This is a genomic window from Cellulomonas sp. T2.31MG-18 (genome assembly GCF_964266755.1).
In the GTDB taxonomy this organism is placed as follows: domain Bacteria; phylum Actinomycetota; class Actinomycetes; order Actinomycetales; family Cellulomonadaceae; genus Cellulomonas.
Genome location: NZ_CAXWGW010000001.1, coordinates 1,244,278 through 1,359,196, shown reverse-complemented (window position 1 = coordinate 1,359,196; position 114,919 = coordinate 1,244,278). Strand labels below are relative to the sequence as shown.

Below are 114,919 nucleotides of genomic sequence, written 5' to 3'. Positions count from 1 at the left end.
ACGCCTGCACCGCGATCGCCCGGACCCGCTCGATGACGTCCGCGGGCAGGTCGGCCGGGCACTCGAGGCGCACGCTGGCCTCGTCGAGGTACTTGGCCTCGAAGTCGTAGAAGGCGTGCCGGTGATCGGTGACGACGATCTCCCCCGGGAGCGACGCCCGTGCCGGCCGGCCGTCCGCGCCGCCCAGCACGCCGCACTCGATCTCGCGACCGACGATCGCCGCCTCGACGACGACCTTGGGGTCGTGCTCCGCCGCCGCGCGGATCGCCGTCTCCAGGTCCGCCCAGTCGTCCACGCGGCTGATGCCCAGGCTGGACCCGGCTCGCGCGGGCTTGACGAACACCGGCAGGCCGAGCTCCTGCACGTGCGCGACCACACCCACGGGGTCCCGGTCCAGCTCGCCGGGACGCACCACGCGGTACGGCCCGACAGTCAGCCCCTGACCGGCGAAGACCAGCTTCATCATCTGCTTGTCCATGCCGACCGCGGAGGCGAGCACGCCGGCCCCGACGTACCGGACGTCGGCGAGCTCGAGCATCCCCTGCAGCGTGCCGTCCTCACCGAACGGGCCGTGCAGCAGCGGGAAGACGACGTCCACGGTGCCCAGCGCCTCGGCGACCCCGCCGCGCAGCACCTGCAGCTCGCGGTCGTCGACCGCCTGGGGCAGCAGCACGCGTGCTGGTGCGTCCGTCACCTCCGGCAGCCTGCCGCCGGTGATGGCCCAGCGGTCCGGGTCGTCGTCCACCAGCACCCACCGACCGTCACGGGTGATGCCGACGGCGAGCACGTCGTAGCGGTCGCGGTCGATCGCGCGGAGCACTCCCCCTGCGGTGACGCAGCTGATGGGGTGCTCGCCGGACCGGCCGCCGAACAGCACCATGACCCTGGGGCGGCGCGGGGCGGAAGTGTCGGACATCGCGCCGACCCTACCCCGAGCAGCGGGCTACCCTGCGCGGGTGAACGACACGTCGGAGCACCCGATCGGCCTGTCCCCCGCCACGCTGGCGGTCACCGCAGGCCGGCCGCCGCGTGCGCAGGGCGCTCCGGTCAACCCCCCGATCGTGCTCTCCTCGACGTACGTGTCCCAGGGCGTGCCGGGCCCGGGCGAGCTCGTGTACACGCGCAGCGGCACCGAGACGTGGCGACCGTTCGAGGAGGCGCTCGGACAGCTCGAGGGCTCCGCCCGTCCCGCCCTGCTGTTCGGCTCCGGCATGGCGGCGGTGGCAGCGGCGCTCTCGCTGGTGCCCACCGGCGGCACGGTCGTCGTGCCGCGGCACGCCTACCAGGTCAGCCTGGGCCTGCTCGACGAGCTCGAGGCACGAGGCGCCCTCTCCGTGACGCGGGTCGACATCGCCGACACCGAGGCGGTGGTCGGGGCCCTCAGCGGGGCGGCGATGCTCTGGGTGGAGACGCCGACCAACCCGATGCTCGAGGTCGCGGACCTGCCGGTGCTCGTGGCGGCGGCGCACGGCGTCGGCGCTCTCGTGGCGGTCGACAACACCTTCGCGACCCCGCTCGGTCAGCGGCCTCTGACGCTCGGCGCCGACGTCGTCGTGCACTCGGTGACCAAGTACCTCGCGGGCCACAGCGACGTCGTGCTGGGCGCAGCTCTGGCGGACGACGAGACCATCCATGCGCGCCTGCTGGCGCACCGGACGGTCCACGGCGCCATCGCGGGGCCCTTCGAGGCGTGGCTGGCGCTCCGCGGGCTGCGGACGCTGGCCCTGCGCGTCGAGCGGTCGCAGGCCACGGCCGCTGAGCTCGCGCGCCGCCTGGCGGACCACCCCGACGTCGCCGAGGTGCGGCACCCGAGCCTGCCGGGCGACCCGGGGCACCGGCGCGCCGCACGGCTGATGGAGGGCTTCGGCTCGATCCTCTGCGTCCGGCCCACGGGCGGACCGGCCGTCGCGGACGCGGTGGTGGGCGCCGTCCGGCTGTGGGTCCCCGCGACCAGCCTGGGTGGGGTGGAGTCGTCGCTCGAGCGCCGTCGGCGCTACAGCACCGAGTCACCCACCGTCCCGGACGACCTGCTCCGGCTCTCCGTCGGCATCGAGGACGTGGAGGACCTCTGGTCCGACCTCGACGCGGCGCTGCGGGTCGCGACCAACCGCTAGCTAGAGGCCCTCGGCCTTCGTCGGCCGACCCAGCAGCAGCGGAGCGAGCTCGTCCACCGGCAGGTCCTCGTAGAGGACGCGCACCACGGCCTCCGTGATGGGCATCTCGACACCGCGGGAGCGGGCGAGGTCCAGCACGGGTCGGCACGTCTTGACGCCTTCGGCGGTGCCGCCCGTCGCCGTGATCGCCTCCGCCAGCGACATCCCCGCGCCGAGGTGCACACCGAGCCGGTGGTTGCGGGAGTCGGGCGACGCGCACGTCGCCATCAGGTCTCCCATGCCGGCCAGACCGCCGAACGTGTCGGCATCGGCGCCCAGGGCCAGACCGAGCCGGGTGATCTCCACCAGGCCCCGCGTGATCACCGTGGCCATCGTGTTGAACCCGAGGCCGCGGCCCTGCGAGATGCCGACCGCGAGCGCGATGACGTTCTTCACGGCACCGCACAGCTCGACGCCCACCACGTCGGGGTTGGTGTAGGGCCGGAAGTACGACGACCGCACGGAGCGCGCGACGAAGGCGGCGGTGTCCGGGTCCGTGCTGGCGACGACCGTGGCCGTCGGCTGCCGCTGGGCGATCTCGTGCGCGAGGTTCGGTCCGGAGATGACCGCGACCCGTCCCGCCGGCACGTCGAGCGCCTCGGCGACCACCTGGCTCATCCGCCGGTCGGAGGACAGCTCGACGCCCTTCATCAGGGACACGACGACGGTCTCCGGACCGATGGCCGACCGGAGGGGCTCGAGCAGCGCCCGCGCACCCTGCGACGGCACGGCGACGGCGACCAGGTCGGCTCCCCGTACCGCCTCGACGACATCGGCCTCCGCGGTCACGGCCGCTGGCAGGGCCACCCCGGGCAGGTAGGCCTCGTTGCGGAGCTCGTCGCGGATCTGCCGGCACACCCGCGGGTCGCGGCCCCAGACGGTCACGTCACAGCCGGCGTCGGCCAGCACCATCGCGAACGTGGTGCCCCAGCTGCCCGCCCCCAGCACGGCTGCGCGGGTGGCCGTGCCCGACGGGCGCGTGCCCGATGTCGGGTCGTCCGTCACGACGCCGACGGCGTGCTGGTCGCCCCGCCACGACCACCCGGAGGCGGCACGAACCGGACGGCGGGGGCCTGCTCGCCGCGGATGCCCTCGAGCAGCCGCGTGATCGCCTCCATCACGCGCTCCGTCGCCTCGCGCAGGGTCGCGGAGTCCATCGGTCGGTCGTACAGGTCGTCGAGCACCACGGGCGGCCCGGCGAGGACCTCGACGTGCGCCCGGGGGAACAGGTGCGGCACCTTGCCGTAGCGCGCGAGCAGGTGGTGCGCCCCCCACTGGGCGACGGGGATCACCGGGGCCCGGGTGGTCAGCGCGAGACGTGCCACACCGGTCTTGCCCTGCATCGGCCACATGTCCGGCTCGCGCGTCAGCGTCCCCTCGGGGAACACCACCACGCACTCACCGTCGCGGACAGCCTGGGCGCCCGCGTCCAACGACTGACCGGCGGCGCTGCTGTTGCGCTGCACCGGGATCTGGCCGGTCCCGCGCAGCGCGGCGCCGATCACCGGTGCCGTGAACAGCGACGCCTTCGCCAGGATCCGCGGCACCACCCCGTTGTCCCAGAGGAAGTGCGCCAGGGTCAGCGGGTCGGCCTGCGTGACGTGGTTCGCCGCCACGATGAACCCGCCCTCCCTGGGCAGGTTCTCCACCCCCCGCCAGTCCCGCCGCGTCGTGGCGAAGAGGACGGGGCGCACGACGGCGGCCACACGGCGGTAGGCGCGGTTCGCTCGCGCGGGGGTCGGCACGGCGACGATGCTAGCCGCAGCGTCAGCGCGGCTCCTCCCGGCTGAACTGCGCACCCAGCGCCTCGAGCTTGTCGGTGAACCGCTCGTACCCACGGTCGATCAGGCTGATGCCCCGCACGGCCGACGTGCCCTTGGCGGTCAGCGCCGCGATCAGGTGGCTGAACCCGCCGCGCAGGTCGGGCACCTCGATGTCCGCGGCCGACAGGGGGGTCGGTCCGGAGATCACGGCGGAGTGGTAGAAGTTCCGCTGCCCGAACCGGCACGGCCGGCTGCCGAGGCACTCCTTGTACACCTGGATGGTCGCGCCCATCCCGACGAGCGCGTCCACGAACCCGAAGCGGTTCTCGTACACCGTCTCGTGCACGATCGACAGGCCCTTGGCCTGGGTCAGCGCCACGACCAGCGGCTGCTGCCAGTCGGTCATGAACCCGGGGTGCACGTCCGTCTCGAGCTGGATGGAGTTGAGGTCGCCGCCCGGGTGGAAGAAGCGGATGCCGTCCTCCTCGACGGCGAACTCGCCGCCGACCTTGCGGAACGTGTTGAGGAAGGTGGTCATCTCCGGCTGCGTGGCGCCACGGACGAACACGTCGCCCCCGGTCGCCAGCGCCGCCGAGGCCCACGAGGCGGCCTCGATCCGGTCCGCCAGCGCGGTGTGGCTGAAGCCGACGAGCCGCTCGACGCCCTCGATCCGGATCACCCGGTCGGTGTCGACGGAGATGATCGCGCCCATCTTCTGCAGGACGTTGATCAGGTCCATGATCTCGGGCTCGATCGCCGCGTTCGCCAGCTCGGTGATGCCCTCGGCGCGCACGGCCGTCAGCAGCAGCTGCTCGGTGGCGCCCACGCTGGGGTACGGCAGGGCGATCTTGGTGCCCTGGAGCCGCTGCGGGGCGACGATGTGGATGCCGTTGGGCCGCTTGTCCACCACCGCGCCGAACTGCCGAAGGATGTCGAGGTGGTAGTTGATCGGACGGTCGCCGATGCGGCAGCCGCCCAGGTCCGGGATGAACGCCTCACCGAGGCGGTGCAGCAGCGGGCCGCAGAACAGGATCGGGATCCGGCTGGACCCGGCGTGCGCGTCGATGTCCGCGACGTGCGCGGACTCCACGTCGGTCGGGTCGATGCGGACCGTGCCGGCATCGGCGTCCACGTCCACCCGGGCTCCGTGCAGGTCGAGGAGCCCCGTCACCACCTGCACGTCCCGGATCTCCGGGACGTTGCGCAGGACGCTGGGTGTCTCGCCCAGCAGGGCGGCGACCATCGCCTTGGACACGAAGTTCTTGGCGCCGCGGACGGTGATCTCACCGTTCAGCGGGTTGCCACCGTCGACGTACAGCAGGTCGGCCATCGCACCATCGTCTCTCATGGGTTCACGAGCCCCGGACCGCGGTCCCGGGTGCGGCGAGGATCCCACCCGAAACCCTCACAAGCCACCCGGGAGGTCCTCCGGTGGCACACAGGGAGCCGTGCGCCGTTCCGTCCTGGTCACGAACGCGGTGCGCGCCTCAGTGCTTCCCCTTGGACGACTTCTTCGCCCCGCGTGCCTTCGCCGAACCGGACGACGCCTTCGTCGTCGCGAGCTTCTTGCCCTTCTTACCCTTCGCGGGCTTCGCGCTGTCGGCGTGCTTGGAGCCCGTGGGCTTGCCCTTGGACGTGGACTTGCGCTGCGACTTCGGCTCGACCTTCTGCGAGCCGGTCGACGCCTTGCCCGACGTCCCGACCGAGGCCGCCTCGTCCGTCGCTCGCGGCAGCGCTTCGGCGTCCGTGGGGACCGCTGCCGGTGCGGCCGGGTGAGCCGATGCGGGGAGCCGTCCCGCGGGCGCGGCGCCGGCGTCCCCGCTGACCAGCGCCTCGCGCAGCTGGACGCCCTGGCGGAAGCGGGCCACGGTCGTCGCAGCCACCTCGACCGCCGCCCCGGTCCGCGGGTTCCGGGCGGTGCGCGCGGACCGAGCGACCGGCTCGAACGTCCCGAAGCCCGTCAGGGCGACGCGTTCGCCGGCGACGAGCGCCGCCGTGATCTCGTGCAGCACCGCGTCGACCGCGTGCGCCGCCTGCGCGTGGCTCGCTCCGTCGCGTGCCAGACGTGTCGCGAGCTCGGACCTGCTGACCATCGGACCCTCCTCGGTGTCGGACGTGCTCCCACGCTAGGTGGTGCACGCCCCGCCCGAGGCCGGCACGCGGGACCAGATCGCGAACGACGTCTGGTCCCGCGCTGCGCGTTCAGCTGGTGCGGGAGGCGCCGAGCTCGACGTGCACCACGGGCCGGGCCGCGACGATCGCGACCGGCGGCAGGTGCTTGGCCGGGAGGGTGGCGGGCCGCCACGCCTCACGACGTGCCTCGAACTCCGTGATCTCGGCCTCGTGCTGCAGCGTCAGGCCGATGTCGTCGAGGCCCTCCAGCAGCCGCCAGCGGGTGTAGTCGTCCACCGCGAACGGCACCACTACGTCGTCGCACGTGACGGTCTTCGACTCCAGGTCCACGGTCACCTCGGTGCCCGGGTGCGTCTCGAGGACCTTCCACAGCAGCTCGACGTCCTCCTGGGCGACCTGCGCGGCGAGCAGCCCCTGCTTGCCGGAGTTGCCGCGGAAGATGTCGGCGAACCGCGCCGAGATCACCACGCGGAACCCGTAGTCCTTCAGCGCCCAGACGGCGTGCTCGCGCGACGAGCCGGTGCCGAAGTCGGGACCGGCGACCAGCACGGAGCCGCTGCGGTAGGCGTCCTGGTTGAGCACGAACGCCGGGTCACCGCGCCAGGCGGCGAACAGCGCGTCCTCGAAGCCCGTGCGGGTGACCCGCTTGAGGTAGACCGCCGGGATGATCTGGTCGGTGTCGACGTTGCTGCGGCGCAGCGGGACCCCGACGCCGGTGTGCTGGGTGAACTTCTCCATCGTCGTCGTCCTCGTCTCAGGCGGTCAGCAGGTCGGGGGTGAGGGGCGAGCCGTCCGGGGAGACGACGTCCGGCCCGAGGTCGGACACGGACGACAGCGTCCCGCGGATCGCGGTCGCGGCCGCCACGAGCGGCGACACGAGGTGCGTGCGACCGCCCTTGCCCTGCCGGCCCTCGAAGTTGCGGTTGGACGTCGAGGCCGACCGCTCGCCCGGCGCCAGCTGGTCCGGGTTCATGCCGAGACACATCGAGCAGCCGGCGTTGCGCCACTCCGCACCGAAGTCCAGGAAGATCTTGTCCAGGCCCTCCGCCTCCGCCTGGAGGCGGACGCGTGCGGACGACGGCACCACGAGCACGCGGACGCTCTCGGCCTTCTGCCGGCCCTTGACGAGCTTGGCGACGGCGCGCAGGTCCTCGATCCGTCCGTTGGTGCACGAGCCGATGAAGACGGTGTCCACGGCGATCTCCCGCAGCGGCTGCCCGGGCGTCAGGCCCATGTACTCGATCGCCCGCTCGGCCGCGACGCGCTCGTTGGCGTCCGCGATCTGCTCGGGCACCGGCACGTTGCCGGACAGCGGGAGACCCTGGCCCGGGTTGGTGCCCCACGTGACGAACGGCTCGAGGTCGGCAGCCTCCAGCACCACCTCGGCGTCGAACTGCGCATCCTCGTCCGACCGCAGCGTGCGCCAGTACTCCACGGCCGCGTCCCAGTCGGCCCCCTCGGGAGCGTGCGGACGGCCCTTGAGGTACTCGAAGGTCGTGTCGTCCGGCGCGATCATGCCGGCGCGGGCACCGGCCTCGATCGACATGTTGCAGACGGTCATCCGGCCCTCCATCGTCAGGGACCGGATCGCCTCCCCGCGGTACTCCAGCACGTAGCCCTGACCGCCGCCGGTGCCGATCTTGGCGATGATCGCCAGGATGATGTCCTTGGCGCCGGCCCCCTGCGGCAGCTGACCGTTCACCGTGATCGCCATGGTCTTGAACGGCGCGAGCGGCAGCGTCTGCGTGGCCAGGACGTGCTCCACCTCGCTGGTGCCGATGCCGAACGCGAGGGCGCCGAACGCCCCGTGGGTCGACGTGTGCGAGTCGCCGCACACCACCGTCAGGCCCGGCTGCGTGAGGCCGAGCTGCGGACCGACCTGGTGCACGATCCCCTGGTCGGCGTCGCCGAGCGAGTGGATCCGCACACCGAACTCGGCCGCGTTGCGCCGCAGCGTCTCGATCTGGGTCCGGCTGGTCGGGTCCGCGATCGGCAGGTCGATGTCGAGCGTCGGGGTGTTGTGGTCCTCGGTCGCGAGCGTCAGGTCGGGACGACGCACTCCTCGACCCGCCAGCCGCAGGCCCTCGAACGCCTGGGGGCTGGTGACCTCGTGCACCAGGTGCAGGTCGATGTAGAGCAGGTCGGGAGCCCCGTCCGTGCCGCGACGCACCACATGTGCGTCCCAGACCTTCTCCGCCAGCGTGCCGGTCATAGGTGAGTCCCGTCTCGTCGTGCTGTCCCGTGTCCTCGTCGTCGGCGTCAGCCTCGGTACGAGTCGCTGCGCGACCCGCCGAACCCGCGGCTTGCATCTCAGGGTTCGAGACGCCAATATCGACCTATGGACAACTCTAGCGGAGTCGGCGTCCTCGACAAGGCCGCCTCCGTCCTCAGCGCCCTCGAGGCCGGCCCGGCGACGCTCGCGCAGCTGGTCACCGCCACCCATCTTGCCCGTCCCACGGCGCACCGACTGGCCGTCGCGCTCGAGCACCACCGCCTCGTCGCCCGCGACCTGCAGGGACGCTTCGTGCTCGGACCCCGGCTGTCCGAGCTGTCGACCGCCGCGGGCGAGGACCGCCTCCTCGCGACCGCCGGCCCCGTGCTCGCCGCCCTGCGGGACCACACGGGTGAGAGCGCCCAGCTCTACCGCCGCCAGGGCGACATGCGCATCTGCGTCGCCGCCGCGGAGCGTCCGGTCGGCCTGCGCGACTCGATCCCGGTCGGCGCGACGCTGACGATGCTCGCCGGGTCGGCCGCCCAGATCCTGCTCGCCTGGGAGGAGCCGGACCGGCTCCACCGGGGGCTCCAGGGCGCGAAGTTCACCGCCACGATCCTGTCCGGGGTGCGCCGACGGGGCTGGGCGCAGTCGGTCTCCGAGCGTGAGGTCGGTGTCGCGTCCGTCTCCGCGCCCGTGCGCGGACCGTCCGGGCGGGTTGTCGCGGCCGTCTCCGTGTCCGGTCCGCTCGAGCGGCTCTCCCGGCAGCCCGGCCGGCTTCACGCCGCCGCGGTCGTGTCCGCCGCGAACCGCCTGACCGAGGTGCTGCGCCGCACCGGCGACTGACCCCGAGGTCGACGTCCACCAGGCGGCAAGAGCACGACGAAGGCCCGGTCACCTCGGTGACCGGGCCTTGTGCGTACCCCCGACCGGATTCGAACCGGCGCTACCGCCGTGAGAGGGCGGCGTGCTAGGCCGCTACACAACGGGGGCCTACGCCTGCGCAGCCGGAGCCGCGCGTGCGGATGAACACTCTACCCGATGCCCGGACTCAGCCGGACAGCGGACCAGCGGCGCTCACGCTGGGGTACCAGGACTCGAACCTAGACTAAGTGAACCAGAATCACTCGTGCTGCCAATTACACCATACCCCATGGGGGTATGACCTCCGCGATCCCGACGCACCTCGGAGAAGAGCGACAGGAGCAGCCCGGGGGCCGTACCGGCGTTGAACACTACCGGAGCCGCGGGGGTGGGTCCAACTCGCTGCAGAGCCGGCCCGCGCGCGGCCCGGCCACGTCCCCGACGACACCGCGCAGGTCAGCCGTGCCGGCCGGGTGGCCAGGTCAGCGCGGGATGCGGCCGAACTCGCTCACGTCGTACCAGAGCAGGTCCCGGTCCTCGAGCCGCTGCACGGCCGCGTCGTCCCCGGCGACCGCGGCGACGACGTCCGCCGCGGCGGAGGGTTCGTCCACGTGCGCGCACACCACCGCGTCGGCAGGCACTCCCGAGAGGACCGTCACCGCGGTCACGTCGGCGTCCGGGTCCGCATCCGGTACCACCGACTCGTCCGGCACGTCGGCCGCGAGCACCAGTCGCAGTCGCGGCACGCCGGGGCGGTCCGCCAGCAGCGCCAGGCTCTCATCGGCGGCGACGAGCTGAGCGACGAACTCCCAGCCCTCGTCGTCCTCGTCCGGAAGAGCGGCGCGCAGTGCCGCAGTCACGGCGTGGGCGCGCCGCGGACCGCCATCGGCAGCGAGGTGGTCGAGCTCGTCGAGGGTTGCCGGCAGGTAGACGCGCACGGGGCCAGTCTGCCGGGCCCACGCTCAGCCGACAGCCACCGGCGCGGCGAGCCGCTCGACGACGGCCAGGAGCGCCTTGCGGAGCGCCGAGCCGGAGACGCACTCGCGCAGCACCCGTCCGGCGAGCAGCGCGCCGTCCGCGGCCGCACGGTCCTCCGGGAGCGTGAGCACTCGGTGGACACCCGCATAGCGCGCGAGGGCGTCGTGCACGGCAGCCTCCGGCCGAGCTCCTGAGGCGGAGGCCCGCAACCGGTTGACCACGACGACCTGCGGGACGTCGAGGTGCAGGTCTGCCAGCTCCGAGAGCGCGCGGACCAGACGGGTCAGCCCCACCGGGTCGCCGGCACCGACCACCACGACCACGTCGGCCGCCCCGAGCGCGCTCAGCGTCGCGGCGTTGCGCTGCGGGGCGCGGGTGTCGTAGCTCAGCTGCTCGTCCTGCTCGAGGCAGAAGCCGGTGTCGACGAGCGTCCAGGGCACGAGCTGACGTGCCACACCCCAGACGACGTCGAGGGCGGACGCGGGGAGCTCGGGCCAGCGGTCCGCCCGCGAGATCCCCGTCAGGACGCGCAGACGCTCGGCGATCGCCGGTGCGAGTCGCGCGAGCGACCGAAGGTCGAGAGAACCCTGCCCGGCAGCGCGGGCAGCAGCCGCGAGACCCGGCGCCTCGTCCAGCAGCCCGACGACCTGGGCGACGGTGCCTCCGTACGTGTCCGCGTCCACCAGCAGCGACGTCTCGCCCCGAGCCGCGAGCTCGGCGGCGAGGTTCACGGCCACCGTCGTCCTGCCCGGTGCGCCGGTCGGTCCCCACACCGCGACGAGGCGGCCCCGCCGCAGCGGTTCGTCGAGGACCGCGTCGGCTCCCGTGAGGTCCGGATGATCCGGGACCGCCGCGTCGAGCAGCGCCGTCGCGCTCTCGAGCACGGTCCGCGCACCCGCCAGACCGTCAGGTGTCGGCACGACCAGGTCCGCGCCGCACGCCTGTATCCGGTCGACGAGCCACGGACGAGCCGCATCGGCGAGCGCCACGACCTGCACCCCGGCGCGATGCAGCGTGAGCATCGCCTCCACGTCGAGCCGGTCGAGCTCCGCCGAGACGATCGCAACCCGGCCCAGGCCTGCCTCCGCGGCAGCGAGCAGCTCGGTCAGGTCCGCGCAGCGCCGGGTCACCGTGAACCGGCCGGCGGAGGCCTCGGCCGCACGCACGACGAGGCTCTCCGCCGCACCGCGGACCGCGCACAGCACCCCGACGGCCACCTCAGCCGCCCGTCCCCGGCACGGCGACGACCTCGACCGCGCCGTCGGTGGCCAGCGCGCCCAGCACCTTCGCGAGATCCGTGACCGGCACGAGGACGTGCACCGTCGTCGTCCCGCCCGCCGCGAACGCACCCGCGGGCCGGCTGACGTCCGCCACGGTGAGCCCCGAGGCGAGCTGCACCGGCACCGGCGCGGTGCCGGTCGAGGTGGCCGATCGCTCCACCGCGGCGGTGAACCAGAGGTCGACCTGCGCGCCCGCCCGCACCGCCTCCGACGGCACGCCCGTGACCGGCACCGAGACCGGCCGCACGGCGAGGTCGGCGGCGGAGCCGACCGCGGACCTGGGCAGCAGCTCTCCGGCCTGCACGACCCGGAGCGCGACCGCATCGGCCGGCAGGTCCTGGTCCGCGCGCTGGTACCGCGCCAGATCGGCTCCCGAGAGCCGGACGTCGGCCACCGTCAGGCCGCTGGCACCGAGACGCTGCCCGGGCACCGTCGTGGTACGGGCGACGTAGACCGGGACCGAGTGCTGCGCCGCGCGGACCACCCAGGAGCCGAGGGCCACCGAAGCGGCCACCATCGCGATGCCGGCCAGCAGCCGCGGGTCTCGCCAGCCCGGGCGTCGCAGCCGGGCAGCGACCGGCAGTGGTAGCTCGTTGGACGCGGAATCCACCCAATCCCCCTCATATCGACGTCGTGCCCGCCTATCTTGGCCGGGTCGGAGACGCCTGCGGGCCGGTTCTGTGGACGAATCGGGGACGGTCCCCGCCCATGCCACACTGCCGACATGGCACCGCGGTTCCTGACGCTGACCGACGTGACGGAGATCCTCAACGTCTCCCCGCAGCAGGCGCGCGCGCTGGTCGTCTCGGGCGACCTGCCCGCCATCCAGGTCGGCGGGCGGCACGTGTGGCGCGTCGAGGCGACAGAGCTGGAGAAGTACATCCAGCGGATGTACGCGCAGACCCGGGCACGTGCCGGACGAGGTGCTGCGGAGCCCCTGCCTGAGGACTGACGTCTCGCCGGGGGGCGATCGGTCAGCGAGAACGCACGACTCGTAGCGCAGCGAGGGGCACGGTCCACACGGGCCCGCCCCGCCCCGCCCCCACATCGACGTGGTCGGCACCCACCCGGTCGATCCGACCGACGAGCGTGCGACCTGACGTGTGCACCTGCACCTCGGCACGGTCACGGCCCAGCGCACGCAGGGTGGACCCGAGCCGGAGGCGGCGTTCCACCTCGGCGGCTCCTGTCGGGCTGATGTGGGCGACGACGCCGACGAGCGCCTGGACGGCACCCAGCGGCACGAGCGCGTGCCGCGCACCCGGCTCGACGACCAGCATCCAGTCCGGACCGACCTCGACCAGCTCGCCGGCGACGACCGCGTCACGCTCCCCTGCGAGATCACCTACGTGCACGCGCAGCTGATGACCGCGCGTCGCACGGAGGCGGTCGCCAAGCTGCACGGTCGCCCGCTCGGCACGGACGAGCTCACCGAGCTCGCCTCGGGCCTCGTCGGCACGCGCGGCCCGAAGCTGCGCCCCCAGGTCGTCGAACAGCTCGTCCCAGCGCACGGCCGAACCGTAGGGGATCGCACACTCCGGCCGGTGCCGGAGGGGGGACTTACTGGACAACTCGGGCTCGGATGCTCTACACCTACCTCATCAAACGACATCAAACGACATCAAACTGACCCCGACGCATGAACGGACGACACATGACCCGCTACCCCGATCCCCCGGTCGCACGCGGCCACGCGCTCCGCGGCGCAGGCGGCCTCTGGCTCGCAGCGCTGACGGCCGGAGCGCTCGGCACGGGACTCACCCTTCGCCTGCTGGGGCTGGTCGGTTCGGCGGCTCCCTCGCGGGTCGACGGGTTCGTCGAGCTCGGCGTCGTCGCGGTCGGGGCTGCTGTGCTGGCGTGGCTGACGCTGAGCTGCGCGGTCGGAGCCGCATGCCTGACGGCGCGCGCGACGGGCGCCGGATGGCGGCGCGGTGAGGTGTGGGTGCAGCGCTGGGCGCCGGCAGTCGTGCGGCGAGCGGTCGCGATCGCCGTCGGAGCCGGGATCGGCCTCTCCGCGGCGACGGGAGCGTCGGCGGCCGACGCGGTGCCGACGGTATCGCCGCTGCCGATCGTCAGCGTGACGGCGGCACCGGACGGCGGGCGGGACCTGGGCTGGATGCCGACCGAGCCGGGCACCTCGGCGGTCCCGTCCGGCGCTCCCGCACCGACGGTGCTCGCGGAGACCGACACCAGGCCCGACGCATCGCTGCCGAGCGCCTATCCCCTCGGCACACCGGCGAGCGCCGCAACGGCCGGGGGTGCGGCCCGGACCGTCGCTGCGGAGTCACCGAGCTCCGCGCACGCGACGTCATCGAGCTCGCCGACCGCGCGTACCGGCGTAGCGGCGGGGACCGTCACGGTCGCGCCCGGCGACACGCTGTGGGCGATCGCCGCGAGGCACCTTCCAGCCGGCGCCGACGACGCGCAGATCGCGGCGACCTGGCCGGTCTGGTACGCGGCCAACGCGACCCGCATCGGCAGCGACCCGGACCTCATCCGTCCCGGCCTGGTCCTCAGCGTGCCGGCCGACCTGGGTTCGGCGTCATGACCGCCGCCCTCAGCGACCAGCCGGTGGGCACGACGAGCGTGGAGGACGTGATCGCGTGCGCGACCGCGCCACTGCCTCGCGCCGGCTCTCGTGCGGCCACGCTGTCGCTCGCCGGGTCGCGTCCCCGGTCGGCCGAACGCGGCACCTCCGCTCCGCCCAGGCGCGCACCGTCCGGCCGGCCGACCGAGCTCCGCGCACGCCTCTTGCCGACCCGCGGCGGTGCGTCGCCGGCGCAGGCCGAGGGTCCCGCGCACGGGACCGCCGTCCACGTCCAGCAGCGCATCACCGTGATGCGCTCCTCGGACCGCGCCCTGGTGCTCGAGTGCGCGGACGAGGAGCGGGGAGACCTGCCGATCGCCGAGCCGGCGGTGGTCGTGCGCCGGCTCGCGCTGGCCACTGTCGAGGTCATCGCCGGCCTCCGGCCCGCCGCGCAGCTGGCCCGGTGGCTGACCCCCGGGGTGCTGCAGGCCGTCCGGGTGCGAGCCGACCTGCATCGCCGGGCGACGTCCGCCGCGGGACGTGCGACCGTCGGGTCACGGCCGCCGGTGGTCCGCAGCACCCATGTGTGCCGGGTCGAGGAGCGCGTGGTCGAGGCCGCGGTCGTCGTCGACGACGGTTGCAGGGTCAGGGCCGTGGCCGTGCGCCTGGAGACCCACCGCGGGATGTGGCGGGCGACCGCGCTCGACGTCGGCTGAGTGACGTCGAGCGCGGTGCTCACACCACCTGGGAGGCGGTCAGCGTCGGCGCTTCCCCTGCTTGGCCGCCTTGCGCCGCGCCTCCCGGTTGGACCCGTCACCCGCGGCGCCACCCGAGGCCGGGCTGCGACGACCCGCCGTGTCCTCCGCCTCGGTCACCACACCGCCGTCACCGTCGGTCGACGGGGCCGAGTACTGGAGCGGTAGCCGGGCGTCCGGACCGTCGAGACCCTTCGCGACGAGCCGGGCCGGAGCCGCGGCTTCCGCAGCAGGCCCCGTCGCCGTCCGCGCGGCCGACTCAGCCGTGATCACCGGGGTGCCGTCCGCGGTCGCCGCCTGCTGCTCCTCGCTCGGTGCGACCTGCACCTCGAGGTTGAAGAGGTAGGCGACCGTCTCCTCCTTGATGGCATCGGTCATCGCACCGAACAGCTGGAAGCCCTCCCGCTGGTACTCCACCAACGGGTCGCGCTGCGCCATCGCGCGCAGCCCGATGCCCTCCTTGAGGTAGTCCATCTCGTAGAGGTGCTCGCGCCACCGGCGGTCGAGCACCGCGAGCGTGACCCGCCGCTCCAGCTGGCGCATGTTCTCCGAGCCGATCTGCTCCTCGCGGTCGGCGTACGCCACGTCGGCGTCGGAGAGGACCTCTCGCTCCAGCACCTCGTGGGTCAGGCGCGTCGGCCCACCCGCCGCCTCGACGACCTCCTCGGGCGTGATCGAGATCGGGTACACGCCCCGAAGGGCGGTCCACAGCGTGTCGAGATCCCAGTCCTCGGGACGTCCCTCCGCCGTCGCGGACTGGATGTACGCGCTCAGCACGTCGTGGCGGAAGTGCGCGATCTGCTCTTCGAGGTCCTCACCCTCCAGGACCCGGCGACGCTGCTCGTAGATCACCTCGCGCTGCCGCGACATGACGTCGTCGTACTTCAGGACGTTCTTGCGGATCTCGAAGTTGCGCGCCTCGACCTGGGACTGCGCCGACTGGATGCCGCGGGTGACGATCTTGCTCTCGAGCGGCATGTCCTCCGGGAAGCCGGCACGGGTCATCATCGACTCGGCCAGGCTCGAGTTGAACAGGCGCATCAGGTCGTCCTGCATCGACAGGTAGAACCGAGACTCCCCCGGGTCGCCCTGACGACCGGAGCGGCCACGCAGCTGGTTGTCGATGCGGCGGGACTCGTGGCGCTCGGTGCCCAGCACGTACAGGCCGCCGAGCTCGACGACCTCCTCGTGCTCGGCCGCCACGGCCTCCTTGGCCTTGGCCAGCGCGTCCGGCCAGGCGGCCTCGTACTCCTCGGCGTTCTCGGCCGGGTCCAGGCCACGGGCCGCCAGCTCGGCGACGGCCATGAACTCGGCGTTGCCGCCGAGCATGATGTCGGTGCCGCGGCCCGCCATGTTCGTCGCGACCGTCACCGCACCCTTGCGGCCGGCCTGCGCGACCACGGTCGCCTCGCGTGCGTGCTGCTTGGCGTTCAGCACCTCGTGCGGGACGCCCTGCTTCTTCAGCTTCTGGGAGAGGTACTCGCTCTTCTCCACGCTGACCGTGCCGACGAGGACGGGCTGGCCCTTGGCGTGGCGCTCGACGATGTCCGCGACGACCGCGTCGAACTTGCCCTCCTCGCTCTTGTAGACGAAGTCCTTCTGGTCGATCCGGATCATCGGCCGGTTCGTCGGGATCGGCACGACGCCGAGCTTGTAGGTGCCCTGGAACTCCGCGGCCTCCGTCTCGGCGGTGCCGGTCATGCCGGAGAGCTTGGAGTACAGGCGGAAGTAGTTCTGCAGGGTGATGGTGGCGAGGGTCTGGTTCTCCGCCTTGATCACCACCCCCTCCTTGGCCTCGATCGCCTGGTGCATGCCCTCGTTGTAGCGACGGCCCGGCAGGATGCGGCCGGTGTGCTCGTCGACGATGAGCACCTCACCGTTGAGGACGACGTAGTCCTTGTCCCGCTTGAACAGCTCCTTGGCGCGGATCGCGTTGTTGAGGAAGCCGATCAGCGGGGTGTTGAGGGACTCGTACAGGTTGTCGATGCCGAGGTAGTCCTCCACCCGACCGATGCCGGGCTCGAGGACGCCTACGGTCCGCTTCTTCTCGTCGACCTCGTAGTCGCGCTCGGGCTCGAGGCGGCGCACCACCTTGGCGAACTCGGCGTACCAGCGGTTGGCGTCACCGGAGGCGGGCCCGGAGATGATCAGCGGCGTACGGGCCTCGTCGATGAGGATCGAGTCGACCTCGTCGACGATCGCGAAGTTGTGGCCGCGCTGCACCAGCTCCTCGGTGCTCCACGCCATGTTGTCGCGCAGGTAGTCGAAGCCGAACTCGTTGTTGGTGCCGTAGGTGATGTCCGCGGCGTACTGCTCGCGGCGCTGCGCGGGCGTCTGGTTGGACAGGATCGTGCCGGTGGTCAGCCCGAGGAACCGGTAGACGCGACCCATCAGGTCCGACTGGTAGCCGGCCAGGTAGTCGTTGACCGTGACGACGTGCACGCCCTTGCCCGTCAGGGCGTTGAGGTAGGCCGGCGCGGTGGCGACGAGCGTCTTGCCCTCACCGGTCTTCATCTCGGCGATGTTGCCGAGGTGCAGCGCGGCGCCACCCATCAGCTGGACGTCGAAGTGCCGCTGACCGAGCGTGCGCCGTGACGCCTCGCGCACCGCCGCGAACGCCTCCGCGAGGAGCTCGTCGAGCGTCTCGCCGTCGGCCAGCCGCGCCTTGAACCGGTCCGTCTCCTCGCGCAGCTCCGCGTCGGACAACGCCGTGAAGCTGTCCTCCAGCGCGTTGATCTGGCTGGCGATACCGGACAGCTTCTTGAGGATCCGGCCCTCACCGAGGCGCAGGACCTTCTCGAGCATCGCTGGCACGCATGACTCCCGACGTGATCGCACCCCGTACGGGGTGGGGGCTGCACCGGCCGCACGGCCGGGCCGGTCCATCGTAGGCGAGCCGCGGGCACCGGCGGTGGGCCGCCGGCCTCCTCGACGTCGCGCGAGCGAGCCGTCGGCCTCAGCCGGACGAGTCCCCGAGCGCCCGGCCCAGCTCCACGGCCAGGTCGCCGCGGGGCTCACCGGACCGGTCACCGACGAGCACGTCCCCGAGCCCGGTCCAGCGCGCCGCGAGGCGGAGCTCCGACGCGAGCTCCCGCGCGACGACGTCGGCCGGTGGGACGCCCCCCGCCGTCACGCCGGACGGAGGCGCCGTATGGGCCGCGTGCACCCGCAGCACACCCGCCTGGCGATCGGCCTTCAGGTCGACGAGAGCCGCCAGGTGCTCGCCGAGGAGGAAGGGCAGGACGTAGTACCCCCAGACGCGCTGCGGCTCGGGGACGTAGATCTCGATGCGGTAGCGGAGCCCGAACAGCGACTCGACGCGACGGCGCTCCCACACCAGGGGGTCGAACGGGCTGAGCAGCGCTCGTCCGCGCGCGTGCCGCGGCACGGGTGGGGCGTCGCGGTGCCGCCACGAGCGGCCGTCACCCCACCCGGGCACGTCCACGGCGACGGCCTCACCGTCCTCCACGAGCTGCGTCAGCGCCACCGCCGTCTCGGACGTGCTCAGTCGGTAGTAGTCCGCGACGTCGCGCAGCGTGCCGATGCCGAGCGCCCGTACGGAGGCGGAGACCAGGGCGCGGACCGCATCGGCCCGGGGCAGCTCGGGAGCTGCGAGCACCGGGGCGGGCAGCACCCGCTCCACCAGGTCGTACCGGCGCTCGAACGCTCCGTTGCGACCCGCGGACGTCACCTGGCCCGTGAAGAAGAGGTACTCGAGGACACGCTTGGCGACGGTCCAGTTCCAGCCCCAGTTCACCCCCCGACCCGGGTGCTCGTGCTGCAGCCGCTCGTGCACCTGGGCGCCCGTCAGCGGCCCCTCGTCCGCCAGCATCGCGAGGACGTCGTCCACCACCGGGCCGTGGGTGCGCGGAACCTCGCGGATGGCACCCCACGCCTGCGACTCGTAGTCGCGGCGACGCCAGTCGAACAGCCGGTAGTCCTCGGTGCGGATGAACGACGCCTGGTGGGCCCAGCTCTCCACGAGCCGTCGCGGCGCCCTGCCCGCCGCCCTGTCGAGGACGGCCGGGTCGTAGGGTCCCAGCCGGGAGTACAGGGGCATCAGGTGCGCCCGGGCGAACACGTTCACGGAGTCGATCTGCAGCACGCCGAGGCGGTCGACGACCTGCTGGAGGTGCCGGGCGGTGACGGCGGCAGCACGCTCGGGACGCTCCCGGTGCAGCCCCTGGGCCGCGAGCGCGAGGCGACGCGCCTGGCCCAGGTTCAGTCGTTCACCGGCGACGGACTCCCGGGCACCCACGACGGACTTCCGGGCGTCCGCGACGGTGGTGGTGTCAGACACCCGCACATCCTGCCGCCGAGCACCCACATGGGGACGGCGCTCGGCCCGGGCGCCACGGCGGGCGTCCGGGCCGAGAGTCGTGCTGGTGGTGCGTCGCCGGGACGGCTCCCGGGCGGGGTGCTCAGCCGGCGAGGGCGTCCGCCACCACGACCGGTCCGGCGACCGGCGTGTCCAGCTTGATCACGCCGTAGCTCCAGCCGTGGCGGCGGTAGGCGACGGCGGGTTGCGCCGTCTCGGCGTCGACGAAGAGGTAGAAGTCGTGGCCCACCAGCTCCATCTCGTACAGGGCGTCGTCGACGGTCATCGGGGCGGCGTGGTGCACCTTCTCCCGGATGATCACCGGCGAGTCGCCGAGGGGGATCTCGACCGCTCCGTCGGAGACGGTGCGAGGCGCCCGCGGCGGTTCTGCCTCGGGGACGACCGGGGCGACAGGCTCCGTCGTGCTGACCGGTGCGGCCCCACGGTGGTCCTTGCGGCGGTCGCGGGTGCGGCGCAGGCGCTCCAGCAGCTTGGCCATCGCCAGGTCGAGGGCCGCGTACGCGTCGTCGGCGCACGCCTCGGCGCGGATGACCGGCCCCTTGTCCACGACGGTGAGCTCGACGCGCTCACTGCTGTCGGACTGGCGTGGGTTCGGCTCGTGCGACACGAGGACGTCGATGCGCTGCGCGCGAGGCGCCAGCTGTTCGACCTTGGTCAGCTTGCTGTCGAGATGCGCCCGGAACCTGGGTGACACCTCGGTGTGCCGACCGGCAACCACGATCTCCATGCGGGCCTCCTGGGAGGTGAGGGGCAGAGCCTGCAGGGCTCGCCCGGTGACGTGCTGTCTGTGCCCCTGGTGGGGGCAGGTGCGGCACCACCTCCTCGGCCTGCGCGGGGCGGCCCCCTGGCGGGGACCGGCCGGTTGCGTCGGCTGGAACCTCCACGCTAACGCGAGTGCGCTCCGGCCACCAAGCGACCGGGCGGGGGTGTCGAGGCGAGCACGACACCGGCCACGACCCGCGCCCCCGCCGCCCCGAGCACGTCAGCCGCAGCGGCCGCGGTCGCACCGGTGGTCAGCACGTCGTCCACCAGGAGCACGCGCGCGCCCGCGACCTGTGCGCGAGCTCGAACGTGCACGTGACCTGCAAGGTTGCGCGATCGGGCGCGTGCCGACAGCCCCGACTGGTCCGCTCCGGGCGACCGACGCAGGACACCGGCCGCCGTCGCGCGGACGCCGCGCACTGCCAGCTCGTCCGCCACCGCCGCGGCGAGCACGCCAGCGGGGACCCACCCGCGGGTGCGCCGGGCTGCGGCGGTGGACGGCAGGGGCACGACCAGCACCGGGGCCGCGCCGGCCAGCACCGGCACGGCGGCCCGGGCGGCGTTCCGGAGGGCTGCGGTGAACGGTTGCGTCAGGTCGGTGCGACCGTGGTCCTTCCAGGCGCTGACGGCGCGGCGCACCGGTCCGGTGAAGTCGGCGACGGCCCACCACGGCGGCGTCCGGCCGTCGAGCCGGTCCAGCCGGCCGGCCCGGTCCTCGCACCGCCAGGCCGCCCGTCGCAGCAGCGCGGCGCAGTCTCGGCACCAGGACTGGTCGTCGAGACCGCAACCGGCGCACGCGACGGGCAGGACGAGGCCGAGCAGCTCGACGGCGGCTCGGCGCAACCAGGTCGGCGCATCGGTCGGCACACCGACAGCGTGGTACCGGGCGGCGCGGCCCGGCGGCGGCCGGCGGTCGGCCGAGAACGGCTCGGCGGCCGGCGGACCTGAGGGCGGCTCGCGGGCCGGTCCGGGTCAGCCCGGGTACGCCGGGTCGCGCACTCCTGTGGCCCCCTGCACCGGGACCCAGGTGCGACCGTCGTACCGGAGCAGCTCGCCCGCGTGCGTGGCGACGAGCATGCTGCGCTCCCCCACCCCCGAGGCGATCGACGCGGCATCTGCCACGTCCGGCAAGGGCTCCGACTGGCCACCGACCGGCACGAGGCGGAGCGTGGAGGGGCCGCCGGCGCCGCCGAGCACCCCGAGTGTCACCGCATCCGCCCAGACCACCTGGCGGGCATCGGCGACGGAGGCTCCCGCCCGGACGGGGGTGCTCAGCTGCTGCGGCGCCCCGGACGCGTCGCGGACGACGCCCGCGACGTCGATCGCGACCCCGTCAGGACCGTCCGACACCACGGCGACCCGGGTGCCGTCGCGCGCGACCGCGAGCGCCTTCACGGATCGCCCGACCAACCAGGGCGCCGTCAGCGTCACCTGCGAGCCGGCCGGCGTCACGGCGAGCACGCTGCCGCCCGTCGCGGTCCAGATCCAGCCCCGGCGGTCCACGGACGGTGCCGCGAGGCCCGCGCCCGAGATCAGCACCCGGGCGGGCGCGGTCGCGGTCGGCGCCAGAACCAGCCGGTCCGTCCCCGAGAGCAGCACCTGCACCGACCCGTCGGCGCTGCGGGCCGGGCTGCGAGCGTCGAGACCCGCGAGCGAGCCGACGCCGGCCACCGGCTGGAGCGCCCCGTTCACCAGGCTGACCAGGGCGTCACCCTGGATCATCACCGGGTCGCCGACCGCCGGCGTCGGCACCGAGGTGGCGCCGTCGAGCGGGACGCCCGTGGCCCCTGCCCGCACGACGACCGACCGCACCTGCGGAAGCTGCAGCGACTGCTGCAGCTGGGCCAGCAGCAGCCCGCGGTCGGCGGTCTGCACGGTGCGGGCCGGATCGAGGTCGACCTCGGCCACCCCGTCCGCGTCGACCGTGACGGCCTCGGGCTTGAGCTGGACACCGTCCGGCACAGCCGTGCGGACGGCGTCGCGCAGCCATGGCGACGGACCCGAGAGCAGGCCCTTGACCACCGAGGTCGGCAGGTTCCGCGACGGGTACCACCGGGTCTCCGGGACGAGCACCTGCGAGTCGGGCGACAGGAAGTACAGCTGGGCGGCACGGAACCGGGAGGTGAAGGCGCCCTGGGACAGGATCAGCCCCTTGGGCGTGCCGCCGATCCGCCACTGCTGCCGGCTGTCCTGCACCATGTCGAACGTCACCGACTCACGACCGTCGGCGGAGGCCTCCGTGTAGCGCCCGTCGGCGTCCACCTTGCCGGCCACCTGCACCTCGACGGTCACCTGGGTGTCCGACGTGCGCTGCACCTGCGTGGCGGAGGCGACGACGACGCTGCCGAGCGGGTCCCAGCTGGAGCGGGCGTCCGGGGTCAGGAACTCCCGTGCGGCGACGAAGTCGACGAAGTCCCCGGACAGCCCGGCGGAGCCGGCGAGCAGGAAGCCCTCGACGATGGAGACGGGGTCCGCGTTGGGAGCCGGACCCTCGGCCACCACGACGACGGGGTCCCCCTCCGGGACGCGCGCATCACCCTTCTGCACCGCACCCTGCGTCGGGATGGCGCTGCACGCGGCGACCACCAGCACGGCCGCCGCCGCCAGGGCGGCGCGCAGCCGCCGGGGCGTGCTCATCGGACCTCCTGGGCCGGCTGGTCGGCGTCGGACCAGTCCGGCAGGGCCGCCGGGTCCGAGCGCGGCCTCGTCGCGGCCACCGGCGCCGCCTGCTCCTGCGTCTCGTCCGGCACCAGCTCGAGGGGCGACGACTGGAGCCGGATGCCCGCCCGCCGCGGCAGGGTGAGCCGGAACGACGCTCCGCGCCCGGGGCGTCCCCACGCCTCGAGCCAGCCACCGTGCAGCCGGGCGTCCTCCAGCGAGATGGCCAGCCCCAGCCCCGTGCCACCGGTCGTCCGCGCCCTGGCGGGGTCCGCGCGCCAGAACCGGTCGAACACGTGCTGCGCCTCCCCTGAGGTCATCCCCACGCCCTTGTCGCGCACCGTGACGGCGACGGCGTGCTGGTCGGCGGCGACCGTCACCTCCACGGGCGTGCCGTCCGCGTGCTCGATCGCGTTGACGACCAGGTTGCGCAGGATGCGCTCCACCCGGCGCGGGTCGATGTCCGCCACGACGCGCTGCTCCGGCAGCACCACGGAGATCCACGTGCCCTTGCGTTCGGCGAGCGGCACAGAGGCATCGACCGTGCGCACCACCACGTCGCGGACGTCGCGGCTCTCGGCGTCGAGCACCGCGGCACCCGCGTCGAACCGGCTGATCTCGAGGAGGTCGGCCAGCAGGTCCTCGAAACGGTCGAGCTGGGTGGACAGCAGCTCCGCCGAGCGCTTCACGGACGGCTCGAAGTCGTGCCGCGCGGCGTGGATGACCTCACCGGCCATCCGGACGGTCGTCAGCGGGGTGCGCAGCTCGTGGGAGACGTCGGACACGAACCGGCGCTGCAGCGTGGAGAGCTCCTCGAGCCTGCGGATCTGGTCCTGCAGGCTCTCCGCCATCTCGTTGAACGACTGGGCGAGCGTCGCCATCTCGTCCTCGCCCTGGACGCTCATCCGCTCGGTGAGCTGCCCGTTGGCCAGCCGCTCGGCGACCTGCGCGGCCCGGCGCACGGGCAGCACGGTCTGGCGGGTGACCAGCCAGGTGGTGGAGCCGAGCAGCAGCACGAGGGCCCCGGCTCCGAGCGCGAGCGTGCGCAGCAGGAAGTCGAGCCGGTCCTGCTCCGCCTGCAGCGGGTAGAGGAAGAACAGCTGGTAGGTGCCGACCACGGGCACCGTGACCTGCTGGCCGACGACGACAGCCGGCTCGAGCCGGCCCCCCGCCCGCAGGGCGACGGACTGCCAGTGCTGACCACCGGACGACGTGGCGGTCTTCAGGTCCGCGCTGATCAGGTCGACGTACGCCGCGTTGGTGGCGGTCGCACCCGCCTGGACCGACACCGCCTGGCCGGGCGCGCGCAGCAGGAACACCTCGCGCCCGCCGGAGCCCGCGTTGTGCTGCGCGCTCGTCACGTCGGAGAGGAGCTGCTGCACCTCGGCGCCCGTGGTCGCCGTCGCGGAGTCGAACGTGTTCTGGGCCTGCTGCGTGCTGCGGGCGCTCTCCTCCAGCACCTGCTGCAGCCGGGCGCGGAACAGCCCGTCCGCCGTGCGCTGGCCGACGTACGCGAACACCAGGGCGAGCGCCACCAGGCCGATCGTGAGCGTGGACGTCAGCACGCGGACCTGCAGCGAGCCGCGCCACCAGCGCAGCGCCGACCGGAACCGACGGCCCCACCGGGCGCGGACCAGCCGCCAGACGCTCGTCATCCGGGGCACGGTGCACCCCCGGCCCGGGTCACGACGAGCCAGCCCCCGCCTTGTAGCCGACGCCCCGCACGGTCACGACGATGTCCGGGCGCTCCGGGTCGTGCTCGATCTTCGACCGCAGCCGCTGCACGTGGACGTTGACCAGGCGGGTGTCCGCCGCGTGGTGGTAGCCCCACACCTTCTCCAGCAGCACCTCGCGGGTGAACACCTGCCACGGCTTGCGCGCCAGGGCGACGAGGAGGTCGAACTCGAGCGGGGTGAGCGAGATCGGCGTGCCGTCGCGCGCGACCCGGTGCCCGGGGACGTCGATCGTCAGGTCGCCGATCGTCAGGTGCTCGGGGGCTGGCTCGTCGCTGCGGCGCAGCCGGGCGCGCACCCGGGCGACCAGCTCCTTGGGCTTGAACGGCTTGGAGATGTAGTCGTCGGCCCCCGCCTCGAGGCCGAGCACCACGTCCACGGTGTCGCTCTTGGCGGTGAGCATGACGATCGGCACGCCCGACTCCGCACGGATCTGGCGGCACACCTCGTAGCCGTCACGGCCCGGGAGCATCAGGTCGAGCAGCACCAGGTCCGGCTGCGTCGCACGGAAGATGCCGAGCGCCTCGTCGCCGTCCTCGCAGAACGCGGGCTCGAAGCCCTCGGACCGCAGCACGATGCCGATCATCTCGGCCAGCGCGGTGTCGTCGTCGACCACCAGGACGCGTCCCTTCATGGCGGTCATTGTCGCACCTGACCTGCTCCGATCCCCCAGCGCCGGACGGGTGGTCCGCACCTGGCAGTCCACCCGTCCGGACGGCCCCCGACGGCAGGGCCCCGTGGCACGATGAGGCGTCGGCGGCCCGCCCGTCGACGTGTCCACGTGCTGCGCCGGGACCGCTCTCAGCCGAGCCCTCACCCGAGCAGCCAGCCGCACCACCAGCTGCGCCGCCACAGGGGAGCCCCAGCACATGAGCGAACCGCAGGACCCGTCCCGGCCGAGCGGCTGGGCGGCGCCCGGTGCGTCCGCCGGGAAGCCGGCCGACGACCGGCCGGACAGCTGGGTCCCCGCCGATCCCCCGCCCGGCCACGCGCCGCAGCCACCCGGGTACGGGCAGCAGCCGCCGGCGTACGGGCAGCAGCCACCCGCGTACGGGCAGCAGCCCCCGGCCTACGGGCAGCAGCCACCCGCGTACGGGCAGCAGCCACCGGCCTACGGGCAGCAGCCACCCGCGTACGGGCAGGCCGGTTGGGGACCGACCCCGTACGGCCCCCCGGGTGCCGGCGCCTGGCGTCCACCCGCGCTGCAGCCCGGGATCATCCCGCTGCGGCCGCTCAGCCTCGGCGAGCTGCTCGACGGCGGGGTCCGGGCGATCCGCGCCAACCCCGCGGTCATGTTCGGCCTCGCCGCCGTGGTGGTCACGGTCGGCGTGGTGCTCTCGGCGATCGTCACCGCGTACGTCGGCGGTCTCCTGACCGGCCCGCTCGACTCGTTCTCCCGTCAGCTCTCGGGCCTCCCCGACGCGAGCACCACCGACCTCGGTGCGATCTCGAGCCAGCTCGGCACCGCGTTCGCGACGTTCGCCGCCCTTCCCGTCACCGCGCTGGCCACGACGATCCTCGACGGCCTCCTCGTGGTGTCCGTCAGCCGCTCGGTGCTCGGGCGACGTGCGACCGTCGGCGAGGTCGCGCGGTCGTGGCGGGTGTGGTGGGTGATCGGGTTCACCCTGCTGATGTCCCTGGCTGTGCTCGTCGTCGGCGGCGTGCTGGCAGCGGTGCTGGTGTGGGCCGGTCGGAGCCAGCAGTGGGGCTGGCTCGCGTTCGGGGCCCTCGTCGGCGGTCTGGCGTTCGCGGTCGCCGCCGTGTGGGTGAACACCCGCACGCTGCTGGTGACGCCGGCGCTGATGCTCGAGGGCAAGCCGTTCTGGCGCACCATCGCGCGGGCGTGGCGGCTGACCCGGGGCAGCTTCTGGCGGCTGTTCGGGATCGCGCTGCTGGTCGCGGTGCTCGTCTCCGTGCTGACCCAGATCATCTCCGTGCCGTTCACCCTGGTCGCCGAGGGGGTGACCGGCGGGGTGACGTCGTTCTGGGCGGTCGTGATCATCTCGGTCGGCAAGGTGATCACGCTGACCGCGGCGACCACGTACCAGGCAGCCGTCATCGCGCTGCTGTACATCGACGTGCGGATGCGGCGCGAGGCGCTGGACGTCGAGCTGGCGCGCGCGGCCTCGACCGACTCCCCCGCGTGACCGGTGCACGGGCGGTGGCCGTCGTCGCCGCCCTCGTCGGTGCCGCGGAGCCGCCGGTCCGTCCGGACGGGCCCACGGCCCAGCGATGGGCGCGGGAGGAGCTGCTCGATCCCGTCTACCACCAGCAGCAGAGCCTGCTCAGCCGGTTCCTGAGCTGGTTGGGGCACCTGTTCAGCGGGATGCACGGCGCCGCCCTGCCGCCGCGCGGTGCCCTGCTCGCGGCGGCGGTCGGGCTCGCGGTGCTCGTCGTCGCCGGCCTGTGGGTGACCGGCCCGGTGCGGCGGTCCCGACGGACCCGGCCGGAGGCCGTCCTGGCCGCCGCGGACGGGCGCACGGCGGCCGAGCTCCGGGCGGCGGCGGACGCCGCGGCCGTTGCGGGCGACTTCTCGACGGCCGTCGCCGAGCGGTTCCGCTCCCTGGCCCGCGGTCTCGAGGAGCGGGCGGTGCTGGACGAGCGACCCGGCCGCACGGCCGACGAGGTCGCGCGCGACGCCGGCGAGGTGCTGAGCGCGGTGGCGACGGACCTGCTCCGGGCGGGGCGCCTGTTCGACGACGTCGTGTACGGCGGTCGCACGGCCCGACGCGCCGATGACGACGAGCTGCGGGCGACCGACGACGCGGTCCGTGCCGCCCGCCGGACGGTGTCGGCCGGCCACGCAGCCGAGGACGCCCCGTGACCGCGCCCATGACCACGACCCTGATCCCCGCCACCGGCGACGGGACGACGGCACGAAGCCGCGCAGCCCGACGCTGGCGCAGGGCCCGGGCGCCCCTGGTGGTGCTCGCCCTGCTGCTCGTCGGCGGCCTGCTCGCGGTGCTGCCCGCTCCGCGGACCTCCACCGCCCCCCTGGCCCCGGACAACCCCGGGGACACCGGGGCGCGCGCGCTCGCGCAGATCCTCACGCGCCACGGCGTGCACGTGCACTACGTGCGCACCATCGCGGCCGCGGAGAAGGCCGCGACGGCTGGCAGCACGCTCCTGGTGCTCGGTGACCTCTACCTGACTCCGGACATGGTCGGCCGGATCGGCCGCAGCGCGGCGGACCTCGTGCTCGTCGAGACGCCGGACGTGCTCGACAGGCTGGCCCCGGGCGTCGTCCCGAGCTTCGGGGGCTCGACCACCGACGTCCGCGGCGCCGCCTGCGACGACCCGGACGCCGTCGCCGCGGGGACGATCACGGCCGCCGGGGCGGTCCGCGGCCACGGTCCGGGCGTCACGGTGTGCTTCCTCGAGTCGGGCGCCGGCGCGGGCGAGGGCGGTGCGCTCGCGGTCGTCGCCGGCGCGCGACGCGTCAGCGTCCTGACCGACGCCGGCCCTCTGACGAACCGGTCCCTGGCCGACCAGGGGAACGCGGCGCTGGCCCTGCGCCTCCTGGGCGTGCACCCCGACCTCGTCTGGTACCTCCCGTCCTCCGACGACCTCGGCATCGAGCGGAGCTCGCAGGGCGGCACCAGCCTCACCGACCTGATACCACCGTGGCTGGTGCAGCTGGGGCTGCTGGCCGTGGCCGTCGCGGCGGCGGCCGCCGTGTGGCGTGGCCGTCGGCTCGGACCGGTGGTCAGCGAGCGGCTGCCGGTCGTCGTGCGTGCCGGCGAGACGACCCGGGGGCGCGGCCGCCTGTACCGACGCGCGGGCGCGCACGCGCACGCCGCCGCCGCCCTGCGGGCCGGTGCGGCGTCCCGCTCGGCGGCCCGCCTCGGTCTGCCCCGTTCCGCCGACCGACCGGCCACCGTGGCCGCCATCTCCCGTGCCACCGGCCGGCCGGCCGCAGACGTGGAGCACCTGCTGTACGGCTCGTCACCCACCGACGACCGAGCACTGGCCGTGCTGGCCCGTGAGCTGGACCACCTGGAGAGCGAGGTTCACCGATCGTGAGCGACGTCCTGCCGCCGTCCCCCGTGCCGCCCTCGGCCGCGCCGTACCCGGCAGCGACCCCCGGTGGTGACGGTGCCACCGTGCCCCGACCTGCCACAGTCCCGCAGCACGGGGCGGCGCCGACGGCCGGGGCGTACCCGCCCGGCCTGGGGGCGGGCGTGACCGGGTCCCACGCCGCCGCCCCGAGCCCCTCCGTCGACCTGCGCGGCATGCTGGCCGCGGTGCGGGCCGAGGTGGCCAAGGCGGTGGTCGGTCAGGACGCCGCCGTCACCGGCCTGGTCATCGCGCTGCTGTGCCGGGGCCACGTGCTGCTGGAAGGCGTGCCGGGTGTCGCCAAGACGCTGCTGGTCCGCAGCCTGTCGGCGGCCCTGGCGCTGGACACCAAGCGCGTGCAGTTCACGCCGGACCTGATGCCGGGCGACGTGACCGGATCCCTGGTGTACGACGCGCGGACCGCGGAGTTCTCGTTCCGGGCCGGGCCGGTGTTCACCAACCTCCTGCTCGCCGACGAGATCAACCGGACACCGCCGAAGACCCAGGCCTCGCTGCTCGAGGCGATGGAGGAGCGGCAGGTCTCGGTCGACGGCGCCGCGCGGCGGCTGCCCGACCCGTTCCTCGTGATCGCCACGCAGAACCCGGTGGAGTACGAGGGCACGTACCCGCTCCCCGAGGCGCAGCTGGACCGGTTCCTGCTCAAGCTGCTGCTGCCGCTGCCCGAGCGCGCCGACGAGGTGCAGGTGCTCGCCCGGCACGCCGCCGGCTTCGACCCGCGGGACCTGGCCGCCGCCGGCCTGCGGCCCGTCGCGGGCCCCGCGGAGCTGGCGGCGGCCCGCGCCGAGGTGGCCCGGGTGCAGGTGGCCCGCGAGGTGCTCGGCTACGTGGTCGACCTGTGCCGGGCGACGCGTGAGTCGCCGTCGCTGTCGCTGGGCGTCTCGCCTCGAGGTGCGACGGCGCTGCTCGCGACCTCACGTGCGTGGGCGTGGTTGAGCGGACGGCCCTACGTGACGCCCGACGACGTCAAGGCGCTCGCGCACCCCACGCTGCGCCACCGGGTCCAGCTGCGTGCCGAGGCCGAGCTGGAGGGCGTCACCGCGGAGTCGGTGCTGGACACCGTGCTCGCCTCGGTGCCGGTCCCCCGCTGAGGCGGCCCGATGGCGATCACGTGGCGTGCCGTGGCGCTGACCGCGCTCGGTGCCGTCCCGGTGCTGCTGCTGCCGGTCCCCGGCACGGTGCTCGTTTGGGTGGCGCTGGTCGCGGCGCTGTGCGCGGTGGACGTCGCCCTCGCGGCGTCCCCACGACGGCTGGCGGTGTCCCGGTCGGTGCCCGCGTCCGTCCGCAGGACGGAGCCGACGAGCTCGACGCTGACGATCACCAACCTCGACCGGCGCAGGCTGCGGGGCCTGGTCCGGGACGCGTGGCCGCCGTCGGCGCTGCCGGCCTCGGGACCGGTCGAACCGGGCGCACCCGCCGCACTCGGTCGACGGGCACCTCGCCACGCCGTGGACATCCCGGTCGGCGAGGCGGCCCGCGTGGTCAGCGCGCTGCAGCCCACCCGGCGGGGCGACATCCCGGCGGGGGCGGTGACGGTGCGCACCGTCGGTCCGCTCGGACTGGCCGGACGCCAGGCCTCGCTGCCCGTTCCCGGGCGGCTGCGTGTGCTTCCCGAGTTCGCCTCGCGGCGGCACCTGCCGAGCCGGCTCGCCCGGTTGCGCGAGCTGGACGGCCGCGCCGCGGTGCAGGTGCGCGGGGCCGGGACGGAGTTCGACTCGCTGCGCGAGTACGTCGTCGGCGACGACGTCCGGTCCATCGACTGGCGCGCGACCGCCCGTCGTGCCGACGTGGTGGTGCGCACCTGGCGGCCCGAGCGGGACCGGCGGGTGCTGGTGGTCGTCGACACCTCCCGCACCAGCGCCGTGCGGGTCCTGGACGCCCCGCGGCTGGAGGCGTCGATCGAGGCGGCACTGCTGCTCACCGCGCTCGCCACGCGGGCCGGCGACCGAGTGGAGCTGCTCGCCTGGGACCGTCGGGTCCGAGCGAGCACCGCGGGGCGGACGGGCAGCCGGGTGCTGCCGGCCGTCGCGGAGTCGCTGGCCGGCGTCGAGCCTGCGCTGGTCGAGGCCGACTGGGCCGGCATGGTGGGTCAGGTGCGCAGCCGGCTGAGCCGGCGGTCGCTGGTGGTGCTGCTCACCACTGTGGACCCCGCCGCCGTCGAGCGGGGCGTCCTCGGCGTGGCCGCCGGGCTCACGGACCGGCACGTGGTGGTGCTCGCCTCGGTCGCGGACCCGGAGGTGGACGACCTGCGGCACGGTCGCCGCAGCGCGGCCGAGGTGTTCGACGCCGCGGCGGCCGAGCGCACCGTGTTGGAGCGGGAGGCGGTGGCGCAGCGGCTGCGACGTCTGGGCGTGGAGGTGCTGGACGCGCTGCCGGACGAGCTCGCCCCGCGTCTCGCGGACACGTACCTCGCGCTCAAGGCCGCCGGCCGGCTCTGAGCACTACCGGTGTCGGTGGACGGCGTTACCGTCGCCGCGTGCCCGAGGACGAGCTCTCCCCCCGTGCGCTGGGTCGCGCGCTGCTCGCGCGTCAGCACCTGCTGGCGCGCGCACCGGCGGAGAGCGACGGAGCGGCTGCCGCGGAGCGGCTCGTCGGTCACCTCGTCGGGCTGCAGGCCCAGAACCCCACGTCGCCGTACCTCGCGCTCTGGAGCCGCCTCGAGGGCTTCGCGCCGCCGTACCTGGCTGCCACGCTGGCCGACCGTCGCACGGCCCGGGTCGCCGCCATGCGCAGCACCGTCCACCTGCTCACCGCCCAGGACGCGCTGACCCTCCCGGTGCTGACCGCCCGGACCCTCTCGCGCGAGACGCGCGGCCTGTCTGCCGCGGAGCTGGACAGGATCGCCGTCCGCGCTCGCGAGCTGCTCGAGCGCACGCCGATGCGGCCCAACCAGCTCGGTCCCGCGCTCGCGCCCGAGCTGCCGCACGTTCCGCCGAACAACCTCGCCTACGCCGCTCGCTGCCTGCTGTCCCTGGTGCAGGTCACGCCGCGGGGACAGTGGGGCGCCAGCATGGCCACCACGTGGACGACGGCCGAGTCGTGGTTCGCCCCGGAGACGGTCACGGCGGCCCCCGACCTGCAGGACCCCGATGTGCGCGCGGAGGTGGTGGGCGACCTGGTGCTGCGCTACCTCGCCGCCTTCGGGCCGGCGTCGGTCGCGGACGTGCAGGCGTGGTCCGGGATGACGCGTCTCGCCCCGGTGGTGCAGGCACTGGGTGACCGGGTGGTGCACCTGCGCCCGCTGACGGCGCCGGCGGGACGGAACCGGACGGTGCTCCTCGACCTGCCGGACGCGCCGCGGCCCCACGAGGACACCCCGGCGCCGGTGCGACTCCTGCCCGACTTCGACAACGTGGTGCTGTCCCATGCCGACCGCACCCGCATCGTGCCGGAGGACGTCCGCCGCCGGCTGGTCACGCCGAACGGCAGCGGTCCCGGGACCGTGCTGGTGGACGGGCAGGTCGGCGGTGTCTGGCGGCTGCGCCGCGAGCGCGGCACGGCCGGTACCCGCGCACCCGGGTCGGTGACCCTGCTCGTCGAGCCGTTCGTGGCTCTGTCGCACCAGCAGCGGGACGAGCTGGACACGGAGGCCCACGCGGTGCTCGCCCTGCTCGCCGGCGACGTGGAGGACCGGCGGGTCGAGGTCGCCGCCGCGTCGTGACGGGCCGATCCACGCGGCGGCCTCATGCGGCCGCGGCGCTCGTGCCGTCCCGGTGCCGGCGCCGTGCCGTCAGCCCGCCGTCGCCACCGCGTAGCCGGCGCGGTCCAGCTCCAGGTCACCCGTCTGACCCGCACGTGCCGCGCGCCGACCGAGCAGCAGCACGTACACCCAGAACGCCGCGAGCGACGCGAGCCCGATGGCGATCTTCGCCGCCCACGGCAGCTGGGAACCGGTGACGAAGCCCTCGATCAGGCCCGACACCGCCAGGACCCCCACCAGGCCCAGCGCCACGGTGAACAGCGCCCGGCCCTCCTCCGCCAAGGCTCGCCCGCGCGGACGCGGGCCGGGGTCGACCAGCGTCCAGAACAGGCGCAGACCGGCCGCACCGGAGACGAACACCGCGGTCAGCTCGAGCACCCCATGGGGGCTGATCAGCTGCAGGAACATGTCCAGCCGGCCGTACGCCGCCATCAGCCCGCCGGCCGCACCCACGTTCACGGCGTTGCTGAGCAGGAAGTACACCGGCACCACGCCCGTGATCCCGGTGGCCACGCAGAGCGCCGAGATCCACGCGTTGTTGGTCCATACCATGGCGGCGAACGTCACGCCCGGGTCGTAGTACGCGGCGAACAGCTGGTCGACGTACTCCTTGCGGCTGGCCGGCGTCCCCATCGCGGCCAGCGCCTCCGGATGCGTCGCGACCCACACACCGCTGACGACGCCGACCGCGAGGAACACCACCATCACGCCGACCGTCCACCACCGGATCCGGTACAGCGCGGCCGGCAGCAGCACCGTGAGGAACCGGGCGACGTCCCGCCACGCCGGCTCGTGCGTACCGGCGATCCGGGCGCGCGCCCGGCCGAGCAGCTGCGACAGCCGTGTCACCGTCTCCGGGTCGGGAGCGGCGGACCGCAGCGTCGACAGGTCCGTGGCGGTGGCGCGGTAGAGCCGCACCAGCTCGTCCGACTCGGCGCCCGACAGCCGGCGGCGGCGCACCAGCCGGTCCAGGCGGTCCCACTCCGGCGTCCGCGCGACCACCAGGGCGTCCAGGTCCATGCCGCACAGCCTGCCATCGCGACGCCCGGCGCCGGGGCCGCCGGGCCCGATAGCCTGCACCCGGACCTGAGGGAGGCACCGTGGACGAGGGCATCCTCACCGGCGAGGCCGTGCTGCTGGACACCAGGCCGGCCTCGTTCGCCTCCCGCGCGCTCGGTGCCGTTCTCGACCTCCTGGCCCTCGCCGTGGTGATCGGCGTGCTCGCCTGGCTGCTGTTCGGCGCGCTGAACCTGGTGCCGGACGAGAAGGCGGCGCGGGCGGTCGGCGTGGTGGCGCTGGCCACGGTGACGGTGCTGGTGCCGGCGACGGTGGAGACGCTCAGCCGGGGGCGGTCGCTCGGCAAGCTCGCGATGGGCATCCGCATCGTGCGGGACGACGGCGGCCCGGTGCTGTTCCGGCAGGCGCTGGTCCGCGCCCTGACGGGCGTGTTCGAGCTGTGGCTGACGTCCGGCGTCGTGGCGCTCCTGGTCAGCGTCGCGCACCCGCAGGGCAAGCGGCTCGGCGACGTGCTGGCGGGGACCTACGCGGCGCGGGTCAGGGGCAAGGCGCCGGTGCGCACACCCGTGCCGATGCCGCCGTACCTGGCCCGGTGGGCGGCGCACGCCGACGTCGCACGGCTGCCCGACGGCCTCGCGCTCGCCGTGCGGCAGTTCCTGGCCCGGGCGCGGGCGCTGCACCCGGCCTCACGGATGGAGCTCGGCGGCCGTCTGACCGCGCAGGTGCAGCAGTACGTCCGTCCCCTGCCCCCGCCCGGCACCCACCCGGAGGACTTCCTCGCGGCGGTGCTCGCCGAGCGCAGGGAGCGCGAGCTCGCCGCCGAGCAGCGCCGGGCCGTCCGCGAGTCGGTCGAGGCGGCGGCGCTCACGCGGCTGCCGCACGCCATCCCGGACCCGGTGGACTGAGCGACCCCGGCGCCGGGCGCCGGTGGTGGTGCGGCCTCAGGACGACGGCGCCGTCCGACGCAGGTCCGGCTCGAGGTAGATCACACGCGCGATCGGCACCGCCGACCGCACCCGGACCTCCGCAGCGTCGATCGCGGCGGCGATATCCGCGGCGCTGTCGTCCGCGGTGACCTCGATCTTGGCCGCCACCAGCAGCTCCTCGGGCCCGAGGTGCAGCGTCCGCAGGTGGATGACGGAGGCCACCCCGTCCCCGACCAACGCCGAGCGGACAGCCGCGACGTCCGCCGCGGACGCCGCCTCACCGAGCAGCAGCGAGGTCGTCTCCACCGCGAGCACCGCGGCGATGAGCACCAGCAGGACCCCGATGCCGGCGGTGCCCACGGCGTCCCACCGGCCGTCGCCGGTCAGCAGCGTCAGGCCGACGCCGAGCCCGGCGAGCAGCAGACCGATCAGCGCCCCGGAGTCCTCCAGCAGGACGACCGGGAGCTCGGGCGCCTTGGCGGTGCGGATGAAGGACGGCCAGGACTGACCGGCCCGTGCGGCGTCCGACTCCCGCACGGCCGTCCGCAAGGAGGACGCCTCCATCACGAAGGCGATGACCAGCACGAGGAGCGGGACCCACCACCAGCGACCCTCGAGCGGGTGCGGGTCGGCCCACTTGTGCCACGCCTCGTACAGCGCGAACAGGCCACCGAGCGTGAACAGCACGATGGAGACGATGAAGGCGTAGACGTACCGCTCGCGGCCGTAGCCGAAGGGGTGCGTCTCGTCCGGCACGCGCCGGGCGCGCCGGCCTCCGAGGAGCAGCAGCAGCTGGTTGCCGGAGTCGGCGACGGAGTGCACCGACTCGGCGAGCATCGAGCTGGAGGAGGTGAGCAGGAACGCGACGAACTTGGTGACGGCGATCCCGAGGTTCGCGGCGAGCGCCGCCATGATCGCCCTGGTGCCGCTCTCGTGCGCCATGCCCGTCTCCCCCGGTCGTGCGGCCTGCGTCGACGCAGGTCAGCCTAGGCGACCACGCACCGACGGCGGCTCAGCCGCGGGTGACCGGCCGCGCCTCGTCGGCGAGGAGGACGGGGATGCCGTCGCGGACGGGGTACGCCAGCGGCCGGTCGGGGTCGGTCGACACCAGCTCGGGCTGCCCGTCCGGGCCCACCTCGTCGGTCAGCGTCGCCCCGGTCACCGGGCACCGCAGCAGCTCTCGTGCCCAGGGCTCCAGGCTCGTCGCCGGCTCGTTCATCGGTCCTCCCCCGTCCGCAGCAACGACAGGACGTCGTCGCGCACCTTGTCCAGCACGTCCTCATCCGCCGCCTCGACCGTCAGCTCCACACCGTCGACCGCGGGCCGCACCGCGAACCACCACGGAGGTGGGGCGTCCCAGTGGGAGACCAGCAGCCCGTCACCCTCCTCGGACTCGACCGGTCCGCCGCCCGGTCGGGTCACGTAGGCCTCGACCACCCGCGCCACCGCGCCGTCGGCGTCGGCGACCTCGACGGCGATCGGTCCCGCCGTGACGTAGGGCTGGTAGAGCTCCGCCAGCACCGACAGCGTGTGCGGCTGGCGACCGAGCTCGGCGAGCACGTGCACCAGCGCGAGCAGGCCGGCGGTCGCAGGACCGGCGTCCCGGGCGACGAGCGTGCCGTCGGCGCCGCCGCCCAGCACGGCGCCCTGGACGGTCAGCTGCTCGGCCAGCTCGGCACGGTGCACGCGTGCCGTGGCCGCACCAGCAGCGGCAAGCAGGTCCGGCACCGCCCGTGACGTGAGGTCGTCGTGCAGCACGAGGGGGACGCGTCCCGCCGCCAGCTCCGCCGCCGCGAGCCGCAGGCCGACGACGGTGAGCACCGTCGACGGCGGCACGGGCTCACCTCGCTCGTCGAGGAGGTGCACCCGGCCACCGGCGAGCACCGCGCCCGCGTCGGCGCCGTGCTCGAGCACCACGCTGCGCAGGTCGGACAGGTCCGCTCCGGGGCCGCTGACGAGCGTCAGCCGCACCGGTCCGTCCGCCAGCAGCTGCTGGAGCACCTCGGCATGGCCCTGGGTGCCGGCGTGCACCACCACGTGCAGGGTGCGGGCATCACGGAGGTCGACGGCGTCCCGCAGCACCGCCAGCAGGCGGTCCGGGTCGTCAGCGTCCGTCACAGGTCGGGCTCCTTGGCGTCGAGGGCGCCGACGAGCCTACCGGCCGGCCCCGGGACCGCCCGCGGGGCGGCCCGTCACGTCCTCGTCGCTGAGCGGCGTCCCGTCCCCGTCGAGCGCGAACCACGCACGGTGCTCGCACGCAGGGCAGGAGACGAACACGGCCGCGCACCCGGTCGGCGTGCTCATCCGGATGCGGACCAGGTCGGTGGAGCCGCAACGCTGGCACTCGCGCGTCCCCTCGAGCAGCGGCCCGCCGCCCTGGCTGACCGACCCCAGCGGGACGGGCCCCTCGGCGACGCGACGGGACTCGCGCCGCCGCGTCACCGCACGCTCTCCTCGCCGTGCACCACGCGGAGGTGTCCGCGACGGCGACCGTCCGGCGTGGCGGGCTGCGCCACCGGCTCCGGCTCGAGCACCGCGAAGGCGGGTCGACCGGCCTCACGGACGGCGTCCGCCAGGGCGAGCAGGTCGTCGTGGCTCGGGGCCGCCGGCTCGAAGTCGGGCAGCAGCCGGACCACCTCCCAGCCGCGCGGCGCGGTGAGTCGCTCGGCGTGCTCGGCGCACAGGTCGTAGGAGTGCGGCTCCGCGAGCTGGGCGAGGGGACCGAGCACCGCGGTCGAGTCCGCGTAGACGTAGGTGAGCGTCGCCACCGCCGGGCGCGCGCACGCCGAGCGGGAGCACTGCCGAACGGATCGCACGCGCTGACGCTACAACGCAGGTGCGACACCTCGGCCGGGACACCCCCGGAGGTGCCCGGCCTCGGGTGCGCCTGGCGGCGGCGACTAGAGTTCCGGTGGTGAGGTCACGAGGTTCCCGGCGGGTCTCGTTCCCCGGGCAGCTGCCCGGTCGGGGACGTCGCTCGGCGGACGGGGAGAGCACCGGTGACCGACTCCCGGAGCCCACCTCGGCGTCGCGGGCCCCGGCCGCCCGCGCGGGGTCCCCCGCCGAGCCCGTCCGTCGTCGCGACCGTCGCGGTCGCGGTCCTCGTGGCCCCCTGCTGCCCAGCACGCTCCCGGCCTACCGCACCCGTGCGGAGCTGTTCGACGACCTGGTGCTCGACGCGGTCGAGGAGCTGGAGCGGACGTGGGCGCGGCAGCTCGACGGTACGGAGTTCGCCGTCGAGGACGTCCCGCCGTCCAACCCAGCACCCTGGGAGCGCGGCGGGGTGCCGCTGGGCCGCTGCTTCCCGTCCGATGCGGGGCTGCCGGCGCGGATCGTCGTCTACCGGCGGCCGCTCGAGGCGCGTGCCGAGGACCGCGCGGACCTCGCCGAGCTGGTGCACGACGTGGTCGTGGAGCAGGTGGCGCACCTGCTCGGCCGGCCACCGGAGGACGTGGACCCCGGCTACGGCGAGGGCCGATAGCCTGTCCGGACGATGAGCACCCCGATCCCGGCCGTCCGCGTCGTCTGCGTCGTCTACCACCCCGGACCGGAGCTGGCGCGGTTCGCCGCCGGGCTGCGGACGGCGAGCTCGCGACCCTTCGAGCTGGTGCTGGTCGACAACGGCGACGACCAGACCGTGTCGCGGGCGGTCGCCGACGAGCACGGTGCGCGCCTGGTCGTGCCCGGTCGCAACCTCGGCTACGGGGCCGCGGCGAACGTCGGTGCGATGGACGCGACGGCCGAGTGGCTCGTGGTGGCCAACTCCGACCTGGAGTGGCCCGCGGGCTCGCTCGACCGGCTGCTCGACGCGGCCGCGGCACACCCCGAGGCCGGCGCCGTCGGACCCGCGCTGCTCAACACCGACGGCAGCGTGTACCCCTCGGCGCGCGAGCTGCCGTCGCTCACCCAGGGCGTCGGCCACGCGGTGCTGGGCCGGGTGTGGCCGGGCAACCCGTGGACGCGCGCCTACCAGGCACGTCAGGAGACCGTCGGGGTGCAGCGTGCGGCCGGCTGGCTGTCCGGCGCGTGCCTGGTGCTGCGACGGCGGGCGTTCGAGCAGGTCGGCGGCTTCGACGAGGACTACTTCATGTTCTTCGAGGACGTGGACCTCGGTGAGCGGCTCGGCGCCGCGGGCTGGGTGAACCTCTACGTCCCGCAGGTGACCGTCACGCACATCGGCGGCACGTCGTGGCGGTCGCGACCCGCCCCGATGATCCGCGCTCACCACGCCAGCGCCTGGCGGTACCTGTCCCGCCGGTACACCGGCTGGCGGCTGGCACCGGTGCGCCTGGTGCTGCGCAGTGGGCTGTGGCTGCGCGAGCAGGTGGAGCTCCGCGCGGCACGCTGAGGCGGTCAGCCCAGTCCGACGTGCGGGTCCTGCCGGACGGCGATCCTGCCGGCAGCCGTCGGCTCGGGAGCCGGCAGCAGCAGGGACACCAGCGTGCCGTCGGCCTGTGCCCGCTCCGCGACCAGCGCCCAGGACGCGTCGACGGGACCGTCCGTGGTGATCAGCGACACCCCGGCGACCTGCGTGGGATCGGCGACCAGCTTCGCGAGCGGCCACGCCGCCGTCGTCCCGGCGTCGACGCTGACCTGGTGCTCGTCGAGCACGCTGCCGTCGGACCGGAGCAGGCGCAGCGTCCCGGTGACGGAGGCGGCCGCGCCGGACCCCTGGGCCGTGGGGTCGCCGGACCGCGGCACCGCGCCCACGACGAGCGTGTCGACCGTCCCGGGCGCAGGCACCACCAGCCCGGCAGCCGGTGGCGCGGCGGCGGCCCAGGCCCGCTCGACCCGCGGCTGGGTGTCCAGCGCACCGGGCGTCCCCACGCGCGAGTACTCCGCGGCGGCGACCACAGGCTGGTCCGCCTGGACGACGACCGTGTACTGCCCGGCGGGCAGCCCGCCGAGCGGGAGGTCGGTCACGGAACCGGCCGCCAGGTCCACGGTGCCGGCACCCGGCAGCGTGACCGGACCGTCGGACCCGAGAAGGCTCACCGTCGCCGTGGTGCCGCTGGCGCCCGGTGCGAGCAGTCGCAGCACCGGCGCGTCCGGGCTGTCCACCGTGGAGGCCTCCACGAGCAGCCCCGGGACGGTGACGCGCTGGGCCGGCGCGCTGCCGGGCACCACGAGGTCCGCACCGGCGGGTGTGAAGCCCCGGACGGCGCCGTCCTGCACCCAGGCGGACACCTGTCCCCCGGTGGCCCGCACGTGCACCGCGATCGACCGCTGCGCCGCCGCGACCGCCTCAAGGGTGACCGACCGGCTGCCGTGCGGCGGCACCACCTGCGAGCCGCCGGCCAGGTCGAGGCGTCCGTTGGGGCCCCACGCCTCGACACCGACCTCGGCCGCCGTGCTGCCGGGGTTGACCAGCACCAGAACGGCCGTGCGGCCCAGGTCGGTCGAGCCGCCGACGAGCCACGCGTCCGAGGTCGGTGCCGTGCACGTCTCGGCCGAGAGGCCTCGCAGGTCGCCGTCGGTGACCAGGCCGACCGCGGTCGCAGCGACGCGTGCACCACCGGTGCTGCCGGGCTCGGCGCGCACGACGACAGGTCCCGTGGTGCCCGTGAGCGCTGCGGCAGGCACGTCCGACGACAGCGGTGCGAGCACCGCGGAGCTGCTGAGGGCACGCACCGTGCCGGCCCCGGACGTTCCCTCGTCGGGCGCCGAGAGCACGGACACCGAGGTGGCGGGCGGAACGGGCGCCGGGTTGAACTTCGAGCTGGAGGACGCCTTCGGCATGATCAGCGGGCCCGGGCACACCGCGGTGGCGGCGGAGGCGGGGACGGCGACCAGGGCCGGACCGTCCGCGGCGCTCCTCGGCGCCGGCAGCCGGCTCGCACCGACCACCGTGGCCGTCGCGAGCGCCAGGACCGCGACGCCGGACAGCACACGCAGCCCCCGCTGCACGGCGGGACGGGCGCTCACGAGCGACCTGCCCGGCGCCGGCGGATCGGCAGCGCGAGCAGCCCGGTGACCACCCCGGTCACGGCGAGCAGCGCCAACCACCCGGTCCGGGTCGGCGAGTCGTAGCGGACCACCAGGTGACCTCCTGCAGCACCGACCTCGAACGTCTGGCGCCAGCCGAGCTGCACCGACCGCAGCGGTCGTCCGTCGAGCCACGCGTGCCAGCCGGGGTCGGCGCGCTCGGCCAGGACGAGGACCCGCGTGGTTGCACCGGCCGGGACGGTCGTGTCGACGTTCGCGTCGGTCGCTGCGACCGCGGTCACGGCCGTCGCCGGATCGGTCACGTCACCGGCGGCCTTCGCCAGGCGCGCCCACGACGTCACCACCGTCGGCGCCGGGGACCCGTCCGCGCCGACGGCCGGGCGCACCCGCCACAACGTCCCGGACGCGTTCTCGGTGACGCGTTCCAGTCCGGGGGTCGCGTCGAGCCGGCCGACGAGCTGCGCGCGCGCTGCGGCGGCGGGATCGGTGTCCGAGGTGCCGACCGGCAGCGGCGGGACGACCACGTGGGCGACCGCCAGGCCGCCGAGCGGGCCGGCGACGTCGCCGGGCGCCGTGCTCGTCAGCCGGGCTACCAGCGTGCGGAGCTCCGTGGTCGCCGGGTCGGCGGCGGCGACGGTCGCGGAACGCAGCCCGCCGCCCAGCGACCCCGTCTGGACCGCAGCAGCCTGGTCGACCAGGTCCAGACCGTCGCCCCGCAGCAGCTCCCACGACACGCCGTCGGTCGTCGCGCTGAGGGCGAGGACGCGTGATGCGTCGGCGCCCTGCTGGGCCTGCTGCGCCACGGCCGGCACGACCGGACGTCCGAGCGACCGCAGCGACGTCGCTCCGGGCGCCGTCCACACCCACGAGGCGAGCGAGCCGACCGCGACCGCGACCACGACCACGCTCCCGAGCACCGCGAGCGGCTGGCGCCAGCCGAACGTCGACCGCGTCAGCCTCGCCTGCAGCCGGTCGGTGCCGAGGGTCGCCGCGGTCAGCAGACCGAGCAGCGCCAACGACAACGACGCACCGACCCAGGCCCGACCGACTCCGTCGGCGTCGTGCACGGCGGGCAGCTGCGCCTGCACCGTGGCGGCCGCCAGTCCGACGACGGCCACGAGCCACCCGACGCGCACGCCGCGGGCCACCGCAGCGCCGCGCAGCAGCGCCAGCACGGCGAGCAGCAGCACGGTTCCGACGAGAGCCAGCGGCCAGACGGTGGCCAGCGTGCCGTGCAGCCCTGCCGGCACGAGGGCGCCGGGATCGGTCGGCACACCGAGCAGCCGCAGCAGCGGTCCGCTGGGGACGGACTGCGCGGGCAGACCGGGCTCGGCGAGCAGCAGCCGCAGCCCCGGCACCCCGCGGCGGACCACCTCGGCCAGCAACGGACCCGCCAGCACGACGGCCGGGACCGGCACCAGCAGCAGCCGGCCCCGCCGACGGGGTGCCGTCGCGGCCGCCACCACCGCGAGCACGACGGCCGGGGCGAGCAGCACGGGTGCACCGGCGACCGCGACGGCGAGCGCGAGTGCGGCACCGGCCGCGCCGGCGACGGAGCCGGTCGGGTCCGGCGTCCCGACGAGAAGGGGTCCCGGCTCCGGTGTCGACTCCCCCAGGTGCACCGGCTCGCCGACGCTCTCCGTCGACGAACCGTCCGACGAGGCGGCGGCAGCGACCGGAGCGACGCCGATGGTGCCGGCCGCCGAGGCGACACCGCCGGCGGGCGTCGGCGCCGGCCGGGGCGACGGGATCGCCGTGGTCGGCGCGGTCGACGCAACGGCCCCCGGCTCCGCGTCCTCGTCGAGGTCGACGATGCCGTCGTCCTCGTCGTCCCCCCGACGCACCGTGACCAGACCGGAGAGCACCTGGTCCACGCGCTGCACGCCGACGGCGCGCGCCATGCCGAGCGCCACCCACGGCAGCGCGGCGTGGGCGACGACGGCGCCGAGGTGACCTCCGCCGATGCCGAGCAGGAGGGCCGGAGCGGCCGCCCAGACCAGTGCCGCCCACGCACGCACGCCCGCGGACCGGGTGGCCGCACCGGCAGCGGCCCAGGCGCCGATGCCGGACAGGACCACGGCACCGAGCATCAGCACGTCCACCACGGCCTGCGTGTGCCCCGCCAGGAGAGTCGGCACCGCGAGCACCGTGAGCAGCGGGTCCGCTGGTGCGGCCTGCCCCAGACCGTCCCGCACCCAGCCGGAGGACGCCGCCTGCCACAGCTGCCCGACGGAGGACGAGCTCAGCGCGAGAGCGCCCCCGACCAGGCGAGCCCCCGCACCCACGACCGGTCCGAGCAGCCGCCCGAAGGCCGCGAGCGACGCCACGAGGAGCACCGCCGTCAGCCCCAGGGCGGTCCACCGCCGGCGGGTCGCCATCGCGGCGAGCTCGCCGAGCTCCAGCTCGGACGGGGCGCGCTGCACCTTCCGCGCCTCGAGCCGAGCGAGCCGCCGGTCCTGCTCCTGGGTCCACACGTCGCGCAGACCGGCCTGCAGCGGCCACAGGGTCCGCCTCGGCACGGCGCGGGTGCGGGCGGCGACCCGCCTCGCGCGGAGCACGGCCCCGGGTCTGCCGAGCGCCGCGAGACAGCCGGTCAGCTCGGCGACGGCGAGCCCGGGCTGCTTGACGGCCAGCTGACCGAGCGCGCGCACCACGGCCGCGAGCAGGCCGACGACGGCCACGAAGGGGACGAGCGGCAGCGGTGCTGCGACGAGCCGGGCGTGCACCGCGGACCGCCGGCGGGCCGCGAACGACCGTCGCGGGTCGCCGAGGTCCGGCTCACCGTCACCGTCGAGGTCCGTCTCGGGGCCCGCGTCGGCGTCCCGCAGCCCTTGGTAGAGGGCCTGAGCGTGCCGCACGACCGCGGCCGGGACCACCACGACGCGGTGCCCTGCGAGACGCGCGCGGCGGGACAGGTCGAGCCCGTCACCGAACGGTCCGAGCGCAGCGTCGGTGCCGCGCAGCGCGTCCCAGACGTCGCGCCGGACGAGCGCACCGGCGAGGCCGACGCCGAGCACGTCGGTACGCCCGTCGTGCTGCCCCTGGTCCAGCTCACCGGCCTCGACGTCGGACATCCGCCGGCCCCAGCGCGTGGTGCGCAGGCCGACCTCGAGCAGCCGCTCCGGTTCGGTCCACGTCCGCTGCTTGGCGCCGGCGACGGCGACCGACGGCGCGTGGCTCACCGCACGCATCAGCTCGAGCAGGGCGGTCGGCGCCGGCGCGCTGTCGTCGTGGAGCAGCCACAGCCACGGCGTGGGCGACTCGCCGAGGGCCTCGGCCACCGTCAGCAGACCTCGCGTGACCGCCTGGCCGAAGGTCTTCGCCCCTGGTGCCGTCGTGCGCGCGAGCCGCGGTGCCGGGGCCGGGGAACCCGCGAACGCCTCGTCCAGCGCCGCAGCGACGCCGTCCGGCCCGCCGACGTCCACGACCAGCACCCGCAACGGGCGTCTGACCTGTGCCGCGAGGGCGGCGAGCGTCGTCGGCAGGTACCGGGTGAGCCCCGCGGTGACGACGACGGCGGTCACCGGCGCCGTCACAGGGATAGACGACGTCGTCGTGGTGGGGGCGGCTGGGCCCTGGACGGTCTGCGTCATGCTCGCGCCATCATGCGACGCTGCCGGGTGCCTCCCCTGCTGCGACACTCCCGCGACGCCGTCGGCCTCGCGGAGGTGCTCGTCAGACGACACGCCGCTTGAGCTTGCGCCGCTCGCGCTCCGAGAGCCCGCCCCAGATGCCGAACCGCTCGTCGTTGGCCAGTGCGTACTCCAGGCACTCGGCCCGGACCTCGCACTGCGTGCAGACCTTCTTGGCCTCGCGCGTCGAGCCACCCTTCTCCGGGAAGAAGGCCTCCGGGTCGGTCTGCGCGCACAGTGCGCGCTCCTGCCACCCCATCAGGCCGTCGTCCTCGGCCTCCCCGAAGAGGGAGTGCACGTTGGACGCCGAGACCGACCCGACCACCTTCGCGTCCGACGGGAAGCTCTCGTCGTCGTCGTCGAGCAGGTTCCACATACGTGCCTCCGTGCGGGTCTGGTGCTCGGTGCTGCCTGGGTCTGTGGGCTGTCCTCGGGCTGTCGAGTGGTCGAACCGGCCTGCCAGATCACTGCCCCGCGCCACCGCGGTTGCCATGAATTACACGCGTGTCGTTCTGGGGAGTCAACCGGAGCCGTGGTATTTGTCCACCTCGTCCGGGGTGAATTCTCGACGGCCCGGCGTGTCGCCCTACCCTGACGGCGTGCCGACCCCCCCGCGTTCCGTCGCCGAGCTCCTCGCCCTGTTGACTGCCGACCCCGGCCGCCCGCGCCTGACGTGGTACTCAGGCGCCGGCGAGCGCGTCGAGCTGTCGGGGGCGGTGCTCGACAACTGGGTCTGCAAGACGGCGAACCTGCTGGTCGAAGAGTTCGATGCCGCGCCCGGCACGCATGTGCTGCTCGACCTGCCAGCGCACTGGCGCTCGGTGGTGTGGGCGCTGGCGGCGTGGCGCGTCGGCGCGTGCGTGGTGACGTCGGCGTTCGACGTCAGAGCCGTCGAGGGCACAGACGCGGCCGAGCCGTCCGACGGTCCCGGCCCGGCCGCCGACGTGGTCGTGACGGATCGTCCGTCGGCGCACCGCGAGGCGCGGGACCTCGTCGTGGTCACGCTCGCCGCCCTCGCTCGGCGGTTCGACGGAGCCCTACCGGCGGGCGCCGTGGACGCGGCGAGCGCCGTGATGACCTACTCGGACCGCATCGGCTGGTCGCCGGCGGTCGACCCTGCAGCGCCGGCACTGGCCACGCCGGCCGGGACGACGAGCCACGCGGCGCTGTTCTCCGACGCAGGGGACGCAGCAGCCGGCGCCACGGCGGCCGAGCGAGTTCTCCTCGAGGGCGTCGATCTCCCCGGCGCCCTGCGCAAGGTGCTCGCCGTGCTGGCTGGCGCCGGTTCCGTCGTGCTGCTGGACGTCGCGATGGCCACCGCGCTCCGCGCGGACGCGCCGCGCCGGACCGCCCTCGTCGCAAGCGAACGGGTCACCTCGGACCTTCTGTAGAGGCCCTACCCCGCCGACCACACCCCGCGACACGCTCTGAGCAACCACAGCAGGGGTCTACGACCAAGTCGTCACGGGACGTCAGCCTGAACCAGTCGCCCGCGACCCCGCACGGTGAGCCGCCCGTCGCTCGCCGGCACGAAGGCGGCCTGGCCCTGGGTCAGCGTCACGGTGCCGTCGTTCGACGTCGCCACCGTCAGCTCCCCCGCGAGCGCCAGCAGGATCCGCGGACCCCGGCCGGGCAGAGGATGGTCGTCGTCGTCGGCCAGCTCGGTGACGGACAGCTCGAAGTCGTCCACGGGCGCGTAGAACACCTTGGTCGCGCCGTGGAACACCTCGGGGGCGATCCGGATCGGAGGAGCCGCGACGTAGTCGACGTTGCGCAGCAGCTCCGGCACGTCCACGTGCTTGGGGGTCAGTCCCGCGCGCAGCACGTTGTCCGAGCTCGCCATGATCTCCACGCCGACACCGTGCAGGTACGCGTGCACGCCACCCGCCGGGACGAACATCGCCTCGCCCGGCCGCAGCGTCACGGGGTTGAGCAGCATCGACGTCACCACCCCGGGGTCGCCGGGGTACTCCCGCTGCAGCAGCCCGACGGTGCGGTCGGTGCGCGGTGACGGCGACCCGTCGGCGAGCCGGGCCGCGACCGCGTCGGCCAGCCGGGCCACCTCCTCCGGACCGGGCCGGGTCGCCGGGTCGAGCAGCCGGGTGAACGCCTCGCGGATGCCCTCGGTGGACGGCTTCTCCACCAGCACCCCGTGGAGCTCCTTGGCGAGCGGGCAGTCGAGGCCCGCGAACATCTCCGCCGCCCGGCGCGGGGCGCGGAACCCGCACATCGCCTCGAACTGCGTCAGCGCGTAGACCAGCTCGGGCTTGTGGTTCCGGTCCTTGTAGTTGCGGTGCGGCGCGTCGAGCGGGACGCCGGCGGCATCCTCCGCGTCGTAGCCGGCGCGGGCGGCGTCGATGTCCGGGTGCACCTGCAGCGAGAGCGGGTGCTCGGCGGCGATCACCTTGAGCAGGTACGGCAGCTGCGGGCCGAAGCGGTTGACCACGTCGAGGCCCAGCGCCTCGCGGGGGGTCCGCCGCAGCAGCTCGACCAGGTTCTCGAGCCCGTCGTCCAGCACCAGGGACGGGGCGGACGGGTGCGCGCCCATCCACGCCTCGGCGAGCACTCCGTCGTGCGTCAGCGCCAGCGTGTCCTGCAAAGCGTCGGGCGAGCCCCAGGCGTAGGCCTGGGTCGCCTGCGTGATCCTCAGCACGGGAACCTCGGGGTGGGTGAGCGGTTGCCGGGTGATGGTACCGAGGCGACGGTGGTCGGCGCGGCTCTCACGACCGCGGCCGACGTTCAACCACGCACGTCCCCGGCGACGCCCAGGGACTGGCCGGAGCCGGACATCTGTGCCGCCAGCCGCATCTCGCGCACGGTCGGGGACGCCAGCACGGCCGCACTGACCACCTCGCTCAGCACCAGGGCCCAGGCGGCCCCGACCGGTCCGACGAGCGACGTCAGCCCGACGATCGCGGGGATGCCGACCAAGGTGCCCGCCATCGTCGCGGCGAAGACGATCCGGACCTTGCCCTCGGGGACCAGGACGAGCCGCACGACCGCCGTGCGCAACGAGAGCAGCACGAACGCAGCGCCGAGCCAGAAGCAGACAGCCTGCGTGGCCCGGACCTGCGGGCCGAACAGCAGTCCTGAGACCCACGGCCCTGCGACGGCGAACACCAGCCAGCCCGTGACGCCGAGGAGACCGTGCGCGAGCACCGCGAACCGGAGGCGTCTGCCGCGCCCGGCACGCCCGGCCTCGACCGTCCAGCTCTGGAACGCGTTGGCGAGGGTGATGGGCACGAACTGCCCGAACCGGTACAGCTTGTCACCGGAGGCGTAGGAGCTGGCGAGCACCGGTGCGGCGACGGCGTTCACCACCGGCACGGGGACGGAGCCGTACGCGCTCCCGGCGATGTCGATCGCGGCCAGCCCCCGGTCGCGCACCACCAGCCGCCACAGCTCCGGCAGCCGGGTCCGCGGGAGCGGACGGCGACCCGGCACGCGGCGGCTGAAGAGGACGATGCCGACGAGCGACACGCTGACTGCCAGGGCGGGGTAGATCACGAGCTGGCGTGTCAGCAGGATCAGGGCCGCTGACGCTGCCGCGGCGGCGACCCTGGGCACCGCCTCGAAGAGCGCGATCGACCGTGGGTCACCGGCGCCGACGCAGAACCAGGCGAACGACAGGCCGGTGACCGACGCGGACACGCCCATGAGCGCGGTCGGCAGCTCGTACCCCGCCCGAGCCGCGACGACGGACAGCAGCACCACGACCGGCAGCACGAGGCAGGCCACCGTGCCGCGGACGACGAGGCTCTGGCGGTACAGCGCGTACCGCTGCCCCGCCTCTTGCTCCGCGGCGATCCGGGGGGGCCCCGACACGTTCCAGCCGTAGCCGATGACGATGCCGCCGAGCGTGCCGATCGACTCCCCCGCAGCGAGGCTCGCCCAGCCGCCGGAGCCGGCGACACGGCCGATGACGGGCAGCACCAGGAGCGGCGTGATCAGGGAGATCAGCGGGAGCCCGCCGAATCCGGCCAGCCGGCCGAGCAGGGCTCTCATGTCGTCGCTGGCGCGCCGGTCCGGAGCAGCCCGTGCAGGACGGCCAGCGTGAGCTCCGCCGTGCGGTCCCAGCTGAACGAGGCCGCGCGCTCGAACCCCGCGGACCGCATGGCGGCACGGCGCCCCGCATCCGCCAGCAGGCGGCTGACGGCCGCACCGAGCAGCTCGGGGTCCGTCGCGTCGACGTACGCCGCTGCCGGACCGCCGACCTCTCGGAGGACCGCGATGTCGTTCGCCAGGACGGGGACCCCGCGCGCCATGGCGTCCAGCACCGGGAGACCGAACCCCTCGGACAGGGACGGGCACACGTAGAGCGCGGCCTCGCTGTAGAGCGACTCGAGCTGGGTGGCGGTCACCCAGCCGAGGAGGCTGACGTCGCCCGCCAGCCCCAGCTCCTCGACGGCGGGCCGCAGCGGGTCCGCACCGTGGCTCCCGGTGATCGCCAGCCGCGGTCTGACCGAGGGGTCGATGCGCGCGAGCGCTTGGACCAGACCGACGAAGTTCTTGTGCGGCAGCCGGTTCCCCGTCGCGAGGACGAACGGCCGGTCCTGACCGATCCCGAGGCCGGCCAGCTCCTGCTCCGCCGTGCCCGGGTCGACCGGGTGCGGCGTGCTCGACGCAAGCGGCGTGTGCGTGATCCGACCCGGGGCGACGTGGAGGTGGCGCACGATGGACGCGGCGGCGTCCTCGCTGTCCGTCAGCAGCGCCCGTGCACCCCGAGCGGCACCGCGGATGATGCCGCTGGTGATCCCCCGCGTCACCGCGCTGACCTCGGGGTTCGGGAAGTCGAACGCGATCATGTCGTGCAGGGTCACGAGGCGCGGCACGCGACCCGCGACCGGACCGAAGTTCGCGGGGCACCACAGCAGGTCGGCGCCGGCACGACGAGCGAGCGTGTCCACCGCGAGCACCTCCGCCAGCGCCCACACCGGCCGGTTCTGGCCGGAGACGGGTACCGTGCGCAGCTCGCCGGGGAACCAGTCCCGCAGCAGGTCCCGGCCGGTCGTGTTGGTCAGCCCGACGAGCTCGAGCTCCGGGTCGAGGGCCGCGACCCGCGTCAGCACCTGGCGGATGTACGTCTCCGTGCCGCCTCGCCGACCGGTGAAGTAGAGCAGGTCGACGGCGACCCTGGATCGCGTCACGGGGCCTGGACGCCGAGCGCCGACGCCTCGTCGTCGGTCGTGAGGATCCGACCGCCGGCCTCCGCGCGTGTGGCGACCGTCAGCGTGCCGGCGAACATCGACGCCATCACGGTGAAGAAGCCGATGGTCAGGCCGAGGGTCACCGGGATGCCGATGCGGATCGACGCCCCCATGTCGAGCGCCCCGAACCCCCTGCCGCCCCAGCTGATCACCTGGGTGAGCCCCGCGAGGAGCCCCGCGAGGAAGATCACCAGACCGGTCACCACGCCGCGCTCGAGAGTGAACAGCTCGTACACCCAGCGGAACCGGGGGCCGATGGGAAGGAAGCCTTCGCGCGCCGCGTAGAGCTTGGTGAGCACGGAGAAGATGACCGCCTCGTACCCGAGCAGCGTGATGGCAGCGGTGTAGACCATCGTGACGGTGTCGAAACCGACGTCGCCGATGCGCACCGGTCCGAACATCAGCGTGACGGTCGCGGCGCAGCCGAGCGCGAACAGCAGCAGACCGGGGTACAGGAAGAGCCACCGGGGCGCGTACAGCAGCAGGAACCGCAGGTGCCGCCACCCGTCGTGCCAGCTGCGCAGGTGCGGCGGACGCGACCGCCCGTCCTTGCTCAAGGTGGTCGGCACCTCGGTGATGCTCAGCCCGGCCAGGCTCGCGCGGACCACCATCTCGGACGCGTACTCCATGCCGGTGGTCACCAGCCCGAGGCGCAGCACCGCGTCGCGCTCGTAGCCCCGCAGCCCGCAGTGGAAGTCACGGATGTTCCGGTTGAAGAACAAGCGTCCGACACCCGACAGCACGGGGTTACCGAGGTACCGGTGCAGGGGCGGCATCGCCCCGGGCGCGATGCCCCCGCTGAAGCGGTTGCCCATCACCAGCTGGTAACCCGCGCGGAGCCGCTCGACGAACGGGTCGAGCGCCGAGAAGTCGTAGCTGTCGTCGGCGTCGCCCATGATCACGTAGCGACCGCGCGCCGCGGCCGTGCCGCCGATGAGCGCGGCACCGTAGCCACGGTCGGCGACGGGGACCACGCGGGCGCCGAGACCCTCGGCGATCGCCTGGGACCCGTCGGTGCTGCCGTTGTCGGCGATGAGCACCTCGCCGTCGATGCCCGACGCATCGAGGTACGCGCGCGCCTTGCGGATGCAGGTGGCGAGCGTCTCGGCCTCGTTCAGGCAGGGCATCAGGATCGTGAGCTCGCAGGTCGCGGGCGCTGCCATCTGGTCCGTCCGGTGGTTCGTGCTGGGTCGCGACACCTTATCCCTCGCCATCGTGCCGGCCGTGGGCCCCGTCGCCCGCGAGCGCGGTCAGTATGGCGCGCGCCGCGGCCTCCGCCGTACGCGTCCGGGCGGCCTGCTCGAACCAGTCGCGGGCGCTGCGGCGCAGGGCGGCCCCGCCCTCGACCGCGCGCACGAGGGCCGCCCCCAGCTCCGCGGCGTCGGTCGAGGCCGCCACGTACCCGTTGACCCCCTCCTCGACGAGCTCCGTCGACGCGTTGTCCTCCGCCCGCACGAGCACGACCGGCGTGCCGGCGGCGCAGGCCTCGACGACCACGAGGCCGTACCCCTCCCGCCGCGAGGGGTTCACCAGCACCGCGGCTCTCCCGACGGTCGCCTCGAGCTCGGCCTGGCTGACGAACCCCGGGAGCTCCACGACGTCGTCGAGACCGAGGGCGTGCACGGCGGTGCGCACCGACTCCCGCGACGGTCCGTCGCCGAGCAGGACCGCGCGCAGCGAGGGAACGTGCTGCCGCGCGAACCGGACCGCGGCCGGGATGACCTCGACGCGCTTGTCCGGGATGTGTCGCCCGGCGAAGACGACGGTCGGCGGGTCTGCCGGGACCGGGACGAACGCGATGTGGTCGGTCCCGTGGATCAGACCCGGGCTGCGGACCGGCTCGCGCCGCGCGCCCTCCGCACGGAGCCGCTCGGTGTTCATCGCCGAGTGGGCGCTCACCCAGGGGCTCACGCGGACGGCCAGGCGCTGGAGCGCCGACGCGACACGTCCGACGACCGGACCGGAGTACTCGCGCCACTGCGCCGGTCGCCACACCTCGAGGAAGTCGGAGCAGAACGCGGTGCGCGTGCCCAGGAGCGCGGCCCGGGCGGCCAGGACGTTGAGCGTGGGCAGCGCGCTGACGAGCACCGCGTCGTAGGAGCGCCGATGGCGGACCAGATGGCGGAACAGCCCGAACGCGAACACGAGGGAGGCCGCCGGGCGGCGCGTGCCGTGCTCGTCGTACAGGCGGGTCGCGCCGCTCACCGCTACCACCTGGACGCCCGCGACCTCGGGCGCAGGCCCGGACCACTGCCGGCGCGTGAGGTACTCGACCTGCCAGCCCCGGGCGGCGAAGGCCTCGGCGAAGAGGCGGTACTGGCGTTCACCGCCGCCGGTGCTCAGCGGGTAGAAGCAGTCGAAGGCCACCGCGATCCGCACCGGGTAAGGCTAGCGAGCCGCGGTGAGCGCTATCGTGCAGCCGGCCCGACGAGCGAACGTGGGAAGAAGCCATGCCGGACTACTCCTCAGCCCCGACGCGCGAACGGCCGTCGGGCACCGCCGAGCACCGCGGGCGGCGCTCCTTCTGGTCGGCGTTCGGCCTGCTGTGGCTGATCACGGCGACGTGGTCGCTGGCGTCGCCGCTGGCCTCCGGCCCGGACGAGAACGCGCACGTCGTGAAGGCGGCCGCGGTGGTGCGCGGCCAGCTCGAGGGCCGCTCCGCCCCGGACAACCCGGGCTCCGGCGTCGTGGACGTGCCCGCCGTCTACGCGGACCTGATGACCTACCCGATCTGCTTCGCCTTCCACGGCGACGTGCCGGCGCGGTGTGCCGCTCCGCTCCCGTCCGGATCCGCGGCGGCCGTGCAGACGCCCGCCTCGACCTGGGTGGTCCGCAACAACCCGCTCTACTACGCGGTGGTGGGGCTGCCGACGCTGCTGCTGCCGCCGAGCAGCGTGGTCGTGTACCTCATGCGGCTGCTCTCTGCCGCGCTGACCTCGGCGGTGCTCGCCTGGGGCTTCCGTGAGCTCGCCACCCTCCGCCGACGCTCGTTCCCGCTGCTGGGCGTGGTGGCCGCGCTCACTCCGATGGTGGTGTTCCTGAACAGCGTCGTGAACCCCTCCGGACTCGAGATCAGCGCGGCGCTGACCCTCTGGATCGCGCTGACGGCGATGGTGCGCGACCCCGACCCCGCCCGGGCGGTCCCCCGGTCGATCGGCATCGCGGTGGTGGCGGTGCTGATGGTCAACTCCCGCGGCCTGTCGCCCCTGTACCTCGGCGCCATCGCGATCGTGGTGGCGGCCGTCGGCCCGTGGTCGGGTGTCCGGATTCTGCTGCGCGACCGGCGGACGTGGCCGTGGATGGGAGCCGTCGTCCTCGGCACGGCCCTGTCGCTGCTCTGGACGCTCGGCGCCGGCACGCTGGCGGGTGGCGGTGCGGCTCATCAGGAGCTCGGCTTCTTCTCGACGGCGAACAGGACCCTGGTCGACACGGGCGACTTCCTCGTGATGTCGATCGGCCGCTTCGGCTGGCTCGACACCGTGCTGCCCACCCTCGTCGTCCTGGTCGCGGCCGCCCTGATCGGGCTGCCCACCCTGCTGGGGCTGGCGCTCGGGTCGGTGCGCGACCGGCTCGGCACGCTCGCAACCGTGGCGGTCGCCGTGCTGATGCCGGTGCTCATCCAGGCGTGGCAGGCGCGCAACGTCGGCTACATCTGGACGGCGCGGTACTCGCTACCGCTCACCGTGGGTGTGCTGGTGGTCGCAGGTTTCGGGGCGCGCGCCGGTGCGTGGCACCTCCCGGGCTGGCTCGGGCGCCGCGTCCTGCGGACGCTGCTGCCCGCCTTCGCCGCGGTCGAGCTCGTGGCCTTCGTCACCAACCTGCGGCGCTACACCGTCGGTGACGCCGGTTCATGGCGCCACGCGTTCACCGGCGCGTGGTCGCCGCCGCTCTCCGGCGTGGCACTGACCGTCCTCAACGCCGCAGCACTCGTCGTCGCGGTGTGGCTCCTCGCCCGGCGCGTGCCGACGACCACGACGTCGATCGACGCCCCCTCGATCGACGCGCCGCCCGAGGAGAGGCAGCACTCCAGCGCCTCCGCCTGAGCGCTCGCCCGCCGCCACGGCGTGAGAGCGGCCACGCGGGAGCGGCTTGGCGCCGCACGGCACCCATGGGCCAGACTGGCTGCCCATGCGCGGCATCATCCTGGCTGGCGGCTCGGGCACCCGGCTGCACCCCATCACGCTCGGCGTGAGCAAGCAGCTCGTGCCGGTCTACGACAAGCCGATGATCTACTACCCGCTGTCCACGCTCATCGCCGCGGGCATCCGGGACATCCTCGTGATCACCACACCGCACGACGCCGCCCAGTTCGAGCGCCTGCTCGGCGACGGCTCCCAGTTCGGGGTGTCGATCAGCTACGTGCAGCAGCAGGTGCCCAACGGGCTGGCACAGGCCTTCGTCCTCGGAGCGGACTTCATCGGCGGCGCTGCGGCCGCGCTGGTGCTGGGCGACAACATCTTCTACGGGCCCGGGCTCGGGTCCCAGCTCCAGCGGTTCAGGACGCTCGACGGCGCCGCCGTCTTCGCCTACCGGGTCGCCGAGCCGCGGGCGTACGGCGTCGTCGAGTTCGACGCGGAGGGCCGCGCCCTCTCCTTGGAGGAGAAGCCGGAGCACCCCAAGAGCAGCTATGCGGTCCCCGGGCTCTACTTCTACGACAACGACGTCGTGGCGATCGCGCGCGACCTGCAGCCGTCGGCGCGGGGCGAGTACGAGATCACCGACGTCAACCGCACCTACCTCGCGCAGGGGCGGCTGCACGTCGAGGTGCTTCCCCGAGGGACGGCGTGGCTGGACACCGGCACCTTCGACTCGCTCCTTGAGGCCTCGGACTTCGTCCGCACCATCGAGTCACGCCAGGGGCTGAAGATCGGTTCGCCGGAGGAGGTCGCCTGGCGCCGGGGATTCCTGTCCGACGACGATCTCCGCCGGCGAGCGGAGAAGCTGGTGAAGTCGGGCTACGGCACGTACCTGCTGGGGCTGCTGGAGACGGCCGACCGCTAGTCCGATGTCCCTTCGTCCGGAAGCAGCCACATGACCTACCGCTCCCTGTCCGTGCCCGGCGCCTGGGAAGTGACCCCGGTGCAGCACGGCGACCCCCGCGGCGTGTTCCTCGAGGCGTTCCAGGGGGGCCCCTTCGCCGAGCACGTCGGACACCCGCTGGAGCTCCAGCAGGTCAACTGCTCGGTGTCGGCGGCGGGCGTGCTGCGCGGGATCCACTTCGCCGACGTGCCCCCCGGGCAGGGGAAGTACGTCACCTGCGTCCGCGGCGCCGTGCTCGACGTGGTGGTCGACATCCGGGTCGGCTCACCCACCTTCGGCACGTGGGACACCGTCCTGCTCGACGACGTCGACAGGCGCGCCGTCTACCTCCCGGAGGGGTTGGGGCACGGCTTCTTCTCCCTCGAGGACGACTCGACCGTGATGTACCTGTGCTCCACCGGCTACTCCCCCGGCCGGGAGCACGGCGTCCACCCGCTCGACCCGACGCTCGCCATCACGTGGCCGACGACCGACCGCCGCGGCCGCCCCGTCGAGGCTCTGCTGTCGACCAAGGACACGGCTGCGCCGTCCCTGGCGGAGGCGGCGGCGGCGGGCCTGCTCCCGCGTTACGACGAGGTCCAGGAGTACGTCAGGTCGCTGGCCGGCTGATCCGCGGGTGCCCCGCCCGTGCGTGGGTAGGGTGACGGCGGCCCGCTGCCGGTGGGCGATGCCGGGGCGGAGAAGGAGGACGCGGTGCGTTGGCTCGTCGTAGGTGCGGCCGGGATGCTCGGTCGGGACATGGTCGCGGCGGCCTCCGGCGCCGGGTACTCGGTCCGCGGCGTGGACCGCGAGACCGTCGACATCACCGACCCGCGGTCCGTCGACGCGACCCTGCAGGCGGACGGTTACGACGTCGTGGTCAACTGCGCCGCCTGGACCGCGGTGGACGCGGCCGAGTCGGAGGAGGCGTCCGCCTTCGCGGTCAACGCCGTCGGCCCGGCGCTGCTCGCACGCGCCGCCCGACGGACGGGGTCGCGGCTGGTCCACGTCTCCACCGACTACGTGTTCGGTGGGGACGCGGCGTCGCCGTACGCCGAGGCGACGCCGCCGTCCCCCCGGGGTGCGTACGGCCGCACCAAGGCCGCCGGCGAGTGGGCGGTCCGTGCCGAGCAGCCCGACCACCTCGTCGTCCGCACCGCGTGGCTCTACGGCGCCGGCGGTCGGTGCTTCCCCAGGACGATGGCTCGGCTGGCCGCCGAACGTGACGAGATCGCGGTCGTGGACGACCAGGTGGGGCAGCCGACGTGGACCGTCGACCTCGCCGACCTCGTGGTGCGGCTCGTCCAGGGTGGGGCACCGGCCGGGACCTACCACGGCACCTCATCGGGCGCCACGACGTGGTTCGAGTTCGCCCGCGCCGTCATGGGCTCGGCCGGCTTCTCCCCCGAGAAGGTCCGCCCGACCTCGAGCGCGACGCTCGCCCTGGCGGCGCCCCGGCCCGCGTACTCGGTGCTGGGACACGACGCGCTGCTGGGGGCTGGGGTCGCGCCGATCGGACCCTGGCAAGAGCGCTGGGCGGCCGCCGCGGCCACCGTGCTGCACGGCTGACGTCCGCAGCGCTGCCAGGCCCGACGGCGGCGCCCGGGCGACGCGGCGGTCCTCCGCCGAGGCCGGTCAGGAGCCGAGCGCCGCTCGGTAGGCGTCGAGGTGCACGCGCGCGGCAGCGTCCCAGGTGAATCCCGCGGCGCGCTCCTGCGCCGCCCGGCCGAGCTCGGACCGGCGCTCCGGGCGCTCCAGCAGCGACCGGAGCGCGGCCGCGATCTGCTCGTCGGTGGTCCCGCCGTACTCGACGGCCTCGCCGCCGACCTCGGGCAACGATAGCTCCCGGCTGGTGAGCACGGCCGCGCCGCACGCCATGGCCTCGAGCACCGGCAGTCCGAAGCCCTCGCCGAGGCTCGGATAGGCCACCACCTGCGCACCGCCCAGGAATCCGGCCAGGTCGGCGAGCGGCAGGTAGCCGGGGCGTCGCACCGTCAACTCATCCGGCACGGCCGCCAGCGCCGGCTCGACGCCCTCGTCCCAGCCGGGTCCCCCGGCGAGCACCAGGGCCGGCGGCTCCTGCCACCCCGCGACCGCCGCCACCCAGCCGCGCACCAGCGCCGGGACGTTCTTGCGCGGCTCCAGGGTGCCCAGGAACGCCACGTACGGCTGGTCGGCGATGTCGAGCGTCGCACGAACCCGATCGCGCTCCACGGCGTCGGTCGGGTGGAACACCGCGGTGTCCACGCCGTGGTGGGCCACGTGGAAGCGGGCGACCTCCCCTCCGGCGTACCGGCGCACCTCGCGGCCCGTCGCCGCGGAGGGGACGACGAGCGCGGCGGCGTGCCGCACCGCCCACCGCGTCGCGGTGCGGAAGAACCGCCCCTTGACGGCTGAGTGCAGGGACGGGTGGCTGAAGAACGTGGCGTCGTGCAGGGTCACCACCACGGGCACGCCGGCCGCGACCGGCATCGTGTAGTGCGGGCTGTGCAGGACGTCCGCCCGCCAGCGGCGCGCCACCCGCGGCAGCCCCAGCTGCTCCCACGCCATCCGTGCAGGCCGCCGTGCCACCGCTCCGGGTGCGACGACGATCTCGGCGCCCGGCACCGCTGCCGCCAGACGCTCGCCGTCCCGCGGCTGGACCACCGCCGCGAGCGAGACGTCCAGGGCGTCCAGCGCACGCAGCAGCTCCTCGACATACCGCCCGACGCCACCGCGGTCCGGTGGGATCGCCGTCGCGTCGACGAGCACCCGCATCTTCATCGCCAGCCGATCTGCACGGCGCCGAGCGTAACGGGGGCGGTCGGCGCCGCGGCCTGCACGGTAGAGTCGCGGACCGCAGTCCCGCCGGCCGCGGTCCGCGCGCCCCCGCGCGGCGACCGCCCGTCCCCCAGCGATCCGGAGCCGTCTGACGCCATGCGTGTCGCCGTCGTCGTGGTCACGTGGAACGCGCTCGGGCTGACGCGCCGGTGCCTCCAGTCGCTCCGCGACCAGCAGCTGCCCGCCGGGACGCAGATGCAGCTCGTCGTGGTCGACAACGGTTCGCAGGACGGCACGGCGGCGGCGCTGCGGGACGAGCCGGACGTGCTCCTCGTCGCGCTGCCGGACAACCGAGGGTTCGGCGGCGGGGTCAACGCGGCGCTGGCCGCCACGAGCAGCGACGTGGTCGTGCTGCTGAACAACGACGCGGTGGCGGAGCCGGGGTTCCTGGCCCACCTCGTCGCACCGTTCGGCGCGGGGACGCCTCGCCTCGGGGCGACCACCGGTCTCGTGCTGCTGAGCGGGTCGTTCGTGCCCGCCGGCCCCACCGGTACCGCGCTCGTCGGCCACGACGGCCGCCGCTGGGCCCGCTCCTCGGAGGACGGTGTCCGGCTGGTCAACAGCACCGGCAACGAGGTCACTCGGTCGGGCAACGGCCGCGACCGGGACTGGCTGCGACCCGCCGGGACCGTCTCGGCCGCCGCGGAGGTGTTCGGCTTCAACGGCGGGTGCGCCGCCCTGTCCCGGGCGGCCCTGGACGACGTGGGCGGCTTCACCGAGCCGCTGTTCATGTACTACGAGGACACCGAGCTGTCCTGGCGGCTGCGGCGGCGCGGCTGGGACGTCCGGCACGTGCCGGACGCGGTCACGGTGCACGACCACGCCGCGTCGTCGGGCACCGCCTCCGCGTTCTTCCTCGACCACAACGAGCGCAACCGGATCCTCGTCTGCCTGATGCACGCACCGTGGGCCGTCACGCTGCGGGCGGTCGTGCGCACGGCGGTCCGCGTCGGGGTCGGACCGCAACGCAGCCGCCGGGCCCGCGCGCTCCGGGCGGCGCTCGCGCAGGCACCGTGGGCGCTGCGGCAGCGGCGAGCGGTCGACCGGACGGCGACGGTGCCTCGTGCGGTGCCGGCGGCACTGCTCGTGCCGGACGGGGCCTCGTCGTGAGCGCGCCGCTTCGCGTGGGGCTGACCGTCGAGCAGCTCTGGCAACCGGTCCCCGGTGGTTCGGGGACGTACATCACGCGGCTGCTCGAGTCGCTCGCCCGCCGCCCGGACGTCGAGCCGGTGGGTCTGGCGGCAGCACACCGCCCGGGGCCGGTCCCCGAGGGCGTGCCGGACGTGCCCGTGCGATCCCTCCGGGCGCCCCGCCGCCTCCTCTACGAGGCGTGGAACAGGTGGGGCGTGCCACGTCCGGAGTGGCTGGTGCACGGCCTCGACGTGGTGCACGCCACCACGTGGGCCGTCCCGCCGACCCGGCGACCACTGGTGGTGACCGTCCACGACCTGGCATTCCTCCGGGACCCGTCGCACTTCACGCCGCACGGCGTGGCGTTCTTCACCCGGGCCCTTCGGCGCACGCTGGACGAGGCCGCGGCCGTGATCGTCCCGTCCCGGGCGACCGCCGTGGACGTCGTCGAGGCCGGCTTCGCACCCGACCGTGTGCACGTGGTGCCGCACGGGGCCCCCGGCTGGACGTGGACGCCCGACGAGCTGACCACGTTCCGCTCCACGCACTCGCTCCCGGACAGGTTCGTGCTGTGGTGCGGCACGTTCGAGCCCCGCAAGAACTTGGGCGGCCTGCTCCAGGCCTTCGCGATCGCGGCCGACGCGGACCCCGACCTGCACCTGGTGCTGGTGGGTCCGCGCGGCTGGGGAGAGCGGCCCGCCGCGCCCCGGGGCCCCTGGACCGACCGCGTGCACGAGCTCGGACGGCTGAGCACCGAGGACCTGCGGCTCGCCTACGTGGCCGCGCGCGCGCTCGCGTTCCCCTCGTTCTGGGAAGGCTTCGGGCTTCCGGTCCTCGAGGCGATGTCGGTGGGCACCCCGGTGGTGACCTCCCGCGAGACGTCGATGGCGGAGGTGGCCGCAGACGCCGGCGTCCTCGTGGACCCGCGCGACGCCGACGCGCTGGCCGCCGGGCTGCTGCGGGCAGTGGGTCCGGACCACGACGCGCTCGCCGCGGCCGCGCTGCGCCAGGCCGCCGCGTTCACCTGGGACGCCGCGGCGGACGCGACCGCGGAGGTCTACCGCTCGGTGGCCGGTCAGGCGTAGGCCATCGCACGACCGACCTGCCCCGGACCCGTCTCAGGCGGGCCCGCGGCTGGAACCGTCATCCGCTCGGGGCGGCCAGCACGCGGTCGAGCTCGGACGACGCCACGCAGAACGGCTCTCCGAACCGCGCCTGGTAGGTGCGCTGCACGTCGATGACCACGGCGGACCGGTAGTAGTCCGGCCACGGCCGGTCGGCCCAGCGGACGAGCACGGCGCACCGCGCGTCCGGAGTGCGCGAGGCGTCGACCGCCGCCGCCGTCAGCTCCCTGTTGCCGTCGAACGCGCCGCGAAGGAAGTCGCTGAGGTGCCAGGCCACCGTCAGCTGCACCAGCACGAACGCTCCGACCAGCATCGCGGCGGCCGCCCCCGTCCCCGCCGCCCGCGGCCCGTGCCACCGCCCGGAGGCCGCCACCACGGCGAGCGCGACGATCACCGCAAGGGAACCGAGCGCGACGACGTGGTACATGTACACCTGCCCCGCGACCCGGATCTCCGAGGCGTACTTGAGCGTGAGCGTCTGCGTCGCCGTGGTCGCGCCCCACGCCACCGCGGCGCCGAGCGCGGGCGCCACGAGCCGACGCGGGTCGGGCACCACGGGGACGCGCGACCCGGAGAGGCGGACCACGCCAGCGAGGGCCAGTGCGTACAGGAGCGTGAGCGCGGCCGGGACCGCGTCGAGGTGCGGCGGCCCGGCCGACGTGATCAGGTACGGCCAACCACCGCCGGGCAGCACCCCCACGAAGGCCGCCCAGGTCGACCTGAGCGCAGCGCGGCCGAGGGCGACGTCCGTGCCGGTGTACCCCCGCTGCTGGCCCGCGGACAGGAACCTCCCGGCGACGAACACGACGGCCGGCACCACGACGCCGGAGCCGAGCAGGGCGAGGACGCGGCCGACGGCACGCGCGCCGCGCGACCTCCAGACCGCGATCCCCGCGACGACCAGCACGGCGGCCACTCCCACGACGACGCCGGCGAGCATCTCGTACCACAGCACCGCCAGCACCCCCAGGACCCCGAGCCACACCACGTCCGACCAGCCGGACCGCCCCGGCGCCACGGCGCGGAGCGCCGCGCCGAGGACGACGAACCCGAGCAGCGCGGAGGCCCATCCGGCCATGAGGAACGACGAGACGGGATCGTTCGACCACGGATGCAGCTGCAGGCTTGCCCCCAGCACCGCGGCGGTCACCGCGAAGCACCGCGGCAGCAGGACGTCGTCCACCACGCCCGCGTGCCGCAGGCCCCAGGCCGTGCACCACGCGACCGCGAGTGCCGTGCCCCAGATCAGCGTGGCCCCCGCAAGCACCGCGACGGTCCTCGCGGGCAGGCCCGTCGCCGCAGGCAGCGCGTAGGACACGTAGTGGAACAGCGCCCCGAGGGCCTGCCCGAAGGGGTTGAAGTGGCCCGCCTGCTGGCCCGCCCGCCAGCCGTAGGCGAGCGCCTGGGACGCGCTCCCGCGGACCTCGCCATAGGTGAACAGGAAGGCGTGGAAGTCGTCGCCCATCAGAGGGACTCGTGCGACGGGGACAAATCCGGCCCCGAGCATCGCAGAACCCGCGGCGAACCACGGGAGAGCGGTCCGCACGCGCAGCATCCTCGAGACCTTTCGAAGAGGTTCGGGCGCGACCGTGTCGACTGACCACAAACCGGACGTCGGCGGCAGGCACCGTTGGCACGCCCGGGTGACTGTTTCTGTGAGGATAGCGGTGGCTGCTATCTTCACCCGGTCGGGCTCGCGCCTTCGTGCACGTGGGTTGTCGTTCCGCCCGCCGGCCTGTGCAAAAGGGGGGTTCTACTGGCATGCGCGTCGTCATCCTGGGCAACGGAGGCCACGCTCGCGCCTGCCTCGATGCCTGGGACCCGGCGTCGCAGCTCGAGCCGGTGGGCTACCTGGCACCGGAACCGGGCGACGTGCTCGGCCTCCCCCACCTCGGCACCGACGCCCAGCTGGCCGAGCTGATGGCCGGTGGCCTCACAGCCGCCTTCGTCGCACTCGGGTCCAACCACCTCCGGTCACAGCTCACGAGCCGAGCGCTTGCCGTCGGCTTTCGGCTGGTGACCGTTCTGGCGCCGACGGCCGTGGTCGGCGCGACCGCCGCCGTCGGCGCCGGGAGCGTGGTCATGCACCGCGCCGTGCTCGGTGCCAAGGCGCGGGTGGGCGAAGGATCGATCATCAACACGGGCGCGACGATCGACCACGACTGCGTGATCGGTGACTTCGTGCACATCGCCCCGGGGGTGAACCTCGCGGGCACCGTGACGGTCCACGACCGCGCGATGATCGGTATCGGCGCCAGCGTCGTGCCCGGTGTGACCATCGGTGCGGACGCCGTCGTCGGTGCCGGCGCGGTGGTGCTGCACGACGTCCCGGCCGGCCGCACCGTGGTCGGCGTCCCTGCCGAGGAGAGATGACCTTGATCCACATCGCCAGCCCCGACCTCTCGGGCAAGGAGTCGGCCTACGTGGCCGAGTGCCTGGAGACCACGTGGATCTCGTCCGTCGGGCACTTCATCACCGACTTCGAGGAAGCGTTCGCCGAGGTGGCCGGTACCCGCCACGTGGTAGCCACCAACAACGGGACCACCGCCCTGCACCTCGCGATCGCCGCCCTCGGCATCGGGCCCGGTGACGAGGTCATCGTGCCGGCGCTGACGTACATCGCCACCGCCAACGCCGTGGTCTACGCAGGGGCCACGCCGGTCTTCGCCGACGTCGAGCTGGACACGATGAACCTGGACCCGGCCGACGTGGTCCGGCGCATCACGGACCGCACGCGGGCCATCATCCCCGTCGACCTGTACGGCCACCCCGCCGACATGACGGCCATCATGCGGATCGCCACGGAGCACGGCCTCCTCGTGATCGAGGACGCCGCCGAGGCGCACGGGGCAGCCGTCGACGGCCGACCGGTCGGCTCCCTGGGCCACGTCGGCGTCTTCAGCTTCTTCGGCAACAAGATCGTCACCACCGGTGAGGGTGGCGCGGTGACGACGGACGACGACGACCTCGCCGCCCGCCTGCGGCTGCTGCGCGGCCAGGGCATGGACCCGAACCGGCGCTACTGGTTCAACGAGGTCGGCTTCAACTACCGGATGACCAACGTCGCTGCGGCGATCGGCGTCGGTCAGCTGGAGCGGATCGGGGACCTGACGGCGCGCCGTCGCGAGATCGGCGCCCGCTACACGGAGCGGCTCCACGCGGTCGAGGGCATCCGGCTGCCGGTGCAGCGTCCCGACGCCCGCCGGGTCGACTGGCTGTACACGGTGGGCGTGGAGGGCTTCACCACCGAGCAGCGCAACCACCTCATCGAGCTCCTCGCGTCCGACGGCATCGAGACGCGCCCCGTGTTCTACCCGCTGCACCTGATGCCGCCCTACATCAGCGACCCGGTCCAGTCGTTCCCCGTCTCGGAGCAGCTCGGCGCACAGGGCATCTCCCTTCCGACGCACACGCTGCTCAGCGACGCCGACGTCGACACGATCTGCGACGCGTTCACGCGTCGTGTTGACGACGTGCGCCAATGAGTGTGACGACGGCCGTCCGGCCGGACGAGCAACGAGCGCAGCGCCGCAGGGCGACCTTCCTCCGGATACTGACGACGGACCGGCCGCAGCCGGTCGCCGATGCGACGTCCTCGACCCCTCTGCTCGACCTCGTCGCCGGTCCCACGGACGCGGCGGTGACCGTCACGACCCTGTACCGCGAGGTGCTGAGCCGCGAGGCGGACGCCGAGGGCCTGAGCGCGTGGACGGGCCACATCAGGTCCGGGATGCCGGTTCGGGACGTGGCGCACGCCTTCGTGAGCTCTGCGGAGTTCGGTCGCCTCGCACGCGACCACCGCGAGAACGTGCTCGACCAGCTCGCGGCCTGGGACGCCCGCGTCTGGCTCGCCGAGATCGGCGTGGCGTTCCGGCCGACTGACCACCCGTACCAGGCGGGCAGGGTGTCCGACGAGATCTTCGTGCTGGCCCTCTTCGAGGTCGCGTACCACCGGAGCCCCACCGCGTCCGAGCTCGAGCACGAGCTCGGCAAGCTCGGCGGCGGCACCAGCCGCGAGTGGCTGCTGCGGGCGTTCGCGAACGCACCTGGTGTGCTCGCGCGGTCCGTGGGCGCGCGCGGGCGCGGCGTCCGGGCCCTCCTACGGCATCGACGAGACCGCTCGGCGCACCTGGCGGGCTTCCGCAACCTCGTCGCGCTCGCGGAGCACCGGCAGCTCACCGTGCTGATCGACGTCGCCGCCGGCCGGCCCCACGTCCTCCCGACACCCCGGACGTCGGCGGTGAACGACGCATGAAGGTCCTGATCGCGTCCACAACGGTCCCGCACGTCGCCGGCGGCGGGTCGCTCATCGCGCGCTGGACGGCCGAGGCGATGCGCGAGGAAGGCCACCACGTCGAGGAGTTCTACCTGCCGTTCCCGACCGAACCGCGGCACGTGCTGTCCGCGATGGTGGGGCTCCGGTCCATGCCGTTCTCGGGAAGCGCTGACCGCCTCCTCGCGATCCGCTGGCCCGCGCACGTCATCCGGCACGAGAACAAGGCGACGTGGTTCATCCACCACTTCCGCCAGGTGTTCGACCTGTGGGACACACCTTTTCGGGGCGTTCCGGACAACGCCGAGGGAATGGCCTTCCGGGAGTCCCTCCGCCGCATCGACAACATGGCGCTCTCCGAGTCACGCGCCCTGTTCTCGAACTCGTTGATCGTGCGGGACCGCCTGCGTCACTACAACGAGCTCGAGGCCGTTCCGCTGTTCCCGCCGCTCGGCGGCGACACGTCGCGATTCCGCACCGACGAGTACGGCGACTTCATCTTCTACCCGAGCCGTCTGACCCCGATCAAGCGTCAGCTGCTGGCGATCCGGGCGATGCGTCACACGACGACGCCCGTCAGGCTCGTGGTCGCAGGCAGGCCCGACGTGGCCTCGTTCGGCACGGAGATCGAGGACTACGTCCGTCGGCAGGGGCTCGAGGACCGCGTCGACCTGCGGCTCGGCTGGATGCCGGAGGAGGAGAAGGTCGATCTGCTGGCTCGGTGCCTCGCGGTCGCGTACCTCCCTCGGGACGAGGACTCGTACGGGTACCCGTCGCTCGAGGCCTCCCACTCCGCGAAGGCGATCGTGACTCTCTCCGACTCGGGCGGAGCGCTCGAGTTCGTCCGCGACGGCGTCGAGGGTCTCGTCACGGAGCCGGGTGCCAAGGCCCTCGCAGCCGCGTTCGACCGGCTCTACCTCGACCGCGAGGCAGCCGAACGAATGGGGCGCCACAGCTTCGACCGTCGGGACGAGCTCGGCATCAACTGGCCCAACACGATCGCCCGACTGCTCGGAGACGGCGCATGAAGCTGCTCGTGGCCAACAACGCCGCACCCTTCGTCCGAGGCGGCGCCGAGCTTCTGGCCGACCGGCTCGTCACCGAGCTGCGTCACGCCGGGCACGAGGCCGAGCTGTTCCGCATCCCGCTCGGCGACACGCCCGAGCAGATCCTGGAGTCGATCGTCGCCGCGACGCTGACCGAGCTGGTGAACGTCGACCGCGTCATCGGCCTCAAGTTCCCCGCGTACCTGATCCCGCACGACGACGTGGTGATCTACCTCGTGCACCAGTTCCGCCAGGCCTACGACCCACCACCCGTCGGCTGGCCGTCCGAGCCGCGGCTCGACCGCGTCGTCAACGCCGTCCGAGCCGCCGACGCAGCGGCGTTCGAGGCGGCGAACCGCATGTACGCGATCTCGCCCTTCGTGGCCGACCGGCTCAAGCGGAGCAACTCCGTCGATGCCGAGGTCCTGATGACCCCGCCGCACACGGACCACGAGTTCCGCACCGCCGAGTCGGAAGGCTTCGTCGTCGCCCTCGGACGCCTCTCGGCGAGCAAGCGCCAGCTGTCGGCCGTCCGGGCGATGCGGTACGCACGCCCCGGCTACCGCCTCGTCGTCGCCGGTCAGCCCGAGAGCCCGGCGGTCTTGGAGGAGATCGAGCGTGAGATCGCCGACGGTGGTCTGGAGGACCGCGTCGGGGTGATCCCCCGCTTCATCTCCGAGCAGGAGAAGCTGGACCTCCTCGCGCGCTGCCTCGCCTCGGTCTACCTGCCGGTCGACGAGGACTCCTACGGCTACGTGTGCTACGAGGCGGCGATGGCGTCCAAGCCGAGCGTCACCGGGACCGACTCGGGCGGCACGTCGACCCTGGTCAAGCACCGCGAGACGGGGCTGGTCAGCGATCCGGACCCGCACTCCCTCGCAGCGGCCTTCGACGAGCTCGCCGCACGCCCGGACGAGGCACGAGCCATGGGCATCCACGCCCGCCGCCTCGCTCTCGAGCTCGACCTGTCGTGGACGCGCGTGATCGCGGAGCTGACGCGATGAGGGTCGCGATGCTGACGCCGATGGCGCAGGACAGTGCTATCGCGGACGTCATGCTGCAGGCCGTCCCGGACCTCGCCCGCGAGTGGGACCTCGAGGTCTGGTACCCCGCCGAACCGAACCCGCGACCGTGCCCGGTGCCGTCGCGGTCGTTCGGCGCCCTCGACTCCGACGCCCTGGCCGAGCTCGCGGAGTTCGACCTCGTCGTCTACGTGCTGGGCGACAGCCCGTTCCACGCGGCCATGCTGCCGTTCATGCGTCGCATCCCCGGGCTGGTGGTCCTGCACGACGCGTCGATCACCAACCTGGTGCGGACGGCCGCCGTGCGCGACAAGTCCTTGGACACCGTCGTCCGCGAGGTCGAGGAGCTGCACGGTGAGGAGGCGGCCGAGATCCTCCGTGTCGGGTACGCACCCGGCGGGCCGCTGAAGTGGCTCGACTTCTGCTCACAGGTCCCCCTGGACCAGATCGCGCTGCAGCGCAGCCTCGGCGCTGTGGTGCACTCCCAGTGGCACGCGCGGCGAGTGGACGGGATGTCCCTCGGCGAGATCACCGTCGCACCGCTGCCCGTCCCGACGTCGCGGATGCGCGAGAAGTCCGAGCGGGCCCGAGGACCGATCGACAAGGCGCTGGCGGCTCTCGACCCGGCCGACCTCCTGGTCGTCACCGTCGGGCACGTCAACGCGAACCGTCTGGTCGACGAGATCGTCAGCGCGGCCGCGGACCTGGAGAGCGAACGGCTCCATGTGTGGGCCGTCGGCCACGTCGAGTCGTCGACGCGCGCCGAGCTGCGCAGGCGCGCGGTCCAGCTGGGCCTTGGAGATCGCTTCCTCCTCACCGGCCGGGTGGACGACGCTCTGCTGGCCGACGTGCTGGAGCGGGCGGACATCGCCGTGGCGCTGCGCACCCCGGTGCTCGAGGGGCAGTCGGCCAGCGTGCTGACCCAGATGAGGGCCGGGCTGCCGGCGGTCGTCCTGAACCACGGCCACTACGCCGAGCTCCCGGACGACGCCGTGGTCAAGGTGGACCCGGACAACGTCCGGCACGGTCTGGTCGACGCGCTCCAGCGCCTGGCACGAGACCCCGAGGAGCGTGCTCGGCGGGGCGAGGCCGCGCGCGACTACGCCGGGGCACGTAACGGCTCTGCCTACGCCGACGCCATCCTCGTCGCCGCCGAGCGCGCCCTCGCAGCACGCCCGATGACGGTCCTGGCCGCGGACCTGAACCGTCGGCTCGAGCGGATCGACCTGCACCGTCAGCCGGCAGTCGTGGACCTCGTCAGCGATCTTGCCTTCGAGCTCTTCGACCTCGCCTAGGGGCGCACGTGGACAACGTCCGGATCAACGACCTGTCGCGAGCGCTCCTCGCCGAGCGCTCGGAGCTCGTCGACGTCGTCGGTGAGGTGATCGACAGCGGGTGGCTGGTCCACGGGCCGCAGCACGGAGCGTTCGAGTCCGAGCTCGCGGACTTCGTCGGCGCCCACCACGCCGTCGCGGTTGCGAGCGGGACCGACGCGCTCGAGCTCGCCCTGCGGGCCGCGATGCCCGAAGGGCGCTCGACCGTGGTCACCACGGCGAACTGCGGCGGCTACTCGGCGACGGCCGCTCGTCGCGCCGGCTTCCGGGTTCGGTACGCCGACGTCGATCGCGAGTCGCTGTGCCTCGACGCCGGCTCGTTCGCCCGCACGGTCGACGAGTCCGTCGGCGTGGTCGTCGTCACCCACCTCTACGGTCGTGCGGCCGACGTGGCAGCGGTGCGGGCTGTAGCGGTCGAGCACGGCATCCGAGTCCTCGAGGACTGCGCACAGGCGATAGGAGCGACCACCGTGGAGGGCCGGGTCGGGTCGCTCGGGGACCTTGCTGCGTTCAGCTTCTACCCGACGAAGAACCTCGGTGCCCTCGGCGACGGCGGCGCCGTGACCACGTCCGACGACGCACTCGCCGGCACGGTGCGAGAGCTGCGCCAGTACGGCTGGCAGGGCAAGTACACGATCGGACGCGAGGGTGGGCGCAACTCGCGCCTGGACGAGCTTCAGGCTGCGGTGCTGCGGCGGAGGATGCGCCGCCTCGACGCGGACAACGCACGCCGTCGCGCCATCATCTCCGCCTACGCCGGCGCGGCAAGCTCCCGCCTCCGCGTCCTTCCCGCGGACGGCCCTTGGCACGTCGGGCACCTCGCCGCCGTCGTGACGGAGCACCGTGACGACCTGCGGGCCCACCTGACCAGCCGTGGCATCGGCACGGACGTGCACTATCCCGTGCCGGACCACCGCCAGCCCGCCTGGGCGCACGAGCTGGCGGACGTCAGCCTGCCGGTGACCGAGTGGGCCGCCGAGCGGGTCCTGTCTGTGCCCGTGTATCCCGGGCTCCGCGACGACGAGGTGGAACGGGTCTGCGATGCGCTCGCCGAGTTCTGAGCAGCCCGGGGCCGACGAGTCGGGCGTGCGGTACTCCATCGTCATCCCGGTGTACGGCAACGAGGCGACGCTGGGCGCGCTCATCGAGCGGCTCACCGAGGTCTCCGCGCGGCTCGACGGCCCCACAGAAGCGGTCTTCGTGGTGGACGGTTCTCCCGACGGCTCGCTCGCGGTGCTTCGGAGGCTGCTCCCCGAGGCACGCATGCGCAGCCAGGTGGTCGTTCACTCGCGGAACTTCGGCTCGTTCCCGGCCATCCGCACCGGGCTCGCCACGGCTCGGGGCGAGTACCTGGGCGTCATGGCCGCAGACCTCCAGGAGCCGCCCGAGCTGATGGAGTCGTTCTTCAGCCGGCTCGCGAGCGGTGAGTGCGACGTCGCGGTCGGGCGCCGTGAGTCCCGCTCCGACCCGGCCGTGTCGTCGATCGCGTCGCGCACGTTCTGGTGGCTCTACCGACGCGTCGTCAACCCGGCGATCCCGCGCGGCGGCGTGGACGTGTTCGGCTGCACTCGCGAGGTGGCGGGCCAGCTGCTCCGTCTGGACGAGGCGCACTCGAGCCTCGTCGCGCAGCTGTACTGGATCGGTTACCGGCGCGCAGAGGTTCCGTACGAGCGCAGGCCGCGGCCCTCCGGCCGCTCGGGCTGGACGTTCCGCAAGCGGGTCCGGTACCTCCTGGACTCGGTCTTCGCTTTCACCGACATCCCGATCAGCGTGCTGACCACGGTCGGGTTCGTCGGCGGTGCGCTGACCACCGTCGCGGCCCTGATCGTCTTCGTCGGGTGGCTCATGGGCCGGATCGTGGATCCGGGCTACACGCCTCTGATGCTGGTGCTGCTGTTCTCCACCTTCACCCTGCTCTCCGGGCTGGGGATCGTCGGGTCGTACGTCTGGCGCACCTTCGAGAACAGCAAGGCGAGACCTGTCTCCATCGCCATGTCAGTAGAGGGGTTCGATGGTGTCGGCTGACGAACCTCGCTCGCTGCGTTCGTCGGCGCTGCGCTTCGTGGTTGCGGGTGGCATCAACACCGCCGTGACCGGGGTTGCGCTCTCGCTCCTGGCGCGGGTGATCGACCCCCGCCTCGCGTACTCGATCGTGTTCGCGCTGGGCGTCGCGCTCGCCGTAGCGATGGCAGGCGGATTCGTCTTCGGCGTCCGCATGACGCCACGCCTCGTGACGCTGTACGTGCTGATGTACCTGACCGTCTACCTCATCGGCCTCGGAGCCGTGACGTTGGCGGTGCACGAAGGACTCCCCCACTCGTGGAGCGGACTGGTCGTCCTGGTCACCGCGCCACTCACCTTCGTCGGCGGCCGCCTGCTCCTGGTCGGTCGCGTCCCGACAGCTGAGAGGACTCGCTGATGAGCTTCTTCGTGCACCCGATGGGCATCTGCGAGTCGGAGTCGGTGGGCGATGGCACGCGCATCTGGGCATTCGCGCACGTGCTGCCCGGAGCCGTGATCGGCGCCGACTGCAACGTCAACGACCACGTCTTCGTGGAGAACGACGTGATCATCGGCGACCGCGTCACGCTCAAGTCCGGCGTCCAGGTGTGGGACGGCGTGCGGCTCGCCGACGACGTCTTCGTCGGGCCGAATGTCACCTTCACCAACGACCCGTTCCCCCGCAGCAAGCAGTACCCGGAGTCCTTCGCGACGACGGTCGTGGGCCGCGGCGCCTCGCTCGGCGGTGGCGCCGTCATCCTGCCGGGCGTGCGCATCGGCCGCGGTGCCATGGTGGGCGCCGGCGCGGTCGTCACCAAGGACGTCCCCGCCAACGCTGTCGTGGTGGGCAATCCTGCCCGCATCAAGGGGTACGTGCACGAGCCCGTGGCGGATGACGCGATCCCGGTGCCGAGCAGCGCAACGCACGAGGTCGCGCTCGTCGGAGGCGCACGTCTTCTGCCCGTCACCGTCGCCCAGGACCTGCGCGGGTCGCTCGCCGCTCTCGAGCTGGGCCGGGACATCCCCTTCGCGCCTGCACGGTTCTTCGCCGTGTTCGGCGTGCCGTCGAAGGACGTCCGGGGCGAGCACGCCCACCGGCGCTGCGAGCAGATGCTGGTCTGCCTCGCTGGATCCGTGCGCTGCATCGTGGACGACGGCAGCCGGCGCCAAGAGGTGCTCCTGAACCGGCCCGGCCTCGGCCTCTACATGCCCGCCATGACGTGGGGCACGCAGTTCGACTACTCCCCGGACGCCGTGCTGGGCGTGTTCGCGTCACTTCCCTACGACGGCGCCGACTACATCCGCGACTACGACGAGTTCCTCGCCGCTAAGGACGGGATCCCGACCTCAGGACGCTGAATTGCGCAGCCGGTAGGCGGACCACACCCCGCCGAAGCCCGTCGCGACTGGATTGCCCAGCAGTGCGGCGAAATGCTGGCGCTCCATCTCGACGTTCGCCGGCGCAAATCCGCGGTAGTCGACGTGGACGGCGCAGAACCCTGCCTTGACGAGCATGTCGACGCCAGGACCGTCGAGCGGATCAGGAACTGAGCGCTGCCAGTCGTCGGCTGACGACCACTTCATCGCACCGAACGACCACGACTTCCCAGGGTTGGTCAACGCCGGCCACAGATGCTCGTAACCGTCCAAGCCATTCACGGGAGGCTCTTCCGGGTACGAGATGCGCGGCAGCTCCAAGACTCCGCAGTTCTGCGGAATCGCCGAGTTCAGCGCCGTCGCGTACTCGCGGCCAGCCGCGGCCACGGCGATCGGTGATCGTGCGGATTCCCTGAACCAGGCACGCTGGGGTAGCACCGTGTCGAAGACGACGAGTACCACCACGCACACCGCGATCATGGCTGCCCACACGCCGTGAGAAGGCCAACGAAGGTAGCGCCACGCGATACCGCCCCCGACTGTCACGAGGGTGAACAGGACCGGGACCAGCCGGTCCCATCCGCGCAACTGCGGGCTTACGGCAGCAGCGAAGAGGAAGTTGAGGCCCCAGGGCACGAAGAACAGCAGCACGACGGCACTGAGCCACGTCACAAGTGCTCCCGACACCCGTGGCTCAACGCGGACGCGTGGCCCCCGACGGCCGACAACGACGACCCCGACGAGACATACCAAGAGCGCAGCAACGGTGAAGACCGAGCCAAAGTCTGCGTCCCAGATCACGCCCGAAGTCGGTATCTGCTGTCCCGCCACGACGGCGCGCTCGACCCACGCGTTGACTGGAGACCACCCCGGCACCATGGATTCAGGGGCCGGCAAAATCGCGTAGGCGAGGACGCCGCTGTACGCCACGGACTGCACCGGCAGCCGCGCTGCGACTGGTTGGCTGGTGGGATGCCCGTGCACGAACAGTGCCGCCGGTGCCAAGAACGCCGCAGTGGCGACCGCGACAGCGACGGCGGGAAGTAGGTCGACCACGGCGCGTCGCCAGTGCAAGCCGCGCGCGAACCGGAAGGCGACGGCCGCCATCACGAGGATCACGGTGAACGCGGCGTAGTAGATGCCGCTGCCGGCCACCAGCACGATGGCGCCGAGCAGCACCGCGAGCTTGAGCGCACGTCGCCGCGACTTCACCATTCGTTCGAGCCCACCGGATCCGACCCACAATGCGAGGCCGACCCCGAGGACCGCCGAGTACATCGAGCCGAGGTAGACGTGCGGCAGCCGCTTCCAGTGGTACGGGATGGCCATGAGTCCCCAGGCGGCCGCGATGGCCATGGGCCCGCGGAATCCGGCCGATCTCAATACGTAGTACGCCACCACCGCCGTGAGGGGGAATGAAAGAGCGAACATCATGTTGACGCCCGCGAACGGATTGCCCGAAAGTCGCGTGATCACGCCCGCGACCAGGTTCTGAAACACATCCGTAGTCGGGTAGTAGCGGAGATCCATACCTATCGGGAAACCAAGGTGCGTGTTGCCGAAAGGTGTTCCTGCGGACCAGATGTCGGCGGTGGCGTACGCGGGCAAGAGGTCTCCGCCCCCGAGGGGTCCCGCTAGGAGAGATCGGCCGCCGCCGAAGCCGAGGAGGAAGAGGGCTCCGCCGCCCATTGCTGCAACGAGTGCCTCGAGCGCGGCTCTGGAACGGCCGCTCGGAGACGTGGACCACCGACCACCCGGCCGCACCCGCCGGGCCCTGGGCTCGCCGGCGCGTTCAGCATCCTGTACGGGCTCCCCCTGCAACTTCGACAATCGATCCCCTCTCAACATCGGTCCGATCCCCGAACCCTCGGCAGCGACTGCCGATCTCGTCGGGGACGGTATGCCGGTTCAAGTAAGAGCCTTCGGCGCGTCCCAGTTCGCTAACCCACAGGCTTCGGCCGCACAAACACGTCGACCGGACCGGCGCCAACGGAGATGGTGGTGCCTCCGGTGGACCCAGCAGCGGAATCTGCTCCGCAGTCCGGGGTCGTAGAGATCGGGTACACCTCCGCGACGGGTTGGCGCCGCGCGACACCAGGCTGCGTGCACAGTTCCACAGCGGCTCCGGCGCCTTGCTCCACCTGCATCGCGAGGGCCAGATGAGGCGGCAGGAACAGGTAGACGTCGCCCCACCGCCCACTCTCGTCTGCCACCACGACGGTGCTCCCCGGCGGCGCCGCTGCTCGAACGGGCTCGAGCGCTCGGATCAGCTGCTGCTGGTCTTCGGCGAAGGTGGTCCACGTCCGGTACCCGGCAACGGCGCCGGCCACGGAGCCGAGCAGGAGCACCGCGAGGACGACCCGGCGCGGCGCAGCCGCGGCGGTGATCGCCGGCGCCGCGACGCAGAGGACGAGCCACGCTGCGAGGCCGACGGGAAGTCCTACACGCTCGGGATCGTGCAGATGCAGCGACGTCGCCGCATAGGCCAGAGCCGCAAGGGGCGCCGACACCGTCGCCACGAGCAGCACCCACGCATCGCGTCGCCCGACGCGACGGGAGAAGCCGAGGTCGAGAACGATGAGTCCGACGATTGCCAGCGCGAGGAGAAGCGCTGGCGTGTGGTGCAGCATCGTGCGCGCGATCGCCACGACCGAGGCGCGGGGATCGGGGAGCCCACCGACGAGCTGGCCTTCGTACGACTGCGGCGAGATCGCCGGGGCGATCACGGCGGACCAGGCCACCACAGCTGCCGCCACGAGGACGGTCGAGCCGAAGACCGCAAGTCGTCGTCGGACACTGGCACGGCCCGTCGCGGTGAGCGTGAATGCACCGATGAGGAGCGCGGCGAGGGGGCCCTCGTAGGTGAGCAGGCCGGCGAGCGGAGCGAGGGTTGCGAGCACCAACCACGCGGCACGCCGGCCTTCAAGGAACCGGACGGCTGCGCCGAGCCACACGACGACGCCGAGCACCGCCACCTGAGCCGGCATGAACCGCAGGATGTCGCCGCCCGCCCACCAAGGATGAACGGCGATCGCCAGGGCGATGCCCCAGCGCAGAGCCCTCGACGAGACCACGGGTGCCAGCGCCCAGGCGGCACAGAGCAGCTGTCCGAGCGCCACCGCCGTCAGCACGGCGTACGGACCGACGAACCCGCCGTTGCTCAGCGCCATCCCGACGAAGTGAGGCAGGAGATGGAGCGGACGGCCGAGGGTCGCCGGGAGGCGTGCGACATATCCTCCGAAACCCTCCTGCTTCCAGGCGAGCGCCAGGCCCCAGTCTTCGAGAAGACCCTGCTGCCACGGGCGGAAGTGAACCACCAGAACGAGCACGGCCGCCGCGACGGGCAGCACCGAGGGACGAAACCGTCGGAAAGAGAATCCGCCTGCGGCTTTCTCAGCCTGGTCGACGGAAATCTCGTCCACGGACATCTCTTCCCCCATCAGCGCCGGCGGCCCCAACAGAATAGCGGCCAGAACAGCGCCCCCTGTGCACAGGTACGCTCGGACCAACCGGGAGCTGGAGGGCATGGCGCGTGGAATCGCCGAGAGTTGTCGTGGTGAATCTCGCACCGTCCCGGGCTCTTGTCCGGCAGTCGGTGCGGTACGCAGAAGCCGCCGGCCGCCCGGTGGCGGTGGTGGACGTCGACGACAGCTACGTCCCCGTCGGCACGGAGCCGGTCCTCCCTGCCCGCGAGCTCGGCGTGTCCCCGCGCACCCTCCACCTGTGGGCAGCCGCACTGGGATCCGAGGGCCTCGCGGAGAAGGTGGGTCCGCACGCGTTGGACGCCGTCCGGCGGCAGCTCGCCGGCGATCTCCAGCTCATGAAGCCCGGGGTGCTCCCGCTTCGGAGCGGGACGCCGGACCACTCCGTGCGCCTGGATGCGAGCACGCTCGCCAGTGCTCGCTCCGTGAGTGCCTCGGAGACCGGCGAGCTCGCGGCTGACGGCGTGCCGGTCAGCAGCGTCGATCTGTCCGGCCTCGATCCAGACCGTCCGTGGCTCTTCGACGCACGGGAGTCGCATCCCTCCGCCCTGATGAGCCGGCACCCAGCGGTCGCGGCCTTCGTGGCGGAGGTTGCAGCACGCGTCCGTGCAGACGAGCGCGCCACGGCTTCCCACGAGCGCTCATGGGACATGTCGACGACGTCGCTCGGCATCCCCCTCGATCGGCCGATCCGGTGGCTGTACGAGAACGCGTCGGCGTCCGGACACCTCGACGAGCTGCCGGACCCCTACGAGGCCGCGGACGCCGAGTCGCTTCGGACCTGGCTGACCACTCCGTCGCTGCCCGGGCGCCCGGCGCGCTACCTGGAGGCGATCCACGGCACCCGGGCAGATCTTCGGGACGCGTTCGTGCAGGTGCCCGGTGGCGACACCGGGGCGTTCCTCGCCTGGGTCGGCGCCCACGCGCGCCTGGAGGGATACGCCGCCGAGATCGTCGAGGCCGCGCAGCGCGTGGCCCCTGAACCGACGCGCCAGAACCGGGGACGTCCCGTGCCAGGGGTGACCGTCGTCGGCTATCTCACCGGCGAGCTCGGCATCGGCGAGTCCGCCCGGCAGCTGGTCAATGCGCTGTCAGCGGCCAAGGTGCCGCACACCACCCGGCCGATCGACCTTCACCTCACGAGCCGCCAGCGAACGACCTCCGCGACGGCGGACGGTCCGCCGTACGACACCACGGTGATCTGCGTGAACGCGGACCTGACGCCCAGCGTCGCGGCGGCGGTGCGCGACCTGCTCCGCCGCAGCTACCGCATCGGCATGTGGTACTGGGAGGTGGAGGACTTCCCGCCGTCCCAGCACGGCGGTTTCGGCGCCGTCGACGAGGTCTGGGTCGCCACCGACTTCATCCGTCGCGCCATCGAGCCGCACTCCCCCGTCCCGGTCCGCACCTTGACCCCATCGCTGCCGCAGCGCGGCGCCGACCCGACCCTGAGCAGGGCCGCGCTCGGCCTCCCCGATGCGCCGGTGTTCCTCTTCTCCTTCGACTACCTGTCCACGGCGGAGCGGAAGAACCCGGTCGGGCTCGTGGAGGCCTTCGAGCGTGCGTTCCGCCCCGGCGAAGGACCCGTCCTCGTGATCAAGTCGATCAACGCGGACAAGCGCGTCGCCGACGCCGAGCGGTTGCGGATCCGGGCCGCGTCCCGGCCCGACGTCCTGCTGCTCGAGGACTACCTGGAACCTGCTGCGCGAGACGCGCTGGTGGCGCACTGCGACTGCTACGTGTCCCTGCACCGGAGCGAGGGGCTGGGGCTCACCATGGCGGAGGCCATGGCGTGGGGGAAGCCGGTCATCGCCACGGGGTACTCCGGGAACCTGCAGTTCATGACCGACGAGAACAGCTTCCTGGTCCCGTGGTCCGCGGGCACCATCCCTGCGGACGCGGCCCCCTACCCGCCGGGAGGCGTGTGGGCGGATCCCGACCTCGACGCGGCGGCGAAGCTCATGCGCCTCGTCGTCGACTCACCCGACGTCGCCGCTGCCCGAGGCGCGGTGGCTGCTCGGGACATCGCCGCCCTCCACAGCGCAGAGGTCGCCGGCCGGGCCGTCGCCGCGCGGCTCAGCGAGCTCCAGGGCGCCCGCAAGGCCCGCGCCCGCCGGTCCTTGACGCGCGCCGCTCGACGTTCAGTCCGCGCCGCCGTTGCTGCCTTCCGCGACGAGCTCCGCTGACGGCGACACAGCCTGCCGGGCGGTGAGGCCGCGGGCCCACGCACGGCCGACCTGGTGCGTCGGCACCTCGACCAGCACGTGGAGCGACCAGGCGGCGGCGAGCACCACCACGGTCGCGCCGAGGACGGCGATCGCGACCGGGACGTGATGGCCGACCAGCACGGAGATCAACGCGTACCCGAGCACCGGGTGCACCACGTAGAGCGGGTAGCTCACATCGGCGAGGCGGGCGAGGAGGCGGTGCGGTCGCCAACGATCGCCTGCGACGACGAGAGCAGAGAAGAGCCCGATCGCGGCGAGGAAGGTGAGCCGGTACCCAAGGTTCGTCGCGACCACCCGAGTGGTGCTGAGGAGCACCACGTGGGTCGCCGCGAGCACTCCGGCCACGGCCCAGGCGGCTCCGCGGCCCACCGCGGCTCTCCGCATGCCCGACAGAACCCCACCGAGCAACATCACCGGGACGAATGGAGCGGCGAGCAGCACGATGTACGTCATACCGCCGACGGCCGAGCCCACCACGACGTGCGGCGCGGGCACCGCCAGCTGGACCAGCACGCACGCGGCCGCGACCACCAAGGGAGCGACCCAGCCGCGGGTCAGACGTCGATAGCCGATCAGGCACACGCCGTAGAACACCATCTCGATGATGAGCGTCCAGACGATCCCGTCACCGGGCGCACGGGCGCCGCTCGCCAGCGCCAGACCCGGGACCATGCCGGTGAGGACGCCGCTGACCGAGAGCTCGTGCCCCGGGTCGCCCATCAGCCGCACCACCGCGACCGTCACCGCGAAGCCGGCCGCATAGGTCGGCAGCACCCGGAGCAGCCGTCCGACCAGGAAGCCGCCGCGTGTGTAGCGCTCCAGGCTGATGGCGATGACGAAGCCGCTCAGCAGGAAGAACAGCGCAACACCGAACGCCCCCAGGTCCACGCCGGAGCGCTCGACGAGACGCGACAGCGCGGGGGCGTGCGCGTCACCCGCGTAGAGCGCGGGGCGGCGGGCGAGCGAAGCAGCGACGTCCTGACGGACCCAGAAGACGACGCCGAAGTGGAAGGCGAGCACACAGCCGGCGGCGATGCCGCGCAGCGCGTTGGCCCACTCGACCCGGTGGCCGGTCACTGCCCGCCGAGCACCCGGCGCACGCGCCCTCCGGCGCGCCGCGTCACCTCACGCACGCCGCCCGCCCGCAGGTAGCCGCGCGCGAGCGCGAGGTCCGACCGGACGGACCGCTTGGGCCCGACGCGGCGACGACCCCGAGCCGCAGGCTGCGGTGCACCGGGGACGGCCAGGTCCGCCGCACGCCGTGGGAAGCGGCAGAAGGTGACGAGTGGCTCGAGAGCACGCTTCCAGACGAACTCGCCGGCCACCGCCCGGACCGCAGCTGCCGCTGCCGAACGTGCGGCGTCGTCGAACAGCATCTCCTCGAGGGCCGCCTCGAGAGCCTCGACGTCCTGCTCCGGCACCGCACGGCCCAGGCCGCGCTCGCGAATCAGGGCGCCGAACGTGTCACCGTCCGTGGCGACGATCGGCAGACCCGCCCACAGGTAGTCGAGGATCCGGGTGCGGAAGCTGTAGGCCGTCTCCACGTGCGCGAAGTGCGTGGAGACACCCAGGTCTGCGTCGAGCAGGTAGTCCGCACGTTCGTCGTACGGCACCCAGCCGTCGTTGAAGAAGATGTGCCGGTCCGTGAGGCCCAGCTCGTCGGCCAGCTGACGCGTCTCCCAGGCGATGCGCATGTCCGGCACCCCCGGGTTCGGGTGCTTGGTTCCCAGGAAGAACAGGCGCACCTCGCCGTGGCGCTCCTTGAGCCGGCTGACCGCCCGCACCAGCGTGAGCGGGTCGAACCAGTTGTAGATGCCGCCGCCCCAGACGATCACCTTGTCGTCGGGCCCGATGCCGGGCACCGTTCCCTTGATCGCGTGCCGCCGCTGGACGGGCGGCTCGTCGCCGATCCCGAACGGGACCACCGCGATGAGGTTGTCCAGCGACGCGTCCTCGTCGTACACCGCGGGGTTGACGCGTCCCTGGCCGGCAAGCTGCCCGAGCCAGAAGTCCCGCTGCTTGGTCGAGGCGCACATCAGGAAGTCGGCGCGGCGCAGCTGCTCGTTCAGGGCGTGCGTGGTGACCGCGAGGGCGTTGCGCCGCCCCTCGGCGCCCAGGTCCTTGGCCTGCTCCAGCTGCTCGAGGTGCATCGGGTCGTAGACGTCCGCCACGATCACCTTGCTGCTCGCCTTGAGCCACGGAGCCGTCTCGAGCAGGAAGCCCTGGAAGACGATGACGTCGGCCCAGTCGGTCGGCTCGCGCAGACCGGTTCCGGCCGCGTACTCCACCGAGAACTCGGGGCTGCTGCGGTGGGCACCGGCTGTGGAGACCAGCCGCACGTCGTGCTCGGGCGCCAGAGCGCTGGCGATCTCCCAGGCTCTGATGGCCGGACCTGCCATCCGGTCGGCCAGAGGCTCGCCGGTGACGACGAGGATGCGGTGCCGAGCGCTGACGTGCTCCGCGATCCCGAAGGCGTCCACCAGGGAGTCGTGAGCGGCGAGGTAGCTCGGCATGCCGTAGGCAGGCTCCAGCGCCTCCCGGAACAGGGGGAACAGGTCGCGGTCGCTTCGCCGACGGCGCGCCTGCAGGTCTCGGCGCGTCTCCATCAGGCTCGGCAGCTGCTCGACCAGGTAGTCGATCGCGTACGGGCCTGTGAGCGCCATCTTCGGGATGTCCAGGGTGCCGACGTCGTCACCACCAGGCGAACGCTGCAGGTCCAGCGCCGTGGCGTCCACGCCGGTGCGCGCGATCGACCGTCGCACGGCCAGTGCCATCGCCGCCGGCAGCGTCCGGGCCAGCGTCTCGTCGTCGTAGTTCTTCACCATCGAGAGCAAGGCGTTGCGCTCGAGCAGGTAGCTCTCGCGGAAGTTGCCGAACTTCTTCATGGTCACGTGGTGCTTGTGGTAGGCCACCGACCCGGGAACGTAACGCACCCGGTGGCCCAGGAGGTTCATGCGCCAGCCGAGGTCGACGTCCTCGTAGAACATGAAGAAGCGCTCGTCGAACCCACCGATCTCGCGGTAGAGCTCGGCGCGCACGAACATCGCCGCACCGGTACCGAACAGCACGTCCTTGGGTGTGTCCCACTCCCCCGTGTCCGGCTTCTCGACCTCGCGCTTGTAGCCCATGCCGAACCACGTGAGCGAACCGTCCACGTAGTCGACCAGGTTGCCGTCCCAGTCCAGGACCTTCGAGGCCACCGACCCGACGGTCGCGTCCTCCTCGAAGGCCAGCACTGCCGCGGAGACCCAGTCGCGGTGCGGACGCGCGTCGTTGTTCAGGAAGGCGACGTACTCGCCCGTGGCGTGGGCCACGCCGAGGTTGCACCCACCCGCGAAGCCGGTGTTCGACCCCGAGTCCACGACGGTGGCTGCCGGCACGGCACGGCGGATGCGGTCGGCCTCGCCGTCGCCCGAGTCGTTGTCCACCACCACCAGCTGGAGGCGGTCCTCCGGCCAGTCGAGCTTCTGCAGCTCCTGGAGGCAGGTGATCGTGTCGTCGGCGCCGTGGTAGTTCACCAGCACCACGGACACCACGCCGGGGCGGACGAGGGGCTCGGGCATCAGCCCTCCTGCAACAGCTCGATGTCGTGGTCCACCATCTTGGCCACCAGCTCGGCGAACCCCACGCTCGGCTTCCAGCCGAGCTCCCGGAGCGCCTTGCCGGCGTCGCCGACCATCAGCGGCGTGTCCACCGGCCGCAGCAGGTCGGGGTCCACCTCGACGTGCTCGCGCCAGTGGTCGCCCGCGCCCGCGCGCCGCAGTGCCGTCTCGGCGAACTCCTCCACCGTGTGTGTCTCACCGGTAGCGATGACGAAGTCGCCGGCGTCCGTGTGCCGTGCTGCGCGGACCATGGCGTCGACGTAGTCCGGCGCCCACCCCCAGTCGCGGCGGGCGTCCAGGTTGCCGAGCGTGATGGTGCCCGCCCCGCTGCGTCCGATCCGAGCCGCGGCGGCCGTGATCTTGCGCGTCACGAACGTCGGCGGCCTGCGCGGCGACTCGTGGTTGAAGAGGATGCAGCTGGTCGCGTGCAGCCCCTTCCCTCGGTAGACGGTCACCATGTGGTGCGCGAACGCCTTGGCCGCGCCGTACGGCGACACCGGGCGTACGGGCGTCGTCTCGTCCTGGGGGAAGACGTCGGCCTCCCCGAAGATCTCGGAGCTGGACGCCTGGACGAAGGCCACGCGCCGGCCGGTCCGCTCCTGCACGGCGAGGGCCGCCTGCAGCATCACCGCGGCGGCGACGCCCGTGAGCTCCGCCGTCGTGACCGGGTGCTCCCAGGAGAAGGCGACCGAGCTGACACCCGCCAGGTTGTACAGCTCGTCCGGCTCGACGTCCTCGACCAGGGCGCGCAGCCCGGCATGGTCCGCGAGGTCGCCGGGATGCAGCACGACCTCCGGGTGGCTGCGCGCGAAGTCGGCTGCCAGCGAGTCCTGGTGGTGCACCAGACCGTGCACCTCGGTTCCCTCGGCGAGCAGCTGCTCAGCCAGGTAGCCGCCGTCCTGCCCGGTGATCCCGGTGACGAGGGCGCGACGCCCGCTCATCCAGCCGTCAGCCGCCGCTGCTCCTGCAGGTCGTTGTCCACCATCATCGCGACGAGCTGCGGGAAGTCGACCTTCCGCTCCCAGCCCAGCTTCTCGTGCGCCTTGGTCGGGTCGCCGATCAGCAGCTCGACCTCGGCCGGCCGCATGAACCGCGGGTCCTGCTTGACGTAGGGCGCCCAGTCCTCGATGCCGACGTGGGCGAAGGCGCGGTCGAGGAAGTCGCGGATCGAGTGGGTCTCCCCCGTCGCCACCACGTACTCGTCGCCCTCGGGCTGCTGCAGCATGCGCCACATCGCCTCGACGTAGTCGCCGGCGTAGCCCCAGTCACGCTTCGCGTCGAGGTTGCCCAGGGTGACGTGGTCCTGCAGGCCGAGCTTGATCCGCGCGACCGCCATCGAGATCTTGCGGGTGACGAACTCCGGACCGCGGCGCGGCGACTCGTGGTTGAACAGGATGCCGCTGGAGGCGTGCATCCCGTACGACTCGCGGTAGTTGATCGTCATGTAGTGGCCGAAGACCTTCGAGACGCCGTACGGCGAACGCGGCCAGAGCAGCGTGGTCTCGCGCTGCGGGACCTCCTGGACCTTGCCGAACATCTCGGAGCTGGACGCCTGGTAGAAGCGGACCTTCGAGACGTCGTCGTGCGCGTACAGCCGCACGGCCTCGAGGATGTTGAGCACGCCCTTGCCGGTGACGTCAGCCGTCAGGTGGGCGTTCTCCCACGAGTACGCGACGAACGAGATCGCACCGAGGTTGTAGACCTCGTCCGGCTGCGCCGTCTCCAGAGCCCGCAGGAGGGACGAGAAGTCCATGAGGTCGCCCGTGAGCAGCTTCACACCGGGGACCGTCTGCTCCACGAGCTCCCGCTTGGGGTTGTTCTGCCCACGGATGAGGCCGTAGACCTCGTAGCCCTTGGACAGCAGGAGCTCGGACAGGTAGAGGCCGTCCTGGCCGGTGATTCCGGTGATGAGTGCGCGGGGCATGATTCCTCTGATCCAGGGGGTTCAGTCGAAGGCACCTTATCGTGCGGCACCCGCGCTGCCGGTCCCAGCGTCGCGGGCCTGCCTTCGGGAGGTCCCCTATGCTCGTCCGGTGCCTGAGTCCGTCTTCCTGTCCTATGCCCAGAACGGCGAGGACGTGGTCCTCTGGCGGGCACTGCAGCACGTCACGGCCGGTCGGTACGTCGAGGTAGGCGCCAACCACCCGTCCGAGATGTCGGTCACCAAGGCGTTCTACGACGCCGGTTGGTCGGGCATCACCGTCGAGCCCGTGCCGGTCTACGCGTCCCTGCACCGCGAGCTGCGGCCGCGCGACACCCTCGTCGAGGCGGCGATCACGGATGCCGACGTGCACACCGTGACGCTCCACGAGATCCCGGGCACGGGCCTCTCGACGCTGGTCGACGCGGTCAGCACGTCGCACGAGGGCAACGGGTGGGCGCACCGCGACATCGAGGTGGCAGCGCGCCGCCTCGACGACGTCCTCGAGGAGCACCTCTCACCGGACGAGCCCATCCACTTCCTGCTCATCGACGTCGAGGGCGCCGAACGGTCCGTGCTCGCCAGCGTCGATCTCCACCGGTGGCGCCCGTGGGTGCTCGTGGTCGAGGCGACCAACCCGCTGAGCCCGGAGCCGAGCCACATGGCCTGGGAGGACGGGGTGCTCGCGGCCGACTACCGCCTGTGCCTGTTCGACGGCCTCTCCCGCTTCTACGTGGCCGCGGAGCACGAGGAGCTGGCGGCGGCGCTCTCGTACCCCGCCTGCCCTCATGACGTCTACGACACCAGGGTGGCTCGCGACGCACGCGAGGAGCGCCGCGAGCTGCTCGACGAGGTGCTGCGATGGCGCGCACTGGCTCTCGAGGGATGGGCACGCAGCGCGACGCCGCCGTCCGACGACGAGGCCGAACGGCTGCGGGCCGAGCTGGCCGCGATGCGCGCGACGATCTCGTGGCGAGTCACGGCCCCGCTGCGGTCGGTCCGTTCGCGCACTCGGGGCTGATCGCGTGTCGAGATCCCGCAACCTCGGCCCGTCCTCCATCGACTCGAACCGCGAGGCGATCGAGCGCGACCGCCTCTGCTGCCTCGCGCAGCGCCTGCGCGCCGCAGCGGAGGTGTTGCTCGACACCCTGCCGGAACGCGACCCGGAACCCGCTCGCGACGCCGCCCAGCTGCTGCCCCCGCTCGCCGCCCATGTGCGCACGGCCTCGCCAGCCGAGCTCTGGCTCGTGCTCACGGCCGTGGTGGGCGCGTACCCCAGCCCGCAGGACCAGGCCTGGGCCCGGCGGGCGATCGAGTTCGCAGCCGACCGGACCGATGTCGAGCTGCTGCTCCTGGAGCACGCCCGGCAGGCCGCCGCAGCGCGGACGCTGCCGCCCATGGAGATGGACGTGGTCAGCGACGCGGTGGTGGTCGAGGCGGACTTCTCGGCGCGCAACGACAAGCAGACGGGCATCCAGCGCGTTACGCGGCAGGTCAGCGCGCTCTGGTCCGAGCGGCACTCGCTCGTCCTGGTGGCCTGGGCGCCCGGTCATGCCGGCCATCGACGGCTCACCGAGCGCGAGACGCATCGGGTTCTGCGGCACGGTGAGCCGTGGGCCGGAGACGATGCCGCGCCGACCGGGCTGCCCAGGCTGTGCGTGCCGTGGCGGTGCACGCTCGTCCTGGCAGAGGTGCCCCCGTCAGCCGGCGCCATCCCCCTGTCCGCGCTTGCCGAGTCCTCCAGCAGCACGGTCGTCGCGATCGGCTACGACGCGATCCCGGTCACCAGCATCGACCTGCGCCCGCTCGCGGACGCGACGACCTTCGTGCGGTACCTCAGCATGCTGAAGCACGCGCGGCGGATCGCCGCGATCAGCGTGTCCTCGGCCACCGAGTTCCAGGGCTTCGCGTCGGCACTCGCGGCGCAGGGCATCGCCGGTCCCGAGGTGGTCGAGGTGAGCCTGGCGACGGAGGTGGTACGTCGGGAGTCGACCGCCGGCGGCGACCGTCCCCTGCTGCTCTGCCTCGGGAGCCACGAACCGCACAAGAACCACCTCGCCGTGCTGCACGTCGCCGAGGCCCTGTGGCGGGACGGCCTGGACTTCGAGCTGCACTTCGTGGGCGGACCGGGCTGGGACGTGCGGGCGTACGACGCAACGGTGGCGCGCCTTCTGCGGGACGGACGCCCGATCGTGGACCACGGCGTCCTGCCGGACGAGGACATGTGGTCGCTCACGGCGTCCGCGACCGTCACGGTGTTCCCCTCCCTGCACGAGGGCTTCGGCCTACCCGTCGCGGAGTCGTTGTCCTGCGGCACACCTGTGGTGACCACCGACTACGGCTCGACCCGCGAGATCGCCACCGCCGCGGGCGGCTGCCTGCTCGTCGACCCCCGCGACGACGACGAGCTCGAGGCGGCGCTGCGCCGCGTGCTGACGGAGCCCGAGCTGCTGGAGCGACTCCGGGCCGAGGCGCGGGCGTACACGCCCAAGTCGTGGAGGACCTACGCGGACGAGCTGTGGGACGCGCTCGTCGTCGAGGAGGCAGCACGATGACCGTCCTCGCCAAGGCCCGCCGTCGGTCCCGGACGCCGTCGCCAGCACCCGTCCGGATGGCCCTCCTCGCGACGACGCTCGAGGGCCACAAGGTGGAAGCCGCGCACGCGCGCACCGTCCTCGAGGCGCATCTGACGACGCCGCGTGACGATGTCGTGTGGCTGACGCTCGCCGTGCTGTCCGGCGCCCTGCCGACGGCCGACGAGGTGGTCACCGCGCGACGGGCGGCACGGTTCGGCGGTCCCCAGGCCGTCATCGACGCGGCCATGGAGCTGGGGCACCCGGAGGACCGCGCCGCCATCGTCGAGGTCGTCAGCGGCCCGGTGATCGACATCGAGCACCTCGCGCGCACCTCCCTCGGGACCGGTATCCAGCGGGTGACCAGGGAGACGATGCGGCACTGGGTGGCGCGTCACGACCTGCACGCTGCGGGCTGGCACCTGGACCACCGGGCGATGCGACCGCTGACGGCGCCCGAGCTCGGCCGCGCCCTCGGCGGTTCGGTGAAGGGCCGTCCGTCGGTGCCCCACCCTCCGAAGGAGCGGCGGGTGCTGGTCCCGTGGCAGGCGACGTACGTGCTGCCGGAGGTGGTCCTCGAGGAGGGGCGCACCCGGCGCATGCAGGCGCTGCTGCGCTTCTCGCGCTCACGTGGTGCGGCGATCGGATTCGACACCGTGCCGCTGACCTCCGCCGAGACGGCCGCCGACGACGTGCCGCCGCGCTTCGTGCTCGAGCTGGCAGCGCTGCGGCACGCACACCGGATCGCGACCATCTCGGGAGCCGCCGCCTGCGAGTACGAGGGCTGGCGGACGATGGTGCGCAGCATGGGCCTCGAGGGACCGGAGATCAGGGAGATCACCCTGGCCGTGGAGGCGGTGACACCCGATCCGGCGGCGCTGGCAGAGGCGTCCGCCCGGTACTGCGTCCCGACGCTACCCATGGTGCTCTGCGTCGGCAGCCACGAGCCGCGCAAGAACCACCTCGCAGTTCTGCATGCCGCCGAACGCCTGTGGCGCGACGGCGTCGAGTTCTCGCTGGTCTTCGTCGGCGGCAACGCCTGGAAGAGTGAGGGCTTCTCGCGGCGGCTGGCCGAGCTCGCGGCCGCCGGCCGTCCGGTCGAGTCAGTGCTCGGGCTGTCCGACCGGCTGCTCTGGGCGCTCTACGCGCTGGCCCGCTGCACCGTCTTCCCGTCGCTCAACGAGGGCTTCGGGCTGCCCGTTGCGGAGTCGCTGGCCAGCGGCACGCCGGTGGTGACGTCGAGCTTCGGCAGCATGCTCGAGATCGCGGAGGGTGGCGGTGCGCTCACCGTCGACCCGCGGGACGACGCCGCGGTCGCCAGCGCGATGCGCGCCCTGCTCACCGACGACGTCCTCCACCACGAGCTCGTGGCCCAGGCGCGCGGGCGTGCGGCGCGGACGTGGCAGCAGTACGCCGAGGAGACCTGGCAGTACCTCGTCGCGACCAACCGGTGACGGCCTGGCAGCCGGAGCGCTGCCGGACCGTCACACCGGTCGGTCACCCGTCAGGACGGGTAGCGGACCTGCGCCCTGTTCCAGTACTCGATGCTGCCGCCGATGAAGCCCGGGACCTGGAAGTCACCGGCACCGTTCATGTACGGCAGCCACGTCGAAGCACCCGTCGGGTCGAGGTGCCGGCCGAGGTACTGGACGTAGTAGGCGTCGAGCCGGTGCAGCCCCGCCTCGCTGGACTTGGCGATCCCCGTGACGGTCCGCACCCGGCCCTGGGTGAGCGCCACCTGCGTCCACTGGGCAAGCTCCGACGGTGCGGCGGTCCGGCCCAGGATCGAGGCGTACATCGCGCCGACCCAGGTAGCCGTGTCGCCGCCGCCCAGCACGTTGAGCGACTCCTGCGACGCGTAGATGCCGATCTGCAGGTCCGACACCCCGGCGCCGCGCTCCAGGTACCCCACCCAGTTGTTGAGGCCGTCGGTCTCCGGCTCACGACCGAGCGCCGCGCGGTACTGGGCGCTCACCAGCGTCACCAGCCGCTCCTTGGAGTACACGATCCCGTTGGCCACGACCTGGCCGTTACCGGTGGACTGCACGGTGGCCGTCCAGCCTGCGAGGCCCGTGGGGTCCGGCGCCCGGCCGAGAACGTCCTGGTAGAGCGCCTGCACCACGGCCTGCGCCTGGCCGGGGGTCACGCCGGTCACGGCGAACCAGTCCGACCTGAACGTGCTCGTCCCCATCGCGTTGCGGAAGCCCGCGCCGCTGTATGTGTGGCTCGCACCGCTGCCGTCCACGACCTGCACCTGCAGGACCCGTCCGCCGAGGTCGCCGAGCCCGTTTCGCTGCGTGACGTTGATCGCGCTCACGCCGGAGATCCCCAGGCGCGCGGCGATGTCGGTGGCGCTGATGCTCGTGGACCAGTTGTGGTACGGGTTGTACGAGACGGCGTCGCCGAGGTCCTCGACGGCCGGGAACGTGCCGGCGACCGTCCAGCCGCCGGTCGAGGAGCTGAACTCGGTCCGGGCGATGCGCCCGCCCGCCATCATCACCTGCCCGAAGGTGTTCGCGACGGCGACCTCCGAGCGAGAGTCCTCGATGATCGTCAGGTTGCCTGCCGCCACCGAGCTGGGACCGTCGACCGACGACCTGGTCGTGCCCATGAACACCTGGCACGACGTGGTGTCGCAGATCACACCTGGCGCGGAGCCCGGCGTCGTCCCGGCGAGCGCGTAGCTGCGCGCGGCGACGGCCTGCGCCATGAGGGCCTGCATGCCCTTGCCACCGCCCAGGTCGCCCCAGGACGCGGGCGACTCGCGCGGCACGACCCCACGGACGTAGTCCTCCACACCGAGGACGTTGTAGGTCCGGGGACCCCCCGACCCGCCGGCAGCGACGAGCACGCCGCGGTACCCGTAGGAGACGCCGCTCTCGCAGGTCCGCACGAGGTGCGGGCTCGTCTGGTCGGGCGACGCGATCACGGCGTTGCCGCTGCCGGTCGTGAAGGGCTGCCAGCTGCCCGACGGTGAGCAGCCGCTCGAGCTCAGCGCCGTGTAGTTGCCGGACGCGTCGAAGGAGACCTGGAGGTAGGAGTACCCCGTCGTCGGGTCCGCCGGGACCGCCACGCCGTTCACGCTGAGCCGGTAGCCCTGCACCACCGTGGTGCGCCCGTCGAAGCGGGTCAGGTCGACGGTGATCAGCGGGTTCTGCCCTGTGGGCGTCAAGGCGGTGCCGCCGTAGTAGTGGCCGACGATGTCCTGGTAGCCCCACCCGTAGTTCAGGGCGTAGCCGAGCGCGCCGTACTGGCCCATCCCACGTCCGTGCCCGTATCCGTGGCCGGTGAACCCGTAGTTGCCGATCGGACTGGTGACCGTCGGCAACGACTGCTCGGTCGCCGCCAGCGCGGGGCTTCCTGCGCCCACCAGCAGCGCGGTCGCTGCCAGGACGACCAGCGGTCGGACAAGGGCATGCCTGGCAGACATCGAGATCCTCTCGGTACGGCGTGTACTCTCCATCGTCGCACTGACGGCCGCCCTTGAGCCCTTCCCGCGACCGGTGTGCCGCACGGGCGGGTACTGTGTGCTGGCAGTCGTCGGCACGGCCGACAGGATGGATGTTGGGAGCCGATGACTATCGAGAGCCAGTCGCGCGCGGAGCGATTGGCAGCCGAGCCGATGCGCCCGGCCGGCCCGCGCCCCGGGTTCGTCACCGGTACCTGGCGTTCTGTGGCGGACCTGCACGCGCACCGCGAGCTCCTGGACCTGCTGATCCGCCGTGAGCTCAAGGCCCGCTACAAGGACAGCGTCCTCGGGTTCTTCTGGAGCCTGGCGAAGCCGCTGGCGATGCTGCTCGTCTACTACGTCGCCATCGGCAAGTTCCTCGGCGCCGAGCAGGTCCCGGGCCGACCGGGCGGCATCCCGGGCTTCGCGATCTTCATCTTCTCGGGCCTCACTGCCTGGCAGCTGTTCAGCGACATCGTGGTCGGTGGGACGGGTTCGATCGTCGCCAACTCCGGACTCGTCAAGAAGGTCTACGTCCCTCGCGAGGTCTACCCGCTGAGCGTGGTGGGCGCGGCGCTGTTCAACTTCGCGATCCAGATGGTGATCCTGCTCGGGGCGACGGTGCTGATGGGCGAGATCCCGACCGGTCGGCGGTGGGGATACTTCTTCCTCGCACTCGCCGTGCTGATCGTGTGGTCGACCGCCGTCGGCCTGCTGCTCGCCGCCGTCAACGTCTACCTGCGGGACGTGCAGTACCTCATCGAGATCCTGATCATGATCCTGATGTGGGCGTCGCCGATCCTGTACGCCTGGAAGTTCGTCGGCAGCCACATCAAGGGCCTGCTGCTCGACCTGTACCTGTCGAACCCGATGACCCTCGTGGTCCTGGGCTTCCAGCGGTCACTCTGGGTGGCGGGGTCCGACGAGCCGTACCCCGCCGGTCTCGGCAAGATGCTGGCGGCCGCGCTCGCGGTGTCTGTGCTCGCGCTGTGGATCTGCCAGCGGGTGTTCGCACGGCTCCAGAGCAACTTCGCGCAGGAGCTGTGATGTCCACGCCCGTCATCGACATCAGCGACGTCTCGAAGCGGTTCGTGATCCGCAAGGAGAAGTCCCTCAAGGAGCGTCTGGTCAACTTCGGCCGCTCCAACCTGCACAAGGACGACTTCTGGGCCCTCCGGGACGTCAACGTCACGATCGGCTCCGGCACGACGGTCGGGCTGATCGGTCCCAACGGCTCCGGCAAGTCGACCCTGCTCAAGCTGATCGGCGGGATCATCCAGCCCAACACGGGCTCGGTCCAGCTGCGTGGCCGCCTCGCTGCCCTTCTCGAGCTCGGCGCGGGCTTCCACCCGGACCTGACAGGACGCGAGAACGTCTATCTGAACGCGGCCATCCTCGGCATCTCGCGTGCGCAGACGGATCGCTACTTCGACGCGATCGTCGACTTCTCCGGCATCGAGCCGTTCATCGACACGCAGGTGAAGTTCTACTCCTCCGGCATGTACGTCCGGCTCGCCTTCTCGGTGGCGGTCCACGTCGACCCCGACATCCTGCTGGTCGACGAGGTCCTGGCCGTCGGTGACGAGCCGTTCCAGCGCAAGTGCATGGAGCGGATCCGCGGCTTCCAGCACGAGGGCCGCACGATCGTGCTGGTCACGCACTCGCTGGACCAGGTGGCGGAGCTGTGCGACCGGGCACTCGTCCTCGAGCGCGGGCGCGTCGTGGCCGACGGGGAGCCGCAGCAGGCGCTCCGGGTGCTCCGCGCCGACTTCGAGTCCACCCGGCAGAACGAGATCGAACGGGCTCAGGCGCGAGCGACCGCAACCGCCGCGGGTGCACTCCCTGCCGGCCGCATCGGGTGGGCCGCCGTCGTCGACGACCGGACCGGCGAGCAGGTGACGGAGGTCCGCACCGGGGACTCGATCCGGGTGCGCGTCCAGGTCGAGCCGGAGGGCTCCCTGTCCGACTGGGTGCTGGGAGTGGGGCTGCAGACGGCGATGGGTACCACCGTCTTCGGCACCAACACCCAGCTTCTCGACGTCGAGACGCCGCCGCTCGACGGCCCGGCGATGTTCGACTTCCGCCTGCCGGACATCAACCTCGGCGAGGGGCTGTACACCGTACGTGCAGACCTCGTCGGCAGGGACGGCCACGAGATCCACCGGGTGCTCGAGGCGACCAGCCTGCAGGTCCAGGGTGACGGTCGGAGCCAGGGCCCCCTCGCGGTGGACTCCACGTTCCAGCGCGCCTGAGAAGAGACACCCCGCACGGCGGGTCACCGTCCCGCGCGATCCGCGGCGGTGACCAGCGCCGTCACTTCACGAGCGCGTCCACCTTCGCGTCGACCTCCGGGTCGGGGCACAGCGGTGTCCCGAAGGCCAGCTGGAAGTCCGTGATCGCGTTGGTCACCACAGCCTTGCGGTAGTAGTCGGGCCACGGACGCTCGGCGAACGCCAGCACTGCGGCACAACGCGCCGCGGACGGGACGTTGTCGTCGGACGCGACCCGGGAGAGCTGGTGGTTGACGGTGTAGGCGCTCGCGCTGATGCCGCCGAGCTGCCAGTTCAGGGGCACCTGCACCATGGCGAACGCGCCCACCACGATCAGGAGGGCAGGGGCGAGCCGGGCAAGGCCCCGGGCGTGCGCGACGACCACCCAGGAGATGAGGAGCGCGGCGCTCACCACCCCCACCGAGTAGTAGAGGTACACCTGTCCCGGTATCTGGATCTCCTCGATGTACTTCGGGGTGAACGCCTGCGTGGCCGTGGTGAGCGCCCAGCCGACGCAGATGCCGACCACCAACGGGAGCCATGACCACCCCGCCGGCTCCGGGAGAGGCGTAGCGGAACGCCACGCGACAGCCAGCACACCGAGGCCCACGACCATCGCCAGGCCGAGGGCCAACGAGGTGAGGGTCAGCGCCGCCCCGCCCGCGTTGCTCAGGAGGAACGGGAGGCCGCCGCCGGGAAGGGCACCCACCATGGCCGCCCACCACGTCGCCAGCCCCCGAGGGCCGAACGCGACGGCTGTTCCCGTGTAGTTGCTGACGTCGGAGGGGATGGCGAGGTATCGGCCCAGCACGAAGACGACGGCTGGCAGCACGACGCCCGCCAGGGCGAGCACGACCACACGGCGAACCCCCGTTCGGTCACCGCGCCGCCGCGCCCGCACGCCCACCAGCAGGTACACGGCAGCTGCCCCGGCGACCATGCCGGTCAGCTCCTCGTAGTACAGGACCGCGATCGAACCGACCACGGCGACCAGGAGCACATCGACCCACCCAGCGCGTCCCGGCACGGTTGCGCGCAGGGCCAGGCCCAGAACCAGGAAGCCGATCGCGGCCGAGCCCCAACCGGCCATGGCGAACGTGCTGACGGGGTCGTTCGTCCACGGGTGCAGCTCGAGCGAGACGGCCACAACCCCGGCGACCAGCGCGAACGCACGCGGCAACGTCAGGCGCTCCACGACGCGGCTCGCGGCCGCGTGGCGGACGCCCCAGACGAGGACGGCCGCCGCGGCCAGGACCGTCAGCCAGAGCAGCACAGCCCCGCCCGCGACGTGGTAGCGCTGCGGACTCATGCCCGTGCTCGACGAGAAGGCGAAGGCGCCGAAGTGGTAGAGCGCACCGATCGCCTGGCCGACCGGGTTGAAGTGCCCAGCCTTCATCCCCTGACCCCAGCCGAACGTCAGAGCACGCCAGGCGCTGCCGTGCGCGAGCGCGTACGTCTCGAAGTAGGCGTGCAGGTCGTCTCCGAGGATCGGGACCCGGGCCACTGGCAGCAGCGCCAGGGCGATCAGGAAGGTGCCGAGGGCCCACCAGCCGGCGGTACGGACGAGCCTCATGCAAGTGACTCCGGGGCGGTCGGAGCCGCGGGGGACTGAGCGCGGCTGAAGTGATGGAGCAGGTAGAAGACGCCGGCGACGATCGCGCCGAGGACCCCGATCACGAGGGTCATCGCACGCAGGTCCGGCAGCACCTGCCGAGCGAGCACCCACTGCGCGACCGACGCCGCCAGCAGCACGACGAGCGCGCGCCTGGAACGCGAAGCCGTCAGGCGGATGAGGAGGCCCTGCGAGAGCGCCCACGGCACGTACGCGAGCGCGAGCGCGGGCAGCAGGCCCACGGCATCGGCGTAGCCGGAGCCGAAGAACAGGCGGATGACGAAGCCGCCCAGGATCGCGAGCGCGCCGGCTCCGAGCAGTCCGGTCCCCAGCACGGTGAGCAGCACGACGTTCACACCGAAGCGCATCGCCCCGTGGTCCTCGCGACGGTTCACGAACCGCGGCAAGAGGTACAGCGAGAGCGTCGTCGGCACGATGAGGATCAGCTTCGCCAGCACGGCCGCTGCGGCGAACATGCCGGCCGGGTGCTCGGGCGCGCCGGTGCGCACCAGCATGACGTCGATGTTGGTCAACCAGGCGAAGGCCAACGTCAGCCCGATGAGCACGACGCTGTTCCTGGTGAACGCCGACGTCGACGTGCGCAGCCCGGCACGGTCCGCCTGGATCGCGGCTGCGAGCGCTGCAGCACCGATCGCGAGGAGGACCGCCACGAGGATCGAGACGGCTCCGAGACCTGCCAGCAGCGCGACACCGGCCAGCACGAGCCGAAGCACCTGCGACGCCGTGGACCAGCCCGCCACCGCAGTCGCGCGCCCGGCACCTTGCAGCCTCCCCTGGGCGACGGAGAACAGGAAGCTCGGGAGCACCGTGGCGGCCGCAAGCAGGACCGCCATCACGCTGGTGCCCAGCCGGCCGCTCAGCGGACCCGCCAACGCGGCGACCACGAGCGCGCCGCCGCCGCCGAGAGCGACACCCTCCACCATCGCGCCGTCCCACCGCCGAGGAGCAGCGGGTGCGTCCGGTGCACCGCTGAGCGTCCGCGCGGTCGCCACAGCGACGGAGTTCTGCAGCGCCGAGGCGCCGATGGCGGCGATGTTGACGATGGACAGGAACGCAGCGAGCAGCCCGAACGCGGCAGGACCCAGACCTCGCCCGGTCAGGGCCTGGAACAGCGTCGAGGCCAGGATGCCGACGACGCTCACTGCGCCGACCGTCGCCAACGGTGCCGCGTGCCGCCGCAGGTAGCCGAGGCGCATGGCGCGTCGCTCGTTCACGCGACGTCCCGATGGTGGTGCTGCCCCAGCACGTGACGGCGTCGGGCGACCGCCACGAGGTCACGCAGCGCCTCCAGCGCCGCACCCGGACCCATCGTCGAGGTGAACTCGTACTCGAGCACGACGGGCGCCTCGACCACCCGCACGTCGTGGTCGACCAGCCGGGCGAGCAGCTCGAGGTCGAAGGCGAAGCCGCGGGAGGAGCAGTGCGCCAGCGCCTCGGCGACGGCGTCCCGTCGCATCGCCTTGATCCCGGTCTGCGTGTCACCGAGGTTCAGGCCGATCACGAGCCGCGTGGCGAGCCGGAAGGCTCGACTCGCGACGCGCCGGGTCAGCGGGTAGGCCACCTGTGACTCCGGATGGACCTTCGAGCCGACGACCATGTCCGCCTCGCCGGCCTCGATCCGCGCGAGGTAGCCAGGGAGCACGACGGGATCGAGGTCCATGTCGCCGTCGAGGAACGCGACGAGGGGGTGGGTACCGGCAGCGAAACCGGTCTGCAGGGCGTGGCCCTTGCCCTGGTTCGGCTGGTACTCCACGATGCGCACCTCGGTGCGTCCGATGCCCCTGGCGAGCTCTGCGGTGCGGTCGGTGCACCCGTCGCAGACGACGACCACCTCGAACTCTCGGCCGGCGTGGTCAAGCACGTCGAGGAGCCGGGTGAGCGCCGGCACGATGCTCGCTTCCTCCTGGTAGGCGGGCACCACCACGCTGACGGCTGCCGACTCAGTCCCCATAACCCCGCCTCACCAGGTCCTCCACGACGATCTGCGACGGCGAGACACCGTCGTCCTGCGGGACCGTGCGAAGCGACTCGACGTCGCCGAGGAACTCTCGCAGCACCCCCATGTCCCAGCCCGACAGCAGGACGTTGACGCCGAGGCCCTCGCCCCGCTCGGTCGCTCGACGATGGACGAGGGTGGGCACGCCCAGCATGGCCGCCTCCTCCTGCACCCCGCCGCTGTCCGTCACGATGAAGTCGGCTCCGGCGATCAGCTGCGTGAAGCTGGCGTGCGGCATCTTGTCCACGACCCGCACGCGGTCAGGCGGGAGCGTTGGCAACACGGCCCCCAGCGAGTGCCTCGCGAGGTCGTCGACCACCATCACGACCGGGGACCGGCTCTCGGTGACGATGGTCTGGAGCGTCTGCCGGACGAGCGACCCGTTGCCGAGGAACTCGAAGCGGTGCAGCAGCACGACGCCGTACGTCTCCCCCGTCCCCGCGTCCGAGGCGCCGCGGACGCGGTCACGCACGGCGTCGATCACGGTGTTGCCCCCGGTCATCACGACGTCGCGACCCGCCAGGTGCCCAGCCGCCACCTCGGTCGGCGCATAGTGGACGGTCGCGAGCCGGCCGACGATGCGGCGGTCCAGCTCTTCGGGGAACGGGTGCCGCCAGCTGCCGGAGCGCAGACCGGCCTCCACGTGGGCGCTGTCCATCCGCATCGAACGCGCCAGCAGGGCGCCGACGACGCTCGTCATCGTGTCCCCGTGGACCACCACGACGTCCCGCCCGCGCCGACCCCGAAGCGTCCGACGGTTCCGCAGCGCCCACCGGCCGATCTGCCCGAGCCACGCGACGACGTCGAGCGGCCCGCGCAGGGGTCGGCCGCCCCGGCCCACCGCGAGCACGTGGTCGGGGTCGGGCACGCCCAGGCCGGGCAGGGCGTCCAGAACGGTGTCGGCCTGCTGCAGGGTGACCCACTGCTGGAACGGGACACCGCGCTGCTCCAGCCGGCGCATGACCGGTGCGAGCTTGATGGCTTCCGCCGTCGTCCCGTAGCAGAAGACGATCATCGGGCCACCGTCCCCGTCCCGACGGAGAGCGCGGCACGGTGCACGAGCAGGCCCCGCAGCAGACCCAGCCAGTACGGCAGGACGAACACCGGGAGATAGGCGACGTACGCAGCGAGCCCACGACGGGAGCAGCCGTGGGCGGCAGCCACCGCCGCCGGCGCGAGCACGGCCAGGAGTCCCGCCACGACCAGCCATCCGATCAGGGCCCAGGCTCCCGCTGCAGCCAGCCACCAGAGGAGGGCCAGAGCCACCAGCGGCGCCACGCCGAGCCCGACCAGCGCCGCGGACCATCCCAAGGAGATCCCGCCGAAGCTGTCCACCAGGAAGGTTCCACGGCCGAGGCTGTGCCGCACGAACGCACCCGTCGAGGTCCGCGGCCGGTACACCGCACGGAAGCCGGGGTCGAGATGGATCGGCGTGCGGGCCGCGATGCCGCGGATCACCTTCGTGTCGTCGCTGGCCAGGGCGGCGTCCCCGGTCGGCCATGCCTCACGGCACGCCTCGATGAGGACCTCGCGAGGAGCGAGGAACACGCCGGTGCCCTTCGGGTACCGGTTGTAGTCCTGGATCCCGAAGCTGACCGGCCTGGGGCTGCCGAGCCATCCGCCCCAGAAGACGTGCACGGGGACCTCCCAGAAGTGCCCGACGAGTGGCGCCTGCGGATCCGTCACGGCATGGCCGTTCCAGACGGTCAGGGCCGGGTCGGCCGCCATCGCCGTCTCCACGGTGACCAGCGCGTCTCCGTCGAGAAGCACCCGGCTGTCGAGCAGCAGGACCAGGCGGCCTGTCGCCTCCTGCATCCCCGCCCACCGGGCCAGGAACCGGCCCTTGTTCGACTGGCGGACGAGGTGGAGCGGCACCGGGAACGAGGCCGCCAGCTCGCGGACGAGCGCGTCGGTGCCGTCGGTCGACCCGTCGTCCACGACGACGACCTCGGCGCGCCATGACGTCCTGGCCAGGGCAGCCGCGCAGGCCGCCAGCGTCGAAGGCAGGTAGGGCTCACTCTGGTAACTGGGGATCACCACCGAGAGGTCCGGGGCAGGGCTAGGCACTCGGAACTCCCCTTCACGGCTGACAGACGGCCCCGCGTGCGGCGCGGAGCCCGCGGAAGTCTACCGGGGCACGGGAACGTCGAGCGGATCCGGGGGTCCCGGAACGTCACGGGAAGCGGCTGACCGCCCGAGAGAGGTACTCGTCGCTGCCGATGATCATGGCCCGCAACGCGTCCTCACCGTTCGCCTGCCAGTACGGCGCCCAGGTGGACAGTCCGGTGGGGTCCGCAGAACGCCCGAGGTAGATCCCGAAGGCCTCGTTCACGCGCCGCTGCGCGCTCTCCAGCGACCGCCACACCCCGTTGCTCACGATGCCTCGGCCGCGGCTCGGGATCTGGCTGACCCAGGAGCTGACCTCGGAGGCCGCCGGCGCCCGGCCGAGGATGTCCTGGTAGAGCCGTGCGACGTACGCCGGGTCGGTCCCGCCCGCACGGGCGTAGTACTCGTCGCTCTGGATCAGCTGGCCACGCAGGTCCTCCACCCGGAGGCGTCCGGACATGATCGCCTGGCTCCAGGTCGCCAGCCCGGTCGGGTCCGGGGTCCGGCCCAGGATCTGCGCGTAGGCCTCGACCACCCGCCGGTTGACGTACTCGGCGCTGTGCGCGATCTGGTCACCCAGCGCGCTCGCCCCGGTGCCCGCCATCAGTGCGGCGGTCCATGTCGACAGACCGGTCGGATCGACGGGCCGCTGCAGCATGTCGCTGTACAGCGCCTGCACCAGTGGCTCCGAGAACGCGATCTTGCTGGCGCGATCACGGATCCATGCGAGCGTCGAGTACGCCCCGTCGCCCGGGCACGAGGTGTAGTCGACATCACGGTGGCCCATCACGACGGGTTCCGTGACGGTCGTGCCCGTCGTGGTGGTCGGCCACCGCGACGTCTCGCCACCGTAGGTCGTGTAGGTCATCATCCCGCCCGGGTTGCGGCCGTACGCCGCGAGCCGCCAGCCGATGAGCTCGGCGAGCGCCTCCTGCGTCGCAGCGGAGGGGACGAGGCTGGTGTAGTCGCCGAGGATCGCCACGCCGAGCGTCCCGGTGTTGAAGCCGCCGGCGTGCACACCGATGACCGGCTCGGTCTCGCTGTTCGCCCGACCCTCGTAGATGTTTCCCCACTTGTCGACGACGAAGTTGTAACCGAGGTCGCACCAGCCGCGGACGTTGATGTGGTACGCCTGGTCGTTCCTGATCATCTGCTCGGCCTGCGCGACCGTGGTGTAGCTGTTGGTGTCGGCCGTGTGGTGGATCACGGCACCCACGAGCGTCGACGCCACGGCCGGTGTGCAGGCCTCCGGTGCCGCGCCCCACTGGTCCCGGCTGATGATGGTCGGCGCCGCCACGGCAGACGTCGCGAGAGCGGCCGCAGGTCGGGCGGACGGGGCGTGCGAGACGGCGCCCGAGGGCCTCCAGACGGCCGGCTGCGCCTGCGTCGTCGCGGCCTTGGACCCGACGAGCGCGACCTTCACATCGGTCATGGCAGCGGTGCTCTTCGCGGCGAAGCCGACCTGCACCGCGTCGACCGAGCCGATCCAGACGGAGTCGGTGCCGGACCTGCCGCGGGCGGCCTCGGCCGAGCCGGGATCCGGGGCGCTGTCAGGCTGCGGCACAGGCTGCCAGCTCGACCAGGTGTCGCCCACCTTCGTGCGGATCTGAGGCTGCAGCGTCGCGACGTCCTGGCCGGCCGGCCAGGTGATGCCGACCGTCTGGACCGACGTCGTGTCGATGGGAGCGGTCTCGACGACGCCGCTCGGGTCCTTCGCCGCCGCGACGACCGGCGCGGACGGCGCGACGGGCGGCGCATCGGACGAAGCGGCCGAGGGTGCGCCCGACGGGGACGCCGAGGGCGACGCCGTCGGTGACGCCGCGGCCGAGGGCGTCCCCGTGCCGGTCGAGCCTGCCGGGGACACGGCGACCGCCATCTGGTTCACCGTCACGGGGTCCGTCGGACCTCCTCCGCTGACTCCTTCGACGGTCGGCGCCGCGGGTGCCCCCTGCTCCAGCGCCCCGGCCGAGGACGGCGCCTGCCCTCCGGACGTGTGCTGCTGCCCGTCGACGATCGGCCCCGATACCAGGAGGGCCAGGGCCACGATGAGTGCGAACGGGACGACGGGCTGGTGCATGGCTGATCCTGACGATGGCCGGGGCGGTCACAAGGAGATTCGGTCGATCACCCGGTCGGGTCAAGGTTCCGCGCCAGCACTGTCTGAATCGTCCTGGAAAGTGAGGCGCCCGTCCTGGAGATGGAGGCGTCCGGACGGGACCGGCCGGATCGATAGACTCCACGCCGTCTCTGGCTCAGGAGGACCGCATGCGCATGCTCGTCACCGGCGGAGCCGGGTTCATCGGCTCCAACTTCGTCCACCACACGGTGCGCGAGCACCCGGACGTGCACATGACGGTGCTCGACGCGCTCACGTACGCGGGCGACGAGCGCAGCCTGGACCCCGTCGAGGGCAAGGTCGTCTTCGCCAAGGGCGACATCGCCGACCCCGACGTGGTGGACACCCTCGTCAAGGACGTCGACGTGGTGGTCCACTTCGCCGCCGAGTCGCACAACGACAACTCGCTGCACGACCCGTGGCCGTTCGTGCGCACCAACGTGATCGGCACCTACCAGCTGCTGGAGGCGGTGCGCCGCCACGGTGTGCGGTACCACCACATCTCCACCGACGAGGTGTACGGCGACCTCGAGCTGGACGACCCGGCGAAGTTCACGCCGGACACGCCGTACAACCCGTCCAGCCCGTACTCGTCCACGAAGGCGTCGTCCGACCTGCTGGTCCGCGCCTGGGCCCGCAGCTTCGGTGTGCAGGCGACGATCTCCAACTGCTCGAACAACTACGGGCCGTACCAGCACGTCGAGAAGTTCATCCCCCGGCAGATCACCAACGTGGTCGACGGCGTGCGGCCCAAGCTCTACGGCACCGGGGAGAACGTCCGGGACTGGATCCACGTGGACGACCACAACGCCGCGGTGTGGACCATCCTCGAGAAGGGCCGCATCGGGGAGACGTACCTGATCGGCGCGGACGGCGAGAAGGACAACAAGACGGTCATCGAGCTGATCCTCGAGCTGATGGGCCAGGAGCCGACCGCCTACGACCACGTCAACGACCGCCCCGGTCACGACCTGCGGTACGCGATCGACGCCTCGAAGCTGCGCGACGAGCTGGGCTGGCGACCGCAGTACACGACGTTCCGCGACGGCCTGGCCGCCACGATCGACTGGTACCGGGCGAACGAGGCCTGGTGGCGCCCGCAGAAGGACGCGACCGAGGCGAAGTACGCCCAGCTGGGGCGCTGATCTGCACAGATCCTCCACTGCGCCTGTCCGACCGCTCCGCCGCGCCCCCCGACGCCGCTCCTAGGATCGACCCGTGCCAGCCCGCCACCAGTCAGTGCCGCATGCGCAGCAGCCCCGCCATGCGCGCGGCCTGAAGAGCCACAACGCCGTACGAGGCGTCGCCCTCGCGGCGGTCGCGCTCGTCGTGTTCGGCGCGTCGAGCGCGGTGGCGGTCGCGCAGCGCCTGCAGAACAACATCACGACGGTCGACGTGAGCGGCCTCACGGGCCCGCGCCCGTCGTCGAAGGCCGTCGCCAAGCCCGGCGACCCGAACGCCGGCCAGCCGGTGAACATCCTGGTGATGGGCTCCGACACACGGGCCGGTGTCAACGCGTCGATCGGCGGCAACGACTCCGGGCAGCGGTCGGACACCGCGATCGTGGTGCACATCTCCGCGGACCGGTCCCGCGTCGAGCTCGTCTCGATCCCGCGCGACTCGCTGGTCAAGATCCCGGTGTGCCAGGCGACCAACGGCAAGTCGTCGCGGGCCAGCAGCAGCGCGATGTTCAACTCGGCGTTCGCCACCGGCTGGGACATGGGCGGCGACATGGCGTCGGCGGCCGCCTGCGCGATCAAGACCGTCCAGCAGAACACCGGCGTGGCGATCGACCACTTCGCGGTCGTGGACTTCGCGGGCTTCCAGGCGATGGTCAACGCGATCGGCGGTGTGCCGATGTGCATCCCGCACGCCCTGCACGACACGTACAGCGGTCTGAACCTCCCGGCTGGGCAGCAGGTGCTCAACGGCCAGCAGGCGCTGGAGCTGGCGCGCGCCCGGCACGGCAACGTCGGCGACGGCGGGGACCTGGACCGGATCGGCAACCAGCAGCGACTGATCCAGGCGATGGTGAACGAGGTCCTTTCCAAGAAGGTCCTGACCAACGTGCCGAACCTCGTCTCGTTCCTCTCCGCCGCGACGAGCTCGCTGACCACCGACTCCGGTCTGCAGCTGCAGAACCTGACCGGGCTGGCCTACAACCTGCGCAACATCAACCGCGACAACGTGGTGTTCATGACGATCCCCACGGGACCGGCGCCGAGCGACCCCAACCGGTTGGTGTGGACGTCGGCCGCGACTGCCATCTGGGCCAACATGGCGGCCGACAAACCGATCCTCCAGGAGGCGGCGCAGCCGACGCCGACGACGGCGAGCACGCCGGCCAAGACGAGCGCGGCGGGCGGCACCAAGGCGGGCACCACGACGCCACCGGCTGCCGCAGCGACCCCTGCCGCACCGGCACCGTCGGCGTCCAAGTCGGCCGGCCACGAGGCGTTCACCTCCGCGGACAACACCGGTTCGTGCTCCTGAGCCGTCGCCGGCCGTCCGCCTGGGGGCTCCGGTCGTGACGGCCGAGGCCTCGACGTACGCCGGGTGCGCCCCAGGGGCTCGGAGCTCAGGCCTGGAAGCCCGTCCGCTGCCGGCCGAGGGCACGGAGACGTTCGCCCTTGCGCTCGGCGACCTCCCGCAGGCCCTCCTGGAACGCCACCATCGCGGCCCGCAGGCGAGCGGCCTGCTCGTCGGCGCCGCTGGCGAGGATCCGGACCGCGAGCAGGCCGGCGTTCCGGGCGCCGCCGATCGACACGGTCGCCACGGGCACCCCGGCCGGCATCTGCACGATGGACAGCAGCGAGTCCATGCCGTCCAGGTGCGCCAGCGGCACCGGGACCCCGATCACGGGCAGGGCAGTGGCGGCCGCGAGCATCCCCGGCAGGTGCGCCGCGCCGCCGGCCCCCGCGACGATCACCCGAAGGCCTCGGTCCGCAGCCGTGCGGCCGTAGTGGAGCATCTTGTCTGGCTGACGGTGGGCCGACACCACGTCCACCTCGACCGGCACCTCGAACTCCGCGAGCGCAGCCGAGGCAGCCTCCATCACGGGCCAGTCCGAGTCGGAACCCATGACGATCCCGACGAGCGGCTGTGCTGGCATGGCGTCCTCCGGTGCGGTGCGTTCTGCTGCGGGCGGTCCCATGATGCCGCCCCGCCGCCGACGGGTGCCGCATCCGTCCTGGCCAGCCGGCCGGTCGCAGCCGCGCGGCGCGCCCGACTCGCCAGGTCGGAGCGGGGTCCGTTCCGTACGATCGACGAGCACCCGGCCCGACCGGTCGGGACCAGGGGCGGCACCGAGGAGGACCAGTGAGCAACGAGCGACGTGCGGCTGGGACGCCGCCACCGAGCTTCGACCCCGGTGCCCGGCGCCCTCGCCCCGATGGCGGGGAGGACTCGCCGATCGTCGTGGGCACGTCGCACCCGAGCCGCCCGGCGACGCCTCGCCGGCCCGTCCCGCCCGCGGCCGCACCACCGGCGGTCCCACCTGCAGCACCGCCGCGGCGCCAGTCACGACCCGCTGTCCCTGGTGCCGCACCGGCGGCCGAGCCGACGCCCACCCGCATCGACCGGGCCGTGCCGAACGCGGACCCGCGCCCGGGCCACGACGGCAGGCCTCCGGGCTCGACGCGCGCGATACCCGCACCGGTCCGACCGCCGGCGGCTGCTCGGCGGTCCGTCTCCTCCTCCGGCCGTCCCGTACCGCAGGTCGGCGCTGCCGCACCGGTGCGGAACGGTCAGACGGAACGGCCGGCGACAGGGCCGGGACCGGCGGGACGCACCCGAGTCCACCGTCGCCGTCGTGCCGTCGTCCTGACGCTCGTCCTGGTGCTGGTGCTGCTCCTGGCCTGGCCCGTTGGGCTGGCCATGTGGGCGAACGGCCGCCTGCACCACGTCTCCGCGCTGTCCGCAGCGGCGGCCACACCGGGGACCACCTACCTGCTCGCCGGCTCCGACCAGCGGCCGGCGGACATGCAGGACGGCACCGCCGGAGCGCGGTCCGACACCATCCTGCTGCTGCACGTGCCCACCAGCGGTCCGACCGCTCTGATCAGCATCCCGCGCGACAGCTACGTCCCCATCCCCGGGCACGGCTCCAACAAGATCAACGCCGCCTACTCCTGGGGTGGCCCCAAGCTGCTGGTCGCCACCGTGGAGAAGCTGACCGGGATGAAGGTGGACCACTACGTCGAGGTCGGGTTCGGCGGCATCGAGACCGTGGTGAACGCGGTCGGCGGCGTCCACCTGTGCTCCGACCTCAACGTCAACGACCAGCTGAGCGGGCTCGTGTGGACGCCGGGCTGCCGCACGGTCGACGGGACGACGGCGCTGGCCTTCTCGCGGATGCGCTACTCCGACCCGACCGGGGACGTCGGCCGGACGGCGCGCCAGCGGCAGGTGATCTCGGCGATCACCAAGGTCGCCGCCTCGCCGTCCGTCCTCCTGGCCCCGGGCAAGCAGGTGGCCCTTGTCCGGGCGGGCACGGACTCGCTGACGGTCGACGACGCCACCGGCGTGCTGGACCTCGGCCGCCTCGCGCTCGACTTCCGGGCCGCGACAGGCCCGAAGGGCATCACGGGCACGCCGCCGATCAAGAACCTCGACTACCGCCCCGGCAACGTGGGGGCGGCGGTGCAGCTCGACCCGGCGGCCACACCGACCTTCTTCGCCCAGATCAGGGACGGCAAGCTCCCGGCCGGCACCGTCGGAGGCACCCCGAAGTGAGGTGACCTCCCGCCTCAGACGCTGTCGCCGCGGATCAGGGCTGCGGCGCGGCGGGCCCGGTCGCGGACGTCCTCGAGGTCCTCGCCGCTGACGTTCACGTGGCCGAGCTTGCGTCCGGCACGCACCTCCTTGCCGTAGAGGTGCACCTTGGCCGCCGGGTCCGCCGCAGCGACCGCCGGCAGGGCGGCGGTGGGGTCGGGCAGCGAGGTACCGAGCACGTTGGCCATCACGGTCCAGCGAGCCCGTGGCGAGGGGTCGCCCAGAGGCAGGTCGAGAACGGCCCGCAGATGCTGCTCGAACTGGCTGGTCACCGCGCCGTCGATGGTCCAGTGGCCGCTGTTGTGCGGACGCATGGCGAGCTCGTTGACGAGAACGCGGGGCGGCCCACCGGCCTCGTCCGGCACCTCGAACAGCTCGACGGCGAGCACTCCCGTGACGTCGAGGCCTTCCGCGACGGCACGGGCGACGGCTTGGGCGCGCGCCTCGGTCGCCGGGTGGAGACCGGGAGCCGGTGCGGTCACCTCCGAGCAGACGCCGTCCACCTGGACGGACTCGACCACCGGCCAGCCGACCAGCTCGCCGGAGGGCCGCCGCGCCACCAGGGCAGCCAGCTCGCGGCTGAACGGCACCCGCTCCTCCACCAGCAGTGGTGCTCCGGAGCCGTCCGCCGCGGCCGCGAGCCAGTCGATCACCTCGTCCGCCGAGGAGACCACCCGGACGCCCTTGCCGTCGTACCCGCCGTGGGACGTCTTCACCACCCCGGTGCCGCCGTGGCCCTCGAGGAACTCCGTCAGCTCCAGCTCGGTGGAGACGGGCGCCCATTCCGGGCACGGGACCCCGAGTGCGGTGAGCCGTGACCGCATGACGATCTTGTCCTGCGCGTGCAGCAGCGCACCGGCGGACGGGTGCACCGCCACGCCACGCGCTGCCAGTGCGTCCAGCACGCTGTTCGGGACGTGCTCGTGCTCGAAGGTCAGCACGTCCGCACCCTCGGCGAGCTGTTCGAGGACGCCCGGCTCGCGTGGCATCCCCACCGGCGAGTCGACGACGACCTGCGCCGCGGACGACGTGGCCGACTCGACGAGGACGCGGAGGTGCAGGCCGAGCGCGGTCGCAGCCGGCGTCATCATGCGCGCCAGCTGGCCGCCACCGACCACCGCGACCACCGGAGGGCTGCCCACGGGGAATGTCACGGTGCAGGAGCGTAACTGCGCGGGCGTCGGCAAGGCCTCTCATGGGCGCAAACTGAGAACCGATGTGGGAGTGTGGTGGAGGTCGCACCGCTCGCCGATCCTTGCCCAGGCCGCGCTCAGGCTCCGGCGATATGGTTTCCGGGTGACAGCCGCAGACGAGACCCTCGTCCCCCATGCCCTGGACCGGGCCCACACCCGGGCCGTGGCCGAGGACGACGCTCTGCTGCTCGAGGAGCCGCTCTCCGGCCGCTTCACCGTGGGCGGCCGGCTGAACCTGGCCGCCCTGCGCGCGTGGCTCTGGGAGATGGCACGCTTCCTCGCCGTCGGCGGCCTCTCCTTCGTCGTCGATCTCGGCCTGTTCAACCTGCTGCTCTACGGCCCGGGTCACCTGCTGGGGCACAAGCCGCTGACCGCCAAGATCCTCTCGGTCACGCTGGCGACCCTGGTGTCCTGGGTGGGCAACCGGTACTGGACCTTCTCCGAGCACAGGACCAACCGCGGTGCGCGCGAGCTGGTCGTCTACGGCGCGATCAACGTCGTCGGCGCCCTGGTCCCCGTGGGGACGTTGGCGTTCTCGCGCTACACGCTGGCGCTCGCCGGTCCGCTTGCGGACAACGTCTCCACCGTCATCGGCATCGCTGCGGCGACCGTGCTGCGGTACGTCGGCTACAAGAAGTGGGTGTTCACGGGTTCCACGGCCGGCGCGAACGCGGTCGCCGAGACGGTCTGACCCCTCCATGGCAGGCCGCCACCTCGTGGCGGTACGGACGCAGTGACCCGTGCGGCATGCCGCTGCACCAGCGGTGCCGGTGGTCGACGGACGCGCCCGCGAGCCTGCGGTCAGCGCCGCCGGCGCTCTCCCTTGGAGGACACCGCGGCGCCGCGAGGCAGCACGACGTCGGGTGCGAGCGCCGCCGGTACTCCGGCCAGGAACAGGGCGAACACCGCGGGGCGTCGCTGCGCGAGCTCCAACCTGCCGCCGTCCGCGTTCACCAGGTCCCGGGCCAGCGCGAGCCCCAGACCGGTCCCGGCGCCGGACGTCACCTCGCGCTCGAAGATCCGCGGGGCGAGGTCGTCGGGCACGCCCTGACCCTCGTCGGCCACCTCGACCACCACCGCACCGGAGGGTCCACCGCTACGAGCCCGGACCGTCGTGGTGCCGGCGCCGTGCTTCAGCGAGTTCTCGATCAGGGTCGCGAGCACCTGGGCGAGTGCCCCCGGGGTGGCCAGCACCTGTGTGGTGCGGTCGACGTCGACGACGAGCTCGCGGTCCGCCACCGCGAAGGGACGCTCCCACTCCTCCTCCTGCTGGTGCACCACCTCCCACAGCACGACGGCCTCCGTGGTGCCGCCCTGCGCCTTGCGCGAGCGTGAGAGCAGGTCGTCGACGACGCGCACCAGCCGCTCGACCTGCTCGAGGCAGATCCGCGCCTCCTCCTTGACCTCGGGCTCGCCCGTGGTCAGCGTGATCTCCTCCAGCCGCATCGTGAGTGCCGTCAGCGGGGTCCGGAGCTGGTGCGACGCGTCCGACGCGAACTGCCGCTCGGCGGCCAGCCGACCGGCCATGCGGTCCGCGCTGCGCGCCAGCTCGGCGGCGACCAGGTCGATCTCCTCCACGCCGGACGGGTCGAGGTGCGGGCGCACCTGGCCGGAGCCGAGCTGCTCGGCCGACGCTGCCAGGTACACGAGTGGCGCCGCGAGGCGGTTCGCCTGCCAGATGGCCATCGCGATCCCCGCGGCGAACGCGACGACGGCTGCGACGACGACGAGGGCGATCACCCGCGCCGATCGCCAGAACACGTCCCACCAGGAGACGTACAACGCCACCGAGGCGCCGTCGCTGCTGGTCACGTCGACGGACAGGACTCGGCCGGACATCGTCGGACCGGCCGTGTACACGGAGCCGTCCGGACCGTGCACCACGACGGAGGAGGCGATGTCCCCGCCACCCCCGGTGTACGGCTCGAGCATCGTGTCCGTGAGGTCGATCTGCTGGTCGATCCGGAAGTCGACGGCCCGGGCTGCGGAGGTCGCACGGGCCTCGAGCCCACGCATCTCGCTCTCGCGCACCAGCTGTGCGCCGAGGAAGGCGAGCGGGAACCCCAGCAGCACCACCGCGACGGTGACCGCCGCGATCGTGGCCTGCAGGACGCGACGGCGCACCGGCTAGACCCGGTCGAGCGCGCTGGGTGCGGTCTCGAAGCGGAAGCCCATCCCCCGCACGGTGGTGATGTAGCGCGGCGCGTTGGCGTCGTCGCCGAGCTTGCGGCGCAGCCACGAGACGTGCATGTCGAGCGTCTTGGTCGAACCCGTCGGGTCCGACCCCCAGACCTCACGCATCAGGCCGTCACGGCCGACGACGGCACCGGCCGACCCGACCAGGACACGGAGGAGCTCGAACTCCTTGGCCGTCAGGTGCAGCTCCCGCTCTCCCTGGAACGCTCGGTGCGCAGTGACGTCGACCCGGACGTCCTGCGCGTGCAGCTCGTCGTCCTCCACGAGCTCCGCGCCGCTGCGCCGCAGGAGCGCACGAACGCGTGCGAGCAGCTCCGCGAGCCTGAACGGCTTGGTCACGTAGTCGTCCGCGCCGGCGTCGAGGCCGACGACGAGGTCCACCTCGTCGGCGCGTGCGGTGAGCACCAGCACCGGCGTGCTCAGCCCCTGGTGGCGGATGGCACGGGCGACGTCGAGGCCGTCCATGTCCGGGAGACCGAGGTCCAGCACGACCAGGTCCGCCGTCGGCGCACCGTCGATCGCGCCTTGACCGGTTCCTTGCACGTCCACGTCGTAACCTTCACGCCCGAGGGCCCGGGCCAAAGGTTCTGCAATCGCCGGATCGTCCTCCGCCAGCAGCACCTGGGTCATTGGCCCATGCTAGGTCACGAGCGGGTCTGCTCCGCCACCGGCGTGCAGGTGGGGCGGACTTTCGCACGGGCCCGAACCGACCGACGCCCCTGGGGATCGGCACGCGGCTCCGCGGACGGTCCGGGTGCCCCGACGGGTCGGTGTCTCGACGACAGGGTCGGCGCGTGCGTCTGACCGTCCTCCATGCCGACAAGGGTCTGAACCCGGTACGAGCGACCGACCTGGAGGTCCACGCAGGGACGTCGGTGGCGACGCTGCGCACGGAGGTCGCGCGGCTCACCGGCCGACCGGAATGGGCCTCCCTCAGGGCGACCCTGACGGCCGACGGCGTCCCCGTGGACGACTCGCACCCCGTCGGCCTCACCCCGGTCCTGCCGGGTGCTGTGCTGTCGGTCGGCGCTCCCAGCGCCGTGCCGCCGGAACGGCGCGTGCTGACGTGCGCCCGCCACCTGGCGGTCGTCGCCGGACCGGACTCCGGCACCGTGCTGCCGGTCGGGCTGGTGCGCAGCACCACCGTGGGCCCCGGCGAAGAGCTGGTGGTCCGGGACGACGTCTGGCAGTCGCCGCTGCGGCTCCGCGTGCGTGCGGCGCGCCGGCGGGGCACGCCCACCGGACGGCGGCACGGGCCCGTGGTGCTCGTGCGGACCACGGGTGACGCGGTCCTGGCGCGACGGGGGTCCACCCGCGCCCGGCGCCTGCCCCGTCGGCACTGGGCACGCTGGCCGCTCGGGGCCGCGGTGCACGTCGGGGACAGCGTCCTCGAGCTGCGGGACGTCGCCGCGCCGCCGGGATCCGGTGCACCGCCGATCCAGCACACCGCCCCGCACGGTCCGGGACGCACCGCGGAACCGAGGGGCCGACGCGGCCGACGCGGCGGCGGGTTCGCGGCGATGGCGGCGTCGACCGTGGGCACCACCGTGACCGGCGTCGTCCTCGCGGTCGCCGTGCACCAACCTCTGCTCGCCCTGACGAGCCTCACCGGACCGCTCCTGTGGTGGGCGAACCGACGGACGGTGCCGGCGGCACCGGCATCGCCGGAGAACGCGGTGGACGGCGGACCGCCCGACATCGCGTCCCTGCGCCTCGCCGTGGCGCTCGGCGCGCCCGGGACCGATCTGACGGTTCCGGCGCCGTGGGACGACGACGGCTGCCTCGCGGTGGTCGGTGCGGAGGAGCCCGTCCTGGCGGCGGCGCGGGCCATCGTGCTGGGCGAGCTCGGCAGCCGTGGGGCGTGCAGCGTCACGGTCCGCGGTCGCCATGTGTCCGACTGGGCCTGGCTGGTCTGGAGCGGTGCTGCCTCCCACGCGCTCCCCGGCACGGGCACGTCCGGGACCCGCACGGGCCCGTCGCCGCGGGCACTGGTCGTGGTGGACGGCGGCGAGAGTGCCGCGGAGGTGACGCGGTGGCGCGCTCACGCTCCGGCGACGCAGCGGCTGCTCTGGGTGGGCAGAGGAAGCGCCGCTGCGCCGGCGTGGTGCCGGAACGTGCTGACCGTGACGGCCGCCGGTTCCGTGCTGCGATCGGGCGACGAAGCTCCACGGGTCGTGCCGAGCGTGGGGGTCCGGGCCGACGTCGCACAGGCGCACGCGCGAGCACTGGGCCGCGCGATGCAGGCACCGGGCGCAGCGGTCGCCGAGCCGTCGACCGCCGTCGACGGCATCCGGCTCAGCAGTTGCCCCGACGCGACAGCGCTCGTGGACCTGCCCGGGACGCCCGCGGCGGAGCCGTCAGCGGTCGCGGCGGCCTGGTCGGCACCGCCGCCCGGGCTGAGGACCCCTTTCGGGGAGGGGCCGGACGGCCGCGCCGTGTGGCTCGACCTGGTCCGCGACGGACCCCACGCCGTGGTGGCCGGCACCACCGGTGCGGGCAAGTCCGAGCTGCTGACCACGCTCGTGCTCGGACTGGCCCTGACGTACCCACCCCGGCGCCTGGCCGTCCTGCTCGTCGACTTCAAGGGCGGCACGGGCCTGCCGGGACTCACCACGCTGCCGCACGTGGTCGGTCGGCTCTCGGACCTGGACGCGGCCGGCGCGCGGCGCGTGCTGCTCGGCCTGGGGGCGGAGCTGCGGCGCCGCGAGCGGATCGTGGCCCGCGCCGGGGTGCGTGACGTCGAGGAGCTGCAGCCCGCCGCCGGCTGCCCGGTCCCGCCGCGGCTGCTCGTGGTGATCGACGAGTTCCGCGCACTGGCCGACGACCTGCCGGAGCTCGTGCCCGGGCTCGCACGGGCCGCCGCGCAGGGCCGCTCGCTCGGGGTGCACCTGGTGCTGGCGACCCAGCGCCCCGCGGGTGCCGTGCCGGCGGAGCTGCGGGCCAACGTCTCGCTCCGGGTGGCGCTCCGGGTGGTCGACGCCGCCGACTCCGTGGACCTGGTCGGCGTCCCGGATGCGGCCCGGATCGATTCCGGCACGCCGGGTCGGTGCGTCCTCGTCCGTGGGGGTGGTGCCGCGGAGGCCGTCCAGGTCGCACGGGCCGGCGCCTCCGGGCGACACCGCCGCGTCCAGCTCGCGAGGCCCGCGGCGGAAGAGGTCGGCGCCGGGCCCACGGGACCCGCGTGGACGCCTCTCGCGCGGGAAGCCGGAACGGCGCCCGACCCGGTCGCCTGCTGGGTCGCCGCCGTCAGGGCTGCCGCGGTCGACATGCCTCCTCCCGACGTCCCCTGGCTTCCCGAGCTGCCCGAACGCGTCGCCCTCGCCGACCTGGCCCCCGGCCCTGGACTGGCGCTCGCGTTGGCAGACGTGTCGGAGGAGCAGCGTCGGACGACCGTCCGCTGGCGGCCGGACGACGGCCACCTCCTCGTGCTGGGCGGGCCGCGCTCCGGGCGCAGCACGACGCTGGTCGCCGTCGGCCGGCAGGCTCTCGTCTCGGGCAGGGACGTGCACGCCCTGGGCCTGCCACCGTCCGCGGTCGAAGCGCTGCGAGGGGCGGTCCCGGAGGGGCTCGGCACGGTGGCCGCGGTCGACGACGTGGTGACGGTCGCTCGGCTGCTGGACTCCCTGACGCGGGGACTTCCGGCGTCCGGACGTCCGGTGCTGCTGGTCGACGGGCTCGACGGGGCGCTCGACCACCTCGCCTCGGTGGCGCGCGGTGCCGGGGTACAGCTGCTCACCTCGCTCTGGGAGCGCTCGGACCCACCGGTCTGCGTGGCGGCGAGCGCGCCGGTGTCGCCGCTGACCAGCCGGCTGCTCGGCGCCTTCCCCGACCGCCTGGTCCTGGGAGTCGCCGATCCGACGCTCGACGCGCTGGCGGGTGTCCCCCCGGCACTCAGCGCGCCGCGCCTCGCGCCGGGCAGGGCGGTCCACGTCCGCGCCGCCGGAGCCCTCCTGTGCCAGGTCGCCCTCCCCGACGCCGTCCAGGCGACGCCGCCCGCACAACGGCGGCATGGCCCTCTGCGGCTCTGTGCGCCCCCGAGCATCGCACCTTGGAGCGGCGCACCGGCGCGTCTGACCGCGGACTGCCGCCTGCACCTCCCGCTCGGCCTGGGCGCGGACGGGCACGGCGTCGTCGAGGTCGACCTGACCGACTCGCTGCTGGTCGCCGGGCCCGCCGGTTCTGGGCGCAGCACCGCTCTGGTGGGCATAGCGAGAGCCCTGGAGCACCTCGGCATCGCCACGTGCGGAGCGGCGGAGCTGCTCGATACCTCCTCCGGCGCGCCACCGGGACGGCTGCTCGAGACGCTCCGTCCGGGTGGTGAGGTGGTGCTCGTCCTCGACGACCTCGACGACCTCGAGCGGATGGACGCTCACCTCGCCCAGGAGCTCGCCGAACGGCTTGGTGCGCAGCGTCGCGCGGCCGGCGGGGCACCGCTGCTCCGCGTGGTGGCGGCGACGTCGACCGCGCACGCCGTCGCCAGCTACCGCGGGCTGGTCCCGACGATGCTGCGTTCCCGCCGCCTCGTCGTCCTCGATCCGCGGGAGCCCGGTTCCCTCGACCTCATCGGTTCGCAGGCACGCTGGCTCGTCGACCCCGTCGGAGGACGACCCGGGCGCGGGGTCCTGCGCCGGGACGGGGACGTCGCTCCTGTTCAGCTCTGGGGCCCGCACGCCGACTGACCGGCGACGCTCAGCGCCGCCCGTCCTGACCGGCCGCCGGGCGCGGAGGGCTCGTGCGGTCGGTCCAGGACACCACGGACCGCTGCAGCAGGAACGCGACCACGAGGACCCCGAGAGCGACTCCGACGGCGGGCCACGGCGCCGGCGCGGTGCGCCATGAGGCCACCGCCATGGCGGCGATCAGCACGTGCACGGTGATCACCGGGCTGCGCGCCCACCGCCGCCCGGCCAGCAGCGCCCGACCGGCGGCGGCGAGGACCGCGGCCAGACCGGCCGCGAGGACGGCGAGCGCCACCGATGCGGCAGCGAGCTCGGTCCCGCGCACCACCACGACGACCAGGGCGACCACGGCGGCTGCCGCGCCGAGCGCCTCCACCCAGACGGCCACCACGACCGCCCACACCAGCCGGGGCCTGCCGGCGGCCTCGTCGGACTGCCATGGGGTACGACGTCCCGACGGCGAGGACCCGGAGGGCCGCGACCCCGTCGAGCGGGCGTCCGAGGAGGGTGGCACGGCGACGACCCTACGGCCCCCGGGGCCGTATAGCAGATCCCCGACGTGGCGATGACCAGACCGTCACCAGAGTGCCTAGGTCCTTTGTCCTACGTTCACTAGCCGGCAACCTTCGCCCACCGGCGTGACCTGGCCCACATCGCCTCGACGCCACGGTCGGGCGGGTCGCGATCGCTGCGGCACCCCTGGTCAGCGCCCTGATTTGGAAATTCATGGGCTGACCTGGACGAACGTCCGGACCTGCCCCCACCCGGCGCCGTCCCGTCCGCTCAGCACGTGCACAGGTGTGACGAACGCCTCACTCGTCACAGGGTCGAAACGTTCCCGTAACCCTTGTGCGGGCCCGCCGCGGATGTGAACCTTGACGCAGCAAGTCATCCCACCCCCAATTTCTCGCGGCCGTCCGCCATGCCCCCGACCGGGCAGCCGGACCGTCGTGTGCCAAGGAGATGTCATGGACTGGCGCCACCGCGCAGCGTGCCTCGACGAGGACCCCGAGCTCTTCTTCCCGATCGGCAACACCGGCCCCGCGCTCGTGCAGATCGAGGAGGCCAAGGCGGTCTGCCGTCGCTGCGAGGTCGTGGACACCTGCCTGAAGTGGGCGATCGAGACCGGTCAGGACGCCGGTGTCTGGGGCGGTCTGTCCGAGGACGAGCGCCGGGCCCTCAAGCGCCGCACCGCACGCCAGCGCCGCGCCAGCTGAGCCGAGCGCCGCACCCCGTCAGCCCGCCCGCGTCGGCGTCCCGCGCGGATTGACCGCAGGCGGCCGCTGCTTCGCACCCGATCGAGCCTCAGGACCGGCCGCCTACTGGCGAGCCGGTCCTGCTGCTCTCCGGGCAGCACCGCACGTCAGGCCACCGTGGCCGCATCCCGGTTGACCCGCAGCCGAGCCTCGAGCTCGACGCTGGTGCCGCCGCCGGGCCGCGGACGCCAGGCGATGGACCCCCGCAGCTCGTTGCGCACCAGCGTCGACACGATCTGCGTTCCGAGCCCGCTGCCGGCCCCCTTCTCGCTCGGGACGCCGGCACCGTCGTCGGCCACCGTCACGTGCAGCAGGTCGCCGGCCCGCTCTGCGGTGATCTCCACGGTCCCCACCGCGCGGCCGCTGAACCCGTGCTCGACGGCGTTGGTCACCAGCTCGGTCAGCACCAGGGCGAGCGCCGTCGCGTCCTCGGCCCGGACCAGACCGAAGGAGCCGTGCACCCGCGTCCGCACGTGCGCACCGTCCTGCGTCGCCACGTCGGCCGCGAGGCGGAGGCTGCGCCCGATCAGGTCGTCGAACGGCACCGTCTCGTCGAGCGTCTGGGACAGCGTCTCGTGGACCAGGGCGATGGTGGCGACACGGCGCTCCGCCTCGCCGAGCGCCTCCCGCGCCTCGTCGCTGCCGACCCGCCGGGACTGCAGCCGCAGCAGCGCCGCGACGGTCTGCAGGTTGTTCTTCACCCGGTGGTGGATCTCCCGGATCGTCGCGTCCTTGGTGATCAGCTCCCGTTCCCGGCGGCGCAGCTCGGACACGTCCCGGCACAGCAGCACGGCGCCGACGCGCTCGGTGCCCTCCGTCAACGGCACGGCGCGCAACGAGAGCGCCACACCCCGCGTCTCGACGTCCACCCGCCACGGCGCACGGCCCATCAGCACCAGGGGCAGCGACTCGTCGACCGTGGCGTCGGCGTCCAGCAGGTCGGTGGTCACCTCGATCAGGGAACGCCCGACGAGGTCGCCCAGCGCGCCCAGCCGGTGGAAGCACGAGAGCGCGTTCGGGCTGGCGTAGAGCACCTCGCCCTCGCCGTTGAGCCGGATGAGACCGTCGGCCACGCGAGGTGCGCCGCGGCGAGGGCCGGTCGGCGCGTCCGCAGCGGGGAACTCGCCGCGCGCCACCATCCCGAGCAGGTCGTCGGCGGCCTCGACGAAGTTGAGCTCGAGCCGGCTCGGTGTCCGCGCGCCGCCCAGGTTGGTCTGGCGGGCCAGCACCGCGACCGCCCGTCCCTTGCGGACCACCGGCACGGCTTCCTCCCGCACGGCGTACTCGCCGAACCAGCGAGGCTCGCGCGACCGCTGCGACCGCTGCTCGTCGAGGGCCCGGAGCAGCTGCGCCCGCTGCCCCTCGGGCACCAGGGAGCCCACCACGTCGTCGTAGTGCACCGTCGCGGCGGTCGACGGGCGCACCTGGGCGACCGCGACGAAGTCGCCGTCGGCGGTGGGCAGCCACAGCACCAGGTCGGCGAACGCGAGGTCGGAGATCACCTGCCAGTCCCCGACCAGCAGGTGCAGCCACTCCAGGTCAGCCGGCTCGAGGCTGCCGTGCTTGTCGGCGAGCGTGCTCAGGGTTGACACCGGACCAGGGTAGGCGGCGAACGACCCGCCGCCGTGACCCGCGGCGGGATACCCTCACCCTCACCGACAAGCGCCCAGCGTCCCGCGGGCGCGGGTGGTGACGGACCCCCTCCGAGGAGGCTCACCGTGCAGCTGCGCGTGACCCTGGACCTGCCCACCGACCTCGCCGGCGCGGGTCGGATGCTCGCGGACCCCGGCTACGTGCGCGCCAAGGTCGCCGCGACCGGGGACCCCGACGGTGAGGTGGTGGTGGCCGGCTCACCGGCGGACGGGTTCACGGTCACGACGCGACGCTCGCTGCCGACGGACCAGATCCCGGCACAGCTGCGGTCCTTCGTCGGGGCGCGGATCGACGTGCGACAGGTCGAGGCGTGGGACGAGCCCGACGAGGACGGCCGCCACGGGACCGTGGTGGTCGAGGTGGTCGGGGCGCCGGTGCGGCTGACGGGGCGCACCAGCCTGCGTGCCGTGACGCCGTACAGCTGCACACTGACCTACGACGGTGAGCTGAGGGCCGCGGTGCCCCTGTTCGGCGCCGCGGTGGAGAAGGCGGCAGCAGGCGCCGTCCGGGACGCACTCGAGGCCGAGCAGGCCATCGCGGCTCGGTGGCTCGCGGAGAACGCGCACTAGGGCGGACGAGGCGGGAAGCCCCGCCGGATCAGCTCGAGGCCCGGACCACCAGGGTCGCCGGGAACACCTCGGGCTCCCGGGGCGGTCCGCCCGCGAGCAGCTCCAGCAACCGCTCGCCGGCAGCCCGCGCCATCGCCACCGCGGGCTGAACGACCGTCGTCAACGGCGGGTGCGCGGTGGCCGCGACCCCCAGGTCGTCGTACCCGACGACCGCCACGTCCTCCGGTACGCGCTTCCCCCGCGCGGCCAGCGCAGCCATGGCCCCGACGGCGATGAGGTCGGACGCGGCCACGATGCCGTCGACGTCCGGGTGCTCGTCCAGCAGTCGGTGCGTCGCCGCCTGTCCGCCCGCGAGCGTGAAGTCGGCGTGCACGATCGCGTTCACCGGCCGGCCCTTCTCGGTCAGCGCCTGCCGCCAGCCCGCGAGCCGGTCGACCCCCGCCGACATGTCCGGCGGCCCCGCGATCATCGCGATCCGCCGCCGGCCGGTGTCGATGAGGTGGCGGGTCGCCTGGACCGAACCGTCGACGTTGTCCGTGTCGACGTACTGCTCGAGCCCGGTCGAGGCGCCGACCAGCGGCCGGCCGACGAACACGAGCGGTTGGGGCAGCTGCGCCAGGACGGCATCGAGGTCTCCCCCGCGGTGGTGGGAGACGACGATGGCACCGTCGACGTGACCGCCCTGCAGGAACCGCAACGTCCGCTCGGACTGCCCCGGCCGCGCGATCACCAGCACCACCTGCACGTCGGAGTCGGCGAGCGAGCTCGACAGCCCCTGGAGCACGGCCAGCACGAACGGGTCCGACAGCGCCAGCTCGTCGGGCTCGGGCACCACCAGCGCGATCGAGTCGGTGCGGCGCGTCACCAACGACCGTGCCGCACGGTTCGGCGAGTAGCCGAGGTCCAGCACGGCGGCGTTGACCGCGGCCAGGGCCGCGGGCGAGACGCGATCGCCACCGTTGATCGCCCGTGACGCCGTGGACCGGGAGACGCCCGCCCGTGCCGCGACCTCCTCGAGGGTGGGAGGGACCCCGGCGACCCCACCGTGCTGGTGCGTCTGGCGGGGCCGCCCGTCCCTCAGCCGGACGGTGCTCAGCCCTTCACCGCTCCCTGCATGATGCCCGACACCAGCTGGCGACCGGCCAGGATGAACATCACGAGCAACGGGAGCACGGAGACGAACACACCGGCCATCACCTGCGAGTAGTCGGCGTAGTAGTGGGCCTGGAGCATCTTCAGCGCCACCGGCAGCGTGGTCCTCCCGGGCACCGCACCGAGCACGACCAGGGGCCAGAAGTAGTTCGTCCAGTTGGCGACGAACGCGAACAGGCCGAGCATCGTGGCAGCAGGACGAGCCGCGGGGAGCGCGATCGACCAGAAGGTGCGGAACATCGAGGCACCGTCGACGCGTGCGGCCTC

Annotated in this window: 99 protein-coding genes, 2 tRNA genes and 2 pseudogenes (2 of these 103 running past the window's edge); 46 read left to right on the top strand and 57 right to left on the bottom strand. The window is 73.2% G+C overall.

Annotation, left to right across the window (positions count from 1 at the left end; all coding sequences use genetic code 11):
- Positions 1–916, bottom strand: the 5' portion of a protein-coding gene (locus ACFQTY_RS06340) for a D-alanine--D-alanine ligase family protein (RefSeq protein WP_378098612.1). 209 nt of this gene lie to the left of the window's left edge; only the first 916 of its 1,125 coding nucleotides appear in the window; its start codon is at positions 914–916; its stop codon lies off the left edge, out of view.
- 40 nt (positions 917–956) lie between these two features.
- Here ACFQTY_RS06340 and ACFQTY_RS06335 point away from each other — a divergent pair, with 40 nt between their 5' ends.
- Positions 957–2,114: a trans-sulfuration enzyme family protein gene (locus tag ACFQTY_RS06335; protein ID WP_378098610.1), complete on the top strand. Its 1,158-nt coding sequence runs from the start codon at positions 957–959 to the stop codon at positions 2,112–2,114.
- Here ACFQTY_RS06335 and ACFQTY_RS06330 read toward each other — a convergent pair whose 3' ends face one another.
- From ACFQTY_RS06330 to leuC, 6 genes are all read right to left on the bottom strand, one after another.
- Positions 2,115–3,158, bottom strand: a complete 1,044-nt coding sequence (locus tag ACFQTY_RS06330) for an NAD(P)H-dependent glycerol-3-phosphate dehydrogenase (protein ID WP_378098608.1) — start codon at positions 3,156–3,158, stop codon at positions 2,115–2,117.
- Entirely contained in the window at positions 3,155–3,898 is a 744-nt protein-coding gene (locus ACFQTY_RS06325) for a 1-acyl-sn-glycerol-3-phosphate acyltransferase (RefSeq protein ID WP_291759134.1), read from the bottom strand. Before ACFQTY_RS06325 ends, ACFQTY_RS06330 begins: the two co-directional genes overlap by 4 nt.
- A 22-nt stretch (positions 3,899–3,920) precedes the next feature.
- Positions 3,921–5,246, bottom strand: a complete 1,326-nt coding sequence (gene murA, locus ACFQTY_RS06320) for a UDP-N-acetylglucosamine 1-carboxyvinyltransferase (RefSeq protein WP_291759138.1) — start codon at positions 5,244–5,246, stop codon at positions 3,921–3,923.
- Between the two features lie 157 nt (positions 5,247–5,403).
- Positions 5,404–6,009 (bottom strand): HU family DNA-binding protein, encoded by a 606-nt coding sequence (locus ACFQTY_RS06315; RefSeq protein WP_378098605.1) that lies wholly within the window; start codon positions 6,007–6,009, stop codon positions 5,404–5,406.
- Between the two features lie 109 nt (positions 6,010–6,118).
- The gene (leuD, locus tag ACFQTY_RS06310; protein ID WP_291759146.1) at positions 6,119–6,787 is read right to left on the bottom strand and encodes a 3-isopropylmalate dehydratase small subunit; all 669 of its coding nucleotides are present in this window, start codon (positions 6,785–6,787) and stop codon (positions 6,119–6,121) included.
- A 16-nt stretch (positions 6,788–6,803) separates the two neighbouring features.
- Positions 6,804–8,261, bottom strand: a complete 1,458-nt coding sequence (gene leuC, locus ACFQTY_RS06305; RefSeq protein ID WP_291759148.1) for a 3-isopropylmalate dehydratase large subunit — start codon at positions 8,259–8,261, stop codon at positions 6,804–6,806.
- Between the two features lie 126 nt (positions 8,262–8,387).
- Between leuC and ACFQTY_RS06300 the strand changes: the two genes are divergently transcribed.
- Positions 8,388–9,107: an IclR family transcriptional regulator gene (locus ACFQTY_RS06300; protein ID WP_263729237.1), complete on the top strand. Its 720-nt coding sequence runs from the start codon at positions 8,388–8,390 to the stop codon at positions 9,105–9,107.
- A gap of 74 nt (positions 9,108–9,181) precedes the next feature.
- Here the strand turns inward: ACFQTY_RS06300 and ACFQTY_RS06295 are convergent.
- The 5 genes from ACFQTY_RS06295 to ACFQTY_RS06275 all read right to left on the bottom strand — a co-directional run bounded on the left by ACFQTY_RS06295 (position 9,182) and on the right by ACFQTY_RS06275 (position 11,993).
- Positions 9,182–9,254 (bottom strand) — tRNA-Glu (locus ACFQTY_RS06295).
- Positions 9,255–9,343: 89 nt separating this feature from the next.
- A tRNA-Gln gene (locus ACFQTY_RS06290) sits at positions 9,344–9,415 on the bottom strand.
- Positions 9,416–9,607: 192 nt separating this feature from the next.
- Positions 9,608–10,063, bottom strand: a complete 456-nt coding sequence (locus ACFQTY_RS06285) for a DUF6912 family protein (RefSeq protein ID WP_337973144.1) — start codon at positions 10,061–10,063, stop codon at positions 9,608–9,610.
- Positions 10,064–10,087: 24 nt separating this feature from the next.
- The gene (locus tag ACFQTY_RS06280) at positions 10,088–11,320 is read right to left on the bottom strand and encodes a CpaE family protein (RefSeq protein ID WP_378098601.1); all 1,233 of its coding nucleotides are present in this window, start codon (positions 11,318–11,320) and stop codon (positions 10,088–10,090) included.
- A gap of 1 nt (position 11,321) precedes the next feature.
- Positions 11,322–11,993, bottom strand: coding sequence for a hypothetical protein (locus ACFQTY_RS06275; protein ID WP_378098599.1), 672 nt, complete (start codon positions 11,991–11,993; stop codon positions 11,322–11,324).
- A gap of 114 nt (positions 11,994–12,107) precedes the next feature.
- Between ACFQTY_RS06275 and ACFQTY_RS06270 the strand changes: the two genes are divergently transcribed.
- A complete protein-coding gene (locus tag ACFQTY_RS06270; protein ID WP_263729240.1) occupies positions 12,108–12,335 on the top strand; it encodes a helix-turn-helix domain-containing protein in 228 nt (75 codons plus the stop codon).
- 22 nt (positions 12,336–12,357) lie between these two features.
- Here the strand turns inward: ACFQTY_RS06270 and ACFQTY_RS06265 are convergent, their stop codons facing one another.
- Positions 12,358–12,894, bottom strand: coding sequence for a hypothetical protein (locus ACFQTY_RS06265; RefSeq protein WP_378098597.1), 537 nt, complete (start codon positions 12,892–12,894; stop codon positions 12,358–12,360).
- Positions 12,895–13,037: 143 nt separating this feature from the next.
- Between ACFQTY_RS06265 and ACFQTY_RS06260 the strand changes: the two genes are divergently transcribed.
- Both ACFQTY_RS06260 and ACFQTY_RS06255 read left to right on the top strand, forming a co-directional pair.
- Positions 13,038–13,931, top strand: coding sequence for a LysM peptidoglycan-binding domain-containing protein (locus ACFQTY_RS06260; protein ID WP_378098595.1), 894 nt, complete (start codon positions 13,038–13,040; stop codon positions 13,929–13,931).
- Positions 13,928–14,626, top strand: coding sequence for an Rv3235 family protein (locus ACFQTY_RS06255; protein ID WP_378098593.1), 699 nt, complete (start codon positions 13,928–13,930; stop codon positions 14,624–14,626). The genes ACFQTY_RS06260 and ACFQTY_RS06255 overlap by 4 nt, the downstream gene beginning before the upstream one ends.
- 39 nt (positions 14,627–14,665) lie before the next feature.
- Here ACFQTY_RS06255 and secA read toward each other — a convergent pair whose 3' ends face one another.
- The 7 genes from secA to mtrA all read right to left on the bottom strand — a co-directional run bounded on the left by secA (position 14,666) and on the right by mtrA (position 24,791).
- A complete protein-coding gene (gene secA / locus ACFQTY_RS06250; RefSeq protein WP_378098591.1) occupies positions 14,666–17,479 on the bottom strand; it encodes a preprotein translocase subunit SecA in 2,814 nt (937 codons plus the stop codon).
- Positions 17,480–17,621: 142 nt separating this feature from the next.
- Entirely contained in the window at positions 17,622–18,965 is a 1,344-nt protein-coding gene (locus tag ACFQTY_RS06245) for a winged helix-turn-helix domain-containing protein (RefSeq protein WP_378098589.1), read from the bottom strand.
- Positions 18,966–19,086: 121 nt separating this feature from the next.
- A complete protein-coding gene (gene hpf / locus ACFQTY_RS06240; RefSeq protein ID WP_291759171.1) occupies positions 19,087–19,731 on the bottom strand; it encodes a ribosome hibernation-promoting factor, HPF/YfiA family in 645 nt (214 codons plus the stop codon).
- A 158-nt stretch (positions 19,732–19,889) separates the two neighbouring features.
- Complete coding sequence (locus ACFQTY_RS06235; RefSeq protein WP_378098586.1) at positions 19,890–20,633, bottom strand: ComF family protein; 744 nt, start codon at positions 20,631–20,633, stop codon at positions 19,890–19,892.
- Between the two features lie 105 nt (positions 20,634–20,738).
- Positions 20,739–22,403, bottom strand: coding sequence for an LpqB family beta-propeller domain-containing protein (locus tag ACFQTY_RS06230; RefSeq protein ID WP_378098584.1), 1,665 nt, complete (start codon positions 22,401–22,403; stop codon positions 20,739–20,741).
- The gene (gene mtrB, locus ACFQTY_RS06225; RefSeq protein ID WP_378098582.1) at positions 22,400–24,079 is read right to left on the bottom strand and encodes an MtrAB system histidine kinase MtrB; all 1,680 of its coding nucleotides are present in this window, start codon (positions 24,077–24,079) and stop codon (positions 22,400–22,402) included. Before mtrB ends, ACFQTY_RS06230 begins: the two co-directional genes overlap by 4 nt.
- 28 nt (positions 24,080–24,107) lie before the next feature.
- Positions 24,108–24,791, bottom strand: coding sequence for an MtrAB system response regulator MtrA (gene mtrA, locus ACFQTY_RS06220; protein ID WP_291759183.1), 684 nt, complete (start codon positions 24,789–24,791; stop codon positions 24,108–24,110).
- 235 nt (positions 24,792–25,026) lie between these two features.
- Here mtrA and ACFQTY_RS06215 point away from each other — a divergent pair, with 235 nt between their 5' ends.
- The 6 genes from ACFQTY_RS06215 to ACFQTY_RS06190 all read left to right on the top strand — a co-directional run bounded on the left by ACFQTY_RS06215 (position 25,027) and on the right by ACFQTY_RS06190 (position 31,892).
- Positions 25,027–26,304: a glycerophosphoryl diester phosphodiesterase membrane domain-containing protein gene (locus tag ACFQTY_RS06215; RefSeq protein WP_378098579.1), complete on the top strand. Its 1,278-nt coding sequence runs from the start codon at positions 25,027–25,029 to the stop codon at positions 26,302–26,304.
- A complete protein-coding gene (locus ACFQTY_RS06210; RefSeq protein ID WP_291759189.1) occupies positions 26,301–26,981 on the top strand; it encodes a DUF4129 domain-containing protein in 681 nt (226 codons plus the stop codon). Before ACFQTY_RS06215 ends, ACFQTY_RS06210 begins: the two co-directional genes overlap by 4 nt.
- Complete coding sequence (locus ACFQTY_RS06205; RefSeq protein WP_291759191.1) at positions 26,978–28,180, top strand: DUF4350 domain-containing protein; 1,203 nt, start codon at positions 26,978–26,980, stop codon at positions 28,178–28,180. The genes ACFQTY_RS06210 and ACFQTY_RS06205 overlap by 4 nt, the downstream gene beginning before the upstream one ends.
- Before the next feature lie 209 nt (positions 28,181–28,389).
- Positions 28,390–29,322, top strand: a complete 933-nt coding sequence (locus tag ACFQTY_RS06200; protein WP_378099123.1) for an AAA family ATPase — start codon at positions 28,390–28,392, stop codon at positions 29,320–29,322.
- 9 nt (positions 29,323–29,331) lie between these two features.
- Positions 29,332–30,669: a DUF58 domain-containing protein gene (locus ACFQTY_RS06195; protein ID WP_291759193.1), complete on the top strand. Its 1,338-nt coding sequence runs from the start codon at positions 29,332–29,334 to the stop codon at positions 30,667–30,669.
- Positions 30,670–30,707: 38 nt separating this feature from the next.
- Positions 30,708–31,892, top strand: a complete 1,185-nt coding sequence (locus ACFQTY_RS06190) for a winged helix DNA-binding domain-containing protein (protein WP_291759196.1) — start codon at positions 30,708–30,710, stop codon at positions 31,890–31,892.
- Positions 31,893–31,961: 69 nt separating this feature from the next.
- Here the strand turns inward: ACFQTY_RS06190 and ACFQTY_RS06185 are convergent, their stop codons facing one another.
- Positions 31,962–32,951 carry a stage II sporulation protein M gene (locus tag ACFQTY_RS06185; RefSeq protein ID WP_291759198.1) on the bottom strand — a complete coding sequence of 330 codons (990 nt, stop codon included), beginning with the start codon at positions 32,949–32,951 and terminating at the stop codon, positions 31,962–31,964.
- An 80-nt stretch (positions 32,952–33,031) separates the two neighbouring features.
- Here ACFQTY_RS06185 and ACFQTY_RS06180 point away from each other — a divergent pair, with 80 nt between their 5' ends.
- Positions 33,032–33,853: an RDD family protein gene (locus ACFQTY_RS06180; RefSeq protein ID WP_291759201.1), complete on the top strand. Its 822-nt coding sequence runs from the start codon at positions 33,032–33,034 to the stop codon at positions 33,851–33,853.
- Between the two features lie 36 nt (positions 33,854–33,889).
- Here the strand turns inward: ACFQTY_RS06180 and ACFQTY_RS06175 are convergent, their stop codons facing one another.
- The 5 genes from ACFQTY_RS06175 to ACFQTY_RS06155 form a co-directional block, all read right to left on the bottom strand.
- Positions 33,890–34,816 carry a cation diffusion facilitator family transporter gene (locus ACFQTY_RS06175; protein ID WP_291759207.1) on the bottom strand — a complete coding sequence of 309 codons (927 nt, stop codon included), beginning with the start codon at positions 34,814–34,816 and terminating at the stop codon, positions 33,890–33,892.
- Positions 34,817–34,886: 70 nt separating this feature from the next.
- The gene (locus ACFQTY_RS06170) at positions 34,887–35,093 is read right to left on the bottom strand and encodes a Trm112 family protein (RefSeq protein ID WP_291759210.1); all 207 of its coding nucleotides are present in this window, start codon (positions 35,091–35,093) and stop codon (positions 34,887–34,889) included.
- Positions 35,090–35,992 (bottom strand): hypothetical protein, encoded by a 903-nt coding sequence (locus tag ACFQTY_RS06165; RefSeq protein WP_378098574.1) that lies wholly within the window; start codon positions 35,990–35,992, stop codon positions 35,090–35,092. Before ACFQTY_RS06165 ends, ACFQTY_RS06170 begins: the two co-directional genes overlap by 4 nt.
- 36 nt (positions 35,993–36,028) lie before the next feature.
- Positions 36,029–36,316 (bottom strand): hypothetical protein, encoded by a 288-nt coding sequence (locus ACFQTY_RS06160; RefSeq protein ID WP_378098572.1) that lies wholly within the window; start codon positions 36,314–36,316, stop codon positions 36,029–36,031.
- Positions 36,313–36,690, bottom strand: coding sequence for a DUF3499 domain-containing protein (locus tag ACFQTY_RS06155; RefSeq protein ID WP_378098570.1), 378 nt, complete (start codon positions 36,688–36,690; stop codon positions 36,313–36,315). Before ACFQTY_RS06155 ends, ACFQTY_RS06160 begins: the two co-directional genes overlap by 4 nt.
- Positions 36,691–36,788: 98 nt before the next feature.
- On the opposite strand from ACFQTY_RS06155, the gene ACFQTY_RS06150 reads away from it, so the two are divergent.
- Both ACFQTY_RS06150 and ACFQTY_RS06145 read left to right on the top strand, forming a co-directional pair.
- Positions 36,789–37,355, top strand: a complete 567-nt coding sequence (locus ACFQTY_RS06150; protein WP_378098568.1) for a metallopeptidase family protein — start codon at positions 36,789–36,791, stop codon at positions 37,353–37,355.
- A gap of 12 nt (positions 37,356–37,367) precedes the next feature.
- Positions 37,368–38,222 carry a glycosyltransferase family 2 protein gene (locus ACFQTY_RS06145; RefSeq protein WP_291759215.1) on the top strand — a complete coding sequence of 285 codons (855 nt, stop codon included), beginning with the start codon at positions 37,368–37,370 and terminating at the stop codon, positions 38,220–38,222.
- A 5-nt stretch (positions 38,223–38,227) separates the two neighbouring features.
- Here the strand turns inward: ACFQTY_RS06145 and ACFQTY_RS06140 are convergent, their stop codons facing one another.
- The 3 genes from ACFQTY_RS06140 to ACFQTY_RS06130 form a co-directional block, all read right to left on the bottom strand.
- Positions 38,228–39,799 carry a DUF5719 family protein gene (locus ACFQTY_RS06140; RefSeq protein ID WP_291759217.1) on the bottom strand — a complete coding sequence of 524 codons (1,572 nt, stop codon included), beginning with the start codon at positions 39,797–39,799 and terminating at the stop codon, positions 38,228–38,230.
- Entirely contained in the window at positions 39,796–43,413 is a 3,618-nt protein-coding gene (locus ACFQTY_RS06135; RefSeq protein ID WP_378098565.1) for a glycosyltransferase, read from the bottom strand. The genes ACFQTY_RS06140 and ACFQTY_RS06135 overlap by 4 nt, the downstream gene beginning before the upstream one ends.
- 82 nt (positions 43,414–43,495) lie before the next feature.
- Positions 43,496–43,828, bottom strand: a complete 333-nt coding sequence (locus ACFQTY_RS06130; RefSeq protein WP_291759222.1) for a WhiB family transcriptional regulator — start codon at positions 43,826–43,828, stop codon at positions 43,496–43,498.
- A 223-nt stretch (positions 43,829–44,051) separates the two neighbouring features.
- Between ACFQTY_RS06130 and ACFQTY_RS06125 the strand changes: the two genes are divergently transcribed.
- The gene (locus ACFQTY_RS06125; protein WP_291759224.1) at positions 44,052–44,843 is read left to right on the top strand and encodes a TIGR03089 family protein; all 792 of its coding nucleotides are present in this window, start codon (positions 44,052–44,054) and stop codon (positions 44,841–44,843) included.
- Between the two features lie 71 nt (positions 44,844–44,914).
- Here ACFQTY_RS06125 and manA read toward each other — a convergent pair whose 3' ends face one another.
- From manA to ACFQTY_RS06100, 5 genes are all read right to left on the bottom strand, one after another.
- The gene (gene manA, locus ACFQTY_RS06120) at positions 44,915–46,105 is read right to left on the bottom strand and encodes a mannose-6-phosphate isomerase, class I (RefSeq protein ID WP_378098562.1); all 1,191 of its coding nucleotides are present in this window, start codon (positions 46,103–46,105) and stop codon (positions 44,915–44,917) included.
- A gap of 86 nt (positions 46,106–46,191) precedes the next feature.
- Entirely contained in the window at positions 46,192–47,457 is a 1,266-nt protein-coding gene (locus ACFQTY_RS06115; RefSeq protein ID WP_378098560.1) for a lipopolysaccharide biosynthesis protein, read from the bottom strand.
- Positions 47,454–48,599 (bottom strand): glycosyltransferase family 4 protein, encoded by a 1,146-nt coding sequence (locus tag ACFQTY_RS06110; protein ID WP_378098558.1) that lies wholly within the window; start codon positions 48,597–48,599, stop codon positions 47,454–47,456. Before ACFQTY_RS06110 ends, ACFQTY_RS06115 begins: the two co-directional genes overlap by 4 nt.
- Positions 48,596–49,822, bottom strand: coding sequence for a glycosyltransferase family 2 protein (locus ACFQTY_RS06105; protein WP_291759234.1), 1,227 nt, complete (start codon positions 49,820–49,822; stop codon positions 48,596–48,598). Before ACFQTY_RS06105 ends, ACFQTY_RS06110 begins: the two co-directional genes overlap by 4 nt.
- 37 nt (positions 49,823–49,859) lie before the next feature.
- A complete protein-coding gene (locus ACFQTY_RS06100; protein WP_291759236.1) occupies positions 49,860–51,038 on the bottom strand; it encodes a glycosyltransferase family 4 protein in 1,179 nt (392 codons plus the stop codon).
- Between the two features lie 71 nt (positions 51,039–51,109).
- Here ACFQTY_RS06100 and ACFQTY_RS06095 point away from each other — a divergent pair, with 71 nt between their 5' ends.
- From ACFQTY_RS06095 to rfbD, 4 genes are all read left to right on the top strand, one after another.
- Complete coding sequence (locus ACFQTY_RS06095; RefSeq protein WP_378098555.1) at positions 51,110–52,702, top strand: DUF2142 domain-containing protein; 1,593 nt, start codon at positions 51,110–51,112, stop codon at positions 52,700–52,702.
- An 85-nt stretch (positions 52,703–52,787) separates the two neighbouring features.
- Positions 52,788–53,660, top strand: coding sequence for a glucose-1-phosphate thymidylyltransferase RfbA (rfbA, locus tag ACFQTY_RS06090; RefSeq protein WP_291759240.1), 873 nt, complete (start codon positions 52,788–52,790; stop codon positions 53,658–53,660).
- 30 nt (positions 53,661–53,690) lie between these two features.
- The gene (locus ACFQTY_RS06085; protein WP_291759243.1) at positions 53,691–54,308 is read left to right on the top strand and encodes a dTDP-4-dehydrorhamnose 3,5-epimerase family protein; all 618 of its coding nucleotides are present in this window, start codon (positions 53,691–53,693) and stop codon (positions 54,306–54,308) included.
- An 84-nt stretch (positions 54,309–54,392) separates the two neighbouring features.
- Complete coding sequence (rfbD, locus tag ACFQTY_RS06080; protein ID WP_291759245.1) at positions 54,393–55,247, top strand: dTDP-4-dehydrorhamnose reductase; 855 nt, start codon at positions 54,393–54,395, stop codon at positions 55,245–55,247.
- Positions 55,248–55,313: 66 nt separating this feature from the next.
- Here rfbD and ACFQTY_RS06075 read toward each other — a convergent pair whose 3' ends face one another.
- Complete coding sequence (locus tag ACFQTY_RS06075; RefSeq protein ID WP_291759247.1) at positions 55,314–56,441, bottom strand: glycosyltransferase family 1 protein; 1,128 nt, start codon at positions 56,439–56,441, stop codon at positions 55,314–55,316.
- A 153-nt stretch (positions 56,442–56,594) separates the two neighbouring features.
- Here ACFQTY_RS06075 and ACFQTY_RS06070 point away from each other — a divergent pair, with 153 nt between their 5' ends.
- Positions 56,595–57,608: a glycosyltransferase family 2 protein gene (locus tag ACFQTY_RS06070; RefSeq protein ID WP_378098551.1), complete on the top strand. Its 1,014-nt coding sequence runs from the start codon at positions 56,595–56,597 to the stop codon at positions 57,606–57,608.
- The gene (locus ACFQTY_RS06065) at positions 57,605–58,714 is read left to right on the top strand and encodes a glycosyltransferase family 4 protein (RefSeq protein WP_378098549.1); all 1,110 of its coding nucleotides are present in this window, start codon (positions 57,605–57,607) and stop codon (positions 58,712–58,714) included. Before ACFQTY_RS06070 ends, ACFQTY_RS06065 begins: the two co-directional genes overlap by 4 nt.
- A 58-nt stretch (positions 58,715–58,772) precedes the next feature.
- On the opposite strand, the gene ACFQTY_RS06060 is transcribed toward ACFQTY_RS06065, so the two are convergent.
- Positions 58,773–60,299, bottom strand: coding sequence for a hypothetical protein (locus tag ACFQTY_RS06060; protein ID WP_378098547.1), 1,527 nt, complete (start codon positions 60,297–60,299; stop codon positions 58,773–58,775).
- 215 nt (positions 60,300–60,514) lie between these two features.
- On the opposite strand from ACFQTY_RS06060, the gene ACFQTY_RS06055 reads away from it, so the two are divergent.
- From ACFQTY_RS06055 to ACFQTY_RS06000, 12 genes and pseudogenes are all read left to right on the top strand, one after another.
- Positions 60,515–61,126, top strand: coding sequence for an acetyltransferase (locus ACFQTY_RS06055; protein ID WP_291759256.1), 612 nt, complete (start codon positions 60,515–60,517; stop codon positions 61,124–61,126).
- The gene (locus tag ACFQTY_RS06050) at positions 61,123–62,238 is read left to right on the top strand and encodes a DegT/DnrJ/EryC1/StrS family aminotransferase (RefSeq protein WP_378098545.1); all 1,116 of its coding nucleotides are present in this window, start codon (positions 61,123–61,125) and stop codon (positions 62,236–62,238) included. The genes ACFQTY_RS06055 and ACFQTY_RS06050 overlap by 4 nt, the downstream gene beginning before the upstream one ends.
- Positions 62,235–63,008 carry a DUF4214 domain-containing protein gene (locus ACFQTY_RS06045; RefSeq protein WP_378098543.1) on the top strand — a complete coding sequence of 258 codons (774 nt, stop codon included), beginning with the start codon at positions 62,235–62,237 and terminating at the stop codon, positions 63,006–63,008. The genes ACFQTY_RS06050 and ACFQTY_RS06045 overlap by 4 nt, the downstream gene beginning before the upstream one ends.
- Positions 63,005–64,054, top strand: a complete 1,050-nt coding sequence (locus ACFQTY_RS06040; protein WP_291759262.1) for a glycosyltransferase family 4 protein — start codon at positions 63,005–63,007, stop codon at positions 64,052–64,054. The genes ACFQTY_RS06045 and ACFQTY_RS06040 overlap by 4 nt, the downstream gene beginning before the upstream one ends.
- Entirely contained in the window at positions 64,051–65,076 is a 1,026-nt protein-coding gene (locus ACFQTY_RS06035) for a glycosyltransferase family 4 protein (RefSeq protein WP_378098540.1), read from the top strand. The genes ACFQTY_RS06040 and ACFQTY_RS06035 overlap by 4 nt, the downstream gene beginning before the upstream one ends.
- The gene (locus ACFQTY_RS06030) at positions 65,073–66,389 is read left to right on the top strand and encodes a glycosyltransferase family 4 protein (protein WP_291759266.1); all 1,317 of its coding nucleotides are present in this window, start codon (positions 65,073–65,075) and stop codon (positions 66,387–66,389) included. Before ACFQTY_RS06035 ends, ACFQTY_RS06030 begins: the two co-directional genes overlap by 4 nt.
- An 8-nt stretch (positions 66,390–66,397) precedes the next feature.
- Positions 66,398–67,489 (top strand): DegT/DnrJ/EryC1/StrS aminotransferase family protein, encoded by a 1,092-nt coding sequence (locus ACFQTY_RS06025; RefSeq protein ID WP_291759269.1) that lies wholly within the window; start codon positions 66,398–66,400, stop codon positions 67,487–67,489.
- Between the two features lie 25 nt (positions 67,490–67,514).
- Complete coding sequence (locus ACFQTY_RS06020; protein WP_291759272.1) at positions 67,515–68,453, top strand: glycosyltransferase family 2 protein; 939 nt, start codon at positions 67,515–67,517, stop codon at positions 68,451–68,453.
- Complete coding sequence (locus ACFQTY_RS06015) at positions 68,440–68,847, top strand: hypothetical protein (protein WP_291759274.1); 408 nt, start codon at positions 68,440–68,442, stop codon at positions 68,845–68,847. The genes ACFQTY_RS06020 and ACFQTY_RS06015 overlap by 14 nt, the downstream gene beginning before the upstream one ends.
- Positions 68,847–68,975, top strand: a pseudogene (locus ACFQTY_RS06010) (isomerase); the annotation flags it as partial. The gene ACFQTY_RS06015 and the pseudogene ACFQTY_RS06010, both read left to right, overlap by 1 nt.
- Positions 68,976–68,981: 6 nt before the next feature.
- Positions 68,982–69,302 (top strand): annotated as a pseudogene (locus tag ACFQTY_RS06005) (acyltransferase); the annotation flags it as partial.
- Positions 69,303–69,788 carry an FdtA/QdtA family cupin domain-containing protein gene (locus ACFQTY_RS06000; protein WP_378099121.1) on the top strand — a complete coding sequence of 162 codons (486 nt, stop codon included), beginning with the start codon at positions 69,303–69,305 and terminating at the stop codon, positions 69,786–69,788.
- Here ACFQTY_RS06000 and ACFQTY_RS05995 read toward each other — a convergent pair.
- Together ACFQTY_RS05995 and ACFQTY_RS05990 are read right to left on the bottom strand one after the other, a co-directional pair.
- Complete coding sequence (locus tag ACFQTY_RS05995; protein WP_378098537.1) at positions 69,777–71,414, bottom strand: hypothetical protein; 1,638 nt, start codon at positions 71,412–71,414, stop codon at positions 69,777–69,779. The genes ACFQTY_RS06000 and ACFQTY_RS05995 overlap by 12 nt on opposite strands.
- 332 nt (positions 71,415–71,746) lie before the next feature.
- Positions 71,747–73,234 carry a hypothetical protein gene (locus ACFQTY_RS05990; RefSeq protein ID WP_378098535.1) on the bottom strand — a complete coding sequence of 496 codons (1,488 nt, stop codon included), beginning with the start codon at positions 73,232–73,234 and terminating at the stop codon, positions 71,747–71,749.
- A 128-nt stretch (positions 73,235–73,362) separates the two neighbouring features.
- Here ACFQTY_RS05990 and ACFQTY_RS05985 point away from each other — a divergent pair, with 128 nt between their 5' ends.
- On the top strand, positions 73,363–75,474 hold the full coding sequence (locus ACFQTY_RS05985) for a glycosyltransferase (RefSeq protein WP_378098533.1): 2,112 nt from the start codon (positions 73,363–73,365) through the stop codon (positions 75,472–75,474).
- On the opposite strand, the gene ACFQTY_RS05980 is transcribed toward ACFQTY_RS05985, so the two are convergent.
- The 4 genes from ACFQTY_RS05980 to ACFQTY_RS05965 are packed head-to-tail and all read right to left on the bottom strand — an operon-like array spanning position 75,430 to position 81,042.
- Positions 75,430–76,593 (bottom strand): acyltransferase family protein, encoded by a 1,164-nt coding sequence (locus ACFQTY_RS05980; protein ID WP_378098531.1) that lies wholly within the window; start codon positions 76,591–76,593, stop codon positions 75,430–75,432. The genes ACFQTY_RS05985 and ACFQTY_RS05980 overlap by 45 nt on opposite strands.
- The gene (locus tag ACFQTY_RS05975; protein ID WP_291759288.1) at positions 76,590–79,079 is read right to left on the bottom strand and encodes a glycosyltransferase; all 2,490 of its coding nucleotides are present in this window, start codon (positions 79,077–79,079) and stop codon (positions 76,590–76,592) included. The genes ACFQTY_RS05980 and ACFQTY_RS05975 overlap by 4 nt, the downstream gene beginning before the upstream one ends.
- The gene (locus tag ACFQTY_RS05970; RefSeq protein WP_291759291.1) at positions 79,079–80,059 is read right to left on the bottom strand and encodes a GDP-mannose 4,6-dehydratase; all 981 of its coding nucleotides are present in this window, start codon (positions 80,057–80,059) and stop codon (positions 79,079–79,081) included. Before ACFQTY_RS05970 ends, ACFQTY_RS05975 begins: the two co-directional genes overlap by 1 nt.
- The gene (locus tag ACFQTY_RS05965; protein ID WP_378098528.1) at positions 80,056–81,042 is read right to left on the bottom strand and encodes a GDP-mannose 4,6-dehydratase; all 987 of its coding nucleotides are present in this window, start codon (positions 81,040–81,042) and stop codon (positions 80,056–80,058) included. Before ACFQTY_RS05965 ends, ACFQTY_RS05970 begins: the two co-directional genes overlap by 4 nt.
- A 109-nt stretch (positions 81,043–81,151) precedes the next feature.
- Here ACFQTY_RS05965 and ACFQTY_RS05960 point away from each other — a divergent pair, with 109 nt between their 5' ends.
- Genes ACFQTY_RS05960 through ACFQTY_RS05950 form a run of 3 tightly spaced genes read left to right on the top strand, consistent with a single transcriptional unit; the run spans position 81,152 to position 85,066 of the window.
- Positions 81,152–82,060, top strand: a complete 909-nt coding sequence (locus ACFQTY_RS05960) for an FkbM family methyltransferase (RefSeq protein ID WP_291759297.1) — start codon at positions 81,152–81,154, stop codon at positions 82,058–82,060.
- A gap of 4 nt (positions 82,061–82,064) precedes the next feature.
- On the top strand, positions 82,065–83,594 hold the full coding sequence (locus ACFQTY_RS05955; protein ID WP_378098525.1) for a glycosyltransferase family 4 protein: 1,530 nt from the start codon (positions 82,065–82,067) through the stop codon (positions 83,592–83,594).
- Complete coding sequence (locus ACFQTY_RS05950) at positions 83,591–85,066, top strand: glycosyltransferase family 4 protein (RefSeq protein ID WP_378098523.1); 1,476 nt, start codon at positions 83,591–83,593, stop codon at positions 85,064–85,066. Before ACFQTY_RS05955 ends, ACFQTY_RS05950 begins: the two co-directional genes overlap by 4 nt.
- Positions 85,067–85,116: 50 nt before the next feature.
- Here the strand turns inward: ACFQTY_RS05950 and ACFQTY_RS05945 are convergent, their stop codons facing one another.
- Positions 85,117–87,042, bottom strand: a complete 1,926-nt coding sequence (locus tag ACFQTY_RS05945) for a DUF4214 domain-containing protein (RefSeq protein ID WP_291759308.1) — start codon at positions 87,040–87,042, stop codon at positions 85,117–85,119.
- A 144-nt stretch (positions 87,043–87,186) separates the two neighbouring features.
- Between ACFQTY_RS05945 and ACFQTY_RS05940 the strand changes: the two genes are divergently transcribed.
- Both ACFQTY_RS05940 and ACFQTY_RS05935 read left to right on the top strand, forming a co-directional pair.
- Entirely contained in the window at positions 87,187–88,107 is a 921-nt protein-coding gene (locus ACFQTY_RS05940) for an ABC transporter permease (protein WP_291759311.1), read from the top strand.
- Entirely contained in the window at positions 88,107–89,312 is a 1,206-nt protein-coding gene (locus tag ACFQTY_RS05935; RefSeq protein WP_378098521.1) for an ABC transporter ATP-binding protein, read from the top strand. The genes ACFQTY_RS05940 and ACFQTY_RS05935 overlap by 1 nt, the downstream gene beginning before the upstream one ends.
- Positions 89,313–89,373: 61 nt before the next feature.
- Here ACFQTY_RS05935 and ACFQTY_RS05930 read toward each other — a convergent pair whose 3' ends face one another.
- From ACFQTY_RS05930 to ACFQTY_RS05905, 6 genes are all read right to left on the bottom strand, one after another.
- Positions 89,374–90,903: a hypothetical protein gene (locus ACFQTY_RS05930; RefSeq protein WP_291759315.1), complete on the bottom strand. Its 1,530-nt coding sequence runs from the start codon at positions 90,901–90,903 to the stop codon at positions 89,374–89,376.
- Positions 90,900–92,177: a lipopolysaccharide biosynthesis protein gene (locus tag ACFQTY_RS05925; RefSeq protein WP_291759318.1), complete on the bottom strand. Its 1,278-nt coding sequence runs from the start codon at positions 92,175–92,177 to the stop codon at positions 90,900–90,902. The genes ACFQTY_RS05930 and ACFQTY_RS05925 overlap by 4 nt, the downstream gene beginning before the upstream one ends.
- Positions 92,174–92,914, bottom strand: coding sequence for a glycosyltransferase family 2 protein (locus ACFQTY_RS05920; RefSeq protein WP_291759320.1), 741 nt, complete (start codon positions 92,912–92,914; stop codon positions 92,174–92,176). The genes ACFQTY_RS05925 and ACFQTY_RS05920 overlap by 4 nt, the downstream gene beginning before the upstream one ends.
- Positions 92,904–93,974 carry a UDP-N-acetylglucosamine 2-epimerase gene (locus tag ACFQTY_RS05915; RefSeq protein ID WP_378098517.1) on the bottom strand — a complete coding sequence of 357 codons (1,071 nt, stop codon included), beginning with the start codon at positions 93,972–93,974 and terminating at the stop codon, positions 92,904–92,906. Before ACFQTY_RS05915 ends, ACFQTY_RS05920 begins: the two co-directional genes overlap by 11 nt.
- Positions 93,971–95,026 carry a glycosyltransferase gene (locus tag ACFQTY_RS05910; RefSeq protein ID WP_291759326.1) on the bottom strand — a complete coding sequence of 352 codons (1,056 nt, stop codon included), beginning with the start codon at positions 95,024–95,026 and terminating at the stop codon, positions 93,971–93,973. Before ACFQTY_RS05910 ends, ACFQTY_RS05915 begins: the two co-directional genes overlap by 4 nt.
- A gap of 106 nt (positions 95,027–95,132) precedes the next feature.
- Positions 95,133–97,142 (bottom strand): DUF4214 domain-containing protein, encoded by a 2,010-nt coding sequence (locus tag ACFQTY_RS05905; protein ID WP_378098515.1) that lies wholly within the window; start codon positions 97,140–97,142, stop codon positions 95,133–95,135.
- A gap of 188 nt (positions 97,143–97,330) precedes the next feature.
- Between ACFQTY_RS05905 and rfbB the strand changes: the two genes are divergently transcribed.
- Both rfbB and ACFQTY_RS05895 read left to right on the top strand, forming a co-directional pair.
- Positions 97,331–98,326 (top strand): dTDP-glucose 4,6-dehydratase, encoded by a 996-nt coding sequence (rfbB, locus tag ACFQTY_RS05900; RefSeq protein WP_378098513.1) that lies wholly within the window; start codon positions 97,331–97,333, stop codon positions 98,324–98,326.
- Positions 98,327–98,399: 73 nt separating this feature from the next.
- On the top strand, positions 98,400–99,674 hold the full coding sequence (locus tag ACFQTY_RS05895; RefSeq protein ID WP_291759334.1) for an LCP family protein: 1,275 nt from the start codon (positions 98,400–98,402) through the stop codon (positions 99,672–99,674).
- Between the two features lie 85 nt (positions 99,675–99,759).
- On the opposite strand, the gene purE is transcribed toward ACFQTY_RS05895, so the two are convergent.
- Positions 99,760–100,293 carry a 5-(carboxyamino)imidazole ribonucleotide mutase gene (gene purE / locus ACFQTY_RS05890; RefSeq protein ID WP_378098509.1) on the bottom strand — a complete coding sequence of 178 codons (534 nt, stop codon included), beginning with the start codon at positions 100,291–100,293 and terminating at the stop codon, positions 99,760–99,762.
- Positions 100,294–101,018: 725 nt separating this feature from the next.
- On the opposite strand from purE, the gene ACFQTY_RS05885 reads away from it, so the two are divergent.
- Positions 101,019–101,915 (top strand): LCP family protein, encoded by an 897-nt coding sequence (locus ACFQTY_RS05885; protein WP_291759339.1) that lies wholly within the window; start codon positions 101,019–101,021, stop codon positions 101,913–101,915.
- Between the two features lie 14 nt (positions 101,916–101,929).
- On the opposite strand, the gene ACFQTY_RS05880 is transcribed toward ACFQTY_RS05885, so the two are convergent.
- Positions 101,930–103,108, bottom strand: coding sequence for a 5-(carboxyamino)imidazole ribonucleotide synthase (locus ACFQTY_RS05880; protein WP_378098505.1), 1,179 nt, complete (start codon positions 103,106–103,108; stop codon positions 101,930–101,932).
- A 142-nt stretch (positions 103,109–103,250) separates the two neighbouring features.
- On the opposite strand from ACFQTY_RS05880, the gene ACFQTY_RS05875 reads away from it, so the two are divergent.
- Complete coding sequence (locus tag ACFQTY_RS05875) at positions 103,251–103,838, top strand: GtrA family protein (RefSeq protein WP_291759345.1); 588 nt, start codon at positions 103,251–103,253, stop codon at positions 103,836–103,838.
- Positions 103,839–103,948: 110 nt separating this feature from the next.
- On the opposite strand, the gene ACFQTY_RS05870 is transcribed toward ACFQTY_RS05875, so the two are convergent.
- Both ACFQTY_RS05870 and ACFQTY_RS05865 read right to left on the bottom strand, forming a co-directional pair.
- Entirely contained in the window at positions 103,949–105,271 is a 1,323-nt protein-coding gene (locus ACFQTY_RS05870) for an ATP-binding protein (RefSeq protein WP_291759348.1), read from the bottom strand.
- 3 nt (positions 105,272–105,274) lie between these two features.
- Positions 105,275–105,973, bottom strand: a complete 699-nt coding sequence (locus tag ACFQTY_RS05865; protein WP_263729324.1) for a response regulator transcription factor — start codon at positions 105,971–105,973, stop codon at positions 105,275–105,277.
- A 164-nt stretch (positions 105,974–106,137) separates the two neighbouring features.
- Here ACFQTY_RS05865 and ACFQTY_RS05860 point away from each other — a divergent pair, with 164 nt between their 5' ends.
- The gene (locus ACFQTY_RS05860) at positions 106,138–110,022 is read left to right on the top strand and encodes an FtsK/SpoIIIE domain-containing protein (protein ID WP_378098500.1); all 3,885 of its coding nucleotides are present in this window, start codon (positions 106,138–106,140) and stop codon (positions 110,020–110,022) included.
- Positions 110,023–110,032: 10 nt separating this feature from the next.
- Here ACFQTY_RS05860 and ACFQTY_RS05855 read toward each other — a convergent pair whose 3' ends face one another.
- Positions 110,033–110,536, bottom strand: coding sequence for a hypothetical protein (locus ACFQTY_RS05855; RefSeq protein ID WP_291759353.1), 504 nt, complete (start codon positions 110,534–110,536; stop codon positions 110,033–110,035).
- A 454-nt stretch (positions 110,537–110,990) separates the two neighbouring features.
- On the opposite strand from ACFQTY_RS05855, the gene ACFQTY_RS05850 reads away from it, so the two are divergent.
- Positions 110,991–111,239: a WhiB family transcriptional regulator gene (locus ACFQTY_RS05850; protein ID WP_291759356.1), complete on the top strand. Its 249-nt coding sequence runs from the start codon at positions 110,991–110,993 to the stop codon at positions 111,237–111,239.
- A gap of 146 nt (positions 111,240–111,385) precedes the next feature.
- Here the strand turns inward: ACFQTY_RS05850 and ACFQTY_RS05845 are convergent, their stop codons facing one another.
- Positions 111,386–112,870, bottom strand: a complete 1,485-nt coding sequence (locus ACFQTY_RS05845) for a sensor histidine kinase (RefSeq protein WP_291759358.1) — start codon at positions 112,868–112,870, stop codon at positions 111,386–111,388.
- Positions 112,871–112,996: 126 nt separating this feature from the next.
- Between ACFQTY_RS05845 and ACFQTY_RS05840 the strand changes: the two genes are divergently transcribed.
- Complete coding sequence (locus tag ACFQTY_RS05840) at positions 112,997–113,500, top strand: DUF2505 domain-containing protein (RefSeq protein ID WP_291759361.1); 504 nt, start codon at positions 112,997–112,999, stop codon at positions 113,498–113,500.
- Between the two features lie 28 nt (positions 113,501–113,528).
- On the opposite strand, the gene ACFQTY_RS05835 is transcribed toward ACFQTY_RS05840, so the two are convergent.
- Complete coding sequence (locus ACFQTY_RS05835; protein WP_291759660.1) at positions 113,529–114,581, bottom strand: LacI family DNA-binding transcriptional regulator; 1,053 nt, start codon at positions 114,579–114,581, stop codon at positions 113,529–113,531.
- An 11-nt stretch (positions 114,582–114,592) separates the two neighbouring features.
- On the bottom strand, positions 114,593–114,919 hold the 3' end of the coding sequence (locus ACFQTY_RS05830) for a carbohydrate ABC transporter permease (RefSeq protein ID WP_291759363.1). It continues 597 nt past the right edge of the window; only the last 327 of its 924 coding nucleotides appear in the window; its start codon lies off the right edge, out of view — the gene reads right to left on this strand; it ends in the stop codon at positions 114,593–114,595.

Coding starts and splice junctions, on each gene's coding strand:
- ACFQTY_RS05945 (WP_291759308.1), bottom strand. CDS start 87,042: ATGTCTGCCAGGCATGCCCTTGTCCGACCGCTGGTCGTCCTGGCAGCG.
- ACFQTY_RS06135 (WP_378098565.1), bottom strand. CDS start 43,413: ATGACGCAGACCGTCCAGGGCCCAGCCGCCCCCACCACGACGACGTCG.
- ACFQTY_RS05970 (WP_291759291.1), bottom strand. CDS start 80,059: ATGAGCGGGCGTCGCGCCCTCGTCACCGGGATCACCGGGCAGGACGGC.
- ACFQTY_RS06030 (WP_291759266.1), top strand. CDS start 65,073: ATGAGGGTCGCGATGCTGACGCCGATGGCGCAGGACAGTGCTATCGCG.
- ACFQTY_RS06045 (WP_378098543.1), top strand. CDS start 62,235: ATGAGTGTGACGACGGCCGTCCGGCCGGACGAGCAACGAGCGCAGCGC.
- ACFQTY_RS05920 (WP_291759320.1), bottom strand. CDS start 92,914: ATGGGGACTGAGTCGGCAGCCGTCAGCGTGGTGGTGCCCGCCTACCAG.
- ACFQTY_RS06115 (WP_378098560.1), bottom strand. CDS start 47,457: ATGAGAGCCCTGCTCGGCCGGCTGGCCGGATTCGGCGGGCTCCCGCTG.
- ACFQTY_RS05975 (WP_291759288.1), bottom strand. CDS start 79,079: ATGCCCGAGCCCCTCGTCCGCCCCGGCGTGGTGTCCGTGGTGCTGGTG.
- ACFQTY_RS06040 (WP_291759262.1), top strand. CDS start 63,005: ATGAAGGTCCTGATCGCGTCCACAACGGTCCCGCACGTCGCCGGCGGC.
- ACFQTY_RS05915 (WP_378098517.1), bottom strand. CDS start 93,974: ATGATCGTCTTCTGCTACGGGACGACGGCGGAAGCCATCAAGCTCGCA.
- ACFQTY_RS06130 (WP_291759222.1), bottom strand. CDS start 43,828: ATGTGGAACCTGCTCGACGACGACGACGAGAGCTTCCCGTCGGACGCG.
- ACFQTY_RS06105 (WP_291759234.1), bottom strand. CDS start 49,822: ATGGCAGCGCCCGCGACCTGCGAGCTCACGATCCTGATGCCCTGCCTG.
- murA (WP_291759138.1), bottom strand. CDS start 5,246: ATGGCCGACCTGCTGTACGTCGACGGTGGCAACCCGCTGAACGGTGAG.
- ACFQTY_RS05850 (WP_291759356.1), top strand. CDS start 110,991: ATGGACTGGCGCCACCGCGCAGCGTGCCTCGACGAGGACCCCGAGCTC.
- ACFQTY_RS06185 (WP_291759198.1), bottom strand. CDS start 32,951: ATGGACCTGGACGCCCTGGTGGTCGCGCGGACGCCGGAGTGGGACCGC.
- ACFQTY_RS06095 (WP_378098555.1), top strand. CDS start 51,110: ATGCCGGACTACTCCTCAGCCCCGACGCGCGAACGGCCGTCGGGCACC.
- purE (WP_378098509.1), bottom strand. CDS start 100,293: ATGCCAGCACAGCCGCTCGTCGGGATCGTCATGGGTTCCGACTCGGAC.
- leuD (WP_291759146.1), bottom strand. CDS start 6,787: ATGGAGAAGTTCACCCAGCACACCGGCGTCGGGGTCCCGCTGCGCCGC.
- ACFQTY_RS06215 (WP_378098579.1), top strand. CDS start 25,027: ATGAGCGAACCGCAGGACCCGTCCCGGCCGAGCGGCTGGGCGGCGCCC.
- ACFQTY_RS06070 (WP_378098551.1), top strand. CDS start 56,595: ATGCGTGTCGCCGTCGTCGTGGTCACGTGGAACGCGCTCGGGCTGACG.
- ACFQTY_RS06170 (WP_291759210.1), bottom strand. CDS start 35,093: ATGAACGAGCCGGCGACGAGCCTGGAGCCCTGGGCACGAGAGCTGCTG.
- ACFQTY_RS06200 (WP_378099123.1), top strand. CDS start 28,390: ATGCTGGCCGCGGTGCGGGCCGAGGTGGCCAAGGCGGTGGTCGGTCAG.
- ACFQTY_RS06055 (WP_291759256.1), top strand. CDS start 60,515: ATGCGCGTCGTCATCCTGGGCAACGGAGGCCACGCTCGCGCCTGCCTC.
- leuC (WP_291759148.1), bottom strand. CDS start 8,261: ATGACCGGCACGCTGGCGGAGAAGGTCTGGGACGCACATGTGGTGCGT.
- ACFQTY_RS05965 (WP_378098528.1), bottom strand. CDS start 81,042: ATGCCCCGCGCACTCATCACCGGAATCACCGGCCAGGACGGCCTCTAC.
- hpf (WP_291759171.1), bottom strand. CDS start 19,731: ATGGAGATCGTGGTTGCCGGTCGGCACACCGAGGTGTCACCCAGGTTC.
- rfbA (WP_291759240.1), top strand. CDS start 52,788: ATGCGCGGCATCATCCTGGCTGGCGGCTCGGGCACCCGGCTGCACCCC.
- ACFQTY_RS06300 (WP_263729237.1), top strand. CDS start 8,388: ATGGACAACTCTAGCGGAGTCGGCGTCCTCGACAAGGCCGCCTCCGTC.
- ACFQTY_RS06050 (WP_378098545.1), top strand. CDS start 61,123: ATGACCTTGATCCACATCGCCAGCCCCGACCTCTCGGGCAAGGAGTCG.
- ACFQTY_RS05905 (WP_378098515.1), bottom strand. CDS start 97,142: ATGCACCAGCCCGTCGTCCCGTTCGCACTCATCGTGGCCCTGGCCCTC.
- ACFQTY_RS06015 (WP_291759274.1), top strand. CDS start 68,440: ATGGTGTCGGCTGACGAACCTCGCTCGCTGCGTTCGTCGGCGCTGCGC.
- ACFQTY_RS06260 (WP_378098595.1), top strand. CDS start 13,038: ATGACCCGCTACCCCGATCCCCCGGTCGCACGCGGCCACGCGCTCCGC.
- ACFQTY_RS06085 (WP_291759243.1), top strand. CDS start 53,691: ATGACCTACCGCTCCCTGTCCGTGCCCGGCGCCTGGGAAGTGACCCCG.
- ACFQTY_RS06315 (WP_378098605.1), bottom strand. CDS start 6,009: ATGGTCAGCAGGTCCGAGCTCGCGACACGTCTGGCACGCGACGGAGCG.
- rfbB (WP_378098513.1), top strand. CDS start 97,331: ATGCGCATGCTCGTCACCGGCGGAGCCGGGTTCATCGGCTCCAACTTC.
- mtrB (WP_378098582.1), bottom strand. CDS start 24,079: ATGACGAGCGTCTGGCGGCTGGTCCGCGCCCGGTGGGGCCGTCGGTTC.
- ACFQTY_RS05935 (WP_378098521.1), top strand. CDS start 88,107: ATGTCCACGCCCGTCATCGACATCAGCGACGTCTCGAAGCGGTTCGTG.
- ACFQTY_RS06145 (WP_291759215.1), top strand. CDS start 37,368: ATGAGCACCCCGATCCCGGCCGTCCGCGTCGTCTGCGTCGTCTACCAC.
- ACFQTY_RS05865 (WP_263729324.1), bottom strand. CDS start 105,973: ATGACCCAGGTGCTGCTGGCGGAGGACGATCCGGCGATTGCAGAACCT.
- ACFQTY_RS05990 (WP_378098535.1), bottom strand. CDS start 73,234: ATGTCCGTGGACGAGATTTCCGTCGACCAGGCTGAGAAAGCCGCAGGC.
- ACFQTY_RS06230 (WP_378098584.1), bottom strand. CDS start 22,403: ATGAGCACGCCCCGGCGGCTGCGCGCCGCCCTGGCGGCGGCGGCCGTG.
- ACFQTY_RS06255 (WP_378098593.1), top strand. CDS start 13,928: ATGACCGCCGCCCTCAGCGACCAGCCGGTGGGCACGACGAGCGTGGAG.
- ACFQTY_RS06195 (WP_291759193.1), top strand. CDS start 29,332: ATGGCGATCACGTGGCGTGCCGTGGCGCTGACCGCGCTCGGTGCCGTC.
- ACFQTY_RS06270 (WP_263729240.1), top strand. CDS start 12,108: ATGGCACCGCGGTTCCTGACGCTGACCGACGTGACGGAGATCCTCAAC.
- ACFQTY_RS05950 (WP_378098523.1), top strand. CDS start 83,591: ATGACCGTCCTCGCCAAGGCCCGCCGTCGGTCCCGGACGCCGTCGCCA.
- ACFQTY_RS06035 (WP_378098540.1), top strand. CDS start 64,051: ATGAAGCTGCTCGTGGCCAACAACGCCGCACCCTTCGTCCGAGGCGGC.
- ACFQTY_RS06075 (WP_291759247.1), bottom strand. CDS start 56,441: ATGAAGATGCGGGTGCTCGTCGACGCGACGGCGATCCCACCGGACCGC.
- ACFQTY_RS06175 (WP_291759207.1), bottom strand. CDS start 34,816: ATGGCGCACGAGAGCGGCACCAGGGCGATCATGGCGGCGCTCGCCGCG.
- ACFQTY_RS05940 (WP_291759311.1), top strand. CDS start 87,187: ATGACTATCGAGAGCCAGTCGCGCGCGGAGCGATTGGCAGCCGAGCCG.
- mtrA (WP_291759183.1), bottom strand. CDS start 24,791: ATGAAGGGACGCGTCCTGGTGGTCGACGACGACACCGCGCTGGCCGAG.
- ACFQTY_RS05930 (WP_291759315.1), bottom strand. CDS start 90,903: ATGAGGCTCGTCCGTACCGCCGGCTGGTGGGCCCTCGGCACCTTCCTG.